Origin of the sequence: Nocardioides sp. (assembly GCF_050246775.1) — a bacterium.
Classification (GTDB): Bacteria; Actinomycetota; Actinomycetes; order Propionibacteriales; family Nocardioidaceae; genus Nocardioides.
Genome location: NZ_JBFWVK010000002.1, coordinates 57,192 through 168,197, shown reverse-complemented (window position 1 = coordinate 168,197; position 111,006 = coordinate 57,192). Strand labels below are relative to the sequence as shown.

Sequence of the window (111,006 nt, the reverse complement as noted above, 5' to 3'; positions counted from 1 at the left end):
GCGGTCGGGGCCGGCCTGTGCCTCGCGCTGGCATGTGACATCCGGTACGCCGCCGCGGGCGCGAAGCTCAGCGTGCCGTTCGTGAAGCTGGGGATGCATGCCGGCATGGCCGCCACCTACCTCCTGCCCGACGTCGTCGGTGCGGCACATGCGCGCGACCTGTTGCTGACCGGTCGCGCTGTCGCCGACGACGAGGCCGTGCGGCTGGGACTGGTCAGCAGGGTGATCGAGCGTGACTCGTTCGAGGCGGAGGTGCTTGACACCGCCGTCGGGATCGCGGGGACTGCCCCGATCGCCAGCCGCTACACCAAGCAGGCGCTGCTGGGCGGGCACCGTGACATCGAGTCGTGTCTGCAGTTCGAGGCGCTGGCCCAACCGGCAACCCTGACCACTGCGGACCTCCAGGAGGGGATCAGTGCGGCTCGCGAGCGCCGTGCTCCGGACTTCCGTGGGGTGTGAACGACGAGGCTCCCGAGCGGACCGAACGTCGTTTGCCTTCCCCTTGCGAACGCCGTCGACCCAGCCGGGAGCCACGTCTGCCGCTGACGCTAGGAGGTCGCGGCGACGCGGTCAACTCGTCCGGGGTGTCGGTGCTCCGGGGCATGATGGCCGCGTGCACGGGGGAGACGAGGAGGACAGGTGACGAGCTACGAGGCCGGCCCGGTGGCAGCACTGCGCCGCATCGCGTTCCTGCTCGAACGCGGGCGCGAGGACACCTACAAGGTGAAGGCGTTCCGACAGGCCGCTGCCACGGTGTTGCCGATGCCCGCCGAGGAGGTGCAGGCGCGGGTGGCCGCCGGCACCCTCACCGACCTGGCAGGGGTCGGGGCGAGCTCGGCCAAGGTGATCACGGACGCCGTGAACGGGGTGCTGCCCGAGCGCCTGGCACGGCTCGAGGAGGAGCATGCCGGGCCGCTCGCCTCGGGAGGTGGCGAGATCCGAGCGGCCCTGCGCGGTGACCTGCACAGCCACTCGGACTGGTCCGACGGTGGATCGCCGATCGAGGAGATGGCCTTCACCGCCATCGAGCTGGGTCACGACTACCTGGTGCTCACCGACCACTCGCCCCGGCTGAAGGTGGCGCGCGGGCTCAGTGCCGAGAGGCTCGCGCGACAGCTCGACGTGGTCGATGCCGTCAACCAGCATCTCGGGGGTGCCTTCACCCTGCTGAAGGGGATCGAGGTCGACATCCTCGACGACGGCAGCCTGGACCAGAGCGACGAGATGCTGTCCAGGCTCGACCTGCGTGTGGCGAGCGTCCACTCGAAGCTGGCCATGGACAAGGACGCCATGACCCGCCGGATGGTGGCCGCGGTGCGACAGCCGCGCACCAACGTGCTCGGCCACTGCACGGGCCGGCTGGTGACGGGCAACCGGGGGATGCGGGGCCAGTCCCAGTTCGACGCGAGGGCGGTGTTCGAGGCCTGTCTGGCCAACGACGTCGCGGTGGAGATCAACTCCCGTCCAGAGCGGCGTGATCCCCCGACGGCGCTGCTCGAGCTCGCTCGCGACATCGGCTGCCTGTTCTCCATCGACAGCGATGCCCACGCCCCGGGCCAGCTGGACTTCCTGTCCTACGGTTGTGAGCGAGCCGAGCTCGCCGGCATCGAACCGGAGCGAATCGTCAACACGTGGGCCCAGGTTCGTCTGTTGGCCTGGGCAGACAAGTAGCGTGCTCTTCATGGCCCCACCGCCACGTGAGCCACCGACTCCGGGTTCGGGCGAGCCCAAGGTCGAGGTCCGTCGCTCGCGTCGGCGCCGTCGTACCGTCTCGGCCTATCGCGACGGCGACACCATCATCGTGATGATCCCCGCCACCATGAGCAAGGCTCAGGAGGCCGAATGGGTGCAGACGATGGTTGCCCGGCTGGCGAAGAAGACACGGCGATCCATCCGGTCCGACGATGACCTTCTTCGTCGCGCACGTGACCTCAGCGACCGTCATCTCGGCGGGCTGGCGGTGCCGGAGTCGGTGCGCTGGGTGGAGAACCAGAAGTCCCGCTGGGGTTCATGCACCCCGAGCGAGAAGTCGATCCGGCTCTCGACCCGGCTGCAGGCGATGCCGACCTGGGTCGTCGACTACGTGTTGGTCCACGAGTTGGCACACCTGCTCGAACCGGGCCATGACGCCAAGTTCTGGGCCTGGGTGGACCGCTATCCGCGCGCCGAGAAGGCGAAGGGCTATCTCCTGGGCTATTCGGCGGCCGCGAACCTCGAGCCGCCGCCGAGTGAGGCCGACTCCGACACCGACTGAGTCGGAGCTCACGGCACCCCTCCTCGGACTTGTCAGGGGGCACACGCGGTTGTCAGGCATTGCTACGGCTGACAACCGCGGGCATCACCGGCCGACCGGGGAAACCCGCAGGGGTCGGTCGCGAAATCAACCCTCTGGGTGCCGAAGGGGGGACTTGAACCCCCACGCCCGAAGGCACAGGAACCTAAATCCTGCGTGTCTGCCAGTTCCACCACTTCGGCTCGGGCGCAAGTCTAGGGCCGCCGTACAGGGGATCAGGCCGCGTCCAGCCCCAGGTCGCGGCGGAGCTTGGCCACGTGTCCGGTGGCCTTGACGTTGTACTGCGCGAGTTCGATGCGTCCCTCGGGGTCCACGACGAACGTGGAGCGGATCACGCCCTGGACGACCTTGCCGTAGAGCTTCTTCTCGCCGAACGCGCCGTACGCCGTGAGCACTGCCTTGTCCGGGTCGGACAGCAGCGTGATGCCCAGGTGGTCACGCTCGCGGAACTTGGCCAGCTTGGCCGGCTGATCAGGGGAGATGCCCATGACTTCGAAACCGGCCCCACGCAGCGACTCCAGGGAGTCGGTGAAGTCGCAGGCCTGCTTGCTGCAGCCGGGGGTCATGGCGGCTGGGTAGAAGTAGACGATGACGCGGGTGCCGCGATGCTCGGAGAGTGTGACCGGCTCACCGGCGTCGTTGGTCAAGGTGAAGTCGGGTGCGATGTCGCCGGCGCTGAGAGGCACGGGTGCTCCTTCGGGGTCTGGCAGTGTCAGGACGACGGTAGCGCGGGGCCGCCCACCCGTCCGGGTTGGTAGCCTTCCGGACTACACGCACCACCGTTGACTGGGAGCAGATTCGTGGCCAAGGAACTGTCGTCGCTGGAGTCCGAGATGGAGGAGACCCGTGAGCGTCTCGCCTCGACGATCGACCAGTTGGTGCATCGTGTGAACCCTAAGACGATCGTGGGTCGCGAGGTCACCTCCGTGAAGGCCTACTTCGTCGACGCCCAGACGGGCCGGCCCCGCACCGACAACATCCTCAAGGTCGCTGGTGGCGTGGTCGGGGTGGTGGCAACCCTCGCGCTGATCCGCAAGATCGTTCGGTGAGCACTCCGATCAAGATGCTCCACGACCGGGTCATGGTCGAGTTGGACCATGAGGCCGGCGAGCGGCGTTCCTCGGGAGGCATCGTCATCCCGGCCACGGCCGCCATGGGGGCACGACGCCTGGCCTGGTCGAAGGTCGTTGCGGTCGGACCCCACGCCCGCGCCATCGAGCCGGGTGACCGGGTCCTGTTCGACCCCGAGGACAAGGCCGAGGTCGAGGTGTCGGGAGAGGTCTACGTGGTGATGCGCGAGCGGGACATCCACGCGGTGGCGGCCGAGCGGCTCGGTGACACCGCAACCGGTCTCTACCTCTGACCCGTTCAGCACACGCCGCCGTCCAGCGGCACCAGATTCACCCCAGTATCCGCGTGGGGGACCTCGATGGGGGGACCCGCTGGGGGAGGATGCGCAGCATGTCGATGCGTGGGGCGGACTGACGATGGAGCATGTCTTCCATCTGGGTTCCGACGGCACGCTGGTGCCGATGACCGAGACCCCCTACGACAGCGGCGACCTGCTCAATGCCCTCGTCCAGGCCCACCCGGAGGTGCTGGCCGGCGAGGAGATGGCGGCTCTGCCCCGCCGGTGGGCCCTGGTGCTGGGTTCGGGGCCGGGCACCTCCGGTCGACTGGGGGTGTCCTTGCTCGTCGACCAGGAGGGGGTGCCGACCTTGGTGTCGGCCCGCTCGGCCGACGACGAGGCCCAGCGCCGCGACATCGTCGGCCAGGTGCTCGACCTGGCCGCCAACGGGCTGCAGCGCTGGCCGCTGGAGGAGCTGCGGGCCACGTTCGCGACCACGCAGCGACGCGCCGGCCTCGACCCGGACGACGTGCTCGCCGACCTCACCGGGCAACGGGACCAGGAGGCCTTCTTCGGCGCGGTGGAGACCAACCTCGCCGAGGGCCGGATCCGGATGGTGCTGGTCGCACATCGGATCCCGGTCGAGCTGAAGAGGATCACCGAGCTGCTCAACGACCAGCTGACGACAGCTGAGGTGTACGCCGTGGAGCTGACCCAGTACCGCGCCGGCGGCTTCGGCGGCGCAGTACTCGTGCCGGCGGTGCCGCAGCGGTCACCGCTGTCGCCGACCCACCTGTCCACCGACGTCCCCGAGGAGCTGCCTGCGGCCCATGCAGTGGAGACACGGCAGCTGGTCGAACTGGTCACTGAGCTGGCTCGCTCGAAGGGTCTGGGTGTCACCGAGTCGTCGGAGGCGGTCGGCCTCAGTGCCGGCGACGGTCAGCTGTTGGCCAGGGTGGATCTGGAGTGGGGGACTCTGGCGGTCCCGCTGCAACGCCTGCCGCTCGAGGACGCCGACCAGGTCAACCAGGTGCTCTCCCGGCTGACGAGGGCCAAGCTCGACGCGGCCGTGCCCAGTGTCTCGGCACGCAGCGCGGTCACGGGCTGGGGCGATGTCCGGTCGTTGCTGGAGCAGCTGGCTGCGGCCCGGCCGGACCATCGGCCCAACGGGCACCGGCACTGATCTCGAGGGTGCCGGGAGCGAGTCCGAGCTCCGACTCCGCGTAGGCCACCGACCAGGCGAGGACCGACGCGCGATCGAGGGCGACCCGGTGTGCGACCGTCTGCAGCGCCAGTCCGTCGAGTAGGGACAGGATCCGCCACGCGGTGCCCTCGGCATCGGCGCAGGTGAAGCTCCCGGTGTCGATCCCAGCACCGACCACTGAGGACAGCAGCTGCTGCCACGCGACGTTGAGCCGCTGTGAGGTCGCCTGGAGCGCGGGTCGCCGCGAGGCTTCAGCCCAGGCGTCCAGCCAGAGCTGGAACGCCCAGTCCTGTTCGGCCCGGATGTAGGTGGCGAAGAACGTGCGCAGCTGCTCCACCGGGTCCGGCGCGGACCGCAGCGCCGACCGGGTGCTCTCCAGATCCACCGAGGCCGCCTGGTCGAAGGCAGTGGCCAGCAGCTCGTCCATGGAGTCGAAGTAGTGGTGCACCAGACCGGACGAGCTGCCCATCTCGGCGGCCACGTCGCGCACGGTCGTGGCGGCGATCCCCTTGCGGAGCATCACCGCGAGCGCGGCGTCGACGATGCGGGCGCGTCGCTCGGTCGGGTCCATCCGCTTGGCCATTCGACCAGTCAAGCCTATTGATCACGTGTCCAACAAGGGCCTAGGCTGACGACGTGATCAGGACGACACCGTTCCACCCTCGCCTTAGCGAGCTCAACAAGACCGGTCTCTACACCCACTGGTCCGGCCACCTCTCGGCCTTGCGCTACTCGCACGCTCCCAAGCACGAATACTTCGCGGTGCGCAACAGCGTCGGGGTCTTCGACTCCTCACCCCTGTTCAAGTACTGGATCCGCGGTCGTGACGCGGAGCGGTTGCTGGCGGGGGTGTTCGTGCGCGACGTGCGGACCTGTCGCCCTGGTCGAGCCCAATACACGATCTGGTGCGACGACCGCGGCTTCGTGATGGAGGACGGGGTGGTGTTCCGGCACTCCGAGAACGAGTTCTTCCTGACCTCGGCCCGCCCCCAGATGGGCTACCTCAGCGACCTGCGCGGCCGGCTCGAGGTCGAGATCACCGACGTGAGCGACGACTACGGGGTCCTGGCTGTTCAGGGCCCCCGGTCCCGGGCGGTGCTCGCGGCCCTGTCGGACGACGTGGCCGGGTTGCGCTACTTCGAGCACGCCGAGACCAAGATCGCGAAGGCCCCGGTCACGGTCAGCCGCACCGGCTACACCGGGGACCTCGGCTACGAGGTCACCGTGCCCTCCGCCCACGCGCTCGACGTACTCGACGCCCTGCTGGAAGCCGGGGCCGGTCACGGGCTGCGTCCCTTCGGCGAGGAGGCGCTGATGATGCTCCGGATCGAGGCTGGTCTGCCCCTGGTCGACGTCGACTTCCACAACAGCCGGCTCGTGTTCACCGACCACGACAGGGTCACTCCGCAGGAGCTCGGTCTGGGGTGGATGTTGCGTGGTCTGGACGGTGACCGGGCCTTCGTCGGGCGCGATGCGATCCGGCGCGAGCTGGCCGAGGGGACGTCGCGCTGGGCCACTGTCGGGATCGTCGTCGACTGGGAGGAGTGGGACCGGCTCTATCGCGACGCCGGCCTGCTGCCGGAGAAGAACGAGACCCCGCTCGGCTGGGAGTCGATGCTGTACGACGCCGAAGGTGAGCAGGTCGGCTATGCGACGGCCTTCATGTACTCACCGGTCCTGCAGCGCCACATCGGCATGGCCCGGGTGCCCACCGAGCTGGCCGCGCCCGGCTCGGAGGTCCACCTCGAACTGACCATCAATCACCACACGACCAAGGTGCTGGCGCGCACGGCCCGCATGCCCCTGTTCAACCCCGAGCGAAAGACGGCGACCCCATGAGCAGCGCGAACCAGTACGACGCGATCGTGGTCGGGGGCGGCCACAACGGCCTGGTCAACGGCGCCTACCTGGCCAAGTCCGGGCTGCGCACGCTGATCCTCGAACGCCGCCCGTTCGTCGGTGGGGCCGCGATCACCGAGGAGCTGGTGCCCGGCTTCCAGTTCACGACCTTCTCGTATGCGCTGAGCCTGCTGCGTCCCGAGATCGTCCAGGAGCTCGACCTGGTGCGGCACGGCTTCATGCCCCTGATGATGCCCTCCGGCTTCCATCCGACCGAGGATGGTGACTACCTGCTCTTCGGTGACGACCACGAGGAGAACGTGCAGGAGGTCAAGCGGCACTCGCCGCACGACGCGGATGCCTACGAGCGCTACGGGCACGACATGGAGCGCGTCATCCAGGCGGTGCAGCCGCTCTTCGACAACCCGCCCCCCAACATCTTCGGCAAGGATCCCGAGGACCAGGCCGACATCGCCTGGATGCTCAACCACCTCGGGGGGATCGACCGCAAGGTCATGCACGACACCGTCCGCCTGCTCACCGGCAGTGCCGCTGACTGGCTCGACGACTACTTCGAGAACGACGCCCTCAAGGGCTACCTGTCCTCCTCCAGCTTCATCGGCAACAAGGTGGGTCCGATGTCGCAGGGCTCCGGGCTGGTGCTGCTGTTCCACAACATGGGCGAGCACGACGGACGGCTCGGTTCGTGGTCCTTCCACAAGGGCGGCAACGGTGGCTTCACCCAGGTGCTGTCGCGCGCCGCGGCGGCGTACGGCGCCGAGATCCGGCTGGACTCGGCCGTCAAGGCCGTGACCATGGCAGAGGGCCGGGTGACCGGCGTTGCGCTGGAGGACGGCACGGAGTTCCAGGCGCCCGTGGTGGTCTCCGCCCTCGACCCTCGGCGCACCTTCCTCGAGCTGGTGGAACCACGGGAGTTGCCCGCCGACCTGGTGGAGAACATCGAGCGCTTCCGTTTCCAGGGCACCTCCGCCAAGGTCAACTTCGCTCTGGACGGACTGCCGACCTACCCGGCGCTCCCCAACCGCTCGGACCAGTACGGCGGCTTCGTCAACATCGGCCCGACCATGGAGTACGTCGAGCGCGCCTTCGACGACGCCAAGTACGGCTCCTACAGCAGGCGGCCGTTCATCGACGCCGCCATCCAGTCGGTCGTCGACCCCGACATGGCTCCGCCCGGAAAGCACGTGATGTCGTGCTTCGTGCAATACGCGCCGTACCACCTGAAGAGCAGCGACTGGGACACCGAGCGCGAGCCCTTCGGCGACGTGGTCCAGGCCGTGCTCGAGTCGCACTTCCCAGGTTTCGGAGACCTTGTGCTGCATCGTGAGGTGGTCACCCCGCTCGACATCGAGCGGGTCACCGGCTTGAGCGAGGGCAACATCTTCGCGGGTGAGTTCCTGGCTCCGCAGATGTACTTCTTCCGGCCCGCGCCTGGCTGGAGCCAGTACTCGACACCGATCGACGGCTACTACCAGTGCGGCTCGGGCACCCACCCCGGTGGCTGCGTGATGGGGCTGCCCGGCAAGCTCGCCAGCCAGCGGATCCTCAAGGATCTCGCCCCGTAGGTCGTCGGCTCGGCGCTGGGACGTGCGGCCCCGAGCGTCCCGGATCGGGATGCGGCCTCACGGGCCACGGACTCGGTTGTGCGGTTGATCGGTCGAGACAGGCTGGACCGATCCACCGCACTGACCGACGATGGTCTGGGACTGCAGACAGGCCACAGGCTGGGAGCCTGTGGCCTGTCGAGTGGTACGCCATCGCGGACTCGAACCGCGAACCCGCTGATTAAGAGTCAGCTGCTCTGCCAATTGAGCTAATGGCGCTTGGTGAAGCGACTGGAACCTTACCAGCGGCTCTCGGGGCAGCAAAAACGAGACGGAGCGCGAGGCCGAGCGCGTTGCCCCAGATGGACCAGCGGTTTAACCTTCAATCAGAAAGAGGTGTCTGATGCCCGCTGTGACTGTGGAAGACCTGACCGTCCTGCCCCGACTGCGCACGCCGGGACTGGGAGACATCTCGCGGCCGGTCTGGCAGGTGACGACCGCTCCGCAGGGCTTCGAGGGTGAAGGCTTTCCGGTACGCCGCGCCTTCGCCGGCATCGACCTCCAGCACCTCGACCCGTTCATCATGATGGACCAGATGGGGGAGGTCGACTACGCGCCGGGGGAGCCCAAGGGCACCGCCTGGCACCCGCACCGCGGCTTCGAGACGGTGACCTACATCATCGACGGTCAGTTCGACCACCAGGACAGCCACGGCGGTGGCGGCACCATCACCAACGGAGACACCCAGTGGATGACTGCTGGCAGCGGACTCCTCCACATCGAGGCGCCCCCCGAGTGGCTGGTGCAGGCCGGCGGCCTCTTCCACGGCATCCAGTTGTGGGTCAACCTGCCCCGCGACACCAAGATGGCCCAGCCCCGCTACCAGGACCTGCGCTCCGGCGAGGTCGCGCTCACCACGTCGTACGACGCCGGCGTGCTCGTCCGGGTGATCGCCGGATCGGTCGGTGAGGTGCACGGGCCAGGTTCGACGTACACACCGATGACACTCGTGCACGCCACCCTGGAGCCCGGTTCCAGGCTCGACCTGCCGTGGAACGTCGACTTCAACGCCCTGGTCTACGTGCTCGCTGGGCGGGGCCGCGTCGGTACCGACGCACAGCCGATCCGGATGGGTCAGGCGGCGGTGATGGGCGCCGGGGACTTCGTCACGCTCGCCGCCGAGGAACGCCAGGACTCCAACACGCCTGCCCTGGAGGTGATCGTCGTCGGCGGCCAGCCGATCCGGGAGCCGCTGGCCTGGGCGGGACCGTTCGTGATGAACACCAAGGCCGAGGTGCTGCAGGCCTACGAGGACTTCCAGAAGGGACGTCTAGGTCAGATCCCGGGTTGAAGGTCACCCTCGAACCACTGCTGGGCATAGAGGTTGTCGTTGTAGCGCTCGATGCGACGGTAGCCGGCGGTCAGGTACATCCCGATCGCGGCGTCGAGGGCGTTGTTCGTGTCGAGCCTGACCCGCTTGTACCCCAGCGTCCGGGCCTCGGCCTCGAGCCGGCGCAGCACCCGGCCACCCAGTCCCAGGCCGCGCCAGTCCTCGTGCACCCACATGCGTTTGAACTCGCCCGTGGAGCCGTCGAGACGACGCACCGCACCGCACGCGACCGGCTCGCCGTCGCTGAGGGCGACCAGGAACGCCCCGCCCGGGCCCCGTAGACCGGGCTCATCCGCGGTGGGGTCGCCGGGGTCGAAGTCGAAGAGGGCGGCGAGCTCGCGGTAGTAGTGCGCCACGGCGGTGCGAGCGGACGCAGTCGCCGGATCGACGACCCGCAGCTCGACCGTGGCCGCCCGGGCCAACCGCTCGGCTGCGTCGAGGGCCTCCACGAGGCGCGTGCGGTGCCGTTCGGACAACGGCTCGAGAAGATGCTGGGCGAGCCGGTCGGAGCGCTCCTCCAGGTCGCACCAGGCCTTGCGGCCAGGATCGGTGAGGGTGACGATCCGCCGACGACGATCGGCCGGGTCCGGTCCCATCGTGACCAGGCCCTCGCCCTCGAGAGTGCGCAGCAGCCGGCTGACATAGCCGGAGTCGAGCCCCAGGCGATCGCGCAGCTGCTGCACCGACGCTCCGGCGTACCCGATCTCGAAGAGCAGGCGCGATGGCCCCAACGCACGACCCGACCCGAGGAAAGAGTCGTCCAGTACGCCGACCCGCTGCGTCCACGTCCGGTTGAACCGCCGCACGGTCTCGATCATCTGCGTCACTTGTCTGACTTTAGTCAGACATCTGCTCGCGTTGCAACATGCAGGAATCCCCGGTCGACCGGGGAAACTCGCGGTTGTCAGCCATTGCCACCCCTGACAACCGCGGACATCCCCGGTCGGCCGGGGATTCCTGCGACGCAAAGCGAACGGCCCCCGGCGGCAATCACCGGGGGCCGTTCAGCGTGGGGTGAGTAACGGGACTTGAACCCGCGACATCCGCGACCACAACGCGGCGCTCTACCAGCTGAGCTATACCCACCAAGCGGCCTCGACAGGATCGAGGCCGGGAAAAGTGTACCCGGACTCAGCTCTCCTTCTGACCAGCGGGGTCACCGAGCCCGGTAAGGGCGCCGGCATGCTTGAGCGCGATGCTGCGGGCGGTGTTGCGGTCCGGCCCGGGACTGGGTACGAAGACGGCCTCGCGGTAGTAGCGCAGCTCCTCGATGCTCTCCTGGATGTCGGCGAGCGCGCGGTGGTTGCCCTGCTTCGCGGGGGCCTGGAAGTAGGCGCGCGGGAACCAGCGCCGCGAGAGTTCCTTGATCGAGGACACGTCGACGATCCGGTAGTGGAGGAACGACTCGAGGACCGGCATGTCCCGCAGCAGGAACGAGCGATCGGTGGCCACGGTGTTGCCGGCCAGGGGTGGCCGGGAGCCGTCAGGGCAGTGCTCCTGCACGTAGGCGAGCACCTGCTCCTCGGCGTCCTTCATGGCGATGCCGTGCTCCAGCTCGTCGAGCAGTCCGGACTCGACGTGCATGTTGCGCACGAAGTCACCCATCTGCTCGAGCGCCTGCGCCGGCGGCTTGATGATGAGATCGATGCCGTCCCCGAGCACGTTCAGATCGAAGTCGGTGACCAGCGCCGCCACCTCGATCAGCGCATCCGCTTCGAGGTCGAGTCCGGTCATTTCGCAGTCGATCCACACCAGTCGTTCGTTCACGAGCAGTCACCCTACTGCGCTCGGGCTCGTGGGACCTCGGTCCCGAACCCCAGAGGTCCAACGTCCCGAACCGCCAGAAGACTCAGCGGCCGCTCAGACTTCTCGCCTAGGGTCGTGGTTGTGAAGTGGTTCGGACTCGTCGCACGCCTGCTTGTCGGCGGGGTGTGGGTAGTGGCAGGAGCTTTGAAGCTGCCCGATCCGTCGGCCAGCGTCCGCGCCGTACGCGCCTACGACCTGCTGCCCGAATCCATCGTGCCGACCGTGGGACACCTGTTGCCGGTGCTGGAGGTCGTGGTCGGCGCTCTGCTGATCGTGGGCCTGCTGACCCGTGGTGCGGCGGTCGTCTCAGGGCTGCTCTTCGTGGCGTTCATCATCGGCATCTCCTCGGCCTGGGCACGCGGCCTGCAGATCGACTGCGGATGCTTCGGCGGCGGCGGCTACAAGGAGGGGGCGTCCGCGGAGTACCCGTGGGAGATCGCCCGCGACACCGGCCTCCTGCTGCTGTCGGCGTTCCTGGTCTGGCGCCCGCGCACGATGTGGTCGCTGGACTCCCTGCTCTTCCCGCAACGAGTGTTGTCCGAATCGACGCCTGAAAGGGCTGACGCATGAGCAAGCAAGGCAGACGAGAGTCCTCAAGCGCACGGGCCGCGGCCATCCGCGCCGCGCAGGAACGCAAGGAGAGGCGTCGCAACCTGCTCGTGGTCGGTGGCGTCGTGGGCGTGATCGTGCTCATCATCGGTGGTGGCTTCCTGATCCAGAACCTCCGTGACACCACGGGGGAGGCCGCCAGCGGTCCGAGCGCCTCCAGCACGGTTGCCGTCGAGGGGGTCACCGTGGCAGCGGCCGACGAGTTCGGCCTGGGCGTCGGCGACCCGAACGCACCGGTCAAGGTGGAGGTCTTCGAGGACTTCCTCTGCCCGTTCTGCCAGCAGTTCGAGGCCCAGAGTCGTGACTCGCTCCTGCAGTCCGCCAAGGACGGCGAGGTGTACGTCGTCTACCGGCCCATCGCCTTCTTGAACGAGTACTCCGAGCGGTCGCTCAACGCCTTCGCCGTCGTACTGAACACCGCCGGCCCCGAGGCCGCCCTGAAGTTCCACAACATCCTCTACGACAACCAGCCCTCTGAGAGCGGGGACATGCCCGATGACGACTGGCTGGTCGACAGGGCGGTCGAGGCCGGCGCCACCGAGGGCGACGTGCGTCCTGGCATCGAGGACATGACCTACAAGCAGTGGGTCGTCAACGGCAAGGACGACGCCTCCAAGCGCAAGGTCACCGGCACCCCCACCGTGTTCGTCAACGGCGAGGCGATCACCGACGCCACGAGCATCGACGACTTGGTGGCGAAGACCGAACAGGCCATCGCCGACGGTCAGTAGTCCCCCGGATGGAGGTCGAGCGGGTCCAGAAATGGGTGATGTCGGCCCTGCTGTCGGTGACCTCGTTCATCTTCGCCGGTGGGCTGTGCTTCCTGGCCGGAGCAGCTGACCGGCCCGGTGCACGACCTGGCCTGCTCGTCATCGCGGCGGTGGTCGGAGTCGTGGCCGTGGGCGGGGTCCGGGTGATCAACCGCAAACGCGTGGTGACCCCGTGGCTGATCCTGGGCCTGCTGCCGAGCGCCACCGCCACCTGGGTGCTCTACGCGCGCTGATCCAGGCATGGGTAAGGCCCCGCAATCTCATACATTGCGGGGCCACTCCCATTACAGGGGATCGAGGATTCCCAACCGCGCAGGACACGCTGGCAGGATGCGTCGGGTGACGGATCTGACCGCTTTCATCGCCGGGCTCCCCAAGGCCGAGCTCCACGTCCACCACGTCGGCTCGGCCTCCCCGCGGATCGTCAGCGACCTCGCCCAGCGTCACCCGGGCACGGTGCCGACCGATCCGGGGGAGCTTGCGGGGTTCTACGAGTTCCGCGACTTCGCGCATTTCATCGACGTCTACCTGGCTGTCGTCGACCTGGTCAGGACCCCGGAGGACGTGCGGCTCCTGACCTACGAGATCGCTCGCGAGATGGCCGAGGGCCAGAACCTCCGCTACGCCGAGCTCACCTGCTCGCCGTACACGACGGTCCGGCCGCACGAGGAGGGCAAGGGCATGCCGATCGAGGCCTACACCGAGGCCATCGAGGACGCACGGGTGGCGGCTGCGCGCGACTTCGGGCTGGTGCTGCGCTGGATCTACGACATCCCCGGCGAGGCCGGTCTGCCCGCGGCGGAAGCGACGCTCGACTACGCGCTCAACCATCGCACCGACGCCCTGGTCGGGTTCGGGCTCGGTGGCCCCGAGATCGGTGTGCCACGCCCGCAGTTCACTCCGTACTTCGACGCGGCGAGGGCGGCCGGGCTGCACTCGGTGCCACATGCCGGTGAGACCACGGGTCCGCAGACCGTGTGGGACGCCCTGCGTGACCTCGGGGCCGAGCGCATCGGCCACGGCACCACCTCGGCGCAGGACCCGGCGCTGCTGGCCCACCTCGCCGAGCACCGCATCCCCCTGGAAGTGTGTCCCTCCTCCAACATCGCGACCCGAGCGGTGGCGACGCTCGCCGAGCACCCGATCGTGGCCTTCCGTGACGCTGGAGTGCTCGTCACGATCAACTCCGACGACCCGCCGATGTTCGGCACCACCCTCAACCGGGAGTACGAGATCGCAGCCGACCTCCTGGGCCTCGACCGCCGAGGGGTCGCGGATCTCGCCAAGGCCGCCGTCGAGGCATCGTTCCTCGATCCGGCAGGCAGGGCCGCCCTCGCGGCGGAGATCGACGAGTACGCCGGCTCCTGATGTCACGACGGGCGATCGCGTTGCTGCAGGCCGCTCATGGTGGTCCGGCCCTGGCCGTGACGGCGGTCGCCGCAGCGCTGGCGCTCTCCGCGGACCTCGGTGTCGGCCGTGCCCTGATGGTCGTGGGAGCCGTGTTCACCGGCCAGCTCTCGATCGGGTGGAGCAACGACCTGGCCGACCTCGGCCGCGATCAGCGAGCCGGTCGCCGGGACAAGCCGTTGGTCAACGGCACCCTCGACGTACGGCTGGTCACCAACGCCTGCCGCGTCGCCCTGTTCGCGAGCGTCGTGCTGTCCCTGGCGTGCGGGGCCGTGGCCGGTGCTGTCAACCTCCTGTGCACGGCGGCGGGTTGGACCTACAACCTCGGGCTCAAGTCGACGTGGTGGTCCTGGCTGCCCTACGCCGTCGCCTTCGGCGGTCTGCCGGTCTTCGTGTCGCTGGCCCAGGTCGATGCCCCGTTCCCGCCGTGGTGGGCCCCGGTGGCAGGAGCGCTCCTGGGAGTGGGTGCGCACTTCGTCAACGTCGTACCGGACCTCGCCGACGACGAGGCCACCGGTGTCCGTGGCCTGCCGCACCGCTTGGGCGCGCGCTGGTCGCTACTGGCCGCGACCGTGCTCCTGGTGGGTGCCTCGGTGCTCCTGACGGTCCTCGCCCCAGCCGAGCGAGGGCCGCTGACCTGGCTCACCCTCGGGCTCGTCCTGGTCCTGGCAGCCTGTGTCACCCTCGGCACCGGACGTACGCCGTTCCGGGCCGCTGTCGCGATCGCACTCGTCGACGTGCTGGCGCTGACATGGGTGCGCTGAGGGCCCCGGTGGCACAGTGAGAGGCATGGAGATCCTCGCGGCACGCGGCGTCCTGCCCGAGCATCGCTACTCCCAGGCGGAGATCACCGACGCCTTCATCGACGTCGTCACCGGCCGCGGGGGAGTCGAGGAGCGCCTGCTGCGCCGCTTCCACGCCAACGCCGGGGTCCGACACCGCCATCTCGCGCTGCCCCTCGACGCCTACGCGGGCATCAAGGACTTCGGGGAGAGCAACGACCTCTTCATCGAGGCGGCCGTCCGGCTCGGCGCCCAGGCCATCCTCGAGGCGCTCGACTCCGCCGGATTGGCTCCCGCCGACGTGGACCTGCTGGTCTCCACGACGGTGACCGGTCTCGCCGTGCCCTCGCTGGACGCCCGGATCGCAGCCCTCATCGGCCTGCGCCAGGACGTGAAGCGGGTGCCTTTGGTCGGACTGGGATGCGTGGCCGGCGCGGCCGGCATCTCTCGCCTCCACGACTACCTCCTGGGACACCCCGGTGAGGTGGCGGTGCTGGTGTCGGCGGAGATGTGCTCCCTCACGGTCCAGCGTGACGACGCCTCCATGGCCAACCTGGTGGCCAGTGGCCTCTTCGGGGACGGCGCGTCGGCCGTCGTCGCCCGTGGCACCAACGGCACCGGGGTCGAGGTGGTCGACACCCGCGGACGGCTCTACCCCGACTCCGAGCGGACCATGGGCTGGGACGTGACCAGCACCGGGCTGAGGATCGTGCTGGACGCCAATGTGCCGGAGGTCGTGGGCACCTACATCCGCGACGACGTCGACGGATTCCTCGGTCGACACGGGCTCACGCGCCGCGACATCGAGTGGTGGGTGTGCCACCCGGGCGGCCCGAAGGTGCTGGAGGCGATGCAGGAGAGCCTGGAGGTGCCCCGCGAGGCGCTCGGGCTGACCTGGGACTCGCTGGCACGGATCGGGAACCTGTCGTCGTCCTCGGTGCTCCACGTGCTCCAGGACACCCTGCGCGAGCGACCGCCGAAGCCCGGGTCGTGGGGAATGATGCTGGCCATGGGTCCCGGCTTCTGCTCCGAGCTCGTGCTGCTGCGCGCTCCCGTGGGAGTCGTCTCGTGACCAGCCTGATCGCCTTCACGGTCCTGGTCGCCTTCGTCGGCCTGGAGCGGGTGGCCGAGCTGGTCGTCTCGAAGCGCACCTCCGCCTGGAGCCTCGCGCTCGGCGGCACGGAGTCGGGTCGCGGTCACTACCCGGTGATGGTGGTGCTGCACACCGGCCTCCTGGTCGGTGCCCTGGTCGAGGCCTGGTGGCGCCGCCCGGAAGTGCCCGCAGCCCTGGCCTGGTCGATGCTCGTGCTCGTGATCGCCTCCCAGGCCCTGCGGTGGTGGTGCATCACCACCCTCGGGCGACGCTGGAACACCCGCGTCATCGTGGTTCCGGGCCTCCCGCTCGTCGCCAGCGGTCCCTACCGGTTCTTCTCCCACCCCAACTACGTCGCCGTCGTGGTGGAGGGGGTCGCGCTGCCCCTGGTGCACGCCTCCTGGGTCACCGCCCTCGTGTTCACGCTGGCCAACGCCGTCCTGCTCGGCGTACGCCTGCGGGTCGAGAACGCCGCCCTGAGAGCGGTGACAGCCTGATGCGCGACCTCATCGTCGCCGGCGGCGGACCGGTCGGCCTGATGACCGCTTTGTACGCCGCCCGGGCCGGCCTCGACGTGGTGGTGTGCGAGCCGCGGGCCGGGATCATCGACAAAGCCTGTGGCGAGGGCCTGATGCCGGGTGCGGTCGAGGCGCTGAGCGATCTGGGCGTGCATCCCGAAGGGGTCGCCCTGGGCGGGATTCGCTACCTCGACGGACAGCGAACGGTGGAGGCCCGGTTCCGGCACGGCACCGGTCGCGGCGTACGACGGACCACCCTGCACTCGGCGCTGCGCGATGCCGTCGCCCAGGGCGGCATCCGGGTGGAGCACCGCGCCGTGGAGCACCTCCAGCAGCACCACGACCACGTCGTGGTCGACGGCACGCCCGCGCGGCACCTCATCGCTGCCGACGGTCTGCACTCGCCGGTACGGCGGATGGTGGGGCTCGACCGGCCCACCCACGCCCCGCGCCGGTTCGGCCTGCGCTGCCACTTCGCGCTCGCTCCGTGGACGGATCTGGTGGAGGTGCATTGGGCGCGTCGTGCCGAGGCCTACGTGACCCCGGTGGCCGAGGACCTGGTCGGGGTGGCCGTGCTCGGCACCCGGCGCGGCGCGCTGCGCGAAGCACTCGAGGACTTTCCCGACCTGATTGCCCGGCTGGCCGGTGCGGAACCCACCCGCACCCGCGGTGCCGGCCCGCTGCGCCAGCGGTCCAGGCATCGGGTCGCCGGGCGCGTGCTGCTGGTCGGTGATGCTGCCGGCTATGTCGATGCCCTCACCGGAGAGGGCATCGCCGCGGGGGCCGCGCAGGCCCAGGCCGCCGTGACGGCGGTGCTCACCGACGATGCCGCCGCCTACGAGTCGGCCTGGCGGCGGCTCACCTGGCGCCATGACGTCCTCACCCACAGTCTGCTCACCGCCACTCGGCTGCCCGTCGTACGGCGCACGCTCGTGCCGGTTGCCGCCCGCCTGCCCCGGGTGTTCGACGCGGCCGTCGACCAGCTGGCCCGACCGTCGCGGCTCGCGGCATGAGCGCCGTCGAGAGCGTCGTGCTGCTCGACGAGGAGGGGCGGGCGATCGGGGTGGCCGACAAGGCGGGGGTGCACCACCGGGACACCCCCCTGCACCTGGCGTTCTCCTGCTACCTGTTCGACGCCGCGGGTCGACTGCTGGTCACCCGCCGTGCCCTGCACAAGAAGACCTTCCCGGGCGTGTGGACCAACAGCTGTTGCGGGCATCCGGCTCCGGGGGAGGACATCGTCGAGACGGTACGGCGCCGGGTCGGCCAGGAGCTGGGTGTGCGCGTCGACGACGTGCGCCTGGTGATTCCCGAGTTCCGCTACCGCGCCGTGATGCCCGACGGGGTCGTGGAGAACGAGATGTGTCCGGTCTTCGTGGCGACGACGGCGGAGCCGATCTGCGCCGATCCCGACGAGGTCGAGGACCACGAGTGGGTGGACTGGTCGCAGTTCCGATCGTCGGTGCTGTCGGGGTCGCGTGAGGTCAGCCACTGGTGCGTGCTCCAGGTGCGCGCGCTGCCGCTCGATCCACTCACTGCCGTGGCTCGGCCCCGGGACCTGCTGCCGCCGGCGGCTCGATGAGAGGGTGGGGAATGCCCGGAGCCCCCAGTGGTTACTGCACCAGTAGCATTTCCACCTCTTGAGGAGATCAATGACCACCACGCACGAGAACCTCGCTTCGGCGTCGGGCACCTTCCAGTTGGGCGGAGACCTGCCGGTCGTGCGGCTCGGTTACGGCACGATGCAGCTCACCGGGGAGGGTGTCTGGGGAGAGCCGTCGGATCGAGACGGTGCGATCGCGGTACTGCGGCGCGCGGTCGAGATCGGGATCAACTTCTTCGACACCGCCGACTCCTACGGGCCCAACGTGGCCGAGGAGCTTCTCAGGGAGGCCCTGCACCCCTACGCCGATGACGTGGTGATCGCCACCAAGGCGGGCCTGACCCGCACGGGCCCCGGTCAGTGGATCCCCGTCGGCCGTCCGGCCTACCTGCGCCAGCAGGCCGAGCTCAGCCTGCGCAAGCTGGGGGTCGAGACCATCGACCTGTTCCAGCTCCACCGGGTCGACTCCGAGGTGCCGTTGGAGGACCAGATCGGTGAGTTCAAGCTGCTGCAGGAGGAGGGCAAGATCCGCCACATCGGGCTGTCCGAGGTCAGTGTCGATCAGCTCCACCAGGCCCAGAAGGTCGCGACCATCGCCTCGGTGCAGAATCTCTTCAACCTGGCCAAGCGCGACGCCGAGCCGCTGCTCGAGGAGTGCGAAAGGCAGGACATCGCATTCATCTCGTGGTTCCCGTTGGCCACCGGTGAGCTCTCGAAGGACGACGGCCCGTTGGCCGCCGCGGCCCGCGAGCACGCGGCCACCCCGTCACAGTTGGCGCTGGCGTGGCTGCTCAGGCGTTCGCCGGTGATGCTGCCGATCCCCGGCACCAAGAGCCTCGAGCACCTGGAGTCCAACACCGACGCCGCCGGTATCGAGCTGAGCGACGACGAGTTCGCTGCCCTGACGAGCGCCGTCTGATGGCCCACGAGGAGCCGCTGCCCCCGGGTGACCCGGCTGATGCCGAGCCGGTCGGACCCGAACCGAGCGCCGGTCCGTCGGAAGCGAGCGTCAACCCGCTGCGCCACTCGCGCACGAGCGGGTTGTGGGGCGCCGTGGTCGCGTTGGGCATCGTGCTGATCCTGCTGGTCATCTTCATCGTCCAGAACACGCAGAAGGTCGAGGTCTCGTTCCTCGGCTGGAACGGGCGCACCCCGCTCGCGGCGGCCCTGCTCATCGCCACGGCAGCGGGGCTCATCGTGGCGGCCATCGTGGGCACGCTGCGCATCTGGCAGCTGCGCCGGCGGGTGAAGCACCACAACTGATCCCACGCGCAGCTTTCGACGCTTGAATGGTTGATCGCAGTCACCAGGTGACTGCGATCAACCATTTAGTTGGCCGCGTCGAGCACCGCGAGCTGCTCCTCGGAGAGCTCGAGCGAGTCGGCCCGCAGTGCCTCATCGAGCTGATCGAGGCTGGAGACCCCCACGATCGGGCGGATGGGCGGGTTGCCGGCCATCAGCCAGGCCAGCACCACCTGGCCTGGAGTGGCGCCGACCTCGCCGGCCAGGTGCCCGAGCGCGGCCAGGCGCTGGGTGGTGCCGGGGTGGTCGTAGGCGGTCGGGAACGGGCGCTCACTGCGGTCGTAGCTGCCCTGGATCAGGGGACTGTAGGCCCACAGGTCGATCCCCGGGTGCTCGCGCACGTAGTCGAGGGTCTCGGGCGTGACGAAGCCGAACGGGTGATCCTTGCCCGCGACCGCGGTGTCCGGGCGCGGCCGGACGTAGGAGGTGGTGAGCTGCAGGGCGGTGAACGGCTCCAGACTCAGGGAACGGGCGATCGCGCGTGCCTGCTCGACGCGCCAGGTCGGGTGGTTGGAGACACCGAGCCGGGCGACGTACCCGTCGCGGACGAGGTCGCCGAAGGCGATCACGCTCTCCTCGAGGGCGACCGAGCGGTCCTCGCCGTGAGCCCAGTAGACGTCGATGCAGTCGAGGCCCAGTCGCTCCAGACTCCTGCCGCACTCGCGGCGGATCACTGACGCGGAGAGTCCCTCGACCGGGCCCTCGAAGTCTCCCGGGGTGCGCGGCTCGACGCCGACCTTGGTGGCGATCGTCAGCTCGTCACGAATCCCCGGATTGTCACCGAGCCAGTCCCCGATGAGGGCCTCGCTCTGCCCGCCGGCACCGGTGTCGCCGGCCCAGAACGCGTAGCAGTTGGCGGTGTCGACCGTGCGGCCACCAGCTTCGACGAAGCGGTCGAGCAGGGCGTAGGAGGTGGCCCGGTCGGTCTTGGTCCCGAAGTACATCGCGCCGAGGATCAGGGAGGAGGTCACCTGCCCACCCTAGACATCCAGAAATCTTCGTCGTGGCGGCAACCACCGGCTGCCGACGCCCGAACTAGGGGTCAGAGGCCGCCGTCCGACGGCCCCACGACTGAGGAGTTCGTGATGAAGCTCAAATCCCTTCTTGCGGTATCGGTGACCGCCACCATCCTCGCCGCTGGCGCGGCGGCCCCCGCCCAGGCCTCGCGCACCGCGACGCCCGGCACCACCAGCCTGGCCGAGGTTCTCACCTCGGACGGCAACCAGTTCGACCGCAATGCCCGCGACTACGACATCGTGACCGAGGCCGTCCTGGCCGTCCTGGCGGCCAAGCCCGACAGCCCCGTCGGCCTGCTGGCGGACGGCACCGTGCCCCTGACGGCGTTCATCCCCAACGACTTCTCCTTCCGGGTGCTGGTCAAGGACCTGACCGGCAACTGGTACCGCTCGGAGCGCAAGGTGTTCACCACCCTTGCCGGAGCGGTCGGGATCGACGCGATCGAGTCCGTGCTGCTCTACCACGTCATTCCGGGCGTCACCATCGACTCGAAGGCGGCCCTGAAGGCCAACGGTGCCGTGCTCGACACCGCGCTCGAGGGAGCGACCCTCACGGTCAAGGTGCCCTGTCGCTGGCTGCCGATCATCCGTCTGGTCGACAACGACCCGAACGACGTCAACCCGTTCGTCAATCCTCGTGCACTCGACATCAACAAGGGCAACCTCCAGATCGCCCACGGAATCGTGTTCGTCCTGCGCCCGGCAGACCTCTGACGGCCTCCCCCGCCCGACGTGTGTCCTGGGACTGAGGGTCCGCCCCTCAGAGGCCACCCCGGATCGCTGGCCCGACCCCAGCGGTCCGGGGTTCTGCCTGGCCACCCCGTCTCGCCCAGTGAGTCAACTCGGTTTCATTCGTCGAGAAGCGCTGGTTTGACCCTTGTGTAAGGGGGCACCATGGAAGGCATGAGACACATCCCTGCCCACGCCTACCCGATCGAGTTTCGGAGCATCGAGTGCTTCCGGGACCTGTCGGTGGCTGACGTGCGCAGGGTCTGGGGTCATGGCGAACACGTGCAGATCCCCGAGGGCTGGTCGCTGATCTGGGAGACAGGGCCGGTCGACAACGTCTACCTCGTCCTGCAGGGCTCCTTGACGCTCACCTCAGGACAGGGCGAGGAGAGTCGCTGGGGCGCCGGTGACCTGGTCGGGTCGACCGACGAGGGCGTCTCCCAGATGATGATCGTGACCACGACGTCCGCGGTGGAGGCACTCATCATGCCCGCCGCCGCCTTCCATGCGGCCTGCGCCGAGGTCCCGGCGTTCGGTGCGGCCATGCGTGCCGGCAGGCCGGCCGCCACGGCGCGCAGCAGCGACGAGAGGCACGGCCAGTCCGGCTGATCAGCGAGTTCGGCCACCGGGTGCATATCCACCCCGGTGGAGGGGTACGCCGTTCCTCATGGACACAACGAAACTGCACTACACCGTTCCCGGGATGACCTCCGACGACGCATCCCGCGTGGTCGAACTGCTGCAGAGCCGCCTGCATGCCAGCAACGACCTGCACCTCACACTGAAGCACGTGCACTGGAATGTGGTCGGGCCGCACTTCATCGCCGTACACGAGATGATCGACCCGCAGGTGAGCGCCGTACGCGGCTTCGCTGACGCGCTGGCCGAACGGATCGCGACGCTCGGCGGATCCCCGCTCGGTACGCCGGGCGCCATCGTCGCGGGCCGCACGTGGGACGAGTACAGCATCGGACGCGCCACCACCCAGGAGCACCTGGGTGCCCTCGACGTGGTCTACCAGGGCGTCATCTCCAGCTATCGCGACGGCATCAAGGAGCTCGACGAGCTGGACCTGGTCACGCAGGACATGTTCATCTCGCAGACCGAGCAGCTCGAGCTGTTCCACTGGTTCATCCGGGCGCACTTGGAGAACAGCTCCGGTCAGCTGTCGACCGAGGGCCAGACCACCGAGGCCGCTGCAGCCCAGGCAGCGGGCAAGGAGGACTGAGAGGTGCCTCAGCAGGCGTGGAGCAAGAAGCGCGAACGTCAGTACGAGCACATCAAGGAGGGCCTGGAGGACCAGGGCCGCGACGAGGACACGGCGCAGGAGATCGCGGCCCGGACCGTCAACAAGGAGCGGGCTCGCGCCGGTGAGGCGAAGACGGCCAGCACCACCTCGACCCAGGACCTCTCCTCCTCCAGGCGCGGCGGCCTCCGCTCGCACTCGGGTCCTGGTGGTCGGACGAAGGCGCAGCTCTACGCCGAGGCCAAGAAGCGGAACCTCAAAGGTCGCTCCTCGATGAGCAAGGACGAGCTGGAACGGGCTTTGGCCCGATGAGCGCCGTGGAGACGGGCCGGATCACCACCGACATCCCGGCCCGGCTGGATCGGCTGCCCTGGGCACGCTGGCACTGGATGGTCGTGGTCGGCCTGGGGGCGGTGTGGATCCTCGACGGGCTCGAGGTCACGATCGTCGGCTCGATGTCGGCGGCGTTGAAGCCGACCGACACGGGCCTCGGGCTGTCCAGCTTCGATGTCGGCATCGCCGGTGCGACGTACGTCGCCGGGGCCTGTGTGGGTGCGTTGTTCTTCGGGCAGCTCACCGATCGCTTCGGTCGCAAGAAGCTGTTCCTGATCACTCTGGGCGTCTACACGGTGGCGACGGTGCTGACTGCGTTCTCGATGAACCCGGCCTGGTACTTCGCCGCCCGCTTCATCACCGGTGCCGGCATCGGCGGGGAGTACGCCGCGATCAACTCGGCGATCGACGAGCTGATCCCGGCCGAGTTCCGAGGGCGGGTCGATGTGGCCATCAACGGCTCGTTCTGGGTCGGGGCCGCGGCTGGTTCGCTCCTGACGATCCCGTTGCTGGATCCCAACGTCGTGGATCCCGCCTGGGGATGGCGACTCGCGTTCGGCCTCGGGGCGTTCCTGGCGGTCGGCATCCTCGTGGTGCGCCGCCACGTCCCGGAGAGCCCGCGGTGGCTGTTCATCCACGGCCGGGAGGAGCAGGCCGAGCGGATCGTCGTGGACATCGAGAAGACCGTCGAGGAGGAGACCGGGCAGCGGCTTCCCGAGGCGGGGGAGTCCATCACCATCCGGCAACGCAAATCGATCGGCATCGGGCTGATCGCTCGCACGGTCTTCACGATGTATCCGCGGCGCACCGCATTGTGCTTCGCGTTGTTCGTGGGACAGGCGTTCCTCTACAACGCCTTCTTCTTCACCTACGGCGACACCCTGACCACGTTCCTCGACGTCAAGCAGACCGGGTGGTACCTCGCGGTCTTCGCGGTCAGCAACTTCCTCGGTGCCCTGGTGTTGAGCCCGCTGTTCGACAAAGTGGGCCGGGTCCGGATGATCTCGGGCACCTACCTGCTGTCGGGTGTGCTGCTCGGCTTCACCGGGCTGGTTCTGGGCAGCCTCTCGGCGGTGACGCTGACGTTGATGGGGACGATCGTCTTCTTCTTCGCCTCGGCCGGCGCGAGCGCGGCGTACCTCACGGCGAGCGAGATCTTCCCGATGGAGACGCGGGCGCTGTGCATCGCGTTCTTCTATGCCATCGGTACGGCGGCCGGGGGGATCAGCGGCCCCCTGCTGTTCGGCAAGCTGATCGACGACGCATCGGCCGACGGTGACATCACCGCGATCGCCTTGGGCTACTTCATCGGCGCCTTCCTGATGGTCGGTGCCGGGGTGGCCGAGATGTTCCTCGGAGTGGCCGCTGAAGGGCAGTCCCTGGAGGACATCGCCACACCGTTGACGGCTGAGGATGCGACCTCGTCGGCCTGACGGGGCGGTCTCGGTGGAGATAGCGTGGTTCCCGTGATCCGCAGCCCCCACGAGAACGTGGCGACCGTGCTGGTGGATCCCCGTGCGCTCGGTGATGTCGAGCTGGAGCTGATGGCGTTGGACCTGCGCGTGTGGCCGGTGCGGACCGCGCCGATCTGCGCCGACGGTCCGCGCCAGGCGTTCCAGATCCGCCGTCAGCTGCTCGAACGGCACCGGGGGGAGTGGGACCTCGCTGCCGCCTGGGTCCCGGTGTGGATCAGCTTCGGGGCGACGTGGCAGCAGGGGCTGGAGCCACTGCCCTGGGCTGCCCACCAGACCCTGTGGCGGGCGCTGGAGTCGTGGGCCGACCAGGTCCGCTTCCATCGCCGGCTCGGGGGAGTGCGCCGGCTCTCACCGCCCGAGGACGTGTCGCGATGAGTGAGGTGCCCCAGGTCCGCAATGTGGTCTTCGACTGCCGCCACCCGCGCCCCCTCGCCGAGTTCTACCGCGAGCTGCTCGGCTACGCCTACCGCCCCGGCGATGAGTCCCCCGCCGCCGGACAGCCCGACCCTCGCGGCGAGGACTGGTTGGTGCTGCGTCCCGCGGACGGGGGACGTGGCCTCGCCTTCCAGCAGACCGGCGACTATGTGTCGCCGGTGTGGAGCGACCGACCCACCCAGGAAGGGGCGCAGCAGCAGATGCTCCACCTCGACCTGACCGTCGACGACGTCGAGGCGTTGTTCCGGCAGCGTGACCGGGCGACGTCGCTGGGAGCCAGGATCCTCTACGACCGGTCCGAGGACCCCGAGGAGCCGTTGTACGTCTTCGCCGACCCGGCCGGTCACCCGTTCTGCATCTTCGTTGCCTGAACACCCCTGGGCGTGGGATCGATCGCCCTTTAGGGTCGAGGTGTGGCCCTCCCCGTTCTGAGTCCCCCGGAGCAACGCATCCTGGGCAGCCTGCTGGAGAAGCAGACCACCGTGCCGGCGTCGTACCCCTTGTCGGCCAACGCCCTGCGCTCGGCCTGCAACCAGACCAGCAACCGCGACCCCGTGCTCGATCTCGACCAGGAGTCCGTCGAGCGCACGGCGCGAGCCCTCAAAGAGGGCGGGTGGCTGCGGATCGTGTGGTCCGACAGTGGTCGGCGCACCTTGAAGTACCACCAGATCCTGGACGAGCGACTGGCGCTGGAACCGGACGAGCGGGCCCTGATCACCGTGCTGCTGCTGCGGGGTCCGCAGTCGCCCGGTGAGCTCCGCACCCGCACCGAGCGGTTGCACCCGTTCGCCGACCGCAGTCAGGTCGAGGGCTGCCTGCAACGGATGGCGACGCGACCCGAGCCGTTGGTCCTCGAGTTGGAGCGTCGCGCCGGGCAGCAGGACCGGCGCTGGATCCACCTGCTGGGCCCCACTCCCCAGGTCGAGTCGGCCGCGGTGGTGCCGACGGTCGACCGGGACGCCGTCATCGCGGCCGGGGCCGACACTCGGGACGCGCGGGTGCGGTCGTCGTACGACTCCGTCGCCACGGAGTACGCCGCGCACCTCGCCGACGAGTTGCGGCACCTGCCGTTCGAGAACTGGTTGCTCGGCCGGGTGATCGAGGAGGCAGCCGGACGGGCCGTGGTGGAGGTGGGTTGCGGTCCGGGTCATGTCACTGCCCACCTGGCGGCAGGGGGTGCTGCGGCCCTCGGGCTTGATCTCTCGCCCGGGATGATCGCCGAGGCCCGCAGTCGTTTCCCGGGGGTCGAGTTCGAGGTCGGCGACCTGCGCCGGCTCAGCAGGCCGGCGACGAGCTCGGGGTGGGCCGCGGTGTTGGCGTGGTACTCGCTGATCCACCTGGCGGCCTCCGAGTGGCCCGCGGCTCTCGCGGCCCTGATCCGCCCGCTGGATCCCGGTGGCTGGCTCGTGCTGGCCCTGCACTCGGGGACAGAGGTCCGGCACTTCGACGACTGGTTCGAGCAGGAGATCGACCTGGACTTCGTCTACCACGAGCCGGAGTTCGTGGTCGGTGCCGTCGAGGCTGCTGGCCTCGTGGACGTCGAGTGGTACCAGCGCGGCCCGATGAGCAGCCGTGGTGAGAGCAGCCAGCGTCTCTACGTGATCGGGCGCAGGCCGCGATGAGGCAGTGACCGACCAGCAGAGGCTGTTGAGTGCCTACGACGACCAGCTCCGCACCGACGCGGAGGCCTCCGGTGCGCTCTCGGTGGTGCGTCACGGTCCTCTGTTCGTGTTGACCTTCGCGGGGGGCCGTGGCTTCGTGACCTACCGGGACCTCGACGACTGCGATGCCCACGGGATCGCCGAACTGGTGGCGGCAGCCCGGTCGCACTTCGAGAGCGACCCCACCATCACTCGAGCGGAGTGGAAGACGCGAGGGCACGACACAGCCCCGGGTCTCCACGAGGCCCTGGTGGCCCACGGGTTCGAGCCGGAGGAGCCGGAGTCGATCATGCTCGGCGAGGCAGCCAGCCTGGCGGTGGACGTGCCGCTGCCGGCCGGGGTGTCGCTGCGGCTGGTCACCGAGGAGTCCGATGTCCGGGCCACGGCTGCGATGCAGGACGAGGTGTTCGGGGATCCGGTCGGCTCCGCCACGGGCGATGACCTGCTGCGCCGGCTCGCTGAGCGCGATGGCATGGAGGTGTGGGTGGCCGAGGCCGCCGGTGAGATCGTCAGCGCCGGGCGCCTCGAGCCTGTTCCCGGCACCGAGTTCGCCGGCATCTGGGGTGGTGCGACCCGGGAGCCCTGGCGTGGGCGCGGCATCTACCGCGCCCTGACCGCAGCCAGGGCCCGCTCCGCCCTGGCGCAGGGCAAGACGCTGATCCACAGCGACTCGACCGAGTTCTCCCGACCGATCCTGGAACGCTCCGGGCTGCTCAAGGTGTCCACGACGACGCCGTACCAGTGGCACCGCTGACAGCGCCCCCGACAGGATTCGAACCTGTGACCCGCGGATTAGAAGGCCGCTGCTCTATCCAGCTGAGCTACGGGGGCTGGTGCGCACATTGTGACGCATCGACACCCGTGGGCCGCAATGAGCCTCAGCGGTGACCTCCATCGGTGAACTGCTGGTCGCCCCCACCCTGCTGCCGTGATGGTTCAGCGTCGTTGGGGGACGAGGAGCCCGCGGTGAAAGCTCAGAGCAGCGCACCCATCCACGCCTCGACGTCCGCAGCCGTGCGGGGGAGCGAGGCCGACAGGTTCGAGTAGCCGTCCGCGGTGACCACGATGTCGTCCTCGATCCGGATCCCGATGCCGCGCAACTCCTCGGGCACCAGCAGGTCGTCCTCCTGGAAGTAGAGACCCGGCTCGACCGTGAGGCACATCCCCTCGGCCAGGTCACCCTTCGGGTAGATGTCCATCGACGCGTTGCCGCAGTCGTGGACGTCGAGGCCGAGCATGTGGCTGGTGCCGTGCAGCGTCCACCGGGCGTACAGCTTGCTGTCGGGCGACAGGGCCTCCTCGGCGGACACCGGGAGCAGCCCCAGGTCGGCCAGCCCGTGCGCGAGCACGTTCATGGCCGCGTTGTGGGCGGACAGGAACGGGACGCCGGGGCGGACGGTCTCGATGCCGGCCTGCTGCGCGTCGTGGACCAGGGTGTAGAGGTCGCGCTGCAGGGTCGTGAACGTGCCGTCGATCGGCAGGGTCCGCGTGACGTCTGCTGTGTAGAGGTTGTGGCCCTCGACCCCCATGTCGAGCAGCACGAGCTCTCCGGGCGTGATGGGGCCGGTGTTGTCGATCCAGTGCAGGGTCGTGGCGTGGCGCCCGCCGCCGACGATCGAGTCGTAGCCGATGTCGTTGCCCATGGCGCGGGCTCGCCGGAAGAACGTGCCCTCGACCCAGCGCTCGCCGTACTTGCGGACGTTGGCCCAGTCGCGCACGGCGTCCTCGAAGCCCATCGTGGTGATGTCACAGGCCTGCTGCAGCTCGCCGATCTCCCATGCGTCCTTGACCAGCCGCAGCTCCGAGAGCACGCGGGCGAAGTCCTGGTCCTGACCGGAGTCCGCGGGCACGAGGCCGTCGACCTTCGCGTCGACGCCGCGCAGCACGCGGGTCTTGCCCGTGGCCGACAGCGCGGCCGGCAGTTCGTCGATGTGGCGGCACGTGAGGCCGAGCGAGGTGGAGAGCTCGTGCAGCGACGGGCGGCGACCGGCCCAGAGCTCGCCGTACTGCCGGTCGCGGAAGAACTCGTCGGTGTCGCGCGCCGAACGGGGCCGCGCATAGAGGCTCGCCTCGCCGTCGTCGATCACGAGAACCGCGTCGGTGGTCTGGTTGCCGCACAGGTAGGCGTGGGCGGTGTCGGCGCGGAAGCGGTAGTCGGTGTCGTTGGCGCGCACCTTGAAGGTGCCCGACGGGATCACCAGCCGCTCGCCCGGGAAGGCCTCGGCCAGCCGGGTCCGGCGCGCGGCCGCGTGGGCCGTGATGGGGTGCGGGGGGAGCTCGAGCTCGCGGTCGCCCCAGCCCTGGCGCATGAACGCCGCATAGGCCTCGGGAACCGCCGGGTCGTGGGACTCCGTGGCGAGGGTGGCTTCGGACGCGGGTTCGGTCTGCTCGGTCACGGCGTCAACCTTACGCCCGGCCAGGCTCATGGCGAAGCGGTCGTAGAGCACCCAGCCGATAGACTTCGAAGATGGCCGCCGTACGTCGCGAGAGCATCGCGTTCACCGTCACGGTGGGCGTGATCGCGGCGATCTGCGCGGTGCCGATGGCCCTGGTCATCTACCTCTCCGGCGCACCGTCGACGGTGGTCCTGGCCACGGTCCTCGCGGCGGTCCCGGTGGCCCCGCTGGTGGCTGCCTATCTCTGGCTCGACCGCTATGAACCCGAGCCCCGCTCGCTGCTCGCCCTGGGCCTGGCCTGGGGCGGTTTCGTGGCCACCGCGGTCGCCCTGGTGATCGGCGGCATCGGGCAGTGGTTCGTGCCGGTCTCGCAGCACCAGAGCCTGACGGTGGTCTCCCCGCTGATCGAGGAGGCCAGCAAGGGGGCGTTCCTGATCCTGCTCCTCTGGTGGCGGCGCAGCGAGCTCGACGGCGTCCTGGACGGCATCGTCTACGCCGGGATGGTCGGCATCGGCTTCGCCTTCGTGGAGAACATCCTCTACCTGGCAGCCGCCTACAACGGCACCGACGGGCTCGGCCCGGGCGGCACTGACGCGATCACCGCGACGTTCGTGCTCCGGTGCCTGTTCAGCCCCTTCGCGCACCCGCTGTTCACCGCGTTCATCGGCATCGGGGTGGGCATCGCCGTCGGGTCGCGGAGCCGGCTGGTGCAGGTGGCGGCACCGTTGGCCGGCTACCTCTTCGCCGTCGTCGCGCACGGCACCTGGAACACCGCGACCCTGCACGGGCTCGGCGGGGCCATCACGGTCTACGTCGTGGTCATGATCCCGGCCCTGCTGTTGCTGATGGCCTTCGCGCTGTGGGCGCGCAACAGCGAGCAGAAGATCCTGTACGCCGCGCTGTCGGATGCTGCCCGACGCGGTCTGTTCCCACCCGAGGACATCGCCTGGCTGGTGGACCTGCGGGCGCGGCGCGTGGCCCGGCAGCATGCCCGCGACCACGGCGGAGCAGCCGGCCTCCGGGCGATGAAGGCCTATCAGGCCGCGGCCATCGAGCTCGGCTTCCTGCATCACCGGTACCTTCGGGGGACAGCACCCCGTGATTTCTCGGATCGAGGACAGGACTTCGTGAACCAGTTGCAAGAGCTCCGGCCTCAGGTCTCCTTCCCCGCACGGACGGTGCCGACCCGATGAGTGACAAGGCCAAGAAGAAGATGAAGCCCGAGCACGCGGTGGAGAACACCGAGATGCTGACCGCCCTGATCCGGCTCCGCGGAGCGCTGCAGGCCGCCTCGATGCCGCTCGACATGCCAGGAGTCGAGGAGCAGCGCACCGCCAAGAGCGAGATGGTCGACCAGCTCGAGGACTACGTCATCCCGCGCCTGATGACGATCGACGCCCCGCTGCTCACCGTGGTCGGTGGCTCTACCGGCGCGGGCAAGTCCACGTTGGTCAACTCCCTGATCGGCACCCGCGTGACCGAGCCGGGCCTGCTGCGTCCGACCACGCGGTCGCCGGTCCTGGTGCACAACCCCGCCGACACCGAGTGGTTCGGGCAGGACCGCATCCTGCCCGACCTCGAGCGGGTCGGTCGCTCCACCAACGACCCCTCCGCGATCCAGCTCGTGCCGTCGCACGCCGTGCACGCCGGGCTGGCCATCCTCGACGCCCCGGACGTCGACTCGGTCGAGGAGCGCAACCGCACCCTGGCCGCACAGCTCCTGGCCGCGGCCGACCTCTGGCTGTTCGTCACCTCCGCGGCCCGTTATGCCGACCAGGTTCCCTGGAACTTCCTGAAGCAGGCCGCCGAGCGCAGCACCGCGGTCGCCATCGTGCTCGATCGCACCGCCCCCGAGGCCGTGGAGACCGTGTCGACGCACCTGGGCCGGATGCTGGCCAGCCGCGGGCTGAAGGACTCGCCGATGTTCATCGTCACCGAGGGTGATGTCGGCAGCGACGGGTTGCTCCCGGCCGAGGCGGTCGCCGACATCCGCGGTTGGCTGGACTCGTTGGCTGCTGACTCGGGTGCTCGGGCCGCCGTGGTCAAGCAGACGCTCGAGGGTGCCATCCGCACCCTCACCCGGCGTACCCATGGCATCGCGGACGCGATCGTCGAGCAGGTCGCGGTCGAGAAGCGGCTCCGAGAGGATGCGACCAGGGCCTACGCCGACGCCCTGGACAACGTCGCCAAGGCCGCAGCCGACGGCACCCTGCTTCGTGGTGAGGTGCTGGCGCGCTGGCAGGAGTTCGTCGGCACCGGCGAGCTGCTCCGTTCCCTGGAGACTCGGGTCGGCTGGTTGCGCGACCGGGTCGTCAACATGGTCAAGGGCAAGCCGCAGCAGGCCGAGCGGGTCACCGTGGCGGTGGAGTCCGGCCTGGAGACGCTGATCGCCGAGCATGCCGAGGCCGCGGCGGAGCGTGCGGAGGCGTCCTGGCAGGGTCTGGCCTCCGGTCAGCAGCTCCTCGCTACCGCCGGCCAGGACCTGGGTCGTGCCTCCCGGGACTTCCGACGCGACACCGAGCGGGCCGTGCGCGACTGGCAGCAGGGCATCTTGACCATGGTGCGTGACGAGGGCGCCGACAAGCGCTCCACCGCGCGCTTCCTGGCGTTCGGGGTCAACGGGTTGTCGGTGGCCTTGATGGTGGTGGTCTTCTCAGCCAGCTACGGGCTCACCGGAGCCGAGGTGGGGATCGCCGGCGGGTCCGCGGTGCTGGGTCAGAAGCTCCTCGAGGCGGTCTTCGGCGACCAGGCCGTGCGGGATCTGGCCGAGCGTGCCCGCAAGGACCTCGAGGCGCGCGTCGCGGTCCTGCTCAACGCCGAGCGCGACCGATACCTGGCGCTCCTCGACGACCTCCAGCTCGACGCCGCCTCCGAGGTGGAGCTGCGCAAGGCCTCACGGCGGGTCGACGACCTGCGCTTCGCGGGTGTCGCCGGTGCCGGGAAATCCGTGGGCACTAACTAGAGTGGTCACACCACCCACCCGACCATCTGCTTGAGGGATAAGAACATTGACGTCCTTGCTCGAGGGTGCCAAGAAATTGGTGACCCGCGGGAGCGACATCGGCCCCCGTGTCGAGGGCCTCGACTCCGCCGTTGAGGCGGCCCGAGGTCGGCTCGACGACGTCGTCATCGATGACGCCGCTCGCGTGGTCGAGCGCGCCGCCAGCCGGTTGCGTCTGTCGGCCGAGCACACGGTGGTGGCCATCGCCGGGGCAACGGGGTCGGGCAAGTCGTCCACGTTCAACGCGCTGACCGGCCTCGAGTTGTCGGCCGTGGGGGTCCGCCGCCCGACGACCTCCTGGGCGACCGCCTGCGTCTGGGGTCGCGAAGGCGCCTCGGAGCTCCTGGAGTGGCTCGGCATCCCCGAGCGTCACCAGGTCACTCGCGACTCCATGCTGGACGGTGGCCGCGAGAGCAAGGACCTCGAGGGGGTCGTGCTCCTCGACCTCCCCGACCACGACTCCACCGAGGTCTCACATCACCTCGAGGTCGACCGGCTGGTCCAGCTCGCCGATCTGCTGGTCTGGGTGCTGGACCCGCAGAAGTACGCCGACGCGGCGGTTCACGACCGCTATCTCAAGCCACTGGCGGCCCACGCAGATGTGATGGTGGTCGTGCTCAACCACATCGACACCGTGCCCGAGGACCGGCGCGATGCCATGGTCGCCGACGTACGCCGGCTGCTCGATGCCGACGGCCTGTCCTCGGTGCCCGTGCTGGCCGTCTCGGCGCTCCACCAGATCGGCACCGAGGACCTCAAGGACCTGATCGCCAAGCGGTCGGCGACCAAGAAGATCACCCGCAAGCGGATCGAGGCGGACCTGCGCAACGCTGCCCTCGAGCTCCAGGCCGTGTCGGGTGCGGCCAAGCCGCAGGAACTCTCGCGCGACCGGCTGGAGGACCTGGAGAACGCCTTCGCCGACGCCGCCGGAGTCCCCACCGTGGTCGCGGCGGTCGAGAAGTCCACCCGGGTCCGTGCCAACCGCGCTACGGGCTGGCCGGTGACGGCGTGGCTGTCCAGGCTCAAGCCGGATCCCCTCAAGCGTCTCCACCTCGACCTGGGAGCGGCGGGCAAGGAACTGAGCGGAACCTCCCGCACCTCGGTCCCCGAACCGACCCGGGTCCAGCGCGCACGCGTCGATGCCGCTGTCCGGTCGGCGGCTGACGACGCCTCCCAGGGTCTCGGCCAACCGTGGCAGACCTCGGTACGCCGTGCCTCGGTCTCCCGGCTCGATGACCTCAACGACCGCCTCGACCGGTCCTTGGCTGCCACTGACCTCGGCGTGGCCAAGATCCCGTGGTGGGCCTCCCTGGTCCGTGTGCTGCAGTGGCTGCTCATCCTGACCGCTGTGACCGGGGCCGCCTGGTTGATCGTGCTGGCAGTGTTCGACTACCTCCAGATGCGCGAGCCCAGCACGCCTCAGGTCGGCCCGTTCCCGCTCCCTGCGCTGCTGCTCGTCGGTGGCGTGGCCGTGGGCGCGGTCCTGGCCCTGTTCTGCCGGTTGTTGGTGGGCTGGACGGCCCGCAACCGGGCCCGGTCGGCCGACCGTCGTCTGCGCGCAGCCTTGCGTGAGGTGGCCGACGAGCTGGTGGTGTCGCCGATCGAGGGTGAGCTGGTGGCCTACCGTCAGGTCCGCGACGGGCTGTCCAAGGCCCTGAAGTAGCAGCCCGCTCGTCGTCCACAGGGAGCCCGTGAGCTCGGGTTCTCCACAGTTGCTCGCGACCCTGCTGCACATGTCGGCTCGCGTTCCCAGGCTGGTCCTGCATCAGTTGGAATGCAACGACAAAGGAGCAGCTCATGAACGAAACGCAAGTGACCCTGGCCGGCTGGGTGGGCAGTGACGTCACCACCCGCGTGGCCGGTGACGCGGTGGTCGCGAACTTCAGGGTGGCCTGCACCCCACGCCGCTACCAGAAGAAGACCGACGAGTGGGTCGACGGCGACACGCAGTGGTACACGGTCAATGCGTGGCGCACCCTGGCGGAGAACTGCGCCGCCTCGCTGCACCGCGGAGATCCCGTCGTGGTGCACGGGCGGCTCAACGCCCAGGTGTGGAGCAACTCGGCTGGGATCGACGTCACCTCCTTCGACATCGAGGCCACGTTCGTGGGTCACGACCTCAACCGGGGGGTCAGCACGTTCGTGCGCAACGTGCGCGCGGGCGAGAAGGCCGAGGGTGTTGCGCAGGACCAGGCGGCCGAGGCCGTGGAGGATCTCGCCGCGGCCTCGGCCGCCTGAGCGACCAGCCGCGGGGGGAGTGGTCGGCGTCACGGGGGCGCCGACCACTCCTGCCCGGCACCGGCTCCCAGTTGGAGGTTGGCGGCCTTCGGACCGTAGGCTCAGGACCATGGCGGAATATGTCTTCACACTGCGCAATGTGCGCAAGGCCCACGGCGACAAGGTCGTCCTCGACAACGTGACTCTCTCGTTCCTGCACGGGGCGAAGATCGGTGTGGTCGGTCCCAACGGCACCGGCAAGTCGTCGCTGCTCAAGATCATGGCGGGGCTCGACAAGGCCAACAACGGCGACGCCATCCTGGACCCCGACGCCACCGTCGGGATGCTGCAGCAGGAGCCGCCCCTCTCGGAGGGCAAGACCGTCCTGGAGAACGTCGAGGAGGCGGTCGGCGAGATCAAGGGCAAGCTCGATCGCTACAACCAGATCTCCGAGGAGCTCGCCGACCCCGACGCCGACTACGACAAGCTGCTCGGCGAGATGGGCGACCTGCAGACCGACCTCGACCACGCCAACGCCTGGGACCTCGACAGCCGACTCGACCAGGCCATGGATGCCCTGCGCTGTCCGCCCCCAGACGTCCTGGTCGACAACCTCTCCGGTGGCGAGCGCCGCCGGGTGGCCCTGTGCAAGCTGCTGCTCCAGCAGCCCAGCCTGCTGCTTCTCGACGAGCCCACCAACCACCTCGACGCCGAGTCGGTCCAGTGGCTCGAGAGTCACCTGGCCTCCTACCCGGGTGCCGTACTCGCCGTGACCCACGACCGCTACTTCCTCGACAACGTCGCCGAGTGGATCCTGGAGCTCGACCGCGGCAAGGCGCACCCCTACGAGGGCAACTACACGACCTACCTGGAGACCAAGAAGGACCGGCTCAAGATCGAGGGCGCCAAGGATGCCAAGCGGGCCAAGATGCTCGAGCGTGAGCTCGAGTGGGTGCGCTCCAACGCCAAGGCCCGGCAGACCAAGAGCAAGTCCAGGCTCGCACGCTACGAGGAGATGGCAGCCGAAGCCGACCGGATGCGCAAGATCGACACCTCCGAGATCAACATCCCGGCTGGCCCGCGTCTGGGCGACATCGTGCTGGAGGCCCACGACCTGACCAAGGGCTTCGAGGGTCGCACGCTGATCGACGACCTGTCGTTCACGCTCCCGCGTGCCGGCATCGTCGGCGTGATCGGGCCCAACGGGGTCGGCAAGACCACGCTGTTCCGGATGATCACCGACCAGGAGGAGCCTGACGCCGGCGAGCTCAAGGTCGGCACCACGGTGAAGATCTCCTACGTCGACCAGAGCCGGGGCGGCATCGACCCGACGAAGAACGTGTGGGAGGTCGTCTCCGACGGCCTCGACTTCATCAAGGTCGCCAACTTCGAGATGAACTCCCGCGCCTACGTGGCGTCGTTCGGCTTCAAGGGCCCCGACCAGCAGAAGAAGGCCGGGGTGCTCTCCGGTGGTGAACGCAACCGACTCAACCTGGCGCTGACCCTCAAGATGGGCGGCAACCTGCTGCTGCTCGATGAGCCCACCAACGACCTCGACGTGGAGACCCTGTCCTCACTCGAGGATGCCCTGCTCGAGTTCCCCGGATGCGCTGTGGTCACCTCGCACGACCGGTGGTTCCTGGACCGCGTCGTCACCCACATCCTCGCGTGGGAGGGCGACGACGAGAACGCCGCGAAGTGGTTCTGGTTCGAGGGGAACTACGCCTCCTACGAGGAGAACAAGATCGAGCGGCTCGGTGCCGAGGCCGCCAGGCCGCACCGCGTGACCCACCGCAAGCTGACCCGCGACTGAGGTCCGGGCAGCCTCGCACCGGTCAGCGGATCTCCGCCTCGGGGTGGGCGCCGATGAGCCGGTCGGTGACGGCGTTCATGACTCGACCCATGACCGCGAAGTCATCGGGGGAGCAAGCGTCGACGAAGTGGTGGCGCACTCCTTCGACATGGGCGGGCGCCGCTCGTTCGAGGAGCGCGAAACCCTCGTCGGTCATCCGGGCCTGAACGCCTCGACCGTCCTCAAGACAGTCCTCGCGCACCACCAGGCCGGCCTTCTCCATCCGGGAGATGGTGTGGGTGACGCGGCTGCGGCTGTGGCACACCGCGTCAGCCAACTGTGCCATCCGCATCACGCGGTCAGGACGCTCCGAGAGCCGGACGAGAATCTCGTACTCGGTCAGGGAGATGCGGAAGTCGCGGCGCAACTCCTGGTCGAGCTGGTCCATGAGCAGGGTCGAGCCGAGCACGAAGGCTCGCCACGAGTGCTGCTCGTCCGCGCTCAGCCAGCGCGTCCCCGTATCCGACATGCGCCGAAGTTTACGCAGGGTCAGCCGTGATTCCTGTGAGCCTGCGTCCAAGACACGGGTCAGACCCGTTCGAGGATGAGTGCCATGCCCTGTCCGCCGCCCACGCACATCGTGATGAGGCCGGTGGTCTGGTCGTGCCACTCGAGTGAGTTGAGCATGGTGTTCTGCAGTCGGGCGCCGGTCATGCCGAAGGGGTGGCCCACGGCGATGGCTCCACCGTTGACGTTGAGGCGGTCCAGATCGATGCCGAGGTCTTGGTAGGAGGGCACCACTTGGGCGGCGAAGGCTTCGTTGATCTCGACCAGGTCGATGTCGGCGATGGTCATGTTGGCGTTGGCCAGGGCTTTGCGAGTGGCTTCCACGGGGCCGAGTCCCATGATCTCGGGGGACAGGCCCGAGACTCCGGTGGACACGATCCGGGCCAGCGGGGTCAGGCCGAGCTCAGCTGCTCGGGTGTCGGACATGATCACGACCGCAGCCGCACCGTCGTTGAGTGGGCAGCAGTTGCCGGCGGTCACGACGCCGTCGGGGCGGAAGACCGGCTTGAGTTGGGCGATCGCGTCATAGGTGACGCCGGCTCGTGGTCCGTCGTCGGCGGTGACGATGCTGCCGTCCGGGGTAGTGACCGCGGTGATCTCGCGGGCCCAGAAGCCGTTGGCGATGGCCTTCTCGGCCAGGTTCTGCGACCGGACACCGAACTCGTCGAGCTCGTGGCGCGACAGTCCCCGCAGTCGGGCGACGTTCTCGGCGGTCTGGCCCATGGCGATGTAGCCGTCGGGGATCTGGCCGTCCTCGCGAGGGTCGTGCCAGTCCACGCCGCCCTGGGCCAGGGCCTCGGTGCGGGTCCTGGCCTCGGCGAAGCGTGGGTTCTTGGTGTCGGGCAGGCTGTCGGAGTTGCCTCGCGCGAAGCTGGAGACCATTTCGACACCGGCGGAGATGAACACATCGCCCTCGCCGGCCTTGATGGCGTGGAAGGCCATCCGGGTGGTCTGCACCGAGGAGGCGCAGTAGCGGGTGATCGTGGCACCGGGCACTGTGTCCATGCCGTTGAGGACGTTGACGATGCGGCCCATGTTGAAGCCGCTCTCGCCGCCGGGCAGGCCGCAGCCGAGGTAGACGTCGTCGACCGTGGTCGGGTCGAGGGCCGGCACCTTGTCGAGCGCGGTGCGGATCATCAGGGCGGCCAGGTCGTCGGGTCGCAGGTCCTTCATCGAGCCCTTGAAGGCCCGTCCGATGGGCGAGCGAGCTGCGGAGACGATGACTGCCTCGGGCATGAGGACTCCGATCTTGGGGATGCACTGACGGGTCCGGCCAGCCTATCCCTCACTCCTCGACGGGCGAGAGGGCGTCGAGCAGGAGCGCGACACAGCGGCGTACGTAGGCAGCGCGCTCCGCAGGTGGGCGGAGCACAGCGCCGAGGAGCACGCCGTCCAGGGCGACCACGAGTGTCTCGGCCCTGGTGGGGTCCGGCGGGCCACCGGTCGTGAGGAGGATGCCGCCGACGACCTCCACCAGCTCGGTGCGCCAGGCCGAGAACTGCGCGGCCAGCTCCGGGTCACGAGAGGCCTCCAGGGACAGCTCGAAGCGGGTCACCAGCTCACGGCCGTGCAACCACCGGTCGAACAGTGCTGCCGTCTGCGCAGCGGCCTGCGCATGATCTCCCGGACAGCGGGCCAGGTCCTTCGACAGCGCCCGGACATCGTCGGCGAGATGCGCGCCGACGTACTCGGCCAGCGCCGTCTGCAGGGCCTTGCGCGTGCGCAGGTAGGCCGAGCAGCTGCCCTCGGGAAGACCTGCCTGCCGATCCACCGCACGGTGGGTCAGGCCACGCATCCCGCTGTCGGAGACCACGACGACGGCCGCGCTCAGCAACTGGCGCATGCGCGGGCTCAGCTCAGTCGTGGGTCCCATCGCGGCCGACCCTACGCGGACTTGCGCTCTCACCTCTACAGGCGTAGTTTCTACAACAGTAGAAACTCTACGGATGTAGAAAGGCTTTGAGATGACCTTCGAACTGATGCCCCACCTGATCCTCTGGATCGTCGCCTTCGCAGTCGCGGCCGCTGCCGGCCTCGCGCTCCTGGCCGGCGTCACCATCGACTTCCTGGTGCGCAACCGTCGGATCCGCACCGCACGCCACGAGTCGATCCGCTCCTACTACGGACACATCGCCCTCACGCACTGATCTCTGACACCATCGCAGGGTGCGCCATCTCTATGAGTGTCCGTTGCGATGGGCCGATCTCGACCAGCTCGGCCACATCAACAACGTCGTCTACGTCGACTACCTCCAAGAGGCGCGCGTCGACATGCTGCTGACGCACGCACCCGACCGGCGCTCGGACGACCTGGCCGACGGGGCCGTGGTGGTCCGCCACGATGTCGAGTACGCCGCCCCGCTCACCCTGCGACCCGAGCCGGTCAAGATCGAGACGTGGGTCACCGAGATCCGCGCAGCCAGCTTCACGATGGCCTACGAGATCTTCGACGAGACACCGCAGGGGCGGGTGGTCTACCTGAGGGCCACCACCGTGCTGACGCCGTACGTCTTCAAGACCGAACGGCCTCGCCGGATCACCGCCGACGAACGCGACAGCCTCGAGCGGTTCATGGAACCCGTGGCCCGCGAGCGCCCGGACAAGCCCGGGCCCGCGCGGCCGGCCCCGCACCGGCACTACCCGGTCCAGGTGCGCTTCTCGGACGTGGACATCTACGGGCACGTCAACAACGTGAAGTACTTCGAGTACTTCCAGGAGGCCCGGATCACCTACCTACGGCGCCTCGTCGAGCAGGCGGCGCTGGGCGAGCACCCATCGCTGGTCGTGGCGCACATCGAGGTCGACTACAAGGTTCCGATCCTGTTCCGCCCCGAGCCCTACGACGCGTGGACCTGGGTGTCGCGGGTGGGCAACGCGTCCTTCGCGCTCGAGTCGGAGATCCGCGACGGCGACACCCTGCTCAGCCGGTCTCGCGTGGTGGCGGTGACGTTCGACCCGCTCACCCAGCGTTCGGCAGCGCCGCCGACGGCCTACCGAGACCAACTGCTGGCCGAGCTGGAGGCCTAGGCAGGCTCCTCGAACGTGTTCACCATGAACTGGGCAGCATGCGTCACGTAGTCCCAGAACTTGGCGTCCTGCTCAGGCGTGAGCGCTACGTCGTCAAGCGCCGCCCGGAAGTTCGTGAGCCAGTGCTCCTTCGCCAACGGGGTCACCGCGAACGGTGCATGCCTCATCCGTAGGCGCGGATGACCCCGAGTGTCGGAGTACGTCGTGGGTCCGCCCCAGTACTGCACGAGGAACAGCGTGAAGCGCTCGGTGGCCGGCCCGAGATCCTCCTCGGGATACATCGGTCGAAGCACCTCGTCGGTGGCCACCCCTTCGTAGAACTTGCCGACCAGCCGCTGGAAGGTCGGCAGTCCACCGATTTCGTCGTAGAAGGTGCTCACGACCCCATTCTGCCGATCGGGTCGCGGGCTCAACTGGTCGGGGGGTTGGCGATGCCCTCGTGCTCGAAGCGCCCCTTGACCCGTTCGCGCAGCTCACGAGCGACCTCGGCGCCGGCCAGGGGGACCGTCTTGAGGTTGACCCGCATCGTGACGGCCCCCGGAGTGAGGTTCTCCGCGCCCCATACCTCGGGCTGGGACACGAGCTGACCCTGGAAGTCCTCGTCCTCCCAGAGGTCCTGGGCGACCTCGGTGAGCACGCGTCGTACCTTGGCCAGGTCCTCGCTCCGGGCGACCTCGATGTCGAAGGAGGTGGCTGCCCAGTTGTGACTCTTGTTGCCGACCCGCAGGATCTCGCCGTTGCGCACGTACCAGACGGTGCCGTCGCCGTTGCGCAGCCGCGTCACCCGCAGGCTGACGGCCTCGACGGTGCCGCTGGCCGGTCCGACGTCGACGAGGTCGCCGACGCCGTACTGGTCCTCGAAGATGATGAAGAGGCCCGCGAGGAAGTCCTTGACGATGTTCTGCGCACCGAAACCGAGTGCGACCCCGACGATGCCGGCGCTGGCGATGAGCGGGGCGATGTCGATGCCGAGGCGGCTGAGCACCATCAGGACCGCGATCGCCTCGACGATGATCGTCGCGATGCTCTTCAGGACCGTGCCCATGGTCCGGGCGCGCTGGACGCGTCGCTGGGCCATGGTGTCGCTGCCCAGCCACTGGATGCGCTCCGGCAGCAGGCCGACCTCCGCGCGGCGGACGATCCGGTCGATCGCACGATGCAGGACCCATCGAGCGATCCCGGCGAGCACGATGATGAGCACGATCGCGCCGATCGCGTGGGGCCACCCCTCGGTGTAGTTCTCGAACCATGTCGGCATGCGACCAGTATCCGGGCCACCGGGCGTCCGACAATGCACCGGGTGGTGACGCGCGAAGCTCCGATGCCGATATCCTCGTCCTGTGAACCCGTCGTCCTCACTTCCCCGTCGCCTCGCTCGCGCCGCTGCCCTCGCGGTGGTGCTGGGCCTGCCGCTGCTGGCCGTGCCCTCCTACGCCGATGTCCCCGAGGGCTGGAGCCAGCCGGAGAGCGTGGACGGCCTGCAGGCGATCCTGCTGCTCGCCGGTGTGCCGATCGTGCTGTTCGTCGGCATCACCCTGCTGGTGCTGGCACCGTCCCTGGCCCGTGGCGAACGCTCCGGCCCGGCCAGTGACGAGTGGTTCGGCGGTCCCGGCGACGGCGCCAAGGCCCTGCCCCCAGGCTCTGCGGAGTCGTCCGAGACGGGTGGCGCCAGTGGCCGCTGGTGACGCTTTCAGCGCGACCGAGCGTCACGACCTCGATCGCGCGATCCGGATGGCCGAGCAGGCATCCCGTTTCGAGTTCTCGCTCTTCATCGGCGCGGCCCAGGGCGACCCGCGCGAGTTCGCCGAGCAGCTTCACCAGCGCATGGTCGTGCCCGCACGCAGCGTGCTCATCCTCGTCGACCGGGTGGCCCGGGCGCTGGAGGTCGTGACCGGCACGGAGGTCCGCCGCCATCTGTCCGACCGCGAGGTCGAACTGTCGGTGCTCCAGATGCAGTCCGCCTTCGCCGCCGACGACTTCATCGGTGGCCTGACGCGCGGCATCTCCATGCTCGCCGAGCACTCACGCCCGCAGAACACCCTGCACGCCGGCTGACGACCCTCGCCCTCCCCGTCTCCTCAACGGGCGTCGCGGGCCTGTGCCTCCAACGCACGCACCATGTCCGAGCGGCCTTCACGCACATAGCGCTTCGCCGACGGGTTCGCCGAGGACTGCTCCAGCCACTGATCGAGACGCGCGACGGTCTCGGGGGAGACCAGCGGCATCAGGAACATGTACTCGAGGGCGGTCGATGCCCGTTGCACCCCCTTCTCCTCCCAGATGGTGTCGGCGGTCTCGAGGTACTTCTCCAGGTAGGGCGCCAGCAGCTCAGCCTGGCCGGCCACCGGGAAGGCGGCCGCCACACTGCGCTGAGTCTCGTTGGCCACGTCGTCCCGCTCGATCGCGTCGTGCCAGGCCTGCGCCTTCGCCTCGGGGGTCGGTCGCACGGTCAGGACCGATGCCGCGTGCTCCTGGCCGGAGATCGTGTTGTCGCGAGCCAGCTCGGCGTCCACCTCGGCCTGGTCGGCCCGACCGTTGCGGGCCAGGGCGGTGAGCAGGGTCCACCGGAGGTCCGCGTCGACCGCCAGGCCGTCCAGAGCGACCGAGCCGTCGAGCAGCCCCGAGACGAGATCGAGGGCCTCGTCACTCTGGGCCGCCGCAGCGTAGGCGCGGATGAACGACAACTGGTGGTCCGACCCCGCCTCGGCGGACTCGAGCAGACCGCGCAGGCCGCGCTCCCACGTCGACTGGAGGGCGGCCGAGTTCTGCGGGGCCGAGTAGTACGTCGCGGCGAGGCGGGCGTAGCCGGGCAGCCGGCTCACGGCCGTCAGGTCGGTCTCGGTGCCGAGTCCGCGCAGGACCAGCGCCACGAAGTCGGTGGCGCTCATCTCGGCATCGCGGGTCATGTCCCAGGTGGCACCCCACAACAGTGCGCGCGCCAGCGAGTCGTCGACCTTGTCGATGTGGTCGACCGCGGTGGCCAGCGACCGTTCGTCGAGGCGGATCTTGGCGTAGCTGAGGTCGCCGTCGTTGAGGATCACCAGATCCGGACGGGCCGTCCCGACCAGCTTCACGACCTCGGTGCGCTCACCGGCGACGTCGATCTCCAGCGAGGTCCGCTGGATGAGCTGGTCGCCCACGAGGTCGTAGAGGCCGATGCCGATCCGGTGGCGCCGAATGGTCGGGAAGTCCTCGTGCGCGGTCTGGGTGACGGCGAACGTGGTGAAGTTGCCGTCGTCGTCGACGGTGAACTCGGGGGTGAGCGTGTTGACGCCGGAGGTCTGCAGCCACTCGCCGGCCCAGCCCTGCAGCTCTCGGCCCGAGGCCTCCTCGAGTGCGGCCAACAGGTCACTGAACTCGGAGTTGGAGAACGCATGCGCCTTGAAGTAGGCACGAAGCCCGGCGAGGAACTCGTCGATGCCCACCCAGGCCACCAGCTGCTTCAGGGTCGAGGCGCCCTTGGCGTAGGTGATGCCGTCGAAGTTGACCTCGACCGCTTCGAGGTCGAAGTTGTCGGCCGCGATGGGGTGGGTCGAGGGCAGCTGGTCCTGGCGGTAGGCCCAGTTCTTGCGGGCGTTGGTGAATCCGGTCCAGGCCTCGGTGAACTCGGTGGCGTTGACCATGGCGTGGTGCGAGGCCCACTCGGCGAACGACTCGTTGAGCCAGAGGTCGTCCCACCACTTCATGGTGACGAGGTCGCCGAACCACATGTGCGCCATCTCGTGCAGGATCGTGTTGGCTCGCTGCTCGTAGAACATGTGCGTCTGACGCGATCGCGGGAGGTACTCGTCGCGGAAGGTCACGCAGCCGGCGTTCTCCATCGCTCCCATGTTGTATTCGGGCACGTAGAGCTGGTCGTACTTGCCGAACGGGTAGGGGAAGTCGAAGGCCTCCTCGAAGAACGCGAAGCCCTGCTTGGTGATCTTGTTGAGGTCAGCGACGTCGAGCTGGTCCTTGATCGACTGCCGGCAGTAGTGACCCAGGGCGATCGTGCCGTGCGCACCGACGTACTCGTCCATGACCTCGTGGTACTCGCCGGCGACGAGCGCGGTGATGTACGTCGACATCCGCTCGGTCGTGGGGAAGCTCCACACGGCAGTGCCCTGCCCGTTCTCGACCGGGGTGGGCGTGGGGGAGTTGGAGACGACCTTCCAGTCGGCTGGCGCGGTCACGGTGAACGTGAAGACCGATTTCAGGTCGGGCTGTTCGAAGGTGGTGTAGACCCGGCGCGCGTCCGGGACCTCGAACTGCGAGTAGAGGTAGACCCGACCGTCGACCGGGTCGACGAAGCGGTGCAGGCCCTCGCCGGTGTGGCTGTAGGGCATCTCGGCCACGACGCGCAGCTCGTTGTCGGCGGCGAGGTCGTCGAGCTGGATCCGGCTGTCGCGATAGACCTCGAACACGTCGAGGGCCACGCCGTTCAGCGTGATCTCCGCGACGGTGGCGCCGACGAGATCGGCGAAGGTGGACGAGCCGGGGGAGGAGCACGAGAACCGGATCACGGTCGTGCTGGCGAAGACCTTGTCGGACACGGTGAGGTCCAGGTCGATGGCATAGGACTCGACAGAGAGGAGTCCGGCGCGGGTGTGCGCTTCTTCTCGGGTCAGATTGGTTCCAGGCATGTCCAGCATCATGTCACTGGGAGCGCAGGGCAGGGGAATGAGGTGTTGATCGCGGTGGTTGACTTCTGCCATGACCCAAGCTGACTTCTGGTTCGATCCCCTGTGCCCCTTCGCCTGGATCTCCTCCCGCTGGATCCTGGAGGTCGAGGAGGTCCGCGACATCACCGTGTCGTGGCACGTGATGAGCCTTGCCTACCTCAACAAGGACAAGGACATCCCCGACGACTACCGCGAGATGCTCAAGCCTGCCTGGGGTCCGGTCCGGGTGTGCATCGCGGCCGCCCAGGCGCACGGTGACGACGTCCTGCTGCCGCTCTACACCGCGATGGGCACCCGTATCCACCACGAGCAGATGCCGATCGCGCGCGACATGATCGAGGCCTCGCTCCTCGAGGTGGGCCTGCCGGTGGAGCTCGCCGACGCGATGGACGACAGCTCCCTGGACGAGGCCGTGGCCAAGTCCCACCACCTCGGCATGGACCAGGTCGGCGACGAGGTCGGGACCCCGACGATCGCCATCGAGGGCACGGCGTTCTTCGGTCCGGTGCTCTCGAAGATCCCGCGTGGCGAGGAGGCCGGGAAGCTCTGGGACGGCTGTGTCGCGGTCGCTTCGTTCCCGTACTTCTACGAGCTCAAGCGCAGCCGCACCGGGGACCTCGACTTCAGCTGACGCGTCCATCCGCGCGACGTCGTACCCCCTGGTCGCCCCGACCACCGGAGGTTATCGCGTTGCCGCGAGCCCCTAGGATCAGCGCATGAGTCATGTCCTGTCTGCCGTCGCCTGGCCGTACGCAAACGGCCCGCGCCACATCGGTCACGTGGCCGGTTTCGGTGTGCCCTCCGACGTGTTCAGCCGGTACATGCGGATGGCCGGTCACGAGGTCCTCATGGTCTCGGGCACCGACGAGCACGGCACCCCCCTCCTGATCGCCGCCGACGAGGCCGGGGTGCCGCCCCAGGAGCTCGCCGACACCAATCACCGGATGATCGCTGAGGACCTCTGCGCCCTCGGGGTCTCCTACGACCTCTACACCCGCACCACGACCCGCAACCACCACGCGGTCGTCCAGGAGCTGTTCCTCGGTGTCTACGAGAACGGCTACTTCGTCGAGCAGACGACGTACGGCGCCATCTCGCCGTCGACGGGTCGAACGCTTCCGGACCGCTACATCGAGGGCACCTGCCCGATCTGCGGGCACGACGGTGCGCGCGGCGACCAGTGCGACAACTGCGGCAACCAGCTCGATCCGCACGACCTGATCAACCCCCGCAGCAAGATCAACGGGGAGACCCCGGAGTTCATCGAGACCCAGCACTTCTTCCTCGACCTCCCCGCGCTCGCCGGTGCCCTGACCGAGTGGCTCGACGAGCGCGAGGCGTCGGGCACGTGGCGGCCCAACGTGATCCGGTTCAGCCAGAACATCCTCAAGGAGATCCGGCCGCGGGCGATGACCCGAGACATCGACTGGGGCATCGCCGTGCCCCTGGACGGGTGGCGCGAGAACCCGACCAAGAAGCTCTACGTCTGGTTCGACGCCGTGATCGGCTACCTGAGCGCCTCCATCGAGTGGGCCCGGCGCACCGGCGACCCGGAGGCCTGGCGCGACTGGTGGAACCCTTCGACAGGCTCCGGGACCGAGACGGCGTTGTCCTACTACTTCATGGGCAAGGACAACATCACCTTCCACAGCCAGATCTGGCCGGCCGAGCTGCTGGCCTATGCCGGCAAGGGCGACAAAGGTGGTGAGCCCGGGAAGTACGGCGTCCTCAACCTGCCCACCGAGGTGGTCTCGAGCGAGTTCCTGACCATGGAGGGCAAGAAGTTCTCCTCCTCCAAGCGGGTCGTGATCTACGTCCGCGACCTGCTGAGCCGCTACCAGCCCGACGCCTTCCGTTACTTCGTCGCGGCTGCGGGCCCGGAGAACCAGGACTCCGACTTCACCTGGGCGGAGTTCGTGCGCCGGACCAACGACGAGCTGGTGGCCGGCTGGGGCAACCTGGTCAACCGCACGGCGACGCTCATCAGCAAGAACTTCGGCGAACTGCCCGCCGCGGGTCGGCTGACCGAGGCCGACGAGGCTGTCCTCGCCACCGTCGAGGCCGCGTTCGGCACCGTCGGCGAGCTGATCGGGCGGCACCGACAGAAGCAGGCGATCGGCGAGGCGATGCGCACGGTCGCGGACGTCAACAAGTACGTCTCGGACTCCGAGCCCTGGAAGGTCAAGGACGACCCGGAGCGGCTGGCCACGATCCTGCACGTGATGGCGCAGTGCGTGAGCGACCTCAACCTGATCCTGTCGCCCTTCCTGCCGTTCTCGGCCAACACGGTCGACGAGGTGTTCGGAGGGACGGGCCAGGTGCAGCCGATGCCGCACCTCGAGGAGGCCGAGGACCTCGACGGGGGCGCGGGCTATCCGATCCTCACCGGCGACTACACCACGGCCAGGGCCTGGCAGCGAGCGCCGATCACGGTCGGGACCCCGGTCGGGAAGCCGACGCCGGTGTTCGTGAAGCTCGATCCTGCAGTCGTCGAGGAGGAGCTGGCCCGGCTGGGGCAGTGACGCTCAGTCGCCGACGGCGTCGATCCCGCGCTTGACGATGAGCGGGTCGGGCTGTCCGACGATGTCGGCGTCCTTGTCGTCGTAGTCGAACTGGGTCAGGAAGTGTCGCAGGGCGTTGACCCGGGCACGTTTCTTGTCGTTGCTCTTGATCGTGGTCCACGGCGCGATGTCGGTGTCGGTGCGACGGAACATCGCTTCCTTGGCCTCGGTGTACTCATCCCACTTCTCCAGCGACTCCAGGTCGATCGGGGACAGCTTCCAGCGACGGACCGGGTCGACCTGGCGGATGATGAACCGGGTCCGCTGCTCCGAGCGCGTGACGGAGAACCAGAACTTGGTCACCGTGATCCCGCTGTCGACCAGCATCTGCTCGTACGACGGGGCCTGGCGCATGAAGACCTCGTACTCGTCATCGGTGGCGAAGCCGAAGACCCGCTCGACCACAGCCCGGTTGTACCAGGAGCGGTCGAACAGGACGAGCTCGCCCGAGGTCGGCAGGTGCTGGGTGTAGCGCTGGAAGAACCACTGGTTCTGCTCGCGGTCGCTGGGCTTGGACAGCGCCACCGTGCGGGCGTAACGAGGGTTCATGTGCTCCATGAACCGCTTGATGGTGCCACCCTTGCCCGCCGCGTCACGGCCCTCGAAGAGCAACACGTGCTTGCCGCCGGTGCGGTTGGTCCACGACTGGAACTTGAGCAACTCGACCTGGAGCAGGTACTTCTGCTCGTCGTACTCGTCGCGGTCCATGCGCTCGTCGTAGGGATAGTTCTCCCGCCACGTGTCCACGGCGCGGCCCGTGGCGTCGATCAGCACCGGATCGTCGTCATGGTCCTCGCCGATGGTGTGACCCTCGATGTGGAGGCGGTCGATGTATTCGCGGACGTCGATGAGCACGGACGTCAGCGTAGTGAGCCAAGATGAACAGCACATGGGGCTAAAGTCCGTACCTGTGACTGCAGGCGCGGATCCTGAATCTGGCGGTGTCGCCGACCGTGGCCGCGTCCAGTCGGTGGACCGGGCTCTACGTCTGCTGCGGGCAGTCTCGGATGCTTCTCCCGAGGGTGCCACGCTCAGCGAACTCGCCGCTGTGTGTGGCCTGAACAAGGCCACGGCCTGGCGGTTGCTGGGCTCGTTGGCTGACCGGGGCATGGTGGACCGCGACCCCTCGAACCAGCGCTTCCTGATCGGGTTCGACCTGCTGCGGATGGCCTCGAGTGCGGGGTACGACGGGCTCGTGCGGCGAAGTCAACCGATCCTGGACCGGGTGTGCGCCGCAACAGGCGAGACCACCGACGTGGCCGTCGTACGCCCTGGCGGGGTGGCCTTCGTTGCGGAGGCCGTGCCACCGACAGTCCTGGCCGTGAGCTGGCTGGGGCGCGAGATCCCGATGCACGCCTCCTCTGCCGGCCGTGCCGTGCTCGCCTGGTTGCCGGAGGGCGAGGCTCGAGCGCGGCTGCACGCTCCGCTGGATGCCTACACGCCGGTCACCGTGCACGACGTCGACGCACTGGTGGCCGAGTTCGCCCAGGTCAGGAAGGACGGCTACGCAGCGTGTGCGGGGGAGATGGAGCCGACGCTCAACGGGGTCTCGGCGCCGGTGTTCCGCCCCGGCGACCAGCGCCCCTACGCCGTGATGAACATCTGGGGCCCCACCCAGCGGGTGCCCGTGTCGCGGTTCGACGAGCTGGGCGGGATCGCAGCAGAGGCAGCTCGGGAGCTGTCGGCGGAGTTGGCTCGCCCGCACCCTTGACAGTCGGCGAGCTACTCCACACACTGTGTTTCACATAGTGACTCGTGAGTTTCACGATATGAAACAGGCGGCTGTGATGGTCAAGACCGGTGCACCACTTCGGCTGCACTCCTGCATCGTCCTTCCCGAGTGGGTGGACTACAACGGACACATGAGCGAGTCCTGCTACCTGCTGGTGGTGGGCGACAGTTCCGACGCCTTCTTCCGCTGCATCGGGATCGACGAGGCCTATCGAGCCGCCGGACACTCGCTCTACACCGTCGAGACCCACCTGCATCACCGGCGCGAGGCGAGCCTCGGTGACGCCCTCGACTTCACGCTCCAGGTGCTGGACCACGACAGCCGTCGCATCCACCTCTTCCATCAAGTCATCCACGCCGCCTCCGGGGAGGTGGCTGCGACGGCCGAGCAGATGCTCGTGCACGTGGACATGGCGGCAGGTCGGACCGCCCCGATGCCCGGCGAGATGCTGGAGCGGGTGGCGGCGATCGACACGGCCCACCGGGGACTGCCGGCACCAGAGGGGCTGAGTCAACCGATGAAGATCCGCCGTCGGGACACCTGATGGATTTCGGGCTGGACGCCGAGCAGGCGGCGGTGGTCGACACGGTGCGCCGGTTCGTGACCCGCGAGCTGTATCCCTATGAGGACGAGGTGGAGCGCGTCGGGGAGGTGCGCCCCGAGCTCGTCGCGCAGATCCGGTCGCGGGCCCTGGCCGCCGGGCTGTACGCCGCCAACATGCCTGCCGAGCTGGGCGGTGGCGGCCTCGATCCGGTGACCATGACGCTGGTCGAGCGGGAGCTCGGGGCAGCCAGCTACGCCCTGCAGTTCCTGGTGGCCCGGCCCAGCAACATCCTCCAGGCCTGCGCAGGCGACCAGCGCGATCGCTACCTGCTTCCGGCCATCACCGGGGAGCGCCACGACTGTCTCGCGATGACCGAGCCCGGGGCCGGCTCGGACGTGCGCTCCATGAGCACCCGCGCCGTACGTGACGGGTCGGACTACGTCATCGACGGGACGAAGCACTTCATCAGCAACGCCGACAAGTCCGACTTCGTCATCCTGTTCGCAGCGACCGGTGTGGAGTCGACCAGCCACGGGCAGAAGAAGCTGATCAGCGCGTTCCTGGTGGACCTCGACACCCCGGGACTCACGGTCACCCGCGGGCCGTCGAGCGTCTCGCACCGCGGCTACCACCACAGCGAACTGGCCTTCGAGGGCTGCCGGGTCCCGGCTGCGGCCCTGCTCGGCGAGGAGCACCACGGCTTCGACCTGATGGGGCAGTGGCTGGGCGCGAGTCGGCTCACGGTCGCGGCCAACAGCGTCGGACGGGCTCGCCGGGTGCTGGAGCTGGCGACCGCATGGGCAGCGCAACGTGTCCAGTTCGGGGAGCCGATCGGCAGGTTCCAGGGCGTCAGCTTCCCGCTGGCCGACATGGCCACCGAGCTCGAGGCCGCAGAGCTCCTCACCCTGCAGGCCGCCTGGAAGCTCGGCGAGGGCCGGATGACCGATCGGGACGCCGCGATGGCCAAGCTGTTCGCAGCCGAGGCACTGGGGCGGATCACCGACCGTGCCGTCCAGATCTACGGCGGGATGGGGTTGATGGACGAGCTGCCCATCGAGCGGTTCTGGCGTGACGCGCGCGTCGAGCGGATCTGGGACGGCACCAGCGAGATCCAGCGCCACATCATCTCGCGGTCGATGTTGCGCCCCCTGGGTGCCTGAGCGGCATGCGCAAGAATCTCCAGCGGCTGCTCGCGCCCGAGTCCTTCGTCGCCATCGGGGGTCGCGCTGCCGAGGTCGCGATCGAGCAGAGTCGCGCGTTGGGCTACCCGGGCCGGATCTGGGCCGTTCATCCGACCCGTGTCGCGCTTGCCGGCGTACCGTGCCACCGCAGTCTGAGCGACCTGCCCGAGGTGCCCGACGCAGCCTTCGTCGCCGTCGGGCGCGAGCAGACGGTGGCCGTGGTCGGCCAGCTCGCCGACCACGGCGTCGGTGGTGCCGTGTGCCACGCATCGGGGTTCAGCGAGGACAGCGAGTACGGCGCCGGGCTGGAGCGCCAGCTCGTCGCGGCCGCCGGCGACCTGGCCGTGGCCGGCCCGAACTGTCTCGGCCTGGTCAACTACCTCGACGGCGTGGCCCTGTGGTCCGACCAGCACGGCGGCGGTCGGGTCGAGCGCGGCGTCGCGCTGATCTCGCAGAGCGGCAACATCGCGCTCAACCTGAGCATGCAGCGGCGCTCCCTCCCGTTGGCCCACCTGGTCAGCGTCGGCAACAGTGCAGTGACCGGGGTGCCCGAGATGATGGCGGCGCTGCTCGAGGATCCCCGGGTCACGGCCATCGGGCTCTACCTCGAGACGATGCCGGACGTGGTGGCGCTGGCCGAGGTGGCGGGCCTGGCCCAGCGCAGGGGCGTCGGCATCGTGACCCTCAAGGCGGGTGGCTCAACGCTGGGTGCCCAGATCGCCCGGAGCCACACCAGCGCGTTGGCCGGGCCCGACGCGCTCGTGGACGCCCTCTTCGATCGGCTGGGGATCGCCCGGGTGCAGCGGGTCGAGGCTCTCGTGGAGGCGCTGAAGCTGCTCCACGTGCATGGTCCGCTGCGAGGGGTGGGCCCGACCTCGATCGCCACCGCGAGCTGCTCCGGCGGTGAGGCGGCACACGTGGCCGACCTGGTGTCAGGACGGTCCTTGGAGCTGCCGCCGTTCCCGAGCGGTGTCGGCCGCACCCTCGAACGCATTCTCGGCGAGCGGGTAGCGGTCGGCAACCCACTGGACTACCACACCTACATCTGGGCTGACCCGGTCGCGCTCCGCGCCTGCTTCGCCGCCTTCCTGGCCGCCGGCTTCGACCAGCACGTGCTGCTCCTCGACGTCCCGCGCGACGACCGCTGCGACACTGCCGAGTTCGACACCGTGCTGGACGCGTTCGTCGCCGCACATGCGGCGGCGCCCAGCCCGGCCGCCGTCGTCACCTCCCTTCCCGAGGGGCTCCCCGAACCGATCCGTGAGCGGCTGCTGGCCGCGGGCATCGCCCCGATGCAGGGGATCGACGACTGCCTGTCCGCGATCGCCGCCGCTGCCACCATCGGCAGGGCGGCTGCTCGGGGCGGCGAGGTGGTCGTGCCGGGCCCGGCCCGTCCCCAGGGAGAGCCGTGCGCCTGGGACGAGCCGAGCACCAAGGCCGTGCTGGCCGCTGCCGGGGTGCCCGTCCCCCGCGGCACCGTGGTCCCGGTGCACGAGGCCGGCGCGGCTGCCAGGGAGCTGGCCTGGCCACTGGTCCTCAAGGTCGTGTCCTCCGATCTGCAGCACAAGTCCGACAGCGGGGGCGTCCACCTCGACCTGCGCTCGGAGGCGGACGTACGTCGAGCAGCCACGTCGGTGCGTGCCCTCGGCGCCACCGTCCTTGTGGAGGAGATGGTCTCGGGGGTGCGCCTGGAGCTGCTGGTCGGGATCCGCAACGACCCGCGGGTCGGTCTGGCCCTCACGGTGGGGGCCGGTGGGGTGCTGGCCGAGATCCTGGACGATGTGGTGACCCTCCTGCTGCCCGTCGAGCGTGCGATGCTGGCCGAGCGACTGGAGTCGTTGCGCTGTTGGCGACTGGTCACGGGATTCCGGGGTCGTGGAGCCGAGCCCGGACCGGTCCTGGACGCCGTGCTGGCGCTGGCGGCGTACGTCGAGGAGCGCCGCGACACCCTGGTGGAGATCGAGATCAACCCGCTGATGGTCGGCTCCGACGGGGTCGTGGCCGCTGACGCGGTGTCCCGCTGGACCCACCCGCCGCTGCCCGATGAGGAGGCCCGCAGATGACCGCACCGCCCGTGCGCACCGAGGTCCACGAGGACAACGTGCTGCTCATCACCCTCGACCGGCCGAAGGCCAACGCCATCGACGTGGCCACCAGCCACGCGCTCTACGCGGCCATCGCCGACTTCGAGGCGGACGCCTCGCTGCGCGTCGCCGTGCTCACCGGCGCCGGGGATCGATTCTTCTCGGCAGGCTGGGACCTCAAGGCTGCTGCTGGCGGCGAGGACGTGCAGGCCGACCACGGGCCCGGCGGTTTTGCCGGCCTCACCGAGTTCCACTCACGCCGCAAACCGGTCATCGCCGCCGTCAACGGTCTGGCCATGGGCGGCGGATGGGAGCTCGCGCTCACCGCGGACCTCGCTGTGGCCTCCTCGGTGGCGGCCTTCGCCCTTCCCGAGGTCACGTTGGGCATCGTGGCCGATTCCGGCGGCGTCCTGCGACTGCCTCGGCGCCTGCCCCGGACGGTGGCACTGGAGCTCCTGCTCACCGGTCGCCGGATGTCAGCTGCGGAGGCCGAGCGATGGGGGCTCGTGGTCGACGTCGTGGCGCCCGATCGGCTGGTCCCGCGCGCGGTAGAGCTCGCGGCCCAGATCGCCGCCAACGCACCGCTGGCCACCGCCGCGATCCTCGAGATCGTTCGGGAGACCGAGACCGGCAGCGTGGAAGAGGGCTTCGCGACCCTGCGCAGTGGTCGGCTGAGCGGCTACGAGTCCATGCTGGCATCCACTGATGCGATGGAGGGGCCGCTGGCCTTCACCGAGAAGCGCGCCCCGCGCTGGACCGGTCGCTGACCCCCGACCCTCAACCCGCCGTCGGCCCCTGCCTCTCCAGCTCAGCCAAGGTGCGTCGTACGAAACCCAGCTGCGCCAGGGCGTTGACGATGACCGAGAAGGCGAGCAGGGCCAGCGCCCACCGGGGATGACCGGCCGCCCACAACCCGGCGGTCGCGGCCGAGAACACCAGCACCTTCACGACGGGGCGCACCACGGGGCCGCCGTACGGCGCCTTGGGGGAGGCGAAGGCCCACCAGAGCGCCACGAGCACGACCGGGGCGAGGATTCCGCCGAGCACACCGAACGCGTAGCCGCCCCAGACCCCGGCGGCGACGGCGACGAGCACCTCGTCGAGGAACACGAGGGCGAGGATGAGCATGGCGGTCACGATGACCAGTGTGCCCCGGCTCGCTAAGGTCCGTGGCATGACCGCAGCGATGTACGTGCCCACCTTCTACGTGAAGCAGAAGTTCGCGATGATCAGCAACCGCTATGAGCTCCTCGCGGCCAACCCCGACGGCAGCTTCGGTGACCTCCTCGGTTTCGCGGAGCAGAAGAAGATGGCCTTCAAGGAGCAGGTCACCTTCTACCTCGACCCGGCCAAGACCCGCCCGGTGTTCGGGTTCAAGGCGCGATCGGTCATGGAACTGAGCGCCGGATACGACGTCACCGACGAGGCGGGCAACCAGATCGGCTTCTTCAAGAAGGACTTCGGGGCCAGCCTGATGCGCTCGACGTACCGCCTGGAAGGGCCCGGCTACACCGGCACCGGCCAGGAGCGCAGCCAGGCGGTGGCCCTCGTGCGACGCTTCGTCAACCTCCCGCTCCCCATCCATTTCGACTACGTCGACGCCGGCGGCGCCCCGCTGATGTCGGTCGAGCGACAGGGTGGCATCAAGGACAAGTACACCGTCCGCGTGCCCGACCAGCGAGTCGACTTTCGGGTGGCTGCGGCCGTCGCGGTGGCGATGGACGCGATGATGGACCGTTGATGGTGCTTCACCCACAGGCCCGCCGCGCCATCGAGCTCGCCTCCGGCCAGCCCAGGGTCTTCGACCCCGGCTTCGACGTCACGGCGGCCCGGGCCCAAGCTCGGCAGGAGGCCCTGGCCCAACCCCGGGAGGACGTTGCCGAGGTCCGCGACGTCGACGCGGGCGGGGTTCCGTGCCGGCTCTACCGTCCGGCCGACCCGGGCTCGGGACTGGTCCTGCACCTGCACGGCGGGGGCTTCGTGTTCAACGACGTCGAGGTGCACGATGCGGCCTGTCGTCGGCTGGCCAACCGGTCGGGGCTGAGCGTGCTGAGCGTCGACTACCGCAGACCGCCAGAACACCGTTTCCCGGCGGCGCCGGACGACGTCGACGCCGTGCTGGCGCACCTGGGGGAGATCGGTGAGGACAGTGGGCCACTGTGCGCCCACGGCGACAGCGCCGGCGCCAACCTGGCCCTCGTGGCGGCACTGCGCAACCCCGGCCGCTTCGCCGCACTCGTCCTGATCTACCCGTTCCTCGATCCCACGGCCGGCTTCGCGTCGTACGCCGAGGCAGCAGCCCAGGACGAGGGTTTCGACCCGAGGGAGGCGGCTTGGTACTGGGAGCAGTACGCCGCCACCGCCGCCGACCTGACCGATCCCGACCTGGCACCGCTCAACTCCGACCGGCTGGCCAGCCTGCCGCCCACCATGATCGTGACCGCCGAGCACGATCCCCTACGCGACGAGGGCGAGCACCTGGCGGTTCTCCTGGCCGAGGAGGGCGTCAACGTGGTCGCCTCCCGGCAGTTGGGTCAGGTGCACGGATTCTGGCGGCATGTGGACGTGTTCGACGCCGCCGAACCGGTGACGCGCTCAGTGGCTGGATTCCTGCGACAGCACTGCCCCTGACCGGCAGCCGGTCTGCAAAACTGTCGCCATGCGCGTTCACCTGGGCTCCGACCATGCCGGCCTCGACCTCAAGGAACACCTGCTCAACTGGCTCCTCGACGCCGGTCACGAGGCGGTCGACCACGGACCGTTCGTCTACGACGCCGTCGACGACTACCCGGTCTTCTGTCTTCGGGCTGCCGAAGGCGTGGTGGCCGACCAGAGCGACGGCGTCGAGGCCCTGTGCGTGGTGATCGGAGGGTCGGGCAACGGCGAGCAGATCGCCGCCAACAAGGTCAAGGGAGTGCGCGCTGCGCTGGTGTGGTCCGAGGAGACAGCCGTCCTGGCCCGCGAGCACAACGACGCCAACGTGATCTCGGTCGGTGGACGGATGCACTCACTGGAGGAGATGACCCGGTTCGTGGAGGTCTTCCTGGCCACCCCGTTCAGCAACGAGGAGCGCCACGTGCGCCGCATCGCCCAACTGTCCGCCTACGAGATCACCGGCGACCTCCCGCCGCTGCCCGAGTCCGCCTTGCGGGGGCCCGGTGCCTGAGGGTCACACCCTGCACCGGTTGGCCCGTGACCTCGACCTCGCGTTCGGTGGCCAGCACGTGCGCGTCGGGAGCCCGCAGGGCAAGTTCGCGGCCGATGCGGCCCAGCTCGACGGGGCCCTGCTGACCGGTGCCGAGTCGGCCGGCAAGCACCTCTTCGTCGAGTTCGAGGGGGAGCGGTTCATCCACGTCCATCTCGGCCTGATCGGCAAGTTCGACATCACCTACGGCCCCGCTCCCGTCCCCGTCGGCCAGGTTCGGCTTCGCCTGGTCTCGAACGGCTCGAGCGACGTGGCCCCGGCGTACGCCGACCTGCGCGGTGCCACCCAGTGCGACCTGGTGACGAGCTCCAAGCGTGAGGCCATCATCGCCGGGCTCGGTCCCGACCCACTGCGCCCGGACGCCGACCCGGACCTCGCATGGCGGCGGATCACCCGCAGCCACCGACTGATCGGCGACCTGCTCATGGACCAGGCGGTGCTGGCGGGAGTGGGCAACGTCTACCGTGCCGAGATCCTCTACCGGCACCGGATGCACCCGCTGCGCCCCGGCAACACGCTGCGCCGCACTCAGTGGCAGGCGATGTGGGACGACCTGGTCGAGCTGATGGCCTACGGCGTGGAGACCGGTCGCATCGACACCGTGCGCCCCGAGCACACGCCGGAGGCCATGGGACGGGCACCGCGGGTCGACGACCACGGGGGAGAGGTCTACGTCTACCGACGCACCGGCCAGCCGTGCCTGGTCTGCGGAGCCAAGGTGCGCACCCAGGTGCTCGTGGGGCGCAATCTGTTCTGGTGCCCCCGTTGCCAGCCGGTGTTCAGGTCGCGGGCCCTACGATGATCCTTCCCAGATCAAAGGCACGACGGTGACTCCAGCCCGGCCCCCGCAGCGACCCGGTGTCGCTCCGCGCGTGCGCAGTGCGCTTCGGCGCCTGGCGCGGCGCGGGGCGTTCGCGCGCTCGGTGCTGATGCTGACCGCGCTGACCCTGCTGATCGCGGTGCTCAACGCCAACTTCCCGACGTTCTGGCCGGTCTCGGTCTTCACGCTCCCACTCGTGTTGGCCAGCCTGTGGCTCGGCCCGCGCCAACTGCCGTGGTTCGTGGTGTTCCTGCTCGCGGTGGTGGCGCTGCTGGTGCCCCGACAGGAGAAGCTCAACGCCTGGATCGTCGTCTCGATCGCGACGCTGTTCGTGCTGGGCTTCATCATCCTGCTCAGCTCGTTTCGCCGCACCCGGCTCGGCGTCGCAGGATCGACGGGCGAGTCGATGCTGGTGGACCTGCGCGACCGGATCCAGAGCCAGGGTGAGCTGCCCGACCTACCCTCCGGCTGGTACGCCGAGTCGGCGTTGCGCTCGGCTGGTGGCACCCCCTTCGCGGGTGACTTCGTGGTGGCCAGCACGACCCCGGACACGACCCGGCTCGACGTCGCCGTCGTCGACGTCTCGGGCAAGGGCATCCAGGCGGGGACCCGGTCGCTGCTCCTGTCCGGGGCCTTCGGGGGCCTGCTGGGAGCAATGCCACGCAGCGAGTTCCTCACCGCCGCCAACGACTACCTGCTGCGGCAGCAGTGGGTCGAGGGGTTCGCGACCGCCGTACACCTCTCCCTCGACCTGGTCACCGGCGACTTCGAGGTGCGCACGGCCGGGCATCCGCCTGCGGTGCAGCTCCACGCCGGATCCGGCAGGTGGATCGTCCACGAGACCGAGGGACCGGTGCTGGGCCTGATCGAGGACGCCGAGTTCGTCGTCTCACGCAACAACCTGCGCGCGGGCGACACCCTGCTGCTCTACACCGACGGCCTGGTCGAGGCGCCCGACCGCGACATGACCACCGGCATCGACAAGCTCCTGGGGCAGGGCGACCGGCTCCTGCAGAAGGGCTTCGAACATGGCGCCAAACGCCTCATCGAGACGCTGGGTTCGACCAACGACGACCGCGCCCTGCTGCTCATCCACCGCAGAGGCTGATTCGTTGAGGTCAGGCGCGGTGTGGCACCATGACACCGCACAAATACGTGCGCGCGGATGTAGCTCAATGGTAGAGCCTCAGTCTTCCAAACTGATTACGCGGGTTCGATTCCCGTCATCCGCTCTCAGGAGCTCACTGGTCATTCAGTGAGCCTCTTGGCGGGGCGTAGCGTAGTGGCTAGCGCGCCTGCTTTGGGAGCAGGAGACCGCAGGTTCGAGTCCTGTCGCCCCGACGCAACCTGCTCACCCCTGAACCACCCGAGAATTTGAGGAGACAACCTGTGAAGAGCGCCGTCGAGACCTTGAGCCCGACCAGGGCCAAGCTGACCGTCGAGGTGCCCTTCGAGGAGCTCAAGCCGAGCCTCGACGCGGCGTACAAGAAGATCGCCCAGCAGATCAACGTGCCCGGCTTCCGCCGTGGCAAGGTCCCCGCCGCGGTCATCGACCGCCAGGTCGGGCGCGGAGCGGTCCTCGACGAGGCCATCAACGAGATGCTGCCCAAGGCCTACATCGAGGCCATGCAGGAGAACAACCTGCAGCCGCTGGCCCAGCCGGAGATCGAGGTCACCAAGCTGGAGGACAACGACCTGCTGGAGTTCACCGCCGAGGTCGACGTCAAGCCCGAGATCGAGCTGCCGTCCTACGACGGGCTCGAGGCCGAGGTCGAGGACGTCGCGGTCACCGACGAGGACGTCGCCGAGCAGGTCGAGGCGCTGCGTGAGCGGTTCGGCACCCTGGTCGACGTCGAGCGCGCCGCCGCCGACGGTGACTTCGTGACCATCGACCTCAAGGCCACCCAGGACGGCGAGGTCGTCGAGGGCGCCGAGGTCGCGGGCATGTCCTACAAGGTCGGTCGTGGCGGCATGCTCGACGGCCTCGACGAGGCCCTCGCGGGCATGTCGGCCGGCGACGAGACGACCTTCTCCTCCGAGCTCGTCGGTGGCGACCTCGTGGGCGAGCCCGTCGAGGTGCTGGTCTCGGTGTCCGCCGTCCAGGAGCAGGAGCTCCCCGAGGTGGACGACGAGTTCGCCCAGCTCGCCTCCGAGTTCGACACCGCCGAGGAGCTCACCGCCGACGTGCGGGAGCGCCTGGGTCGTGGCAAGCGGCTCGAGCAGGCTGCGGCCGCCCGTGACGCCGTGCTGGAGAAGCTGCTGGAGCAGGTCAGCATCCCGCTGCCCGAATCCCTGGTGACCGACGAGCTCAACGCGCGCCGCCAGAACATCGAGGAGCAGCTGGTCTACGCCGGCCTCACCATGGAGAAGTACCTCGAGGACGAGGGTCAGACCGTCGAGGAGTTCGAGGCCGACCTCGACCGCCGGGTCCGCGACTCGGTCGCCGCCCAGTTCATCCTCGACGAGATCGCCAAGAAGGAAGAGCTCGGCATCGACCAGGCCGAGCTCTCCCAGCACCTCGTGCGCCGCGCCCAGCAGTCCGGCCAGGACCCGCAGGAGTTCGCGAACCACATGTTCGAGCACAACCACATCCCGGACCTCGTCCAGGAGATCCTGCGCGGCAAGGCGCTGGCGACCATCGTCGAGTCCGCCGTCGTGAAGGATGCCTCCGGCAACGTGGTCGAGCTCAAGAACCTGCTGCCCGACGGCAGCATCGGTGAGCCTGCGGTCGAGTCGGACGAGTCGGACGAGACGGACGACGCGCAGGCCTGACGTCGGCGTCGGGTTTCCCCGGTCGGCCGGGGAAACCCGCGGTTGTCAGCCATTGCCCCGGCTGACAACCGCGAACAACCCCTGACCACCAGGTCCGATCTGGAGACATTTCGGGCGAACTTCCTCTGACCCGTTTCGCGGTCGGAGATCCAGGCCGATCCCCGACGGGTCGATTGCCTGGTGTGACGTGCGGCTCGGTGCCTTGCATGCCCGGGCCACGCCGCGTTCACTGGCTGCATGCCCTCCGCTGAGCCGGGACTCGCCGACGTCCTCGAGCTCATCCCGGCGTACGTCGACGAAGTCGTCCTGCAGACCGTTCGTGACACCCACGACGCCTGGACGACTCGGGCGTACGGCGCCGTCAACACCGCCACCCACGGGGCGGCCGCTGGGGCTGAGCAGCTCCACCGAGACATCTCCGGAGCGGTGTTCGGGTCCCTGAGGCTCGGCCTGCGGGCCGGCTCGGTGGCCACCTCAGTGCTCGGCGGGTTGAGTCGCGGCCGCGGACTGACGGGTCGGCGCGCGGCCACCGTGCATTCGGCTCTCAACGGATTGCTGGGGGATCGGTTCGAGCTGGAGCAGTCGAGGCTCAGCATCGCCATGAGCGTGCGCCGCGACGGGCGCGACGTACTCCTCGACGACTCCAGTCTCCGCGCTGCCTTCCCCGAGGCCACCGACCGCGTCGTGGTCTTCCTGCACGGTCTCGGCGAGCACGACGAGCACTGGTCGCGCCAGCGTGACCGGCGCGGTTCGACGTACGCCGAGACGCTGGCCGCGCAGGGCTGGACGCCGGTCATGCTGCGGATGAACACGGGTCTGTCGCTGCGCGAGAACGGGGCAGCGCTGGCCGGCCTCCTGCAGGACCTGTACGACGCGTGGCCCAGCCGACCGCGCAGGATCGCCCTGGTGGGTCACTCCATGGGGGGCCTGATCGCCCGCGCTGGCTGCGCGGTGGCCACGGCCAACGCCACGGCCGGAGCGACCACCCAACCGTGGCAGGGCGCCCTCAGCGACGTGATCACCCTGGGCACCCCGCACCTCGGAGCCGACCTCGCCCGGGCTGTGGGGTTCGGGTCGCAGCACCTGGCCCGGCTCCCGGAGACGGCGGCGTTCGGCAGGCTCCTCGACGTCCGCTCGGTCGGCATCGTCGATCTCGGTCTCGGGCTGCGTGAGCTGGAGGCACATCCCGGCGTCCGGCACCGGCTGGTGTCGGGGTCCCTGCCGGGTCGCTGGGGGGTGCTGTTCGGCGATGCGATGGTGCGCCGCGGCTCCGCGACCGGCCGGGACCGCCGCAGCGACCTGTTCCCGGACGCCGAGGTCCTGCATCTCGAGGGCGTCGGCCATCTCGACCTGCTCAACCACCGAGACGTGGACCTGGCACTGTCGCGGTGGCTCGCCGACCCGTGGGACGACGGCCGCGCCTGACTTCTCCGCTCTGGGCGAACAGCACGTGTTATCCCGTGGAACTGTCCCCGCTTCGGGCTAAGGTCGCCCACGTGAACCAGACCAGTTTTGCCACCCAGAGCCCCCGCATGGATGGGGGCGGCCAGTCCTACGGACTCGACGACAACGTCTATCAGCGGCTGCTGCGTGAGCGCATCGTGTTCCTCGGTTCCGAGGTCCGCGACCAGAACGCCAACGCGATCTGCGCTCAGCTGCTGCTGCTGTCGGCCGAGGACCCCGAAGCCGACATCTTCCTGCACATCAACTCACCCGGTGGATCCGTGGACGCCGGCATGGCGATCTACGACACCATGAACTACATCCCCAACGACGTGGCCACCGTCGGCATGGGCCTGGCTGCCTCCATGGGTCAGTTCCTGCTGTGCGCCGGCACGAAGGGCAAGCGCTACGCCCTGCCGCACGCGCGGATCATGATGCACCAGCCGTCCTCCGGCATGGGCGGCTCGGCCTCCGACATCAAGATCCAGGCCCAGCAGTCCCTGCACATCAAGAAGGTGCTCCTCGAGCTGATCGCCGAGCACACCGGTCAGGAGCTCGAGCAGGTGATCGCCGACGCCGACCGCGACCGGTGGTTCACCGCCGAGCAGGCCAAGGACTACGGCCTGGTCGACCAGGTCGTCAAGAGTGCCCGTGAGGCCGCCGACGAGGGCCGTCCGGCCAGGCAGAAGGACTGATCAGATGAACTACTACATCCCGCAGTGGGAAGAGCGCACGTCGTACGGCGTGCGTCGCATCGACCCCTACGCCAAGCTCTTCGAGGAGCGCATCATCTTCCTCGGGACGCCGATCAGCGACGACATCGCCAACGCGGTGATGGCCCAGCTGCTGTGCCTGGAGACGATCAACCCCGACCAGGACATCCAGATCTACATCAACTCGCCCGGCGGCTCGTTCACGGCCCTGACCGCCATCTACGACACGATGCGGTTCATCAAGCCCGACGTGCAGACCGTCTGCCTGGGTCAGGCAGCATCCGCGGCCGCGATCCTGCTGGCCGCCGGCGCCCCCGGCAAGCGGTTGGCCCTGCCCAACAGCCGGATCCTGATCCACCAGCCCTACACCGAAGGCACCTTCGGCCAGACCTCGGACATCGAGATCCAGGCCAACGAGATCCTGCGGATGCGCGAGCTGCTGGAGAAGATGATCTCCGAGCACTCCGGTCGCGACATCGAGCAGGTCAGTCGCGACATCGAGCGTGACAAGATCCTCACCGCTGCAGCGGCCGTGGAATACGGTCTGATCGACGCGGTGCTGGAGTCACGCAAGAACATCCCAGCGCTGGCCTGACACCCCGCAGCAGCAAGACATCTCGTGTCACCCCCTGCAAAAGGGGGTGACACGGGGTACCGTCGAAGAGTTCTCGACCTGGTCGCCGTGCGGCCTGATCGAACTGAAGTTGGCAGCTCGACCAGATGTACACCGCCGAGGCGACCCCCGCTCCGGCCCGCTTGTAAGGATGACCGCCCGTGGCACGCATTGGTGACGGAGGCGACCTGCTGAAGTGTTCTTTCTGCGGGAAGAGCCAGAAGCAGGTCCGGAAGCTGATCGCCGGACCCGGGGTCTACATCTGCGACGAGTGCATCGACCTGTGCAACGAGATCATCGAGGAAGAGCTCAGCGAGGGCACCGAGGTCAGCCTCGACGAACTGCCCAAGCCCAAGGAGATCTTCGAGTTCCTCAACACCTACGTCATCGGCCAGGAGCAGGCCAAGAAGACGCTGGCGGTGGCGGTCTACAACCACTACAAGCGCGTCCAGGCCGGAGCCACCGCGCTCGGGGCCGGCAAGCACGCCAAGGATGACGTCGAGGTCGCCAAGTCCAACATCCTCGTGGTCGGTCCGACCGGATGCGGCAAGACCTACTTGGCCCAGACGCTGGCCCGGATGCTCAACGTGCCGTTCGCGATCGCCGACGCCACGGCCCTCACCGAGGCCGGTTATGTCGGTGAGGACGTGGAGAACATCCTCCTCAAGCTGATCCAGGCCGCTGACTACGACGTCAAGAAGGCCGAGACGGGCATCATCTACATCGACGAGATCGACAAGGTGGCCCGCAAGGCGGAGAACCCCTCGATCACCCGCGACGTCTCGGGCGAAGGCGTCCAGCAGGCCCTGTTGAAGATCCTGGAGGGCACGACCGCCTCCGTGCCGCCCCAGGGTGGTCGCAAGCACCCGCACCAGGAGTTCATCCAGATCGACACCACCAACATCCTGTTCGTGGTCGGCGGGGCGTTCGCCGGTCTGGAGCACATCATCGAGCAGCGGGTCGGCAAGAAGTCGCTGGGCTTCACCGCCGAGATCCGCGGCGCGGCTGAGCGCGAGGCCGAGGAGCTGCTGCTCCAGGTGCGCCCGGAGGACCTCACCAAGTTCGGCCTGATCCCCGAGTTCATCGGCCGACTCCCGTTGATCGCCAGCGTCACCCGGCTCGACAACGAGGCGCTGGTGGCGATCCTCACGGAGCCGAAGAACGCGCTCGTGAAGCAATACCAGAAGCTGTTCGAGCTCGACGGTGTCGAGCTCGAGTTCACCGAGGACGCCGTTCAGGCCATCGCTGACAAGGCGATGGAGCGCGGCACCGGCGCCCGCGGACTGCGCGCGATCATCGAGGAGGTGTTGCTCCACGTGATGTACGACGTTCCGTCCCGCGGCGACATCGCCAAGGTGATCATCACCCGTGAGGTGGTGTCGGACAACGTGAACCCGACCTTGATCCCGCGTGAGATCGAGTCGAAGAAGAAGAAGTCCGCCTGAGGTCTGACCCACCTGGATGGGCCGTCTCGCGCCCATCTAGTCATTTCTGACCATTTGTCAGGAGAAACCTTCAACTCTCCGGTTGTCCGGGCAGACTTGGCATGTGTATGAACACAAGCGACCGCTCTTCGCGTTCGTCCTCGTCGCTGTGATCTGCGGGATCGTGGTGGGGACGACGATGAAGTCGCAAGCCCTCTTCGGGGTCAGTGTTCCGTGGCATCGTGCGGCCGTGGCCGAGCCGAGCCAGGCACCCGAACCAGCCGCCGACGCAGCCGCGACGCCCACCAGGCCGACCGTCAGCAATGCGCCGGTCATCGAGAAGGCGGCCGCCACGGGCGGGACCACCCGGACCACGGTGGCGACCAAGCAGCACACCCCCGTGCGGCACAACCAGAGCGTCAACCACCACCCGTCGCGCCACCCGCAGCCAGTGCACCAGACCACCGACCAGGGCGGGCGCCACCCGGGTCACCACCCCTCCAGCGGCAACAACCCGAGCAACCCTCCGGGCGACAACGAGACCGATGCCACTCGCGGCCTCACCGTGGTCCAGACCTTCACCGGCCCGCAGGAGCCCGCGTCCTCGCCGTCGGCATCTCCCATCGAGCCGGTCGAGCCCTCCGACGGCCAGTGAGCCCGATTCGGCGCTGACGCCGGTCAGGCCTCGGCGAGTTCTGCCTGCACCGACAGCTCCGTGGCGTCGGTGGCGGTGAACACCAGGTCGCCGGTGATCTTGCCGACCTTGCGCAGGTCGCTCTCAGCCAGCCGCGCTGCCTCGACCAGCTGGGCAGGTCCACTGACTTCGACACGGGTCAGCTGATGGCGCATCGACACCTTGGCCTGGGACTTCGCTCCGCGGATGCCACCGAGGGCCGCAGCGACCGCGTCGATGCTCCCGCCGTCCGCGGCGCCCGCCGAGCCCAGCTCGATCGCGCGAGGCCAGGCTGCCTTGTGCACCGAGCCCTCCTGCCACCAGGACCAGACCTCCTCGGTCACGTAGGGCAGGTAGGGGGCCAGCAGTCGCAGCTGGATATGCAGCGCGAGCGCCAGGGTGGCCCGGGCTGACTCGGTCGGCGCCCCGCCGTCCTCGGCGTAGGCACGCTCCTTGACCAGCTCGAGGTAGTCGTCGCAGAACTCCCAGAAGAACGTCTCGGTGGTCTCCAGGGCGGTCGTGTAGTCGTAGGCCTCGAGGGCTCGGGTGGCCCGCGTGACCACGCCGGCCAGTCGCCCGACGAGCGCGCAGTCGATCGGCTCGGTGACGGCGAGCGGGTTGGGCTCCACGGCCCCGACCGAGCCGAGCACGAACTTCGATGCGTTGAGCACCTTCATCGCCAGTCGCCGTCCGACCTTCATCTGGGACTCGTCGAACGGCGAGTCCAGACCGGGACGAGCCATCGCGGCTCGCCAGCGGACGGCGTCGGCGCCGTACTTGTCGAGGATCTCGGTCGGCACCACGACGTTGCCCTTCGACTTGCTCATCTTCTTGCGGTCCGGGTCGAGGATGAAGCCGGAGAGCATGGCGTGAGACCAGGGCGTCGCATGGTTCTCGTAGTGCGCACGCACGACCCGGGAGAACAGCCAGGTCCGGATGATGTCGTGGGCCTGGGTGCACAGGTCCATCGGGAAGACCCGCTCGAACAGGTCCGGGTCGGACTCCCAGCCGCCCGCGATCTGCGGGGTCAGCGACGACGTGGCCCACGTGTCCATGACATCGGGGTCGCCGATGAACCCGCCCGGCTTGCCGCGCTGCTCCTCGGTGAAGCCGTTCGGCGTCTGCGTGGACGGATCGATCGGGAGGTCCGCCTCGCTCGGCAGGTAGGGGTGGTCGTAGTCGGGCTCGCCCTCGGCGTCGAGCGGGTACCAGACCGGGAACGGGATCCCGAAGAACCGCTGCCGTGAGATCAGCCAGTCGCCGTTCAGCCCTCCCACCCAGTTGTCGTAGCGGTGCTTCATGTGGGCCGGGAGCCAGGTGATCTCCGCGCCCCGGGCCAGCATCTCCTCGCGTACGGCGGCGTCACGACCGCCGTTGCGGATGTACCACTGCCGGGTGGCGACGATCTCCAGCGGCTTGTCTCCCCGCTCGTAGAAGTTCGCCATCCGCTGCGTGGGGGTCGGCTCGCCATCGAGGTCACCGCTCTCGCGCAGCTTGGCGACCATCGCCTCCCGGGCGCTGAAGGCGGTCTTGCCCTTCAGGTCCTCGTAGGCGGCGGCCGCGACCTCGCCGCTGAGCCACGCGGGGGTCTCGCGGGAGAAGCGGCCGTCGCGACCCATCACGGTGCGCACCGGCAGCTGCAGCTCGCGCCACCACGTGACGTCGGTGAGGTCGCCGAACGTGCAGCACATCGCGATGCCGGCACCCTTGTCCGGCTCGGCGGCCGGGTGGGCGAGCACGGGGATCTCCACCCCGAACACCGGGCTGGTGACTGTGGTGCCGAACAGCGCCTGGTAGCGCTCGTCGTCAGGGTGGGCGATCAGGGCGACCACGCTCGCGATGAGCTCGGGGCGGGTGGTCTCGATGTGGATCGGGGTGCCGTCGGCCCGGTGGAAGGCGACACGGTGGTAGTGCCCGGCGTAGTCACGCGCCTCGAGCTCGGCCTGGGCGACGGCGGTCTGGAAGGTGACGTCCCACAGTGTCGGCGCCTCCTGCAGGTAGGCCTCTCCGCGTGCGAAGTTGCGCAGGAACGCCCGCTGGCTCACCGTCTGCGACCGCTCACCGATGGTCGTGTAGTGCTGCTTCCAGTCGACCGAGAGGCCGAGGGTGCGCCACAGGCGCTCGAAGACCTCCTCGTCCTGCTCGACCAGCTGCTCGCACAGCTCGATGAAGTTGGGGCGGCTGATCGGCACCTGGCGCTTCGCGTCGGGACGTTCTGGTGCAGTGAAGTCGGGGTCGTAGGGCAGCGACGGGTCACAGCGCACGCCGTAGTAGTTCTGCACCCGACGCTCCGTCGGCAGGCCGTTGTCGTCCCATCCCATCGGGTAGAACACCGACTTGCCGGTCATCCGTTGGTAGCGCGCGATCAGGTCGGTGTGGGTGTAGGAGAAGACGTGGCCGACGTGCAGGCTGCCGGACACCGTCGGCGGGGGAGTGTCGATGGAGTAGACCTCTGCGCGGGGGCGGGTGCGGTCGAACGCGTAGGTGTCGTCGGCCCTCCACTGTGCGGCCCACTTGGTCTCGAGACCCTCCAGCGCTGCCTTGTCCGGTACGACGGCGCCGCGCGGTGCTGCGGGCGTCGGAGTCGTATCGGGGTGTTGCTGGGTCTCGGTCATGGGCGAAATGTTACGGGGGAGCGACGGCGGGGCGACAACCAGTTCCCACGCTGGGCTCCAGGACGCCCGATCATCGGTCCCGCGGGCCCCCGCGCGCGGGTATCGTGCGGGCGTGAGGACGACGCTCGACTTCCTGGCAGACCCCGCCGAGTTCCTCGCCGCCGCGGGCGAGCACCTCGCCCTCGACCCTGTCATCGGCACCGTGGTGACCACGATCGCGGACCGCGCGGTCCGGGAGGTGGCGGACGGCATCGGCCAACCACCCGAGGACTGGTGGCTCGTGGTGCGTGACGAGGCCGGCGCGGTCGTGGGTGCCGGCATGCGTACGGCGCCGTTCGGGTCGAGGCCCGCCTTCCTCCTTCCGATGCCCGACGAGGCGGCGGTGGCGCTGGCCGCCGTACTGCACGACCGGGGCGAGGAGATGCTCGCGGTCAACGGCGCGCTCCCGGCGGCCCGGATCTGCGCCGACGAACTCGCGCGGCGTACCAGTGCGTGCGTGCGGGTGGCCCAGCACACCAGGTTGTTCGAGCTTGTCGACCTGGTGGCGCCGCGCCCGGTTCCGGGGACCCTGATGAGGGCCACCCGTCACGACCTCGACCTGGCGCTGGCGTGGTTCGCGGCGTTCATGTCCGACGCCGACGAGCAGGCGGGTCGCCCGGCTGGCTCCAGTGCGCACGAGGCGCCGACCGAGCAGGAGATGCTGCGCCGCATCGACGGTGACCGGATCTGGTTCTGGGTCGACGACGCGGGGGAGCGGGTGCACCTGACCGGGACCAACCCGCCGAGCTTCGGGGTGGCCCGGATCGGGCCCGTCTACACGCCGCCGGACCAACGCGGCCGAGGCTTCGCCAGTGCGGCCGTGGCGGCGGTGTCGCAGCAGATCATCGACGGTGGCGCCCGCGCCTGCCTCTTCACCGATCAGGCGAACCCGACCTCGAACCACATCTACACCGAGCTCGGCTACCGGCCGGTGGTCGACATGGCCAACCACGTGATCGAGTGACCTCTAGACTCGGGACGTCATGACAGATCTTCCCGCCGCCGTTCCCCGCCCCGCCGAGACCTTCGCGGAGGTTGAGGACGCGCTGCTCTCCCGGTGGCCGGAGACCAGGCTGGAGCCCTCCCTGGACCGCATCGAGGCCTTCGTCGAACTGCTCGGCGACCCGCAGCGCTCCTACCCGGTCATCCACCTGACCGGCACCAACGGCAAGACATCGACGTCTCGGATGATCGACACCCTGCTGCGCAGCCTCAACCTGCGAACCGGGCGCTTCACCAGCCCGCACGTGGAGAAGATGAGCGAGCGGATCTGCATCGACGGTGAACCGCTCTCCGACGAGGCGTTCGTCGCCGCCTTCAACGAGGTGGCGCCGTACACCCACCTGGTCGACGCCGAGCAGGACCATCCGCTGTCCTTCTTCGAGACCGTGGTCGCGATGGCCTACAGCGCCTTCGCCGACGCCCCCGTGGACGTGGCCATCGTCGAGGTCGGCATGGGAGGCGCCTGGGACGCCACCAACGTCGCGGACGGCACCGTGGCTGTCGTGCTGCCGATCGCGGTCGACCACGCCGCCTACCTCGGTGACACCCGCAGTGCCATCGCGCTCGAGAAGGCCGGCATCATCAAGGCCGGCGCCCATGCGGTGCTCGCCCAGCAGGAGCCTGATGCGGCCGCCGTGCTGCTGGCCCGCGCGGTCGAGGTCGGTGCGACGGTGGCGCGCGAGGGGGTCGAGTTCGGGGTCACCTCCCGGGTCCCGGCGGTCGGGGGGCAGATGGTCTCCCTGCAGGGTCTTCGCCAGCAGTACGACGAGGTGTTCCTGCCTCTCTACGGCGCACACCAGGCCCAGAACGCAGCGGTGGCGCTCGCCGCGGTCGAGGCCTTCCTGGGCGATCAACCGTTGTCCGACGAGGTGGTGCGGGCCGCCTTCGCCGACGTGACCTCGCCGGGACGTCTCGAGGTCGTCCGACGCAGTCCGACGATCGTCCTGGACGCCGCCCACAACCCCCACGGCGCCCAGGCCACCGCCGCCGCGATCGAGGACTCCTTCGCCTTCGATCCGCTGATCGGCGTGATCGGAGTCATGGCCGACAAGGATTACGAGGGGGTGCTGGCCGCCTTCGAGCCACATCTGGCGCACCTGGTGGTCACCCGCAACTCCACCGACCGGTCCATGTCGCCCTCCCTGCTCGCCGAGACCGCGCGCGAGATCTTCGGTGAGGACCGGGTCACCGTCGTGGCCGACCTGGCCAGCGCCATCGATGTCGCCGCCACCCTGGCTGAGGCCGGTGAAGCCGTCTCGGTCGGCACCGGCGCGGTCCTGGTCACCGGATCCGTCGTCACCGTGGGCGAGGCCCGCGCCCTGCTGAAGGGAACATCATGAGGTCTCCCCGCCGGGGCATGTGCGCGGCCATCCTGTCCCTGGAGGCCATCGCCCTAGGGCTCAGCACGCCGGTCATGATCGCCGTCGCCGACGTGGCGACCGGCACCGCCCTGGCGATCGGCCTCGGCCTCGCACTGGCCTGCATCCTGCTGGCGGGCCTACTGCGCAACGAGGCGGCGTACGCCGTGGGCTGGGTCATCCAGGTCGCCGCCGTCGCCCTCGGCTTCGTGGTGCCGATGATGTTCCTGGTCGGCGGCATCTTCGCGCTGCTGTGGGCCACGGCCTACTTCCTCGGCAAGAAGATCGAGCGGGAGCGCGCTGCCGCCTTCGCTGCCCACGACGCCGCCCGCTGACGACCCACGCAGCGGTCCTAGACTGAGGTCGTGCTCGTCGGCAGGGACACCGAGCAGCACCTGGTTGCCGGTCTCGTCGCGGCTGCCCGGTTGGGCGAGAGCGCCGTCCTGGTGGTCACCGGCGAGCCTGGCATCGGGAAGTCCACGCTGCTCGCCCATGCCGCGGAGCTGGCCGAGGGGATGCAGGTCCACTGGGTGATCGGCTCGGAGGCCGAGCAGGGCCTCGCGTTCGCCGGGCTGTCCCAACTGTTCGGACCCGACGTGGACCTGGCCGGACTGCCGGCTCCCCAGGCGCACGCCCTCGGGGTCGCCCTGGCGCTGCGCAGCGGGCAGGCCGTCGACAGGTTCGCGGTGGGCGCCGCCACGCTCGGCATGCTGGGTCGCCTGGCCGAGAGTCGCCCTCGGGCGATCTTCATCGACGACGCCCACCTGCTCGACCCTCCCTCGGCCGATGCGCTGGCCTTCGCCGTACGGCGCCTCGTGGCCGATCCCATCCTGGTGGTCGTCGCGGTGCGGGCCAGTGAGCGCAGCCCGTTGCGCGAGGCCGGCCTCCCGGGTCTCGATCTGGGTGGCCTGGATCTGGCGGCGGGTCTGGCCCTGCTCCGCGCCGGTGACCGATCCGCGAGCCTCAGCGACGCCGAGGTCGAGCGACTGGTGAACGCGACGGGTGGCAACCCCCTCGCCCTCCTGGAGTTCGCCGACAATCCGCTGGAGCGCGCCGGTCCGGACGCGCCGGTCCCGGTGTCGGCCTCGCTGGCGGCGGCGTTCCTCGCCCGCACCGGTCAGCTCAGTCCGGCCGCCCAGCAGTGCCTGCTCGTCGCAGCCACCTCCGGAGGTGAGCGGCCGGTCGTGGCCGACGCCTGCGAGCGCCTCGGAGTGGACCCGGGGAGCCTGGTCGAAGCGGCGGATGCCGGGCTGATCCGGCTCGAGGCCGCGCGGATCGAGTTTCGTCATCCGCTCGTGCGGGGCAGCGTCTACAGTGCCGTGTCGGCGAGCGCCCGTCGTGCCGCCCATGCCGCCCTCGCCGCAGTGACCCCGCTCCCCGAGGCCGACCGTCGCGCCTGGCACCTCGCCGCTGCTGTCGCCGACACCGATGAGGAAGCGGCCGAGGCGCTGGTCGGTGTGGCCGGACGCGCCCGGGCCCGAGCGGCGTACGACGTGTGCGCGACGGCCCTCGAGCGCGCCGCCCGCCTGAGTACGACGCCCTCGCGCCGCGCGCACCGGCTGCTCGAGGCGGCTGAGCATGCCTGGATCGCCGGCCAGGGCGAGCGGTCCCGCTCCTTGCTCGACCAGGTCGGTCCCACACCGCTGGAGCTCGTGGCCCGGATCGGCAGCCTGGCCGGGCTGATCGCGGCGCGCACCGGATCACTGACCGAGGCGGTCGACATCTATGCCGAGGCCGCCGAGCGGGTGGCGGCCAGCGACCCGGATGCGGCGGTGGAGCTCCTGGCCGACGGGATCAACGCCAGCTTCTACCGGGCGGACCGCGAGTGGATGGCCCAGGCGCTGGAGCAGTTGGAGCTCCTGGTGCCGCGCACGCGGCGGCAGCGCTCCCGGGTGCTGGGACACCTGGCGATCGGGATGGTCCGAATCCTGCTCGGCAAGCCCGGGGTCGAGACCCTGAGGGTGGCGATCGTCGACCTGGTCGCCGCGGAGACGCTCAGGTCCGACCCGATCCGTGTCGAGTGGCTGGTCATGGCGGTCCTCTTCCTGCGCGAGGACGGCACCTTCCACGGCGTCGTCGAGGAAGCGGTCGATGCGACTCGCGAGGGGACCGTGCTCGGGACGCTGCCCTACCTGCTCTTCCTCGTCTCCCGGGATGCCGCAACGAGTGACCGTTGGGCCGAGGCCGAGTCGGGCTACCACGAAGGCATCCGGTTGTCGCGCGAGAGCGGGCAGACCACGAACCTGGGCCTGTCCCTGGCCGGCCTGGCGTGGCTGGAGGCCCGGCAGGGCCGAGCCGAGCAGTGCCGCGAGCACGCGGCCGAGGCGGTCGCGCTGGGAGAGCGCTTCGACATCGTGGTCAGCCGGGTGTGGGCGGCGTGGGCGCTGGCCGAGCTCGACCTGGGCCGCGGTGATGCGACCGGGGCCCTCGCGGCGCTGGAGACGGTGTGCGAGCTCCTGGAGCTGTTCGCCATCGAGGACGTCGACATGTACCCCGGGGCCGAGCTCGCCGAGACCTTGCTGCGCCTGGGCCGCGACGAGGAGGCCGCCGTCGTCGCAGCCGACTTCCTGACCCGGGCCACGCTCAAGGGTCAGCCGTGGGCGTTGGCCCGCGCCCACCGCGCCTGCGCGCAGCTGAGCGGCGACCAGGACGGGTTCGCGCGAGCCCTGGCCCACCACGCCGACACCCGGGACTCCTTCGAACAGGCACGGACCGAGCTGGCCCAGGGCTCGGCGCTGCGCCGCAGCAGGCAGCGCCGGGCCGCCCGGCCGGTGCTGCTGGCGGCCTACGAGCGGTTCGGCTCGCTGGGTGCACCTGAGTGGGCCGAGCAGGCTGCCGCGGAGCTGGAGGCGACCGGCGAGACGGTACGCCGGCGCGGCGCCGACGCCCGCGACTCCCTCACCCCGCAGGAGAGCCAGATCGCTCGCCTGCTGGCAGCGGGGCAGACCACCCGGCAGGCGGCCGCGGCGTTGTTCCTGAGCCCGAAGACGGTCGAGTACCACCTGCGACACGTCTACCTCAAGCTCGGGATCTCCTCGCGGGCCGAGCTCGCGAAGGCCATGGGGCCGGTCACCTGACGACCGCTCAGAGCAGCCCGGCGAGCAGCCCCGCCGCCCGCCTTGCCCCGTCGGTCTCCACGGGTCGGTAGCGCGGTTCGATCTCGACCTCCTTGAGGATCGCGGTCGCCAGAGCGTCCCGGTCCGAGGCGGTCTCGTAGTCCAGGTGCCGCCCGGCGCCGTACTGCTCGAGGCGGTGGCGCACGTGGAAGGTCTGCTCGAAGTGGTGGCGCAGCGGCACGTAGAGGAACGGGCGCTGGTTGGCGGTCAGCTCCATGCAGGTCGTCAGTCCGCCCTGCACGACGGCGAGGTCGCAGACGGCCAGATGCTGGTCGAGGTCGGGCAGGTAGCCGTGCACGCTGACGCCAGGCACCTCCGGCAGGGAGGCGGGGTCGATCCGCGGACCGGTCACGAAGACGAAGTCGAGGTCCGGTGCGCTGCGGCGTACGACGGGCACGGCGTCCAGCACCCGGCCCAGGAGTGCGGTGCCGACCCCGGAGCCGCCCACCGTGACCACGCACACGCGCTGCTCGGGCCGGTAGCCCAGCTGCTGCCGAAGCTCCCCCCGCTCCTGGGCGGTGACCGCAGGGGTGCCGGTTACGTAGCCGCTGAAGTCGAAGTGCTCGACGGTCCAGTCGCGGATGCCGGGCAGGCCCGCGCCGAACGAGTCCGCGATGACGTCGTCGGCCGAGCCCACGAAGACCGACCGGTCCCGCACGCGCGCGAAGCGGGCGCGCTGCTCCAGCATCTCGGCGTTGTAGTCCGCGGTCAGTGCCGCCTCGCGCGGCCCGCCGTCGGGCATCGGCAGCCAGCCCACGAAGTCCGTCATCCACGCGAAGGCGAATCGCTTGAGCTCCGGGTTCTCGTGCAGGAAGTGGTCCACGTCCCACGCCTCGTCGCCGATGACCAGGTCGTAGTGCTGCTCACTCACGACGTCGTGGAAGACGTGGAAGTTGTTGACCAGGATCGCGTCCATCCGCCGGATCGCCTCGAAGGCATGCAGGTCGTGCTCACCGGCCTCGTGCTCGATGTGGGCCGACTCGCTGGCCAACCACGCGGATGCCGGGTGCACGCTCTCGCCGGCCTCGCGCAGCATCCGGGTGACCGGGTCCTGGGTGAGCCAGTCGATCTGCAGCTCCGGGTGGGCACGCTTGAGCTCACGGCTGATGGCCAGGTCGCGGCGGGCGTGGCCCAGGCCGATGGGCGAGGAGAGGTAGAGCGCCCGCGGCACCCGTCGCGGGGCGCGGGTCCGACTCACCCGGCGGGGGCGTGGCGCGACCCGCTCCACGAAGTCGGAGATGGCCAGGTTGACCCTGATCGGGTCGCGGGCCAGGGGCGCATGCCCGCTGCCCTCGAGGCGCAGCAGCGCACCGCCGGTGAGCTCGGCGAGTCGCTCGCCGACCTCGGGGCTCGCGATGGTGTCCTCGCTTCCGTGGATCACCAGGACCGGGCAGGTGACGCGGGCACAGGCAGGGGCCAGGGGAGTGCACACGACCCCGTCGCCACCGACGCGGCCGAAGGTGGCCTCCACGAGCAGCTCCGCGTCGGTGTCCGCTGACCACTCCATCAGGTCCTCGAACTGCTTGGTGGAGTGCGGCTCGGAGCACATCTCGCGGAAGAAGAAGTCGCGGAAGTCGGCGAAGTCGCCGTGCAGCCAGTAGTGCCGGTTGTACTTCGCCCATCCCCGAGTGGTGTCCAGCTCGGCCTCGAAGGCGTACTGCTCGCGTTGGGCCTGCCGCACGCCCAGGTTGCACGACGGGGCGATCGCGACCACTCCGAGGACCCGATCGGGATGGTCGGCAGCCGTGGTGATGGCCCAGGCGGCGCCGCACGACAGGGCGACCAGGACGGCCTGGTCGAGTCCGGCCGAGTCCATCACCGCCGCCACGTCCGCGGCACACTCTGCGGTCGTGTACGCCGAGGCCCCGGTCGGCCGGCTCGAGCCGCCGGTCCCGCGCCCGTCGTACGTCACCACGCGGCGGTGGCGCGACAGGTGGGCGACCTGGGCCTTCCAGAACCGGGAGTCGATGATCTGCCAGCTCGGCAGCAGCAGCAGCGGTGGACCGCCGGTGCCGTAGGACTTCCAGGCGAGCCGGACGCCGTCACGGTCAGCGACCCCGACGGCGTCCGGCTCTCGTGGCAATGTCACGGGCGTACCTCGAACACGTTGTTGAACGGTGTCCCGGCGGCGGTCCGGAACCCGGTGAACCCGGCAGCGCTCGTCACGTCCCGGATCTTCGCCGGGCCGGCCTGCGTGCCGAGTGCGAGCCCCACCTCCTGTGACAGCGAACTGGGCGTGCAGAGCAGTGTCGAGAACCCATAGTAGGCCCGTCCGACGGGGTTGAAGTTGTCCTCCGGGTGGTCGCCGGCGGCCGGTTCGACGATCATCCAGGTCCCGTCGTCGGCGATCGCCTGGCGCACCCGACGTGCCGCCCCGATCGGGTCACCCATGTCGTGCAGGCAGTCGAACATCGTCACCAGGTCGAAGTCCTGCCCGCCCAGGTCCTGGGCCGAGGCCACCTCGAAGGTGATCCGGTCCCCGACCCCCGCGTCGGCGGCGCGCTGACGGGCGATCGCGATCGACTCGGCGTGATAGTCGGAGCCGACGAACGTCGAGTTCGGGAACTCCTGCGCCATCAGGATCGTCGAGGCGCCGTACCCGCAACCGACGTCGGCCACCCGGGCGCCGGCCTCCAGCTTGGCGACGACCCCGTCGAGGGCGGGCAGCCAGGTGGTGACCAGGTTGGCGAGGTAGCCGGGCCGGAAGAAGCGTTCGCAGCCACCGTGCACATCGGTGTTGTGCTCGTGCCAGCCGTAGCCGTCTCCGTTGCGGGCCGCCTCGAGGATGGCCGGGGCGTCGCGGACCGTGCCGTGGGCGATCTGGAAGAAGCCTGGCAGGTACGCCGGGCTGGTCTCGTCGGTCAGCGCGATGGCGTGTTCCGGCGGGAGCTCGTAGGTGCCGGTGGCCGGGTCGAAGGTGACATAGCCTCCGGCGGCCTGGGCGTTGAGCCACTCGCGAGCGTAGGGCTCGGCGGTCTCGGTGAGCTCGGCGAGGACCGCCGGGCTGAGGGGACCGCGCTCGGCCATGGTGCGGTAGTAGCCGAGTTTGTCGCCCATCACCACCAGGGCGGTGTTGAGGGTGGCGCCGACCTCGTCGACGGCCCGGAAGACGAACGACATCAACTTCTCTTCGTCGATGACGGGGTTCTCGGTGCTGGTCATGTGTGACTCCTGGGTTCAGCGGCGGACCGGAGTGGCCGCCTGCCCGGCCAGCCTCGGTCGCGGGCGCACCGGTTCGCTTCCGGGGGCCCCCCTAGTCCTTCCGCACTCCCATCACGCTTGGCTGCCTGGGCAATCGGATGTCATGACGTTGCGGGGGTGGCGAGCGCGCGCTCGAGGACGGTGAGGACGGCGTCGAGCTGGGCGGCGGTGCACCCGCCGAAACCCAGCACGAGGCCGTGACGCTCGGCGGTGCGTGCGTAGTCCGCGAGCAGAGGTACGTCGAAGCCGGCGGCGCGGGCTGCCGCGGCGGCGGCCTCGGCGCGATCGCGGGGGAGCTGGAGGGTCAGGTACATGCCGGCAGGCGAGGGGGCGACCGTGCCGAGACCTCCCAGTCGCTCCACGACCAGCCCGCTTCGGTGGGCATAGACCCGCCGCGCGGACCGGACCACCCGGTCGACGTACCCCTCGCGGAGCATGGCCAGGAAGGCGCGCTGGGTGGGCCAGGGCGTCTGGTCATGGGAACGGGTACGGCGCGTGGTGATGGCGTCCACGACCGCGGCCGGGCCGACGAGCCACCCGAGCCGGAGCCCCGGTGCGACGGACTTCGAGGCGGTGCCGAGGTAGATGACCCGGTCCCGGTCGAGGGTGGCCAGTGCGGGCAGGGGCGCGACGTCGTAGCGGAACTCGGAGTCGTAGTCGTCCTCGATCACCGTGGCTCCCAGGCTGGTTGCCCGTCCGAGGAGGGACAGCCGGGTGCCGGCTGCCATCGTGATGCCCAGCGGGTGCTGGTGGGCGGGGGTGACATAGATGCCGGCGACGGCCCCGGTGAGGGAGTCCAGGCTCAGCCCGCGGTGATCGACGGGGAGGTCGACCAGGCGCCGTCCGGAGTCCAGGACGACCTCGGCGGCGGCCCGGTAGCCCGGGTCCTCCATGGCGATGGCTCCGGCGGGGAGCAGCCCGAGCAGGTGGCGCAGCCCGTCGGTGGTGCCGTTGGTCAGCACGATCTCCTCCGGGGTGCACACCAGGCCACGGGTGCGCGCCAGGTGCTGGCAGAGGCTCTCGCGCAGCTCGACCAGGCCACGCGCATCCGGATAGCCGGCCGGCGGTCGATCGGCTGCCACCTCACGCCAGGCGCGCCGCCAGCCGATGACCTGGCGCGGGTCGATCCACGGCGTGCCGGTGTCGAAACGGAACGCCGCCTGCGCGGGCGGGGCCGCCGGGCGTGGGCGGGGCTGGGTCGCGACGTGCCCCGACGCCGCGACGTAGGTGCCCGAGCCACGTCGGGCCTCAAGCCAGCCCTCGGCGAGGAGCTGGTCGAAGGCCTGCTCGGTGACCGCCCGGGAGACGCCCAGGTCGGCCGCGAGGCCGCGGCTGCTGGGGAGCCGGTCACCCACGACCAGGGTGCCCGCGGTGATGAGGGATCGCACCTGGTCGGCGAGCTGCACGCCCAAGGTGGCTGGGGCGCGACGATCCAGCCGGATCGGAAGGGTGGAGGGGCGCGTCATGAGTGTCCTGTTGAAATGAATTGAAAGTGGCCCGTGTCAACAGGCCACTCGGTTTGTCACCATGGTGCCATGACCAGCGTCTCCACCCTCTCGCCCACGCCCCGCACCACCGTCAGCCGCGGGCGGAACCGTGCCGTCGCCGAGCGGGCCGCCCTCTACGACGTGCTCGACACGGCACTGGTCTGTCACCTGGGGGTGGACGTGGGTCATCCGCTGGTGATCCCGACCGCGTTCGCCTACGACCGGTCCGGCCCGGACGAGGGCGGGACGCTCTACCTGCACGGTTCGGTGGCGTCCGGTTCGATCCGAGCCTCGCCCGACGCCACGATCTGCGTGACGATGACGGTGCTCGACGGTGTGGTGGCTGCGCGTTCCGCCTTCCACCACTCGATGAACTACCGCTCCGCCGTGGTGCTGGGCCGCGGGCGCCTGGTCACCGACGCGACCGAGAAGGACCGAGCGCTGGAGTTGATCGTCGACCACGTCGTCCCGGGTCGGATGCGGACGCTGCGCCCCAACACCCGCAAGGAGCTCGCGGCCACCAGTGTGGTGGCGCTGCCGCTGCACGAGGCATCGGTGAAGGTCCGCAGCGGTCCGCCGGTCGACGACGCGGAGGACATCGAGGCCGGCGTGTGGGGTGGTGTCATCCCCCTGCGGATGGTGGCTGGCGAGGTGATCCCGGACGCCGCTGCGCCGGGACCGGTGCCTCACGACGTCCGCAGCCGGGCCGCCGCGCTGCGTTAGCCCGGCGGCCGGTTGCCGGGCTCGGGCGGGCGGCGCACGGCGTACTGGCTAGGCTGCCGCCATGACCCAGCGCACCCTCGTCCTGCTCAAGCCCGATGCCGTCCGGCGTGGCCTCGTCGGCAACATCCTGTCCCGGTTCGAGGCCAAGGGCCTGTCCATCGTGGCGTTGGAACACCGCACGATCGACGCGGCGAAGGCCGACGAGCACTACGCCGAGCACGTCGAACGCGACTTTTACCCGCCGCTGCGAGCCTTCGTGACCAGCGGGCCACTGGTGGCCCTGGTGCTCGAGGGCGACGAGGCGGTCGAGGTGGTCCGGGCCCTCAACGGTGCCACCGACGGACGCAAGGCCGCCCCGGGCACCATCCGCGGCGACCTCTCCCTCTCCAACCGCGAGAACCTCGTGCATGGCTCGGACTCCCCGGAGTCGGCCACCCGCGAGATCGCCATGTGGTTCCCCAACCTCACCCGCTGAGGGCCCACTCAAAGGGCCGCGAGGCCCCGCTCAACGAGATGGTGCAGGGACGGCTCCTCGGTGGGGAGCGCGACGACGGGGAACCAGCGGACGTCGAGCGACTCCGAGCTGACCTGCGGAGCAGCGAACGGCGCGAAGGCCACGAAGCGGACGTCGAGATGGTCCACCGGGCCGTCCGGGTGGCAGAACCGCACCTCGTGGGCTGACAGCTGCACCGGCGTGGGGAGCAGCGTCAGGTCGAGTCCCGACTCCTCGTGGGCCTCGCGGGCGGCAGCTGAGGCCAACGAGGCGTCGCCAGCCTCGACGTGGCCGCCGAACTGGAACCACTGCCGCGCCTTCGCGTGCAGCGTGAGCAGGGCATGGGAGCCGTCCTCGGACAGCACCAGGGTGCTGGCGGTGATGTGCTCGGGGAAGCAGGCGCGCTCCAGGCCGTCGGCTCGATGGCGCAGGTGGGACACGAAGCGCTCCTGCAGCGCGGCCTGATCGGGGTCCGGCGGGGTCCAGTCGGAGAGCAGGCGCAACGCAGCGGCGTGCTGCGTCACTCAGTCGAGCCCTCGTCGAGGAGCTTGGCGACCTCGGCGTCGAACTCGTCCGCGGACAGCTCCACCGGAGTCGCGACGTCCTCACGGAATCCCAGCGGGTCGTCCAGATCGGCCGCCGTGGGCAGCAGGCTGGCGTCGAGCCACACCGCGTCGCGGGCCTCGACCCCCTGGCGGGTCCGCAGCGAGCCCCACAACGTCGAGGCGTCCCGCAGCCGGCGCGGGCGCAGCTCGAGGCCGACCAGCTGACCGAAGGTCTGCTCAGCCGGGCCACCGGCCGCCCGGCGCCGCCGGATGGCCTCCTGCAGCTTGCCGGCACTGGGCATCCGTTCGGCCGTCGCCTGGGACACGACCTCGTCGACCCAGCCCTCGACCAGGGCCAGGGTGGTCTCGAGCTTGACCAGCGCGGCCTGCTGGGCCGCGGACGGCTTCGGGTCGAACAGGCCACCGGACATGGCGTCCTGCATGGACTGTGGGTTCATCGGGTCGATCCCGCGCAGCTGCTCCTCCATGCCGGCGGTGTCGATCTCGATGCCGTCGGCGAACTCCCGCACGGCGCTGAGCAGGTGGTCGCGCAACCACGGGACGTGGGCGAACAGCCGCTGGTGGGCGGCCTCGCGCAGCGCCAGATAGAGCAGTACGTCGTCGCCGGAGACGTCCAGGCCGTCGGCGAAGGCGGTGATGTTGGCCGGCACCAGGGCGGCCTTGCCGGTGGGACCGAGCGGGAGGCCGATGTCGGAGGCGGTGAGGACCTCACCGGCGAGGGCGCCCAGACCTTGGCCGACCTGCGTGGCGACCATCATGCCGGCGGCCTTGCCGATCATGCCGATCAGTGGCCCGGCCATCGCCGCGGCCTCGGCAGGCAGGGCGTTGCCCAGGGCGCCGGTGGCGTGCTCGGCCACGGGCTCGACGAGGCGACGCCACACGTCGGTGGTTCCGACGATCCACTCGGCGCGGCTCCAGGCCGCCGTCGAGGTCACCCCGGACTCGAACTCCGTGGCCTCGTCGAGCCAGAGGTCGGCCAGGCGGACGGCGTCAGCGACCGCCGCCTGCTGCTTGTCCGTGGGCGACGGGTCGGGCTGCTGGGCGGCCACCTTGCGAGCCATGTCGAGGGCGAAGTCCCAGTTGATCGGACCGTCGTGCGGCTGCATGAGGCTCTGGAGCTGGCCCATGATCGCCCCGAGGTCGGGCATCTGGCCGGGGGCTCCACCGAAGCCGGGGATCCCACCGGGCAGCCCGTTGGGTCCGAAGAACTGCTCGAAGGGGGTGCCCTTGAAGGGGTTCTGTCCGTCGTCGGGGGTCTCGTCCGGTGTGTTGCTCATGACTCAAAGTTACTCGGCTGCGCCAATGCCCCCACGGCCTCCTCGGTTAGGCTCCGGGGATGCCCGAGGAGACGGTACGACTGGTCGCCCTGCGTGACACCGCGCTCGACGTCGACGAGGTGCTCGCTGCGCTGGGGGATGAGGCCGGCGGTGGGCTCACGCTGTTCGTCGGGCGGGTGCGCGACCACGACAACCACAAGGGCGTGATCGGGCTCGACTACACCGCCCACCCGTCGGCGCTCCAGCGGATGCAGGACGTGTGCGAGCTGATCGCCCAGCGCCACGACGTGCTCGGGGTGGCGGCGGTGCACCGGGTCGGTCGGCTCGCGATCGGAGACGCCGCCGTCGTCGTGGCGACGGTGTCGGCCCATCGTGGCGAGGCTTTCGCCGCCTCCAAGGACCTCATCGACACCCTCAAGGCCGAGGTCCCGATCTGGAAGCACCAGGTGTTCGTCGACGGCACCGAGGAATGGGTCGGCTCGCCCTGAGCGGTGCGCCGAATCGGACGGTGGACTCGCTAGCGTGAGGTCATGGAGATCCTGCTGTGGTTGGTGCCACCGGTCGTGGTGACCGTCGTCGCCATGCTGTGGGTCTCCTGGCTTGGTCGTGCGGGGCGTGGCGAGATCGATCGCGACGTGGCCAACGCCCGGCTCGCGGCCGCGATGCGTCGTGAGCACCCCGGACGCATCCGGAAGGTCCCGGCTCCGGCTCGCGATCGCAGCACCGGGATCGCCGTGCGTCCCTCGCGGACCCGACGAAGCGCCTGACTTCGGTCGGGTGAGAGGCTTGCGGGCATGACTCGCCGGACTCTCGCTGGGCTGATCGCCGTGCCCCTGCTGTTGGCGATGTCCCTGGCTGCGGTCCTGCTGCCCGTGCCCTACGTGACGTATGCGCCGGGGTTGACGGTGGACGTGCTGGCCTCCCAGAAGGGCCAGGAGATCGTCCAGGTGACGGGTCGGCGTACCTACCGCACCGACGGCGAGCTGCGGATGACCACCGTCTACGTCACCCAGCCGGAAGGCCGGGTCGGGCTGATCGACGCGATGGGGGCCTGGCTCGACCGGGATCGGGCGATCTACCCCTACGAGGCCGTCTACGGCAACGGGGAGACCGCGGAGCAGTCCCGGACCGAGTCCTCGATCCAGATGGTCTCCTCGCAGGACGCCGCCACGGCGGTCGCCCTCAAGGAGCTGGGCTACGACATCGAGCCCGTCATCGAGGTGCTCAATGTGACCACCGGGCTGCCTGCCGACGGCAAGCTGAAGGTCCGTGACGTGCTGCTCGAGGTCAACGGCATCAAGATCACCACCGCCGACCAGGTCGCCAAGGAGATCCAGGCCACCCAGGAGGGCGACAGCGTGAGCTTCCTGGTGCTGCGCGACGGCAAGGAGGTCACGGTCGAGGTGACCCCGAAGCTGATCGACGGCGAGTTGCGGGTCGGGGTGAGTCCCGGGCCGGGCTACACCTTCCCCTTCAAGGTGTCGGTCAACATCCCCGACAACATCGGTGGGCCGAGCGCTGGCCTGATGTTCTCCCTGGCGATCTACGACACGCTCACCCCGGGGTCGCTGACCGGCGGGGCGATCGTGGCCGGCACCGGCACCATCGACACCGAGGGCAGGGTCGGCCCCATCGGGGGCATTCAGCAGAAGGTGGTGGCGGCCAACAACTCGGGCGCCGACCTCTTCCTGGTACCCAAGGACAACTGTGCCGACGCTCTGAACGCACCCAACGACGACGGGATGCGCCTGGTGAAGGCGACGACCATGCATGAGGCCCGCGAGGCGATCGCCACCTGGGTGAAGGACCCCGATGCTGCCCTGCCGAGCTGTGAGGTGAACTGATGGACGACGCCCGAGACGACGCCGCGGACGCGCAGGAGCACGGCCAGGACGATCTCCTCGACGCCGACCCGTTGGGGAGCCTCGACACCGACCCCGCGCTCGCTGCGGCAGTGCTGGAGATCGAGTCGCACATCGCCACCGGGGGATGGGACCAGCCGGCCCGGCTCTACGCGTTGGTCGATACGGCGCGCCTGGTGGACCACGAGCCGGATCTGGCTGCCGCGATGGGTCTCGACGACGACAGCGCGCAGGGTTCGCTCACGCCGGTCGAGCAGGACGAGCTGCCTGCCGAGCAGGAGCTCGAGGGCGTCCTGGCCACGATCGGATGGCCACCTGAAGTTGCTGGATGCGCCGCGGTGGTCGAGCGGCTCGTGCTGCCGCCGGAGGTCGATGCCGATCTGCCCGACGACCCGGGGGAGGCGGCCGAGTTCGCCCGCCAGCACCCGCTTCGCCAGGAGGTGCGGATCGTGGCCGGAGCCACGCGTGCAGGCGCCACGTACTGTGCATTGCGGATGCGCTCGCACGATGACGACCAGTCGGTCGTCGGTGGTGCGGACCTCGTGCCCGAACTACTGGAACTGTTGAGCACCACCCTGGAGGACGAGACGTGAGCGGGCTTTTCGACGGCGACGAGAAACCGACGGCCGGCACGGCCCCACGTCCGGGTCGTTCGCGGGCACTCCTCATCTCGGCTGCCGTCCTGGTGGTCGGCTTCCTGCTGCTGACCGGTCTGTCGGGTTTCTGGACCGAGCGGATGTGGTTCGACTCGGTCGGCTACTCGTCGGTGTTCTCGCGGATGCTGTGGACCAGGGTCGCGCTGTTCGTGGTGTTCGCCCTGCTGATGGCCGTCGTCGTCGGGTTCAACATGGTGCTCGCCTTCCGGTTCCGACCGATCTTCCGGCCCGCGTCTGCCGAGCAGACCAGCCTGGATCGCTACCGCGAGGCCATCACCCCCATCCGCACCTGGTTGGTGCTGGGCATCTCGCTGCTGATGGGGGCCTTCGCCGGCACGTCCGCCGCGGGGGAGTGGCGCAACTTCATGCTGTGGCGCCACTCGGTGCCGTTCGGCAAGTCCGATCCCTACTTCGACCGTGACATCAGCTTCTACGTCTTCAGCCTGCCGTGGTGGCACTTCGTCGTCGACTTCGCCATGGCGATGGCGGTCGTGGCCCTCCTGGCGGCGGCGGTCGTGCACTACCTGTACGGCGGCATCCGCCTGCAGGCCACCCACGACCGGATCTCCGGTGCGGCGGCAGTGCAGCTGTCGGTGCTGCTGGGCGCCTTCATGCTGTTCAAGGCCGCCGACTACTGGCTCGACCGCTTCGACGTGCTGACGGGCTCGGGCAACCTGATCGACGGCATGAGCTACACCGACGACAACGCGGTGCTGCCGGCCAAGAACATCCTGCTGGGGATCGCGGTGGTGTGTGCGCTGCTGTTCTTCCTCAACATCTGGCGGCGCAGCTGGATGCTGCCCTCTGTCGGGGTCGCGCTGTTCGTCCTGTCCGCGATCCTGCTCGGCCTGATCTGGCCGGGCATCGTCCAGCAGTTCCAGGTCAGCCCATCGGAGGCTGACAAGGAGGCGCCGTACATCGAGAAGACCATCCAGGCGACCCGGGACGCGTTCAGTCTCGGTGACATCTCGATCGAGACCTACGACCAGGCCACCACGAATCCCTCCGCCGACGAGCTGTCCGCCGCCACTTCGGCCGTGCCGCTGATCGATCCCAAGCTGGTGCGCGACAACTTCGAGCAGAACCAGCAGCAGCAGGGCTACTACACGGTCGCGCCGGTGCTCGATGTCGACCGCTACAAGGTCGGCGACACCGACCGGGCCCTGGTGCTCGGGGTGCGCGAGCTCGACCAGACCGGCCTGGCGGAGAGCAACAAGAACTGGTCCAACCTGCACACCGTCTACACCCACGGCTACGGCGTGATCGCTGCCTACGGCAACCAGCGCAACGAGGCCGACGAGGTGGTGCCGGCCGAGACCACCCCGTGGGCGGAGTCAGGGCTGCCGCCGACCGGCGCGCTGACCGACCAGCAGGACGGCGGCTACCAGGGCGCCATCTACTTCGGTGAGCAGAGCCCGAAGTACTCCATCGTCGGCAAGGTGGACGGCGGGTCCGACGTCGAGTTCGACCTGCCGGAGTCCACCGACGGCGACAAGGGCACGACCACGACGTACGACGGCAAGGCGGGGGTGCCGATCGGTGGCCTGTGGAACCAGCTGCTCTACGCGGTGAAGTTCAGCGACCCCAACATCGTGCTGTCCTCGCGGGTCAACGCCAACAGCAAGATCATCTACGACCGCGACCCGACCGAGCGGGTCAAGAAGGTCGCCCCGTGGTTGCAGATCGACCGCGACCCCTACCCGGCGGTGGTGGACGGCAAGGTGGTGTGGATCCTCGACGGGTTCACCACGACCGACCGCTACCCGCTGTCGGACAAGCAGTCCTTCGACGACATGACCAACGACTCGCTGGCCGACACCTCGCAGTTCCAGGCGCTGCCGACTGACGAGATCAACTACATGCGCAACGCGGTCAAGGCCACGGTCGACGCCTACGACGGCACGGTCACGCTCTACGCGTGGGACGAGACCGACCCGATGCTGCAGGCGTGGATGGGGGCCTTCCCCGACACCGTGGAGCCCCGCTCGGCGATCTCGCCGGACCTGATGGCGCACCTGCGCTACCCCGAGGACCTGTTCAAGGTGCAGCGCTACCAGTACGCGCGCTACCACGTCACTGACGCAAGCGACTGGTACGAGGGCAACGACCGCTGGCAGGTGCCCCAGGACCCCTACAAGGTGGGTGACCTGCAGCCGCCGTACCGGATGTTCATCGACAACCCGGGGCAGGACACGGTCGGTTCCACCTTCTCCATGACGTCGGTCTACACGCCCTACAAGCGCGAGAACCTCGTGGGCTTCATGGACGTGAACTCCGATGCCACGCAGTCGGACTACGGCAAGATCCGGGTGCTGCGCTCGCCTGGGCAGAACATCCCCGGCCCCGGGCAGGTGGCGAACAGCTTCGCCAACGACGAGGACGTGAAGAACGCGTTGTCAAAGTTCAGCCTCGGTGGCACGACGCCGAAGTACGGCAACCTCCTGACGTTGCCGGTGGACGGGAAGCTGCTCTACGTGCAGCCGGTCTACACGGTGCGCAACTCGGAGGCGTCGTACCCGATCCTCAACGCGGTGATCACCTCGTTCGGGCAGACCGGTGGTCCGGTCGGGTTCGGGGTCAGCCTGCCGGACGCGATCGCGGACCTGTTGGGCGACACGTTGACGCCCGAGGGGCCGGATACGGGCAACCCGAACCCGAACCAGGGCGGCGAACTGCCGGCCGGGGTGCGCAGGCTCCTCAACCAGGCTGAGACGGCGTTCGATGCGGCCGATGAGGCCTTCGCCAACGGTGACACGGTGGAGTGGGCCCGGCAGATGAAGATCGGCCGGGAGAAGATCAAGCAGGCCATCACCGTCGCGGACAACCAGGCACCTGCCACGAACTGATGCCTCGCGCGGATGGTGCTCAATGGTCATAACTGACGGTTGCGTGACGTTTGCCTTTCTGGGGTGGTGTGGTCACCTTTCACGACGCATAGTGGTGGGGTGAGGCGCGAGATCGGGCTGGCGGCGGTGTCGCTGGCATTGCTGCTCACGGTGCCGAGCGCCGGGAGCGCCCTGAGCGCGCCCGTGTCCGCCCCGATAGCGGACGTCACGCAGCCAGCCGCGTCGGTCTCAGACCCGGTCTCGGAGCCTCTGGCGCCGGTCTATCCGCCGCCCGTGACCGCCGAGTCGGGCTGGGCCAAGCAGACTGCCGCGACAACGGATGCGTTGGTCGACACCGAGGAACCGGTCTCGAGCGTGCTGCTGGCCGCCTACCAGTCCGCCGCGCTCGCGGTGCCGGCCAGTTGCCACCTGCCGATGACTTTGCTGGCCGCGATCGGGCAGGTGGAGTCGGGCAACCTCGCCGGTCGTGCGCTGGATGCTGAGCACCGGGCGGTGCCGCCGATCCTGGGGCCGGTGCTCAACGGGCACGGCTTCTCCGCGATCGCCGACACCGATGACGGGGTCTTCGACGGTGACACGACGTGGGACCGTGCCGTGGGGCCGATGCAGTTCATCCCCGGCACGTGGGTCCGGTTCGGCGCAGACCTGGACGGCGACGGTGAGCGCAACCCGCAGGACGTCGAGGACGCGGCGGGGGCAGCGGCGGCGTACCTGTGCTTCGGTGGGCGCGACCTGGCCACCGCCGAGGGGCTGCGGGCGGCCGTGCTGTCCTACAACCACTCCGAGTCCTACGCCGACCTGGTGCTGGCCTGGAAGGCGACCTACGACCGCGACGGCTTCGGCTCGCTGCCCACCACGACCGTGGTGGCCACGGCACGCAGCTATCCGGTCGTGACGGTGCCGACCACGGGTCCAGTGACAGTCGCCGAGCCGGCAGTCACCGAGGACGAGTTCGTCGGGCATGTGGTGGCCGGACCTCCGGCTGCGCCCGGCACCAAGAAGGGCGACAAGGACCCGCTGGTGCACCCCGTCGTGCCCGGGTCCCCGAGCGAGCCGCCGGCCGAGGAGCCGACGGACCCGCCGACGGAGACCCCAACCGATCCGCCCGCGGATCCACCGACGGAGACTCCCACCGAGACCCCGACCGAGACCCCGACCGAGACCCCGACCGAGACGCCGACCGAGACGCCGACCGAGACCCCGACCGAGACCCCGACCGAGACGCCGTCCGAGTCACCATCGGAGTCGCCGGCGACCGAGCCGACCTGTGTGCCGGCGGTCGACGCTCCCGTGGACCCGGAGACCGGACTGCCGATCGACGACCCGGCGACGAGCGTCGACGAGACCTGCCTCCCGCCCTGCGACTCGGCCGCTCCGGTCGATCCCGCCGACGAAGGCGTCGTCTGCGAACCCGTCGTCGAGACTCCCTGACCCCGATTTGGAGCGTCGCGCGTGATCGCGTAACGTTGGGTTCACCGACGCGGGGTGGAGCAGTTCGGTAGCTCGCTGGGCTCATAACCCAGAGGTCGCAGGTTCAAATCCTGCCCCCGCTACGAATTTCAGGCGCGGAACCTACGGGTTCCGCGCCTGAAAGGTTTGTGGGACTTGATCATGTGTCCACTTTGGGTCCAAAAACCCTGTCCAGAAGCCCCTCCGAGGGCTGTTCCGCGGATCGGCTACGGAGTCGCACCGTTTGGTGCCGACTCGCGCGGTCCGGCCGGCACACCTGCGTGGCATGGACAGCACGACACCCACCCTGAGCGGTCTCGCACCGCTGATCTCGATCGAGGAACTCTCCGAGTACCTGAACGTCCCCACGCGGACTCTGCACGACTGGCGACTGGCCGGTCGTGGTCCGCGTGCGATCCACGTCGGTCGGCAACTGCGCTACTTCGTCGCCGACGTGAACGAGTGGCTCCAGGAGCAGCGCGAGGACGTCACCGGGCGCGCGCCCGAGAGGCGGTGAGCTGACATGGGACGGCCGCGTACACCCATCGGAACCTTCGGCGACATCACCTACGTCAAGATGCCCGGAGGACGAGTCCGGGCCAGGACCCGCTACCGCGACGACGACGGCCAGGTCCGACGCGTCTCGGCGACAGGTTCGTCGAACAAGGAGGCCCTGCGTGCGTTGAAGACGTCGCTGGCTCAACGTCCCAGCCATCTCTCGACGGGCGAGATCACCGGAGACTCCTCCTTTGCCAAGCTCGTCGAGGTCTGGCTGGAAGACCTCGACATGACGAACAAGCTCGCGCCGAGCACGAGGTCGCTCTACGAGCGCAACATGCGTCAACTCGTGATGCCGGCCTTTGAGCACTACCTCCTGCGAGAAATCACTGTGCGGAAGGTCGACACGTTCATCAAGACCTTGGCGACCACGAAGAGCTACAGCATGGCCAAGCAGGCGCGCACCGTGTTGAGCCTCGCTCTCGGGCTGGCGGTCAGGTACGACGCCATCACGAAGAACCCCGTCCGCGACATGGGCAAGTTGCACAAGCCGCCCACCCAAGCGACCTCGCTCACCGAGGCCCAAGTAGCGAAGATCCGCGCTGCCGCGCGGAGTTGGCGACGCGGCCCCGGAATCTCTGGCCCGCCCCCGGACGGCCAGTTGGAGCAGATCATCGAGGTGATGCTCGGAACCTCGGCTCGGATCGGCGAGGTACTCGCGATCCGCAAGTGCGACGTCGACGCCACCAGAGACCCAGCCACGGTTCGGATCTGCGGAACGATCGTCTCCCCGGCCGGCACACCAACCCACCGGCAGCCGCACCCGAAGACGACGAAGTCGACCCGGACGGTGTCGGTGCCGAGCTTCGCCGCCGAGGTCCTGCGCGACCGGCTGGTCAAGGTCGCTGCGGAGGACCCCGAGCACCTCATCTTCTTCACCCGCAACGGCACGCCGCTGACGACGAACAACGTTCGGCGTCGCCTCCGCGCGGTACTGGAGGAGGCCGGTATCGAGGGAGTCACGCCTCACTCGTTCCGACGCACAGTCGCCACGGTCCTCGACCGAGCAGGAGGGGCGGACCTCGCCGCCGAGATGCTGGGCCACACTTCGTCGAAGATCACCAAAGAGCACTACATCGAGCATGACGACAAGGTGAACCCCGTGACCGCCTCGATCCTGGAGTCGCTTGCACCGAAGCCGGCCGTGGACGGCGATTCCGGTGAGGAGGTCTGACGTGGCTCGCCGAGGAAGAAAGACACATACCCTTTCTCTAGTAGTAGATAAAGGGTATGATGCGGACGTGTGGGAAGTCGACGTCGAGTTGCTCGGCGACTGGCTCAAGTCACTCGACATCGACACCTATGACCAGGTCCTCGCTGCCCTCCAGGTCCTATCCCGGACCGGGCCAGGCTTGGGTCGTCCCCTGGTGGACACGGTCGTGGGCTCACGCCACAACAACATGAAGGAACTTCGCCCGGGCTCGTCGGGGCGCAGTGAGGTACGGATCTTGTTCGCCTTCGATCCCAAACGCAGGGCGATCCTGCTGGTTGCCGGAGACAAGCACGGACGCTGGGAGCAGTGGTACAAGACCAACATCCCGATTGCTGACGACCGATACGACGAGCACCTCGACAAGGTGAAGAAGCAGAACGAAGCGGCGAAGGCCGCGAAGAAGGCTCCGCCGGCCAAGGGCCGGCGCAAGAAGGACGGGAAGTGACTCGCATGGCCAAGACCCTTGAAGATCTGATGCGCGAGCGCCCAGGCAACCCCGAGGTGCAGGCCAAGCACATGGAGCGGATGCTCGCCGAGGTCCGTGCTTACAAGCTGCGTGAGCTCCGCGAGATGCTCGCCCTGACTCAGAACGACGTTGCCGAAACGCTCGACATTAGCCAGAAGCGGGTTTCCGAGATCGAGCGCGGGAAGGTCGACCTGACGAAGGTCGACACCCTCCGCCGATACGCTGCTGCGCTTGGCGGCACACTGCGCGTCGAGATCGAGGTCGGCGACGAGACCTTCCAGATCGCCTGATACGGGTCACGTCGACCGTGACAGTCCGGTATCGCCGGGACGGTGGTTGATCGCGGCCTCGAAGTCGAGGCGGTTCTGTTCCGCGCCCTTGGGTGGCTTGTGCTCGACCGAGGCCGGGCGGAGGTCGTTGCGGACGGTGTCGAGCAATCCGGTCTGGACGGGGCCAGTGACGGGCAGCCACTTGGGGCGGTTCACGCGGACGAGGTCGCCGTTGTGGTTGTTCATGCCGGGGACGATGACGCGCTGGAAGTAGAGGCGCTCCTTGATTCCGAGTTCGACGGCGGTGCAGACGCGCTCGTCGATGCCGGCGCTGATCCGCATCAGCCGCCGGACCTGCCCGGCGTCGCCGAGGCCGTCGGCCGGGAGCTTCTGCATCCGCGCCGCTGCGACCGAGCCTTGGCCGGCAGCGAGTCCACCCTTGCCGTAAAGCCCGCCGACGTCACGGGTCTGGTGGACGAGGCGTCCGTAGATGGCCGCGCGGCGTTCCCAACGGGCTGCCAGCTCGGGGTTGTCCTCGGCGATCCGCGGGGCCACCTCTCGCGAGACGATGCGTTGGGAGTCCATGACGACGCGCAGGCTTTGGGCGTCGGGGAACTTGATCAGGTGGAGCAGTAGGTTGTGCTGGGCCTGGAGGACACCGGCGACACCTGGGAGTCCGGGGCCCTCGATCAGCCGTGCGGGTGGTCTCCAGCCGCGGCGGTCGACCGAGTAGTCGGGGTCGCCGTAGCCGGAGTACGCCGCGCAGACCTCGGCCGCGCGTCCGAGCCGTCCGGGGTCCTTCAACTGCTTCCAGCCAGGGATGTTCGAGTACCGCCGGTCCAGGCCGACAAGTGCGCGGGTGATCTCGGCGGCGTCGTGGATCACGGTCATGCACTCGGCTTCGGAGAGCCGTCCGTAGCCAACCCCGGCGCCGAAGTCGTGCTCCCCGAGAGCGCAGGCGCGGGCGGCCTGGCGCCACAGGTCGACCGTCTCGAACCGTTGGCCCGAGACGAGTTCGTCCATCGTCGGCAGCCCGGCGGGGTCGGCGGTGATGGCGGCGTCGAGGCGGTAGCGCAGCTCTTCGGCGGGGCCGCGGGTGCGGGCACTGGTACCGGACAGGTTGATGCGCGGGTTCGCTGCCCGCATAGCCTGGTGGCACCACACGAGCACGGCGTGGCGGTAGCGGGCGATCTGTTCCCCGATCACTTGGCGTTCGGAGACGGTGGTGGTCTCGGGCACGGTGTGCAGCCCGGCGCCGCCGATGCGTTGCTGGATGCGGTGCTGGGTCAACAACTCGCGTAGCGAGTCGCGCAGCAGCCGCGTGTTCTCGCCGTACATCAGGGCGCGTCGAACTCGCGGGCGGCGTAGAGCATGTCCAGGACCAGCTCGACAGTGAGGCCGTCGATCCCATGCGTGGCGAGGTCTTCGATGGCCGACTCCGCGACCGTGAACAGCACGTCGCGGTCGGTGACCGTGACCGGGCTGATGGCGGGGATGAGGTCGCCGTGGATGAAATCGATCTGGAGCAGGACGCGGTCGTACTCGATCGAGGCATCGATGGTGACGGCGTTATCGGCGAGGGCGGCGAGATGCGAGCGCGCCTCGGCGAGGGTGACCGCGTGGGCAAGCAACATGACGGTGCCTTTCATTGGGGGTGGCGGAACTTCCACCGTGGCTCCGGAAGCGGGTGACTCAGGCCGGAAGCTGGCCAGGGTGTGGACAACCCGGCAGAACGGGATGCCATGTAGGCGCTACGAGGCTGCGCGGACCCGTTCCTCGATCGCCCGGCGCACCGCCACGTCCTCCTGTACGAACAGGCGGAAGTCGGCCCAGCGGTCGGTGATCTCGACCTCGACCCCGGCTTCGCGCAACGGTTCACCAGGCCAGGTGGACTGCCGCGTGGGCCGGTCACGGTCGATGCGAGTGCCCGACAGCGACACCCACTCGCGCAGCCGGTTGCGGCACTCGGCGAAGTCGCGATGCCACCCGATCGGCCCCGAGGGGGTGCCCTCGGAGTTGTAGGCGTTGAGCCAGTGGGTGTGCAGCGCCGAGAGCTCCCAGATCAGCTCGTCGTGGCGATGCCAGTACGGCGGCACCACCGTCGGCGGCAGCCCGTAGGTCAGCCGCAGCCAGTCGACCCACGCATCGAGGTCCGCCCACTCGATCAACGCCTCGTCGGCTGTGAGCAGGTTCCAGTTGATCGGGCGCAACGACTCGCGGTCCCCAAAGTCGGAGTAGTCGGCGGTCCCGAACACCTCACCGGGACCGCCGTACTCCACCTGATCCGGGTCGTCGGCCTCGACCTCCAGCAGCGCGGGCTGGTCGAAGTCAGTGCTCATGACGTCCTGTCAGATTCCGACGGCCGAAGCGGGCTCGTTGACCACCGTCATGTCGTTGGTCGGCGGGTCGGGCTGCTTGGCCGGGGTACGGTCCACGACGTAGCGCGTGCGGGCGCAGTCGTGCCCGATGCGCCGGGCGACGAACTGCTCACGGACCTCGCTCGGGCCGCCGGGGCGCTCCTGCTCGTACTCGTGGATGTAGCCCGAAGCGACGATGGAGTCGCCCGGCTTGAACCTCGGGTACGCCCGCTCGGCCGCGCGGTCGAACAGCACCAGGTCGCAGTAGACCGAGTCGAGCTTGGTGAACGATCCGTCGGCCTCCTTGCGGTGCTGCTCGATACCGACCCGGCAGAAGAACCGCGGGTGACCCTTGCCGGTGAAGGTCAACTCCGGCGCGGTGGCGATGAACCCCTGAAGGCTCATCTGGGTGGGAATCGTCATCACTGACTCCTGACATCGGGCAGCCGCCCGGATGGCAACCGCTCTCAGCAGTCAGGTGTGCGGTCAAGTACTGGTCGTGCCGGGATATGCGCGGCAACATCGCCGAAACCCGCGAACAGTCGTCCTCGGCGCCAATATCCTGAGAGAGTTCCGACCAGCCAGGCAGTGGGAGGTGTTGCGTGGACGCAGTCAAGGTGTCGAACTACGGCGTGGGCGACGACCTTCTCGAAACACTGCTCAAGGTCATGGCGACGGCGACAAATAGGTTGTGGATCAAGGTTGCTTGGTGGGATGCCTCACCTAAGGGCAGACAGTTGGCCGAGGCGGCAATCGCTGCCCGTCGGCGCGGACTGGACGTTCGGGTCTTGTGTCGGCCCGAGTCGTCGAACGATGCAGTACTGCGCCAACTTCGTCAGTCGGGAATCACGATCGTCGGCGTTCGCTACATCCACGAGAAGGAGGTGCTGGCGGACGATGTTGCGGTATCGCACTCGATGAACTTCACCGACCGGGAGATCGAGCGCAACCAGAACTCGGGGTTCGTGTTCGATGCGCCAGAGATCGTGGCTGCAACCGAGGCCGGGTTCTTGGCGCTGATCGAGAATCGAGCAGCGGTCAGCGTGGGCGACGAGGAGTGGACGCCGAGCTCAAAACTGATCCCGACCGACCTACGGAAGTACCTCACGCGCTTCGACCGGTTGAACCCACTTCAGTCGAAGGCCGTGCCCGCCGTTCTCTCCACGTCTGGGCACGTCATGGTCGTTGCTCCCACCAGTTCGGGCAAGACCCTGATTGGCGAGGTTGCTGCTCTTCGCTCGATCGTGACTGAGCGCAAGCCCGCCGTGTGGCTCCTGCCCGCCAGGGCGCTGGCCGCAGAGGTGAGCGAAACGGCAAGACGGTGGAACGAGCACGGCATTCGCTCTGTCGAGCTGACTGGCGAGACGAACATGTCGAGCGACACCGTGCGGAACGCCCAGCTTTGGGTCGCGACCACCGAGAAGTTCGAGGCCCTCTACCGCCGTTCTTCCCTACGCGAGTTCATCGCGACGGTGGGCTGTCTAATCATCGACGAGGTTCATCTAGTCGGAGACCCGACCCGAGGTGCCACCCTCGAAACGCTGATCGCCCGTCTCCGGGCCGTGGAGGGCCGAACTCGGATTGTCGCGCTGTCGGCAACTGTCTCGAACGCCGATGAGCTCGCGGGCTGGTTCAATGCACAACTGGTGAGGTCGGCCTGGCGACCGACGATCCTGACGACACAGCTCATTCCGTATGATGCGCCGCCACCCGGATCCAAACGCGAGGAGTATGAGGCCGCAAAGGACGCAGCTCTCGAACCGCTTCTCCGTGAACTCAGAGCGCCGACAGCCGACGAGTCGAGAGTCGTTGAAGGAAGCACCACGAACGGCGCCGGAAGCGTGCTGGTGTTCTGTGGCAGCAAGAACGGGGTTCGGAGGACAGCCGCGATGGTGGCCCGAGTTCCTTTCCGAAATGTCGAGGACGACGACCTCGTGGACACCACCTTCTCGGCCGGCGTCGGGATGCACTTTCGCGACGCCCCGCGTGCCCACCGAGCGCTCGACGCTTTCAAGGAGCGGAAGATCCAGACGCTGATCGCCACGTCGGGGCTTTCGACGGGGGTCAACACCCCCGCCCGGGCCGTCGTCATCCGAGACCTTGAGTTGGGAATGTCGCCGCTTGAGGTCAGCCAAGCGCAGCAGATGTTCGGACGCGCGGGACGCGCTGGGCAGGAGCCGGAGGGATTCGGGTTCATGCTGGTGCCGCGGGAAGATGAGACCGAATGGCGCATGAAGCTCGCCGCGGGTTACACGGCTCGCAGCCAGGTGCTCGAACATCTTGGAGACGCACTTCTCGCGGAGATCTTGCTTGGCTCCATCTCTGACCGTGAGGGGGCGGGGTCGTGGTTTCACGAGACCTTCGCCTACGCGCAATCCGGTGAGGAGACGGACGTTAACGACGCGCTCGACTTCCTCGTGCTGCGCGGCTTCGTCACGGAGTCCGAGGATGGCTTGGCGGTTACGGAGATCGGGGCACTCACCTGTCGGTTGATGATCGACGTCGAGTCCGCTGCAGGCTTGTTCACTGCACTCGCAGAGGCACCGGTCCCGTCGACTGCGGATGAGGCGGAGGAGCTCGTTCTCCAGATCCTTGCCAATGAGGTGCTCGCGCTTCGAGAGTGGCCGGTGAACCCGAAGGTCTACGAGGACGTGGTCGCCGGGATTCTCTTCGACTGGACGCCGCGCGTCACGTCTCGGATGGGTGAGGCGTTTGGCTCCCGATTCTGCATGGCCGCGGCGCACTTGGCGCTGCGCGATCCGAGACGACTTCAGAGCAAGCCGCCGCCGGGAATCTCGATAGCCGAGTTCAAGCGAGCGATTGAAGATATGCCTCGGTATCTCGCGTGGGTCGCTGCGCTGGGCTACGTCGATCAGGCAACCTGGGCGCCGGCAGTTGCCGGCGAACTCGCTCGACGTCTGGCGTGGTGGCACTTGGCGCCCCATCCTGAGCGTGGCTCCGGTCGTCTGCTGTGGATGCTCGAACGACTCTTGGAGCCGGAGAACCGCAAGTCTCGGATGGCAGACCTGTGGTCTCGCGCGAGAAAGGCAGGGTTCTCGTCGCCTGACCGCATCACGTCGCGTCCGCGTAACGTGGACATCTCGGCCGAGGCGTTCAGCGAGCTGGTCTTGGGTCGAGCCGACATCCAGCTTTCGCCGCTAGTCGAACTGGAACTCTCGCTAGAGACTCGATCCAGAGCCTCAAGGGTCACGGCAATGAGCAACGCAGGATCGCGGCGGGCGATCGCAAGCAGTCGACCAGCTCAAGGGCGCATGGACCTTCCGGCACCACCATCCAAGGCCACGAACGAGATCGCGGCCGACGTCTTCCTATACACACGGGATGGAGACTTCGGCTATCAGAATCTGACGGCCGATCTCCCGGACGATGTGGCTCGGAACAAGGTGGACGCTGTCGACGAAGCTCGGGACCTTCTGGGTACCCTCCCCGACCTCACCGCTGTAGCCACCGGTCCTCGGGGACTTCGCCGCGTTCTGATGAGCGAGCGCAAGAAGCAACTCAACACGATCCTGCCGTTGCTTTCGCCAGACCCGGCTCTCCGGCCTGTTGCCCTCGCGCTTGCGGAGCACGAGGCGGAGCCGGACTTGGCCGCGATAAATCTCCGCACCAACCTGCGTCGATTGCTCGAAGCCACCAGTGATGGCCCGCCGCGTCCGGCGGCCACGGTCCTGCGCTCCGGGAAGGCCTCCGCGCCAGAGTTTGAACTCACATTGGCGGCTCTCGCCGGATCACTACAGATGGAAGCCGGAATTGCGTCGGCCGAGGGGAGGCTGCTCGCGCTGATTCGGCTGTCTGGCGACTGGTGCCTGGCGATGCCATCGGACTCCCGCAACGTACGGATTGACCCGGTCTTTCCGACCTCGTTGCCGCCTGTGGTGAGTTCGCTGCAACCTCGCCCGGTCCAGGATCCGTCCCCAGTGCGCCCACTGTGCGCGTGGGTTGAGGAGTTCGTGCTGCGCTGACGCCGTCACCGGCGCCGTAGAGCTGTCTCTACCGACCTCCTATCCGCGCTGATCTGGGCCGCCTCCCGGCGTGCCGTCCACGGGCGCAGGTCGGTGACCAGCGGCGGGGCGGAGCGGAGCAGAACGAGGGCTGTCCCGAAGGGCAGCGTACGGATGGCCTCGGGTGGCATGACCGGCACTCGCCGGATCGAGCGCTGTAGCGAGCGAGAGCCGTAGTCACCGACCGAGACAGTGTCGGTCTTCTCGTCGCGTTCGCCGATCAGGGCGGAGAGGTCTTGGAGGTCCTTGGCCGACGAGGTGCCGCCGAGGATGACCTTGACGATGCTGGCGTCCCAGATCGCGCCGGCAGCGTGGTCGCCCCACTTGTCGCGGGCCTGGGACAGGGACTGGAGCACCGGCATGGTCGTGATCCCGGTGCCGCCGCCTTCGGCCATGAGGGCCGGCAGGGACGGGAGTGGTGAGAGGTTGCCGATCTCGTCGAGCGCAAGCAGCAACGGCGGGTCGAGACGAGCCCCGGGTGAGGCCGCGGCGAGGTGCCGTGCCGTCTCGACGAGGTCCTCGATGAACGCCGCGACCAGTGACCAGGAGGCGCCTGCTCCGGCGCCGGTGGCGAGCAGGTAGAGGGTGCCGTTGTTGGTGAGGAAGTCGACGGGGTCGAAGTGCTCGCCGGGCTTGGGTGAGACGGCGTCGAGCACGCGCGGGTCGGCGAGGCAGGTGAGGGCGAGGGAGACGCCCATCCAGATCGAGTCGCGGGTGCGGGGGTCGGAGTGGATCATTGACTCCAGCGAGTCGGCCCAGCCGGGCGCAGCCTTCGGGCTGCTGGACAGGATCGCCACCGCGTCTGCTGCGGACGACGGCGAGAGGGTCCACCCGAACAGCTCGCGTGGGGTCCGGCTGTCGAGCGCCGCTGCGTGGAGCAGGGCTTGAAGCGCGGTGCGGGTCTTGCCCTCCCAGAAGCCGCCCGACTCGACACCGCCGGTCGACAGGCCGGTGGCCGAAGCGAGACCGGTGGCGCGGATCATCGCTGTCAATGGGTCCTCACATCCGCGCACGGGCGACCAGCGCAACCCGGAAGGCAGACCCTCGGCAAGACGTTGCGGATCGAACACCGCGACTGGGCCGCGCTCCTTTCGGGCGGAGAGGGTGGCAGCGATGTTGTCGGGCCGGGTCGCCGTGGTGATGACCGCACCCGGCGCGTCGAGGATCGCGTTGATGACGACGTGCAGGCCCTTACCGGATCTGGGAGGGCCGAGAAGGAGGATCGAGTCCTCGACCGACGCCCACACTCCCTGTCCACGGGAGCGGCCGAGCAGGTAGCCGATGTCGGACGGCTCGGGCTTGTCGAGCGATGGCCGCAGCGTCGACCCACGCGACAGCAGAGCCCTGTGTGAGGCGACCGCTCTTACGTCCCGGCCGGTGGCGACACCGGCAAGTCGTCGCGGGTCGTGGATGGTCTTGTGTCTCATGGACCCGATCCGTCGCCACAGCGCCAGCGCAGCGGCGACGACGCCCGCAACCATGAGAATCAGCACGAGCCAGTAGACCCACGCCGCCAACCCCTCGGCACCGAGAGCCGAGGCCGGGTCACCCGGCCGACTGAGCACCCGGAAGCCCGCCTCCCAACCACCGGCCGGCTGCGGAGCACCTGAGACGAACGCGGCGACCGACCCTGCGAGCCGCAGGATCGCGGCGATGACGCCGACGGCGGCGATGAGGATCAGGCCGAGGTTGACCAGGTCGTCATCGACTCCCTGGCCGCGAGGGTTCATGCCGCACCACCGGAGACCATGACGGTGCCGGACCGCTTGCCCATGAACACCACCAGTCCGGGGTGTGCTTCGAGCAGCGCCGGAGGGAGGCGCAGTCGGGCGGTGCCGTCGGTGCTGGCGACCTGATGTGCGACCACGACGGCGACGACAACCTCCTCGCCTGCCAGGAACCCTTCGCCGGCGACCTCGCCGATCGAGGTGGTGGCTTCGCGCATCGGCTTGACCATCGCAAGCTTGGGACGCTCGGGGGCGACGATGTCGGTGAACGTGGACTTGTCTGCCTCACGGACCTCGACACGTACGGCGGTGCCGAGGTCGGCGGCGATGTCGCCGAGCACCCGCTTGAGGTCATCGCGTGTCAGCGACCCGTCGGCGGAGTACGGCTCACGGTCCAGAGTGACGGTCAGGTAGCCCTTCTTGTCCACGTCGACCTCGACCAGCGGCATCACCACAGGCACCCGGACCATCGAGCGGTCGTCGCGACGGTACGGCGTGGCAGCGTTGATCATGCTCATAGCCCGATCGGCTCCACCTGTCGCTGCGCGACCGTCTGCACCGGCGCCGCACCGCGCCCGGCGGTGAGGGCCTCTCGGTCGAGTCCGGGCGGATTGCCGTCGCCCACCTGCGGGGTGTCGAGCCTTTCGAGGATCGTCACGGCCGCGCCGCGTACCCGCTCTGCGGTGGACTGCACGACCTCGACGGGCGTCTTGCCCGGCACGCTCGATGCCCACGAGGCGACGTACGGGATCGTGTAGTCATCGGTCGCCAACCCATGCGCCGCACCGACCATGAGCGCAACGGACTCGGCTTCGACCTCGGCGATGCCGCGGTGCAGGGCTGCGTCGGCCGTGGCATCCGGATGGTCGGGGCCGTGAAGCATCACGTGGCCGAGCTCTTTTCTGCACCAGGGCAGTCGTGGCACCACGCGCTTGTTGGTCATGCCCTTCAGGTGTGCGTCGTGAACCGCCGGCTCCACGGATTGAACGCTGGTCGCGAAACTCCCGCTCAACGGGCTGGCACTATGGCGCAGTGAGGGAGTTGAACAGCAGGCTGGTCTGAGTGTCCCGCACACCGGGAAGGCTGCGGATGCGTTCGAGGACGAGGTCGAACTCGGACAGGCTGCGGCAACGCAGTTGCACCACGAGGTCCCATGCTCCGGTCGTGGAGTGAAGCCGCTCGACCTCGGGGTATCCACGGATCTCGCGGACCACGTTCTGTCCCTCGTTCGGTGCCGTGACCACCGTGGTGACGCCCCGGACGGCGTCTCGATCCACGTCGTTGCTCAAGCGCAGCGTGAACCCCTCGATGACGCCGGAGTCCACGAGCCGGTCGATGCGGGAAGTCACCGTCGAGCGGTTGACGCTGAGTTCCCTCGACAACACCGCCACCGGCGTGCGGCTGTTGGCACGCAACATGGCGATGAGGCGATGGTCCAGGTCATCCAGCACGCAATGAGCCTACTCCTGCCCCACAGACTGCTCGGAGGTCGCGCACAATGCCGACACGATGGCGATTGCGACCCCACATCGCCTACTCCTAGCGTCATGGTGTCATCCAGACAGCTGCGCTACACAGGAGAATCAGATGCCAAATCCGTCCAGTTCCCCGACGGGCCACCCGTCCACGAGTTCGTCCCCAACCGCCACCGCATTTGGCCAGTCGCGCGTTGCGCTGACCCACTTCGCGGGGCGAGCCGGTGATCACAACGACCTCGCCATGATCGGGTCACGCGAACTGGCCAGCGCCCTGTCGGCACAGATCGGCGTGGAGGCGACCGTCGTCGGCACCCCCGAGCCCGCGCTGTCGGTCGGCTGGAGGGAAGAACTGGCCGCCGCTACCCCCACCTTGAAGTCCATGGCCGCGCAACTGGCCGAGGCGTTTCGGGCGGGGCTGACCCCGGTCACGGCTTCGAGTCGGTGCGCGGTCGCGCTCGCCACGCTGCCCGTGGTCGCCGCCCACCGTCCGGACGCTGTGGTGGTGTGGTTCGACGCGCACGCCGACCTCAACACGCCAGACAACACCACGACCGGCTACCTCGGGGGACTCGCCTACAGCGGCCCGCTCGGGTTCTGGGACTCGGGGCTCGGAGGCGGTCTCAACCCCGACAACGCAGTCCTGGTCGGAGCTCGCGACCTTGACCCGGCCGAGCAGGAACTCATCGACGCGGGAACTGTGTCGCTGGTTAAGGTCGGGCCGTCGATGGCCGATGATCTTCGCCGCGTCGTAGGTGGTCGCCCCGTCTACGTGCACATCGATTGCGACGTGCTCGACGCAGGCACCGTCCCCACCGACTACCTGGTCGCGGACGGCATGACACTCGACGACCTGCGCGCCACCGCCGAGGTGCTCGCCGAGTCCGAGATCGTCGGGCTTGAGGTCGGCGAACTGGAAAGCGCCCCCGACAGCCACACGCCGCCCACCTACGTCGCCGCACTCCTCGACGCACTCGACCCGCTCCTGCCAGCCCGGCACCCCGCGTGACCGACCAGGCTCAGGCGTCCTCAAATCGGCAGAGTCGGGCGCGTTCGTGCATGGCGAGTGTTGTTGGCTTCGCGCGCGAGGAACAAATGCAAGCGGCAAAGCGCCGCTGCTACGAGAGCGCAATGCCGTCAGGACTCTTGGGCGGCTTTAGGCCGGAGCGGAAAGCTCGGCATGCCGAGGTTGGTTGCGGTGCGCTGCATCTGGGTGAGCTTCTGTTCAGCGGCGGCGAGGCTGGTCCGTAGTCCGTCGACTTCGCCGAGCCAGCCACGTTGAGTGGCCTCGGCGATCCGTTCGTCCAAACTGGCGATGATGATCTGGAGCCGTTCGCGCTGGGCGGGGTCGGGGCGCAGCATGGGGCAACGGATGCAGGCGTGTTCGTGCTGGCACCCGGTGCCGTAGGCACGCCCGCACGTGCCCAGCTCGAGCTTGCGTTGAGCGAAGTGCCCGAGGAACTCGTCCCACTCGCTGTCGGTGGGCTCGCGGTACTCCTGCGACGGTCGAAGTGCCCGCCGACGCGCGATGTAGGCGCGGTGGTGCTCGATCACGTCGTGGTCGTAGACCGCGACGTAGGTCTGGGTGGTCGCGATCGAGTCGTGGCCGAGGATCTTGGCGGTGATGTGCACCGGAAGCCCGGACGCGACGGCCTCGGTGGCGAAGATGTGGCTTCTGCCCGCAGTCGCCGTGTGCGGACATGTTCGTGTGCGATTCTGCCTCGGGTTTCGACGGCGACCGCGTTCGCTATCAGCGCGGCGCCGTGTGTTGCGTTTGCCGCCCTGGCAGGTGGCTAACATCACATCCTCCAAGGGGTCGTTCGCGCCGGTCAACTGCATGGCCCGACGGTCGTTGCGCGGGTCGGCAGCTGGCGGACGGCGGCGGCGCCGTCGGCCTGTCGGCGGAGCCGATTGATCTCGTCGTGCTGGGCGGCGAGCCGGGACAGTGCCTCGGCGCTGAGGTCGGTGAGCTCGGCGATGGTCCGGTCTCGTCGAATGATGCGCTGCTTGAAGGTCTCGACCTCGTTCTTCAGCCGGGCGATCTGGGCTTCTCGCGGGTCGGGCAGGTCACCGGCGGTGTGCAGGGCTTGCAGGCGTCGTTCGAACTCTGCGCGGAGGTGGGCGTAGGGGCGGGTGCCGTAGAACGCGGTGCGGTCGACGTTCGCTTCGCGGGCGAGGGTCTTGATGTCGCACTTGCCGCCGGGCGGGATCTGCCCGCGCAGGAGCCGGTCCATGGCGGTCCGGATCCGGGTCTCGTTCTGTTGGCGCTGCTCGGCGCTGATGCGCACGTCTACTCCTCGGCGGTGATGGTCGTGGTGTCGGCTGCGTCGATCTCGGCGAGGACGCGGGTGGCACGCTCGTACTCGACCCGCAGGCGTGCCTTCTCGGTCGTCCGGGTCGGGCCGAGCCCGCCGAGGAAGGTCTTGGTCTTGTTGGTGAGGTCGTCCCAGACGGGCCGGTGGCAGGGGTGATGGGTGGCTTGCGGGCAGCGGGCCGAGTCACACATGCCGGCCAGCGGCTTGTCGGCGCCGGGTGTTCCGGCGAGCTTGAGACACAGCGCCCGGGACGGGTCGCTGAACCAGCAGTAGTTGGCCGCCCCCAGGTGCAGCGTGTTGGCGCGTTTGCTCAGCAGGTTGAGCATTTCCCGGTTGCTGCGCTGCACCCTGGGCGCATCAGCGTGAGCCGGGGTGAGGTTGGCGTCGATGTGGGCGAAGAACTCGGTGAGCTCGCGGGCGCCGGGTCCGGCGGGCATGATGCCCTGCTGGTAGTTGCGGAACTCGGCCCAGACCAGCTCGAGGTTGCGTTCGGCCTCGTGCTTGTTGACCTCGGCGAGCAATGTGGCCTGGGCTCCACCCGGCCGCGAGGCGTAGCCCTCGGTGGTGGCGACGGCGATGTGTTTGAGGTGCAGTTTCGCGGCGAGCACCCCGCCGGGGCGGTAGGCGAGCTCGATCGCCAAGGTGCGGCGCAGCATCCTCAGGTTCACCGTCTGGGCGGGGATCGGGTCGAGCCCGAGCCGCCGCCCGGCCGGGCCGTTCACCCAGGTCCGGAACCACCGGTAGCGGACCTCGAAGGCGAACCGGCCGAGCAACGGTTCTCCGGGTTGACCGGTGTCGTGGAGGCGTTGGAGCAGTTCGGCGGCCCGGTAGACCGGCTCGATGACGACCCACTCGTCGGCGACCCCGCCCAGCGGTTGTCCCTTGACGACCTTGCTGGCCAGCCGGTAGCGCAGATGCTCGGCACCGAACTGCTCGGCGGGACGGCAGCAGCCGACCTGCAGTTCCATCAGCTCACTGGCACGCATCCCGGAGACCGCGGCGATGGTGATGATCGCGGCGGTGCGGACGATGCCGACCAGGGCGGCCGCCTGCGCCCGGTCCAGGGGAAGCGTCCACGCGGTGCTGCCCGCGCCATCGGCGCGGTCGACGGGCGCCGCGTCCCGGCCGAAGGGCCTCTCCGCGCCGACGATGTTCAGCGTCGCTTCGATCTCCTGGCGCAGCTGCGGGATCCAGGAGTGATGGAACTGGGTGCACCCGGCCTGGCGAGCCAGCAGGCCCAGCGCGAGCGGAGTCAGCGGATCGTCGGCAGGCCAGCCGGCGGCGAGCCGATCCCGGACGTTGTGCTGGGGCAGCAAGGGCAGCGGCTGGCCGGTGCGTTGGTAGTCGGCCAGCAGCCGTGCGAAGGCGGTTGCCGGGAGGGCGGAGACGGCGGTGTGACGGCCCGATCTGATCGACCACCTCTGGTCGGCCTGGCTGACTCGCCGGGATAGCTCGATCGCGTGCGGGCCGAGCGTGCCGACCAGGTAGCCGGCGGCGGCCAGCATCGGCTGCAGGATGTGGTTCTCGACCGGTGGGGTCTTGTTCTGGCCTCGCCCGCTGGGCATCTCGGCGATCCTGGAGGGGGCCGCGCCGCCCCATGGCCGCAGGTCTTCGGCGAGCCGGTCGGCGGTGAACAGCTCGCGGTAGTTCACCAGGTCCACGACCGTTTGAGCGGCGGCCCGGCGGGTCGCCGGGCTGCGCTCGCCGACCACGACGTCGTTCTGGTCGCGCAGGTATCGCCGGTGGGCCAGGTAGTGCTCGCAGCGTTCGCTGTCCACCTCGGCGAGGCTTGCGACGCCCTGCCCGGTGAGCCAGTTCAGGAGGCGGGTCAACTCGGCGAGCCGGCCCCGTGCGGTGTTCAGGTGCAGCGGGGTGCGGTAGGCGCGGGGCAGGGGTGCCACCGCCTGGTGCCGCGGGGTAAGCATTGCCAGGATCAGTTCCTTGGCGACCAGCCGCCAGCGCTCATCGATGATGGCGGCGAAGTCGAACCGGCGGCTGACCCGGGCCATCTGGTTCGGCAGACCGACCACCTCGGTGAAGTCCCACAGATCGTGGTCGAACATCGGCCGCCGTACTCGCTCGGGGAGGGCGAGGCCGGCCTCGAGGCAGACGTCGGCGCCGGCGAACACCGACCGGAGCGGCTGGGCGGCACCGAACAGCGCGGTGGCAGTCACGGTGGCGGTCATCGGGTGAGCTCCTCGGGGCGCAGCGGCAGCTCGTCGTCGTGGTCACCGACGTCCTGGCTGGCCTCGGCAAGCACCGCGGGGTCGTAGCGGTCCAGGATCAGGCCGATCCGCTGGGAGTACGGGCCGAACACGGCCATGAACTGCCCGGCGGGCATCTGCTGCCATTGCCGGGAGAAGAACGCCTTGAGCCGCAGCAGGTTGGTGGCGTGCCGCGGGGCGAACACCGCCAGCGGACAGAGCAGACACACCCACGGCCGGGCCGGGCACGGCTTGCCCTTCGGGCCGTGCAGCCCGGACAGCTGGTCGGCGCAGGAGGCGACGAACACATCGCGCTGTCCACCGACGAGCTCGGCGATCACGGTGTCGTCGAGGTCGAGGGCGGTGATCAACTGTGGGTAGCCACCGGCGAGGGCCGCGGCGTCCTCCTCGGTCACCACCACCGGCGGGTGTGCCCGGCGGAGCAGGTCGTGCTGGGCGTCCTCGACAATCGCCTCCATGGCCCGCCGCTGCGAGGGGGTGGGGGCGGCCAGGTAGTGATCGCCTTCGACGTGCGGGCTGTGGTTGGGGTCGATGGTTGCGCGACCGCTGCCGGTCCAGGCGCTCTTGTCCCGCATCGCCTGGTGCGTGGTGCGGATCCGCGACCGGTGGATCTTCAGTGGCCGGCCGTCCTCGCCGACCACGTCGTGGCGCAGCACCCACCGCTGGATGGCGACCCGGCCACCGGTCCCGGTGAGGACCGCGAAATGTCCCGGGCGGCTGAGCGCCAACCACAGACGCCGGCGGTCCTGCGGTCCGCCGAAGCTGCGCAGAAGGGAGGAATGCGCGAGCCACTGCTCCAGCAACCGCACCGCGCGCCGGGGCAGGTTCAGGCTTTCGACCGCGGTGCGGCCCTTGACGTAGGACAGCAGGATCGAGGCGTCGCCGGCCCAGTCGATGTCGTCGACCACAAGATCGTCGATCCCGTCCGGCACGATGCCGGAGTAGACGCCGAACAGCAGCCGGTAGGCGATCAGCACGTCCTGCGACGGAAAGAGGTCCCGGCTCGCCTGCCCGAAGCCGCCACGCTGCCAGACCGCGGCCTGGGTGCATCCCAGCGCAGCGGCGAAGCCCTCGGTGGACATCGGGCCGAGCCGTGCCAGCAGCCAGCGCACGTTCGCCGGCGTCCAGCCGCCGGTGTTCGGGTGCTGTCCGGTCGTGGCCGTGGCCAGCGCCTGTTTGTGGGCGGCGAAGGCGTCATCGGTGATCGCGCGGCAGGTCCGGGTGAGCATGTCCCAGTCGGCTTCCGGATAGGGCGGCAGCGGACGGTGACTGCGCTGGGGATTGAACGCGCGGCCGTCGGCGAGCTCGACCACCCCGGCATCGAGGCGCCGACTGGCCGTGGGCAACGCCTGCAGCATCCGGCGGGTGCAGGCCTCCCGTGGGCCGCTGGCGGCCATCCAGTACTCGGCCAGCTGGGCTCGTCGCAGATCCGCCGCGCCGCCGGTGAAACCCCGGCCGGCGAGCTTGCGGGCCATGTCGCGGATGGACTGCACGTAGTGGTTGACCGACCCGGCCGCGTCCACGGTGCCGTGCGGGTGGATCAACTCCACCAAACCGACCAGCAGATCATGGGCAAGCTCGGGACATGGCAGCCCGTCCAGTGTGAACTCCGCGGTGCTGCCATCGCTGAACACACACGCGATGCCCAGCGGCTTCTCGTCCAAGACCGCCGGCATCAGCCCAGCCCGCCTTCGGTGCCCTCGCCGAACTCCGCGTCGGCCTCGTGTTCGGCCGCGACCTGGCTGACCAGACCGTCGGCGAGGCCGGATTGCTCGTAGGCCTCGCGGTAGATCCGGGTCGTGTCCAGGCGCCGCAGGTACTTCTCGGTGGTCAGCACCGAGGAGTGCCCGAGCAGGTCGCGAAGCACCAGCAGCGGGTCGGCCTTGGACAGGTAGAAGACCAGCGCGGCATCGGTATCGGTGTCGGTCACCAGCCTGGCCGCCCGCCGGTAGTGCCCGCTCACCAGGTACTCCAGCGTTCGCATCGAGAAGGTGTGCCGGAGCCGGTGCGGATGAACGTGCGGGAACCGCGGCTCGAACCGGGACCGGATCCGGTCCGAGGTGCGCTCGAACACGCTCGGCCAGGCGGTGAACGGGCCACCGCCGTTCCTCACCGCCAGCAGACACGACCCGCCGTCCGGGGCGACCAACCTCCGGCGCTCGGCCGGAGTCAGGGCGTCCCACCGCCGGCGCACCCCGTTGACCCGTCCGCCGCGGGCGTCCGGTTCACTCACCAGCAGCGGCTCGCCCCACCGCGCCGGCGGCACCCACGCTGACCCGTCCGCGGTCGCAGGGCGGTCCAGCTCCAGGTAGTGGTGCACCGCGGCGAGCGCCTCATAAGAGATCCACGTGGTGCGGAACTTCCGTCCCTTGGTCACCCCGGCCGGCACCCCGAACGGGATCGGCACCGGCGTCGGCCTCGTCGGCAGCGCCGGGATCTCGTAGACCAGCAGGTGGCTGAACTCGGCCAGCCGCAGCCCAGTGGCCAGCGCCAACTCGCCGACCGCGGCATTGCGAGCCAGCTCGCGGCCCCGATAGCCGTCATCGGGTCCGCCGTCTGGTGCCAGACCTCGCAACCCCAGCAGGAACAGCGCGGTGAAGTCGGGCTCCAGGTACTTGATCGTGACATGCGGCTTCGGGGTGCGGCGCACCGCCAGGTTCACCCGCACCTCACGCCCCGTGCCGGCGAACAACGCCCGCGCCGTGCGGTAGGTGAACGGCTCCGCCTCGGCGTGGCCCTCGGCGATCGCCCACCGGTAGAACAACGACAAGACGCTCATGTGCCGACCCCAGGTGGTGGCCGCGAACCGCTCCGCCATCGGCCCGGTCGCGCGATGCTCGGCGTACTTGCCCAGGGCGTACTTCAACTGGCCACGCGAGTCGAACAGTCCCACCCCGTGCTCGGCTAGGAACTCCGCCCATTCCTTGACCACCCGCGCGTAGCTCTCCCACGAGCTCGCCGCCGGCGCGCCGCTGGAGGGCAGCTCCCGCAGCCACCGATTCACCACCGCCGCCGGCCGAGCCGCGGCTGGGCCGTCCTCGAACCGCAGGTCGTCATCGATCAGCACCGGCATCCGCTCCGGGATCAACGGCCGACACTCGAGGCCCCAAGACTCCCAGCCCCGGGCCGAGAAGAAGTTCAAGATCACGAGGGCCGACCGTAGAAACACAACACGGGCCCGAGCAAACCCGAAACACGCCATCTACCTGCTGGTCAACGGCCAATCGCAACACGACGACTAAGCAGAGAGAATCCTCCGAAAGTCATGCGGGCTGAACTTGGCCGGTGTGCCGTCGCTATTGGTGATCTTCGCGGTGGTGACCAGCTCGTCGAGCAGCTTGACGGCGTAGGTGGAGTTGATCGCGATCCTGCCTGTGCCCCACGGCCGCTGGAACAGGAACGGAAGCTCCGAGCTGTGGACGCGTTCGGCGCTGTCGTAGCGGCTGACCAGCGGCAACCGTTCGTTCTCGCCGCGGACATGGGAGATGATCTCGGCGAACGCCACCGCGAGCTCGGGGCCGATGACCAAGAGCCGTTCCTTGTCGGTCTTGGACGGAGTGATCTGCAGCATCGGGATCACCTCACCAGTCGACGGGAGCCGATAGGACACGAAGGAGCGGTGGGTGATCTCGAGAACCTCCTCGATCCGTGCTCCGGTGTGACGCAGAACCTCGACCAGTGCCCACGCCCAGAACGCCCGGTCGGACTCAAGGCTCAGGTTTCTCCGGTTGTCCTGCGGCCGGTCGCTCGTGCCATTGCGCACCGGAGTATCGACGTACACATGCCCACGACTGACCTTCCTGCCGCCGCTCCCGTCGTCGCTCAGGGTCGTCCGTCGTAGCGTCTGCCCGGCGTGGATGAACGACTCGCCAGGCGGAGCTCCGGCGGCGGAATCGAGCAGGGCCCTGGCCGCGGCTCGACTGTCGCTGGCTGCGTCGACGAGCCGCGGAAGCAACGGCGCCAGTTCCCGGATGCGCTGGTGCGTGCGTGACCGCGACTGCTTGAGCATCTTGGTCATTCCTGCCAGGTCCCTGGAGTCGACCGGCGAGGGTGCCGCCCAGGCCGCCCACCGGCTGGGGTCCTCCAGCGCCCAGTGGGACAGGTCGGCGTAGAAGGCACGGACGGCCATGAGGATCGTGTAGGGGTCCTCGCGCTTCTTACCAACGCGATTGCTGCCATACAGCACCGGGCCGCTGAGCCTCGTCTTCCACCGGCGAGAAGCCTCGTCGGACAGGTGCAGGGAGTCGATGCCGGGCTCGTGGATCTCCAGGTCGCGCCAGAACAACAGCACGAGCTTGGCCGCCAGGTAGCGGATGGAGTTGTAGTCCATGGCGGGACGGCGTTCGTAAAGGTAGGCGACGAACAGATCCCTGATCGGGCGGCAGACGACGTCGTAGCGGTCGACCATCTCCTCGATAGTCAGCTGCCCTCGCCGGGACGCAGCGAAGATGGTTGGCGGGCTCTCGGCCGGCAGGATCGCGGCTTCCCGGAGCAGTGTGTACCAGCGGGGTTGGGAGCGTCCGCGGTAGCCGTCTTGTGCCCGGTGAGCCTCGATGCAGTCCGGCAACGTGATGTCGGCCAACGTGCCGCCGTTGTGGACCACAATCCGGGTGAGCTGGTTCAAGGCTTGGCGGCGGTCGCTCGGCAGCATCCGCGTGTCCGTGTCGCATAGGCGCTCGATGGTGGCGAATCCCGCGGGATCACGCAGCGCCCGGAGTCGCTCGTAGAGCCTGGGTGTGGCGTGGGTGGCGTAGAGCCAGGAGTAGTCGGGACGAATCACGTCCAGCAGCAGGAGCCTGCCCGCTGCAGCGACGAGGTGACCGTGCTTGTCGGGCACGGCTGCCAGCGTGGTCCACTCGTTGCCGGCCGCGTTAGCTCCTGAGGCTTGCCAACGTTGCTGCCACGACTCCCCGGGGAACCTCAGCAGCCACCCAAGTAGGGTTTCCGCGAACAGCACCTGGCTGCGGACCTGCTTTGGCGAGGTGGTGCCGTTCGCGAGTTCCAGGGCGCGGACCGCGTCGAGCACCTCCTGATAGCTCATCTGGGACGCAGCCCACACGGTCGGTCGGGCGATCGCTGGTGTCGGCAGCGTCGGGGTCGGTGCCTTGGGGCGTAGGGCGCCGTTGTTGGCGGGAGCGTGGCGCGAGGGTCGCGCGGCCCTCTGCAGATGCGCGACCGCGTCGACGTGGTCGCTCATGTCCGCGGCCCGCCGAACAGCACCGCCAGCACCTCGGCCGAGTAGCCGGCCGTGTCCACCGGTAGCGATGGCGTGGTCGGCCGTTCTGCACGGTCGCGGTGATGGGCCAGCACGCGGCTGACGACTTCTTCCTCCCGTGGACGCAGGTAGATCTGGGTGGTGGTGATGTGGGCGTGGCCGAGCACCCACTGCACGTCGCTCAGCGACATCTTCGGGTCATCGACCATCCGTTGCGCGGCGGTGTGTCGCAGGTCGTGCAACGTCCAGGCGGTGCCCAGCGACTCGTTGGCGCGCTGCAGCATCCGCCTGGCCGCGGAGTAGGTCAGCGGGCGCACCGGACGGCGCCGAGTCAGCCACAACGCCTGCTCGCCGTCCGGGCGTCGTGTCTGCTGCTCGTAGAGCCGAAGCCACACGAACGCGTCCGCCGAGGCTGGGAGCCACTGCAGCCGACCCGAGCCCTTCCGGTGGACCCCGATGCGCTGGTCACCGACGTTCACGAGGTCCACGGTGACGCCGAGCAGCTCCGAGGCGCGGGCGCCGGTCGAGACGTAGAACGCCAACAGTGCCCGGTCCCGGTCCGAGCGCAGCGTTGCGAACAGCTCGTCGAAGAGCCGGTCGGGCAGGTGCCGTGGGATCCGCTCGGGCATCTTCTGACGGAAAGGTGCCCGCGATCCCGGCGCGAACGGCTGCATCGGATTGTGGTGCGGTTGCGACCTTCGTCCGGCTCGGTGGTCCGCGTCGGGGACCGGGTTGATCAGCGGCCCGTCGCCGGCGGTGATCCGGTCGGCGTAGAACATCTTGATGACCGCGAGGGCGTGGTTGATGGTCGCCGGTGCGTACCCACCCTGCCGCTCCGCGGGACCGACCAACCGCATCCACAACACGAAGTCGCGTACTTCGACCCGAGTCGCGCGCTGCCAGCACACGTCGACCGCGGCCAGGAACCGCCACCAGCGCAGCAGCGCCAGGCCGTAGGAGCGCAGTGAGCTGAAGCTCGCTCCACACGCCAGCATCGTGGCGAAGAACTCGCTGGCCTCCTCGACCGGCTCGCCCGTGGCATCGAGCAGCACCGTGCCCGGTGCCGCCTCGATGCTGGCCACGGCGCCGATGGCCGGGACGACCAATGCCGTCACTTCTCGCTCCATCCCAATGTCCTTCCGCTCGTCCGTGGCGACGACGGCAGCACGCAAAGCCTCGGGAACGGTGGAGATCGACATCGACCGGCGAGTCGTCGTTCACGTGTCGCCTGGGGACGACTCAGGACGCTCCAGTTGGTGCGGTCAATAGGTCGTGGGCGAGTGTCTTGACCTGGGCTGCGTCGTCCATGTCCATCCGCACCGACACCTCACGGGTCATGTAGTCGGTCAAGCCGTTCGCCCCGCCGATCGACTTCGCGTTGGAGACCAGCCGTAGCTCGAAGCCGTGCGCAGTGATCTGATCCGCCAGGCCCTCCCACAGCCCCTCGGGCGCCTGACCTTGCAGGAGGGCCGGGGCAGGTGGCTCCGGAATCGGCTGGCCGTCGGTCTGGGAGATGTCCCAGACGTGCGCGGGCTTGAGGCCGACGAGCTTGGATCGCACGGCCTCGCCGAAGCCGGGCTTCTCGCCATGAGCGAGGCGTCGCCACGAGTCCAGGTCGGATGGGTTCGAGGAGGCGAACCGGGCAGTGACAGGGGCGAGGATGGCGTACCCGGACTGGCCCTTCATCACCGAGCGGTTCAGACTGAGCCACTGCTTGAAGCCGGCGACGTAGGTGGGCATCGGCTCGGGCACGCGACCTTGCTGGAACGCGGCGTAGTGCTGAACCGCAATCAGCATCGTGTTCCCAAAGCTGCGACCGCGGAACTTCGCGGCGAACTCCAGGGCACGCTTCCAGTCCTCCCCGGTGACGAGCGCGCCGACGGACTCGGTGAGCTTCTTCTGAAGTGCTTCGAGCTTCGCCTCGCGGACCGCGAGGTCTCGGGCTTGTACTCGCATTCCCGTTCCTCCTGACAGTCGTTGTCGAAGGACAGGTGTGCGAGCAGGTCCTGCTACCGCCAGGGGCCGTCGTTCCAGACGTTGATGTCGCTCCTGGCCGGCCGCAGGACCGCGACCGGAAGCCAGCCTTGGCACACCCGCTCCTTGAGACCGGTGTTGTCGACCCACACCACCCATGCGGTCCAACGGCCCGACTCGCGGCGCCAGTCCAGGACCAGACCGGGAGCGGGCGGCGGGTAGTTGCCGTGGCCGAACCGCACCCAGCAGTGGCGCCAGCGCTTGGGCTGGGGCCACGCGTCGTTCTTCGGCGGGTTCGAGGACACGCCTCAATCTTGACCTATCCTCGAACATATGTTCGACTTAGGGAATGGGTCAGCGTGATGGCGTCAGGCGGTACGACGACGGCTACCGCGACGGTCGCACCGCGTGTCTGAGCACCGGCTCATCCTCGGCTGCCCGCCTGCTCCTTGAAACCCGACGCGACCGCGACAGCGCCTACGACGCCGGGTTCGAGTGGGCGTTGTGGGACTACGACGACGCCAACGGTCTTCGGAACAACCAGGTCGCCCGGCACGCATAGAGAGACCCCGCCTGCGTCTCGGGTCGCCGACGGGGTCACCGGGATGCTAGTTCCTGGCAGACGCTCGCGCAGACGTATCGAAGAGTTC

The 111,006-nt window shown here is 69.0% G+C and carries 113 protein-coding genes and 7 tRNA genes (2 of these 120 running past the window's edge); 78 read left to right on the top strand and 42 right to left on the bottom strand.

Annotation, left to right across the window (positions count from 1 at the left end):
* The 3 genes from AB7I40_RS10715 to AB7I40_RS10705 all read left to right on the top strand — a co-directional run.
* Positions 1 to 459, top strand: the 3' portion of a protein-coding gene (locus tag AB7I40_RS10715) for an enoyl-CoA hydratase/isomerase family protein (RefSeq protein WP_428346193.1). It extends 339 nt beyond the left edge of the window; 459 of the gene's 798 nt are visible here — the last part of the coding sequence; the start codon falls outside the window, past its left edge; its stop codon occupies positions 457 to 459.
* A gap of 180 nt (positions 460 to 639) precedes the next feature.
* The gene (locus tag AB7I40_RS10710; RefSeq protein ID WP_428346192.1) at positions 640 to 1,671 is read left to right on the top strand and encodes a PHP domain-containing protein; all 1,032 of its coding nucleotides are present in this window, start codon (positions 640 to 642) and stop codon (positions 1,669 to 1,671) included.
* 10 nt (positions 1,672 to 1,681) lie between these two features.
* Complete coding sequence (locus AB7I40_RS10705) at positions 1,682 to 2,254, top strand: M48 metallopeptidase family protein (protein WP_428346191.1); 573 nt, start codon at positions 1,682 to 1,684, stop codon at positions 2,252 to 2,254.
* 139 nt (positions 2,255 to 2,393) lie between these two features.
* Here the strand turns inward: AB7I40_RS10705 and AB7I40_RS10700 are convergent.
* Both AB7I40_RS10700 and bcp read right to left on the bottom strand, forming a co-directional pair.
* Positions 2,394 to 2,475, bottom strand: a tRNA-Leu gene (locus AB7I40_RS10700).
* Positions 2,476 to 2,508: 33 nt separating this feature from the next.
* Complete coding sequence (gene bcp, locus AB7I40_RS10695; RefSeq protein WP_428346190.1) at positions 2,509 to 2,979, bottom strand: thioredoxin-dependent thiol peroxidase; 471 nt, start codon at positions 2,977 to 2,979, stop codon at positions 2,509 to 2,511.
* Positions 2,980 to 3,093: 114 nt separating this feature from the next.
* Here bcp and AB7I40_RS10690 point away from each other — a divergent pair, with 114 nt between their 5' ends.
* The 3 genes from AB7I40_RS10690 to AB7I40_RS10680 all read left to right on the top strand — a co-directional run bounded on the left by AB7I40_RS10690 (position 3,094) and on the right by AB7I40_RS10680 (position 4,824).
* Entirely contained in the window at positions 3,094 to 3,342 is a 249-nt protein-coding gene (locus AB7I40_RS10690; protein WP_428346189.1) for a DUF3618 domain-containing protein, read from the top strand.
* 14 nt (positions 3,343 to 3,356) lie between these two features.
* A complete protein-coding gene (locus AB7I40_RS10685) occupies positions 3,357 to 3,656 on the top strand; it encodes a GroES family chaperonin (protein ID WP_428346249.1) in 300 nt (99 codons plus the stop codon).
* 169 nt (positions 3,657 to 3,825) lie between these two features.
* Entirely contained in the window at positions 3,826 to 4,824 is a 999-nt protein-coding gene (locus AB7I40_RS10680; protein WP_428346188.1) for a hypothetical protein, read from the top strand.
* Here the strand turns inward: AB7I40_RS10680 and AB7I40_RS10675 are convergent.
* The gene (locus tag AB7I40_RS10675) at positions 4,739 to 5,428 is read right to left on the bottom strand and encodes a TetR/AcrR family transcriptional regulator (protein WP_428346187.1); all 690 of its coding nucleotides are present in this window, start codon (positions 5,426 to 5,428) and stop codon (positions 4,739 to 4,741) included. The genes AB7I40_RS10680 and AB7I40_RS10675 overlap by 86 nt on opposite strands.
* Positions 5,429 to 5,481: 53 nt before the next feature.
* On the opposite strand from AB7I40_RS10675, the gene AB7I40_RS10670 reads away from it, so the two are divergent.
* Together AB7I40_RS10670 and AB7I40_RS10665 are read left to right on the top strand one after the other, a co-directional pair.
* Positions 5,482 to 6,684: an aminomethyltransferase family protein gene (locus tag AB7I40_RS10670; RefSeq protein WP_428346186.1), complete on the top strand. Its 1,203-nt coding sequence runs from the start codon at positions 5,482 to 5,484 to the stop codon at positions 6,682 to 6,684.
* On the top strand, positions 6,681 to 8,270 hold the full coding sequence (locus AB7I40_RS10665; protein ID WP_428346185.1) for a phytoene desaturase family protein: 1,590 nt from the start codon (positions 6,681 to 6,683) through the stop codon (positions 8,268 to 8,270). The genes AB7I40_RS10670 and AB7I40_RS10665 overlap by 4 nt, the downstream gene beginning before the upstream one ends.
* A gap of 182 nt (positions 8,271 to 8,452) precedes the next feature.
* Here AB7I40_RS10665 and AB7I40_RS10660 read toward each other — a convergent pair.
* Positions 8,453 to 8,528, bottom strand: a tRNA-Lys gene (locus AB7I40_RS10660).
* A 124-nt stretch (positions 8,529 to 8,652) separates the two neighbouring features.
* Here AB7I40_RS10660 and AB7I40_RS10655 point away from each other — a divergent pair.
* Positions 8,653 to 9,600, top strand: coding sequence for a pirin family protein (locus AB7I40_RS10655; protein WP_428346184.1), 948 nt, complete (start codon positions 8,653 to 8,655; stop codon positions 9,598 to 9,600).
* Here the strand turns inward: AB7I40_RS10655 and AB7I40_RS10650 are convergent.
* From AB7I40_RS10650 to orn, 3 genes are all read right to left on the bottom strand, one after another.
* Positions 9,585 to 10,457: a bifunctional helix-turn-helix transcriptional regulator/GNAT family N-acetyltransferase gene (locus AB7I40_RS10650; RefSeq protein ID WP_428346248.1), complete on the bottom strand. Its 873-nt coding sequence runs from the start codon at positions 10,455 to 10,457 to the stop codon at positions 9,585 to 9,587. The two genes, AB7I40_RS10655 and AB7I40_RS10650, sit on opposite strands and share 16 nt — an antisense overlap.
* Positions 10,458 to 10,649: 192 nt before the next feature.
* Positions 10,650 to 10,725, bottom strand: a tRNA-His gene (locus tag AB7I40_RS10645).
* Positions 10,726 to 10,770: 45 nt separating this feature from the next.
* Positions 10,771 to 11,373: an oligoribonuclease gene (gene orn / locus AB7I40_RS10640; RefSeq protein ID WP_428346247.1), complete on the bottom strand. Its 603-nt coding sequence runs from the start codon at positions 11,371 to 11,373 to the stop codon at positions 10,771 to 10,773.
* A 153-nt stretch (positions 11,374 to 11,526) separates the two neighbouring features.
* Between orn and AB7I40_RS10635 the strand changes: the two genes are divergently transcribed.
* The 11 genes from AB7I40_RS10635 (at position 11,527) to AB7I40_RS10585 (ending at position 19,490) form a co-directional block, all read left to right on the top strand.
* A complete protein-coding gene (locus AB7I40_RS10635; protein WP_428346183.1) occupies positions 11,527 to 12,015 on the top strand; it encodes a MauE/DoxX family redox-associated membrane protein in 489 nt (162 codons plus the stop codon).
* On the top strand, positions 12,012 to 12,785 hold the full coding sequence (locus AB7I40_RS10630; RefSeq protein ID WP_428346182.1) for a DsbA family protein: 774 nt from the start codon (positions 12,012 to 12,014) through the stop codon (positions 12,783 to 12,785). The genes AB7I40_RS10635 and AB7I40_RS10630 overlap by 4 nt, the downstream gene beginning before the upstream one ends.
* A gap of 8 nt (positions 12,786 to 12,793) precedes the next feature.
* A complete protein-coding gene (locus AB7I40_RS10625; protein WP_428347956.1) occupies positions 12,794 to 13,057 on the top strand; it encodes a transcriptional regulator in 264 nt (87 codons plus the stop codon).
* A gap of 97 nt (positions 13,058 to 13,154) precedes the next feature.
* The gene (locus tag AB7I40_RS10620; protein WP_428346180.1) at positions 13,155 to 14,192 is read left to right on the top strand and encodes an adenosine deaminase; all 1,038 of its coding nucleotides are present in this window, start codon (positions 13,155 to 13,157) and stop codon (positions 14,190 to 14,192) included.
* A complete protein-coding gene (locus tag AB7I40_RS10615) occupies positions 14,192 to 14,995 on the top strand; it encodes a UbiA family prenyltransferase (protein WP_428346179.1) in 804 nt (267 codons plus the stop codon). The genes AB7I40_RS10620 and AB7I40_RS10615 overlap by 1 nt, the downstream gene beginning before the upstream one ends.
* Before the next feature lie 25 nt (positions 14,996 to 15,020).
* Entirely contained in the window at positions 15,021 to 16,085 is a 1,065-nt protein-coding gene (locus AB7I40_RS10610) for a type III polyketide synthase (protein ID WP_428346178.1), read from the top strand.
* Positions 16,082 to 16,603, top strand: coding sequence for an isoprenylcysteine carboxyl methyltransferase family protein (locus tag AB7I40_RS10605; RefSeq protein ID WP_428346177.1), 522 nt, complete (start codon positions 16,082 to 16,084; stop codon positions 16,601 to 16,603). The genes AB7I40_RS10610 and AB7I40_RS10605 overlap by 4 nt, the downstream gene beginning before the upstream one ends.
* Positions 16,603 to 17,637, top strand: coding sequence for an NAD(P)/FAD-dependent oxidoreductase (locus AB7I40_RS10600; protein ID WP_428346176.1), 1,035 nt, complete (start codon positions 16,603 to 16,605; stop codon positions 17,635 to 17,637). Before AB7I40_RS10605 ends, AB7I40_RS10600 begins: the two co-directional genes overlap by 1 nt.
* Positions 17,634 to 18,206, top strand: coding sequence for an isopentenyl-diphosphate Delta-isomerase (idi, locus tag AB7I40_RS10595; protein WP_428346175.1), 573 nt, complete (start codon positions 17,634 to 17,636; stop codon positions 18,204 to 18,206). The genes AB7I40_RS10600 and idi overlap by 4 nt, the downstream gene beginning before the upstream one ends.
* Positions 18,207 to 18,276: 70 nt before the next feature.
* Positions 18,277 to 19,146: an aldo/keto reductase gene (locus AB7I40_RS10590; RefSeq protein ID WP_428346174.1), complete on the top strand. Its 870-nt coding sequence runs from the start codon at positions 18,277 to 18,279 to the stop codon at positions 19,144 to 19,146.
* The gene (locus AB7I40_RS10585) at positions 19,146 to 19,490 is read left to right on the top strand and encodes a LapA family protein (protein ID WP_428346173.1); all 345 of its coding nucleotides are present in this window, start codon (positions 19,146 to 19,148) and stop codon (positions 19,488 to 19,490) included. The genes AB7I40_RS10590 and AB7I40_RS10585 overlap by 1 nt, the downstream gene beginning before the upstream one ends.
* A gap of 65 nt (positions 19,491 to 19,555) precedes the next feature.
* On the opposite strand, the gene AB7I40_RS10580 is transcribed toward AB7I40_RS10585, so the two are convergent.
* Positions 19,556 to 20,500 (bottom strand): aldo/keto reductase, encoded by a 945-nt coding sequence (locus tag AB7I40_RS10580; RefSeq protein WP_428346172.1) that lies wholly within the window; start codon positions 20,498 to 20,500, stop codon positions 19,556 to 19,558.
* Between the two features lie 114 nt (positions 20,501 to 20,614).
* On the opposite strand from AB7I40_RS10580, the gene AB7I40_RS10575 reads away from it, so the two are divergent.
* The 9 genes from AB7I40_RS10575 to AB7I40_RS10535 all read left to right on the top strand — a co-directional run bounded on the left by AB7I40_RS10575 (position 20,615) and on the right by AB7I40_RS10535 (position 27,178).
* Positions 20,615 to 21,259: a hypothetical protein gene (locus tag AB7I40_RS10575; protein WP_428346171.1), complete on the top strand. Its 645-nt coding sequence runs from the start codon at positions 20,615 to 20,617 to the stop codon at positions 21,257 to 21,259.
* A 189-nt stretch (positions 21,260 to 21,448) separates the two neighbouring features.
* Positions 21,449 to 21,883 (top strand): hypothetical protein, encoded by a 435-nt coding sequence (locus AB7I40_RS10570; RefSeq protein WP_428346170.1) that lies wholly within the window; start codon positions 21,449 to 21,451, stop codon positions 21,881 to 21,883.
* A 58-nt stretch (positions 21,884 to 21,941) separates the two neighbouring features.
* Positions 21,942 to 22,502 (top strand): Dps family protein, encoded by a 561-nt coding sequence (locus tag AB7I40_RS10565; protein ID WP_428346169.1) that lies wholly within the window; start codon positions 21,942 to 21,944, stop codon positions 22,500 to 22,502.
* Positions 22,503 to 22,505: 3 nt separating this feature from the next.
* Positions 22,506 to 22,832: a plasmid stabilization protein gene (locus AB7I40_RS10560; RefSeq protein ID WP_428346168.1), complete on the top strand. Its 327-nt coding sequence runs from the start codon at positions 22,506 to 22,508 to the stop codon at positions 22,830 to 22,832.
* On the top strand, positions 22,829 to 24,286 hold the full coding sequence (locus AB7I40_RS10555) for an MFS transporter (RefSeq protein ID WP_428346167.1): 1,458 nt from the start codon (positions 22,829 to 22,831) through the stop codon (positions 24,284 to 24,286). Before AB7I40_RS10560 ends, AB7I40_RS10555 begins: the two co-directional genes overlap by 4 nt.
* Before the next feature lie 33 nt (positions 24,287 to 24,319).
* Complete coding sequence (locus AB7I40_RS10550; RefSeq protein WP_428346166.1) at positions 24,320 to 24,703, top strand: hypothetical protein; 384 nt, start codon at positions 24,320 to 24,322, stop codon at positions 24,701 to 24,703.
* On the top strand, positions 24,700 to 25,134 hold the full coding sequence (locus AB7I40_RS10545; RefSeq protein ID WP_428346165.1) for a VOC family protein: 435 nt from the start codon (positions 24,700 to 24,702) through the stop codon (positions 25,132 to 25,134). The genes AB7I40_RS10550 and AB7I40_RS10545 overlap by 4 nt, the downstream gene beginning before the upstream one ends.
* 42 nt (positions 25,135 to 25,176) lie before the next feature.
* On the top strand, positions 25,177 to 26,385 hold the full coding sequence (locus AB7I40_RS10540) for a DUF480 domain-containing protein (RefSeq protein WP_428346164.1): 1,209 nt from the start codon (positions 25,177 to 25,179) through the stop codon (positions 26,383 to 26,385).
* 4 nt (positions 26,386 to 26,389) lie between these two features.
* A complete protein-coding gene (locus AB7I40_RS10535; RefSeq protein ID WP_428346163.1) occupies positions 26,390 to 27,178 on the top strand; it encodes a GNAT family N-acetyltransferase in 789 nt (262 codons plus the stop codon).
* A gap of 3 nt (positions 27,179 to 27,181) precedes the next feature.
* On the opposite strand, the gene AB7I40_RS10530 is transcribed toward AB7I40_RS10535, so the two are convergent.
* Positions 27,182 to 27,255: transfer RNA gene (locus tag AB7I40_RS10530), tRNA-Arg, on the bottom strand.
* A 143-nt stretch (positions 27,256 to 27,398) separates the two neighbouring features.
* Positions 27,399 to 28,820, bottom strand: a complete 1,422-nt coding sequence (locus AB7I40_RS10525; RefSeq protein WP_428346162.1) for an aminopeptidase P family protein — start codon at positions 28,818 to 28,820, stop codon at positions 27,399 to 27,401.
* Positions 28,821 to 28,891: 71 nt separating this feature from the next.
* Here AB7I40_RS10525 and AB7I40_RS10520 point away from each other — a divergent pair, with 71 nt between their 5' ends.
* The 5 genes from AB7I40_RS10520 (at position 28,892) to ettA (ending at position 35,851) form a co-directional block, all read left to right on the top strand.
* On the top strand, positions 28,892 to 30,013 hold the full coding sequence (locus AB7I40_RS10520) for a PrsW family intramembrane metalloprotease (protein WP_428346161.1): 1,122 nt from the start codon (positions 28,892 to 28,894) through the stop codon (positions 30,011 to 30,013).
* On the top strand, positions 30,010 to 31,782 hold the full coding sequence (locus tag AB7I40_RS10515) for a dynamin family protein (protein ID WP_428346160.1): 1,773 nt from the start codon (positions 30,010 to 30,012) through the stop codon (positions 31,780 to 31,782). Before AB7I40_RS10520 ends, AB7I40_RS10515 begins: the two co-directional genes overlap by 4 nt.
* Positions 31,783 to 31,861: 79 nt before the next feature.
* Positions 31,862 to 33,484 carry a GTPase gene (locus AB7I40_RS10510; protein WP_428347955.1) on the top strand — a complete coding sequence of 541 codons (1,623 nt, stop codon included), beginning with the start codon at positions 31,862 to 31,864 and terminating at the stop codon, positions 33,482 to 33,484.
* Positions 33,485 to 33,618: 134 nt separating this feature from the next.
* Positions 33,619 to 34,059: a single-stranded DNA-binding protein gene (locus AB7I40_RS10505; protein WP_428346158.1), complete on the top strand. Its 441-nt coding sequence runs from the start codon at positions 33,619 to 33,621 to the stop codon at positions 34,057 to 34,059.
* Between the two features lie 109 nt (positions 34,060 to 34,168).
* Complete coding sequence (gene ettA, locus AB7I40_RS10500; protein ID WP_428346157.1) at positions 34,169 to 35,851, top strand: energy-dependent translational throttle protein EttA; 1,683 nt, start codon at positions 34,169 to 34,171, stop codon at positions 35,849 to 35,851.
* 22 nt (positions 35,852 to 35,873) lie between these two features.
* Here the strand turns inward: ettA and AB7I40_RS10495 are convergent, their stop codons facing one another.
* Genes AB7I40_RS10495 through AB7I40_RS10485 form a run of 3 tightly spaced genes read right to left on the bottom strand, consistent with a single transcriptional unit; the run spans position 35,874 to position 38,270 of the window.
* Positions 35,874 to 36,359, bottom strand: a complete 486-nt coding sequence (locus tag AB7I40_RS10495; RefSeq protein ID WP_428346156.1) for a MarR family winged helix-turn-helix transcriptional regulator — start codon at positions 36,357 to 36,359, stop codon at positions 35,874 to 35,876.
* A gap of 59 nt (positions 36,360 to 36,418) precedes the next feature.
* The gene (locus tag AB7I40_RS10490) at positions 36,419 to 37,633 is read right to left on the bottom strand and encodes an acetyl-CoA C-acetyltransferase (protein ID WP_428346155.1); all 1,215 of its coding nucleotides are present in this window, start codon (positions 37,631 to 37,633) and stop codon (positions 36,419 to 36,421) included.
* Between the two features lie 49 nt (positions 37,634 to 37,682).
* On the bottom strand, positions 37,683 to 38,270 hold the full coding sequence (locus AB7I40_RS10485) for a TetR/AcrR family transcriptional regulator (protein ID WP_428346154.1): 588 nt from the start codon (positions 38,268 to 38,270) through the stop codon (positions 37,683 to 37,685).
* 91 nt (positions 38,271 to 38,361) lie between these two features.
* Between AB7I40_RS10485 and AB7I40_RS10480 the strand changes: the two genes are divergently transcribed.
* Both AB7I40_RS10480 and AB7I40_RS10475 read left to right on the top strand, forming a co-directional pair.
* Entirely contained in the window at positions 38,362 to 38,544 is a 183-nt protein-coding gene (locus AB7I40_RS10480; RefSeq protein WP_428346153.1) for a hypothetical protein, read from the top strand.
* 19 nt (positions 38,545 to 38,563) lie between these two features.
* Positions 38,564 to 39,424 carry an acyl-CoA thioesterase gene (locus AB7I40_RS10475; protein WP_428346152.1) on the top strand — a complete coding sequence of 287 codons (861 nt, stop codon included), beginning with the start codon at positions 38,564 to 38,566 and terminating at the stop codon, positions 39,422 to 39,424.
* Here AB7I40_RS10475 and AB7I40_RS10470 read toward each other — a convergent pair.
* Together AB7I40_RS10470 and AB7I40_RS10465 are read right to left on the bottom strand one after the other, a co-directional pair.
* Complete coding sequence (locus tag AB7I40_RS10470) at positions 39,421 to 39,804, bottom strand: globin (protein ID WP_428346151.1); 384 nt, start codon at positions 39,802 to 39,804, stop codon at positions 39,421 to 39,423. The two genes, AB7I40_RS10475 and AB7I40_RS10470, sit on opposite strands and share 4 nt — an antisense overlap.
* Before the next feature lie 29 nt (positions 39,805 to 39,833).
* Positions 39,834 to 40,682: a mechanosensitive ion channel family protein gene (locus AB7I40_RS10465; RefSeq protein ID WP_428346150.1), complete on the bottom strand. Its 849-nt coding sequence runs from the start codon at positions 40,680 to 40,682 to the stop codon at positions 39,834 to 39,836.
* A gap of 82 nt (positions 40,683 to 40,764) precedes the next feature.
* On the opposite strand from AB7I40_RS10465, the gene AB7I40_RS10460 reads away from it, so the two are divergent.
* Positions 40,765 to 41,109 (top strand): hypothetical protein, encoded by a 345-nt coding sequence (locus tag AB7I40_RS10460; RefSeq protein ID WP_428346149.1) that lies wholly within the window; start codon positions 40,765 to 40,767, stop codon positions 41,107 to 41,109.
* Positions 41,096 to 41,479, top strand: coding sequence for a DUF5130 family protein (locus AB7I40_RS10455; protein ID WP_428346148.1), 384 nt, complete (start codon positions 41,096 to 41,098; stop codon positions 41,477 to 41,479). The genes AB7I40_RS10460 and AB7I40_RS10455 overlap by 14 nt, the downstream gene beginning before the upstream one ends.
* 23 nt (positions 41,480 to 41,502) lie before the next feature.
* Here AB7I40_RS10455 and pepN read toward each other — a convergent pair whose 3' ends face one another.
* Positions 41,503 to 44,046 (bottom strand): aminopeptidase N, encoded by a 2,544-nt coding sequence (gene pepN / locus AB7I40_RS10450; RefSeq protein WP_428346147.1) that lies wholly within the window; start codon positions 44,044 to 44,046, stop codon positions 41,503 to 41,505.
* A 70-nt stretch (positions 44,047 to 44,116) separates the two neighbouring features.
* On the opposite strand from pepN, the gene AB7I40_RS10445 reads away from it, so the two are divergent.
* Both AB7I40_RS10445 and metG read left to right on the top strand, forming a co-directional pair.
* Positions 44,117 to 44,716 carry a DsbA family protein gene (locus tag AB7I40_RS10445; protein ID WP_428346146.1) on the top strand — a complete coding sequence of 200 codons (600 nt, stop codon included), beginning with the start codon at positions 44,117 to 44,119 and terminating at the stop codon, positions 44,714 to 44,716.
* A gap of 85 nt (positions 44,717 to 44,801) precedes the next feature.
* Positions 44,802 to 46,607 (top strand): methionine--tRNA ligase, encoded by a 1,806-nt coding sequence (gene metG, locus AB7I40_RS10440; RefSeq protein ID WP_428346145.1) that lies wholly within the window; start codon positions 44,802 to 44,804, stop codon positions 46,605 to 46,607.
* Positions 46,608 to 46,610: 3 nt separating this feature from the next.
* Here the strand turns inward: metG and ppk2 are convergent, their stop codons facing one another.
* Positions 46,611 to 47,501 (bottom strand): polyphosphate kinase 2, encoded by an 891-nt coding sequence (gene ppk2, locus AB7I40_RS10435; RefSeq protein ID WP_428346144.1) that lies wholly within the window; start codon positions 47,499 to 47,501, stop codon positions 46,611 to 46,613.
* Positions 47,502 to 47,556: 55 nt separating this feature from the next.
* Here ppk2 and AB7I40_RS10430 point away from each other — a divergent pair, with 55 nt between their 5' ends.
* The 5 genes from AB7I40_RS10430 to AB7I40_RS10410 all read left to right on the top strand — a co-directional run bounded on the left by AB7I40_RS10430 (position 47,557) and on the right by AB7I40_RS10410 (position 52,954).
* A complete protein-coding gene (locus tag AB7I40_RS10430) occupies positions 47,557 to 48,357 on the top strand; it encodes an IclR family transcriptional regulator (protein ID WP_428346143.1) in 801 nt (266 codons plus the stop codon).
* A 76-nt stretch (positions 48,358 to 48,433) separates the two neighbouring features.
* Positions 48,434 to 48,922 (top strand): thioesterase family protein, encoded by a 489-nt coding sequence (locus AB7I40_RS10425; protein WP_428346142.1) that lies wholly within the window; start codon positions 48,434 to 48,436, stop codon positions 48,920 to 48,922.
* Positions 48,922 to 50,082, top strand: a complete 1,161-nt coding sequence (locus AB7I40_RS10420; RefSeq protein ID WP_428346141.1) for an acyl-CoA dehydrogenase family protein — start codon at positions 48,922 to 48,924, stop codon at positions 50,080 to 50,082. The genes AB7I40_RS10425 and AB7I40_RS10420 overlap by 1 nt, the downstream gene beginning before the upstream one ends.
* Positions 50,083 to 50,087: 5 nt before the next feature.
* On the top strand, positions 50,088 to 52,166 hold the full coding sequence (locus AB7I40_RS10415; RefSeq protein ID WP_428346140.1) for an acetate--CoA ligase family protein: 2,079 nt from the start codon (positions 50,088 to 50,090) through the stop codon (positions 52,164 to 52,166).
* Complete coding sequence (locus tag AB7I40_RS10410; RefSeq protein ID WP_428346139.1) at positions 52,163 to 52,954, top strand: enoyl-CoA hydratase-related protein; 792 nt, start codon at positions 52,163 to 52,165, stop codon at positions 52,952 to 52,954. Before AB7I40_RS10415 ends, AB7I40_RS10410 begins: the two co-directional genes overlap by 4 nt.
* 10 nt (positions 52,955 to 52,964) lie before the next feature.
* Here the strand turns inward: AB7I40_RS10410 and AB7I40_RS10405 are convergent, their stop codons facing one another.
* Positions 52,965 to 53,315: a DUF2568 domain-containing protein gene (locus AB7I40_RS10405; RefSeq protein ID WP_428346246.1), complete on the bottom strand. Its 351-nt coding sequence runs from the start codon at positions 53,313 to 53,315 to the stop codon at positions 52,965 to 52,967.
* 46 nt (positions 53,316 to 53,361) lie between these two features.
* On the opposite strand from AB7I40_RS10405, the gene AB7I40_RS10400 reads away from it, so the two are divergent.
* From AB7I40_RS10400 to AB7I40_RS10340, 13 genes are all read left to right on the top strand, one after another.
* Positions 53,362 to 53,928: a hypothetical protein gene (locus tag AB7I40_RS10400; protein ID WP_428346138.1), complete on the top strand. Its 567-nt coding sequence runs from the start codon at positions 53,362 to 53,364 to the stop codon at positions 53,926 to 53,928.
* On the top strand, positions 53,928 to 54,818 hold the full coding sequence (locus AB7I40_RS10395; protein WP_428346137.1) for an alpha/beta hydrolase: 891 nt from the start codon (positions 53,928 to 53,930) through the stop codon (positions 54,816 to 54,818). The genes AB7I40_RS10400 and AB7I40_RS10395 overlap by 1 nt, the downstream gene beginning before the upstream one ends.
* Positions 54,819 to 54,846: 28 nt before the next feature.
* Complete coding sequence (locus tag AB7I40_RS10390; protein WP_428346136.1) at positions 54,847 to 55,353, top strand: ribose-5-phosphate isomerase; 507 nt, start codon at positions 54,847 to 54,849, stop codon at positions 55,351 to 55,353.
* The gene (locus AB7I40_RS10385; protein WP_428346135.1) at positions 55,346 to 56,194 is read left to right on the top strand and encodes an Fpg/Nei family DNA glycosylase; all 849 of its coding nucleotides are present in this window, start codon (positions 55,346 to 55,348) and stop codon (positions 56,192 to 56,194) included. Before AB7I40_RS10390 ends, AB7I40_RS10385 begins: the two co-directional genes overlap by 8 nt.
* Before the next feature lie 70 nt (positions 56,195 to 56,264).
* Positions 56,265 to 57,320 (top strand): PP2C family protein-serine/threonine phosphatase, encoded by a 1,056-nt coding sequence (locus tag AB7I40_RS10380; protein WP_428346134.1) that lies wholly within the window; start codon positions 56,265 to 56,267, stop codon positions 57,318 to 57,320.
* A 53-nt stretch (positions 57,321 to 57,373) separates the two neighbouring features.
* Positions 57,374 to 57,444 (top strand) — tRNA-Gly (locus AB7I40_RS10375).
* A 36-nt stretch (positions 57,445 to 57,480) separates the two neighbouring features.
* Positions 57,481 to 57,553: transfer RNA gene (locus tag AB7I40_RS10370), tRNA-Pro, on the top strand.
* A gap of 48 nt (positions 57,554 to 57,601) precedes the next feature.
* Positions 57,602 to 58,984 carry a trigger factor gene (gene tig / locus AB7I40_RS10365; RefSeq protein ID WP_428346133.1) on the top strand — a complete coding sequence of 461 codons (1,383 nt, stop codon included), beginning with the start codon at positions 57,602 to 57,604 and terminating at the stop codon, positions 58,982 to 58,984.
* Positions 58,985 to 59,221: 237 nt separating this feature from the next.
* Complete coding sequence (locus AB7I40_RS10360) at positions 59,222 to 60,409, top strand: esterase/lipase family protein (protein WP_428346132.1); 1,188 nt, start codon at positions 59,222 to 59,224, stop codon at positions 60,407 to 60,409.
* 107 nt (positions 60,410 to 60,516) lie between these two features.
* A complete protein-coding gene (locus tag AB7I40_RS10355; RefSeq protein ID WP_428346245.1) occupies positions 60,517 to 61,122 on the top strand; it encodes an ATP-dependent Clp protease proteolytic subunit in 606 nt (201 codons plus the stop codon).
* Between the two features lie 4 nt (positions 61,123 to 61,126).
* Positions 61,127 to 61,735, top strand: a complete 609-nt coding sequence (locus AB7I40_RS10350; protein ID WP_428346131.1) for an ATP-dependent Clp protease proteolytic subunit — start codon at positions 61,127 to 61,129, stop codon at positions 61,733 to 61,735.
* 179 nt (positions 61,736 to 61,914) lie between these two features.
* Positions 61,915 to 63,198, top strand: a complete 1,284-nt coding sequence (gene clpX, locus AB7I40_RS10345) for an ATP-dependent Clp protease ATP-binding subunit ClpX (protein WP_428346130.1) — start codon at positions 61,915 to 61,917, stop codon at positions 63,196 to 63,198.
* 103 nt (positions 63,199 to 63,301) lie between these two features.
* Complete coding sequence (locus AB7I40_RS10340; protein ID WP_428346129.1) at positions 63,302 to 63,832, top strand: hypothetical protein; 531 nt, start codon at positions 63,302 to 63,304, stop codon at positions 63,830 to 63,832.
* 23 nt (positions 63,833 to 63,855) lie between these two features.
* On the opposite strand, the gene valS is transcribed toward AB7I40_RS10340, so the two are convergent.
* On the bottom strand, positions 63,856 to 66,465 hold the full coding sequence (gene valS / locus AB7I40_RS10335; RefSeq protein ID WP_428346128.1) for a valine--tRNA ligase: 2,610 nt from the start codon (positions 66,463 to 66,465) through the stop codon (positions 63,856 to 63,858).
* Between the two features lie 112 nt (positions 66,466 to 66,577).
* Here valS and AB7I40_RS10330 point away from each other — a divergent pair, with 112 nt between their 5' ends.
* From AB7I40_RS10330 to AB7I40_RS10315, 4 genes are read left to right on the top strand one after another with little or no spacing between them, the layout of a single operon-like run.
* Positions 66,578 to 67,468 carry a GNAT family N-acetyltransferase gene (locus AB7I40_RS10330; protein WP_428346127.1) on the top strand — a complete coding sequence of 297 codons (891 nt, stop codon included), beginning with the start codon at positions 66,578 to 66,580 and terminating at the stop codon, positions 67,466 to 67,468.
* Positions 67,469 to 67,487: 19 nt separating this feature from the next.
* The gene (locus AB7I40_RS10325; RefSeq protein WP_428346126.1) at positions 67,488 to 68,846 is read left to right on the top strand and encodes a bifunctional folylpolyglutamate synthase/dihydrofolate synthase; all 1,359 of its coding nucleotides are present in this window, start codon (positions 67,488 to 67,490) and stop codon (positions 68,844 to 68,846) included.
* On the top strand, positions 68,843 to 69,199 hold the full coding sequence (locus AB7I40_RS10320; protein WP_428346125.1) for a DUF4233 domain-containing protein: 357 nt from the start codon (positions 68,843 to 68,845) through the stop codon (positions 69,197 to 69,199). The genes AB7I40_RS10325 and AB7I40_RS10320 overlap by 4 nt, the downstream gene beginning before the upstream one ends.
* Positions 69,200 to 69,229: 30 nt before the next feature.
* Complete coding sequence (locus tag AB7I40_RS10315; protein WP_428346124.1) at positions 69,230 to 71,941, top strand: AAA family ATPase; 2,712 nt, start codon at positions 69,230 to 69,232, stop codon at positions 71,939 to 71,941.
* Positions 71,942 to 71,948: 7 nt separating this feature from the next.
* On the opposite strand, the gene AB7I40_RS10310 is transcribed toward AB7I40_RS10315, so the two are convergent.
* The 3 genes from AB7I40_RS10310 to AB7I40_RS10300 all read right to left on the bottom strand — a co-directional run bounded on the left by AB7I40_RS10310 (position 71,949) and on the right by AB7I40_RS10300 (position 76,647).
* Positions 71,949 to 74,069, bottom strand: coding sequence for an alpha/beta fold hydrolase (locus AB7I40_RS10310; protein ID WP_428346123.1), 2,121 nt, complete (start codon positions 74,067 to 74,069; stop codon positions 71,949 to 71,951).
* On the bottom strand, positions 74,066 to 75,142 hold the full coding sequence (locus AB7I40_RS10305) for a class I SAM-dependent methyltransferase (protein WP_428346122.1): 1,077 nt from the start codon (positions 75,140 to 75,142) through the stop codon (positions 74,066 to 74,068). The genes AB7I40_RS10310 and AB7I40_RS10305 overlap by 4 nt, the downstream gene beginning before the upstream one ends.
* A gap of 140 nt (positions 75,143 to 75,282) precedes the next feature.
* Positions 75,283 to 76,647, bottom strand: a complete 1,365-nt coding sequence (locus tag AB7I40_RS10300; protein ID WP_428346121.1) for a PLP-dependent aminotransferase family protein — start codon at positions 76,645 to 76,647, stop codon at positions 75,283 to 75,285.
* Positions 76,648 to 76,716: 69 nt separating this feature from the next.
* On the opposite strand from AB7I40_RS10300, the gene AB7I40_RS10295 reads away from it, so the two are divergent.
* Entirely contained in the window at positions 76,717 to 77,391 is a 675-nt protein-coding gene (locus tag AB7I40_RS10295; protein ID WP_428346120.1) for a pyridoxamine 5'-phosphate oxidase family protein, read from the top strand.
* A 61-nt stretch (positions 77,392 to 77,452) separates the two neighbouring features.
* Entirely contained in the window at positions 77,453 to 77,866 is a 414-nt protein-coding gene (ndk, locus tag AB7I40_RS10290) for a nucleoside-diphosphate kinase (protein ID WP_428346119.1), read from the top strand.
* A gap of 8 nt (positions 77,867 to 77,874) precedes the next feature.
* Here the strand turns inward: ndk and AB7I40_RS10285 are convergent, their stop codons facing one another.
* Positions 77,875 to 78,408: an NUDIX hydrolase gene (locus tag AB7I40_RS10285; RefSeq protein ID WP_428346118.1), complete on the bottom strand. Its 534-nt coding sequence runs from the start codon at positions 78,406 to 78,408 to the stop codon at positions 77,875 to 77,877.
* Positions 78,405 to 79,727, bottom strand: a complete 1,323-nt coding sequence (locus tag AB7I40_RS10280) for a zinc-dependent metalloprotease (RefSeq protein ID WP_428346117.1) — start codon at positions 79,725 to 79,727, stop codon at positions 78,405 to 78,407. Before AB7I40_RS10280 ends, AB7I40_RS10285 begins: the two co-directional genes overlap by 4 nt.
* 59 nt (positions 79,728 to 79,786) lie before the next feature.
* Between AB7I40_RS10280 and AB7I40_RS10275 the strand changes: the two genes are divergently transcribed.
* The 11 genes from AB7I40_RS10275 (at position 79,787) to AB7I40_RS10225 (ending at position 89,067) form a co-directional block, all read left to right on the top strand.
* Positions 79,787 to 80,215, top strand: coding sequence for a molybdenum cofactor biosynthesis protein MoaE (locus AB7I40_RS10275; protein ID WP_428346116.1), 429 nt, complete (start codon positions 79,787 to 79,789; stop codon positions 80,213 to 80,215).
* 42 nt (positions 80,216 to 80,257) lie between these two features.
* Entirely contained in the window at positions 80,258 to 80,494 is a 237-nt protein-coding gene (locus tag AB7I40_RS10270) for a hypothetical protein (RefSeq protein ID WP_428346115.1), read from the top strand.
* Between the two features lie 27 nt (positions 80,495 to 80,521).
* Entirely contained in the window at positions 80,522 to 81,571 is a 1,050-nt protein-coding gene (locus AB7I40_RS10265; RefSeq protein WP_428346114.1) for a YlbL family protein, read from the top strand.
* Positions 81,571 to 82,182 carry a PPA1309 family protein gene (locus AB7I40_RS10260; RefSeq protein ID WP_428346113.1) on the top strand — a complete coding sequence of 204 codons (612 nt, stop codon included), beginning with the start codon at positions 81,571 to 81,573 and terminating at the stop codon, positions 82,180 to 82,182. The genes AB7I40_RS10265 and AB7I40_RS10260 overlap by 1 nt, the downstream gene beginning before the upstream one ends.
* Positions 82,179 to 85,091, top strand: a complete 2,913-nt coding sequence (locus AB7I40_RS10255) for a UPF0182 family protein (RefSeq protein ID WP_428346112.1) — start codon at positions 82,179 to 82,181, stop codon at positions 85,089 to 85,091. Before AB7I40_RS10260 ends, AB7I40_RS10255 begins: the two co-directional genes overlap by 4 nt.
* Before the next feature lie 99 nt (positions 85,092 to 85,190).
* Positions 85,191 to 86,522, top strand: coding sequence for a lytic transglycosylase domain-containing protein (locus AB7I40_RS10250; RefSeq protein ID WP_428346111.1), 1,332 nt, complete (start codon positions 85,191 to 85,193; stop codon positions 86,520 to 86,522).
* Between the two features lie 48 nt (positions 86,523 to 86,570).
* Positions 86,571 to 86,644, top strand: a tRNA-Met gene (locus AB7I40_RS10245).
* Positions 86,645 to 86,826: 182 nt separating this feature from the next.
* Positions 86,827 to 87,057, top strand: coding sequence for a helix-turn-helix transcriptional regulator (locus tag AB7I40_RS10240; protein ID WP_428346110.1), 231 nt, complete (start codon positions 86,827 to 86,829; stop codon positions 87,055 to 87,057).
* A gap of 6 nt (positions 87,058 to 87,063) precedes the next feature.
* Positions 87,064 to 88,272 carry a tyrosine-type recombinase/integrase gene (locus AB7I40_RS10235; RefSeq protein WP_428346109.1) on the top strand — a complete coding sequence of 403 codons (1,209 nt, stop codon included), beginning with the start codon at positions 87,064 to 87,066 and terminating at the stop codon, positions 88,270 to 88,272.
* A gap of 67 nt (positions 88,273 to 88,339) precedes the next feature.
* Positions 88,340 to 88,756 carry a type II toxin-antitoxin system RelE/ParE family toxin gene (locus AB7I40_RS10230; protein WP_428346108.1) on the top strand — a complete coding sequence of 139 codons (417 nt, stop codon included), beginning with the start codon at positions 88,340 to 88,342 and terminating at the stop codon, positions 88,754 to 88,756.
* A gap of 5 nt (positions 88,757 to 88,761) precedes the next feature.
* Entirely contained in the window at positions 88,762 to 89,067 is a 306-nt protein-coding gene (locus AB7I40_RS10225) for a helix-turn-helix domain-containing protein (protein ID WP_428346107.1), read from the top strand.
* A 6-nt stretch (positions 89,068 to 89,073) separates the two neighbouring features.
* Here the strand turns inward: AB7I40_RS10225 and AB7I40_RS10220 are convergent, their stop codons facing one another.
* From AB7I40_RS10220 to AB7I40_RS10205, 4 genes are all read right to left on the bottom strand, one after another.
* A complete protein-coding gene (locus AB7I40_RS10220) occupies positions 89,074 to 90,384 on the bottom strand; it encodes a hypothetical protein (protein WP_428346106.1) in 1,311 nt (436 codons plus the stop codon).
* Positions 90,384 to 90,680: a hypothetical protein gene (locus AB7I40_RS10215; protein ID WP_428346105.1), complete on the bottom strand. Its 297-nt coding sequence runs from the start codon at positions 90,678 to 90,680 to the stop codon at positions 90,384 to 90,386. Before AB7I40_RS10215 ends, AB7I40_RS10220 begins: the two co-directional genes overlap by 1 nt.
* 117 nt (positions 90,681 to 90,797) lie before the next feature.
* Positions 90,798 to 91,385: a hypothetical protein gene (locus AB7I40_RS10210; RefSeq protein WP_428346104.1), complete on the bottom strand. Its 588-nt coding sequence runs from the start codon at positions 91,383 to 91,385 to the stop codon at positions 90,798 to 90,800.
* A 9-nt stretch (positions 91,386 to 91,394) separates the two neighbouring features.
* Positions 91,395 to 91,826, bottom strand: a complete 432-nt coding sequence (locus AB7I40_RS10205; protein ID WP_428346103.1) for a single-stranded DNA-binding protein — start codon at positions 91,824 to 91,826, stop codon at positions 91,395 to 91,397.
* Positions 91,827 to 92,005: 179 nt separating this feature from the next.
* Between AB7I40_RS10205 and AB7I40_RS10200 the strand changes: the two genes are divergently transcribed.
* Positions 92,006 to 95,386 (top strand): DEAD/DEAH box helicase, encoded by a 3,381-nt coding sequence (locus AB7I40_RS10200; RefSeq protein ID WP_428346102.1) that lies wholly within the window; start codon positions 92,006 to 92,008, stop codon positions 95,384 to 95,386.
* Between the two features lie 5 nt (positions 95,387 to 95,391).
* Here AB7I40_RS10200 and AB7I40_RS10195 read toward each other — a convergent pair whose 3' ends face one another.
* The 4 genes from AB7I40_RS10195 to AB7I40_RS10180 are packed head-to-tail and all read right to left on the bottom strand — an operon-like array spanning position 95,392 to position 98,603.
* The gene (locus AB7I40_RS10195; protein WP_428346101.1) at positions 95,392 to 97,155 is read right to left on the bottom strand and encodes a type IV secretory system conjugative DNA transfer family protein; all 1,764 of its coding nucleotides are present in this window, start codon (positions 97,153 to 97,155) and stop codon (positions 95,392 to 95,394) included.
* Positions 97,152 to 97,670, bottom strand: coding sequence for a hypothetical protein (locus AB7I40_RS10190; protein WP_428346100.1), 519 nt, complete (start codon positions 97,668 to 97,670; stop codon positions 97,152 to 97,154). Before AB7I40_RS10190 ends, AB7I40_RS10195 begins: the two co-directional genes overlap by 4 nt.
* Positions 97,667 to 98,131 (bottom strand): hypothetical protein, encoded by a 465-nt coding sequence (locus AB7I40_RS10185; protein WP_428346099.1) that lies wholly within the window; start codon positions 98,129 to 98,131, stop codon positions 97,667 to 97,669. Before AB7I40_RS10185 ends, AB7I40_RS10190 begins: the two co-directional genes overlap by 4 nt.
* Positions 98,132 to 98,174: 43 nt before the next feature.
* The gene (locus AB7I40_RS10180; protein ID WP_428346098.1) at positions 98,175 to 98,603 is read right to left on the bottom strand and encodes an Lrp/AsnC family transcriptional regulator; all 429 of its coding nucleotides are present in this window, start codon (positions 98,601 to 98,603) and stop codon (positions 98,175 to 98,177) included.
* Between the two features lie 268 nt (positions 98,604 to 98,871).
* On the opposite strand from AB7I40_RS10180, the gene AB7I40_RS10175 reads away from it, so the two are divergent.
* Complete coding sequence (locus AB7I40_RS10175) at positions 98,872 to 99,636, top strand: arginase family protein (protein WP_428346097.1); 765 nt, start codon at positions 98,872 to 98,874, stop codon at positions 99,634 to 99,636.
* Between the two features lie 128 nt (positions 99,637 to 99,764).
* On the opposite strand, the gene AB7I40_RS10170 is transcribed toward AB7I40_RS10175, so the two are convergent.
* The 9 genes from AB7I40_RS10170 to AB7I40_RS10130 form a co-directional block, all read right to left on the bottom strand.
* Positions 99,765 to 100,259, bottom strand: coding sequence for a hypothetical protein (locus tag AB7I40_RS10170; RefSeq protein WP_428346096.1), 495 nt, complete (start codon positions 100,257 to 100,259; stop codon positions 99,765 to 99,767).
* Between the two features lie 197 nt (positions 100,260 to 100,456).
* Entirely contained in the window at positions 100,457 to 100,915 is a 459-nt protein-coding gene (locus AB7I40_RS10165) for a hypothetical protein (protein ID WP_428346095.1), read from the bottom strand.
* 2 nt (positions 100,916 to 100,917) lie between these two features.
* Positions 100,918 to 103,128 (bottom strand): hypothetical protein, encoded by a 2,211-nt coding sequence (locus tag AB7I40_RS10160; protein ID WP_428346094.1) that lies wholly within the window; start codon positions 103,126 to 103,128, stop codon positions 100,918 to 100,920.
* Positions 103,125 to 104,843 (bottom strand): hypothetical protein, encoded by a 1,719-nt coding sequence (locus AB7I40_RS10155; protein ID WP_428346093.1) that lies wholly within the window; start codon positions 104,841 to 104,843, stop codon positions 103,125 to 103,127. Before AB7I40_RS10155 ends, AB7I40_RS10160 begins: the two co-directional genes overlap by 4 nt.
* A complete protein-coding gene (locus AB7I40_RS10150) occupies positions 104,843 to 106,315 on the bottom strand; it encodes a tyrosine-type recombinase/integrase (RefSeq protein WP_428346092.1) in 1,473 nt (490 codons plus the stop codon). The genes AB7I40_RS10155 and AB7I40_RS10150 overlap by 1 nt, the downstream gene beginning before the upstream one ends.
* A 90-nt stretch (positions 106,316 to 106,405) precedes the next feature.
* Positions 106,406 to 108,364 carry a hypothetical protein gene (locus AB7I40_RS10145; RefSeq protein ID WP_428346091.1) on the bottom strand — a complete coding sequence of 653 codons (1,959 nt, stop codon included), beginning with the start codon at positions 108,362 to 108,364 and terminating at the stop codon, positions 106,406 to 106,408.
* Positions 108,361 to 109,509: a tyrosine-type recombinase/integrase gene (locus AB7I40_RS10140; protein WP_428346090.1), complete on the bottom strand. Its 1,149-nt coding sequence runs from the start codon at positions 109,507 to 109,509 to the stop codon at positions 108,361 to 108,363. Before AB7I40_RS10140 ends, AB7I40_RS10145 begins: the two co-directional genes overlap by 4 nt.
* 112 nt (positions 109,510 to 109,621) lie before the next feature.
* Entirely contained in the window at positions 109,622 to 110,338 is a 717-nt protein-coding gene (locus tag AB7I40_RS10135) for an ArdC-like ssDNA-binding domain-containing protein (protein WP_428346089.1), read from the bottom strand.
* Between the two features lie 53 nt (positions 110,339 to 110,391).
* Positions 110,392 to 110,661, bottom strand: coding sequence for a hypothetical protein (locus AB7I40_RS10130; RefSeq protein ID WP_428346088.1), 270 nt, complete (start codon positions 110,659 to 110,661; stop codon positions 110,392 to 110,394).
* Between the two features lie 44 nt (positions 110,662 to 110,705).
* Between AB7I40_RS10130 and AB7I40_RS10125 the strand changes: the two genes are divergently transcribed.
* Positions 110,706 to 110,918 carry a hypothetical protein gene (locus AB7I40_RS10125; protein WP_428346087.1) on the top strand — a complete coding sequence of 71 codons (213 nt, stop codon included), beginning with the start codon at positions 110,706 to 110,708 and terminating at the stop codon, positions 110,916 to 110,918.
* A gap of 46 nt (positions 110,919 to 110,964) precedes the next feature.
* Here AB7I40_RS10125 and AB7I40_RS10120 read toward each other — a convergent pair whose 3' ends face one another.
* Positions 110,965 to 111,006, bottom strand: the end of a protein-coding gene (locus AB7I40_RS10120) for an ATP-binding protein (RefSeq protein ID WP_428346086.1). Its footprint extends 1,449 nt past the window's final position; the window shows 42 of its 1,491 coding nt (coding positions 1,450–1,491); the start codon falls outside the window, past its right edge — the gene reads right to left on this strand; the stop codon is at positions 110,965 to 110,967.

What these genes read in the sequence shown, in the direction of transcription:
- AB7I40_RS10705 (WP_428346191.1), top strand. Translation starts at nt 1,682, where the DNA reads ATGGCCCCACCGCCACGTGAGCCACCGACTCCGGGTTCGGGCGAGCCC.
- AB7I40_RS10685 (WP_428346249.1), top strand. Translation starts at nt 3,357, where the DNA reads ATGCTCCACGACCGGGTCATGGTCGAGTTGGACCATGAGGCCGGCGAG.
- AB7I40_RS10680 (WP_428346188.1), top strand. Translation starts at nt 3,826, where the DNA reads ATGACCGAGACCCCCTACGACAGCGGCGACCTGCTCAATGCCCTCGTC.
- AB7I40_RS10675 (WP_428346187.1), bottom strand. Translation starts at nt 5,428, where the DNA reads ATGGCCAAGCGGATGGACCCGACCGAGCGACGCGCCCGCATCGTCGAC.
- AB7I40_RS10665 (WP_428346185.1), top strand. Translation starts at nt 6,681, where the DNA reads ATGAGCAGCGCGAACCAGTACGACGCGATCGTGGTCGGGGGCGGCCAC.
- AB7I40_RS10655 (WP_428346184.1), top strand. Translation starts at nt 8,653, where the DNA reads ATGCCCGCTGTGACTGTGGAAGACCTGACCGTCCTGCCCCGACTGCGC.
- AB7I40_RS10650 (WP_428346248.1), bottom strand. Translation starts at nt 10,457, where the DNA reads ATGATCGAGACCGTGCGGCGGTTCAACCGGACGTGGACGCAGCGGGTC.
- orn (WP_428346247.1), bottom strand. Translation starts at nt 11,373, where the DNA reads ATGACCGGACTCGACCTCGAAGCGGATGCGCTGATCGAGGTGGCGGCG.
- AB7I40_RS10630 (WP_428346182.1), top strand. Translation starts at nt 12,012, where the DNA reads ATGAGCAAGCAAGGCAGACGAGAGTCCTCAAGCGCACGGGCCGCGGCC.
- AB7I40_RS10625 (WP_428347956.1), top strand. Translation starts at nt 12,794, where the DNA reads ATGGAGGTCGAGCGGGTCCAGAAATGGGTGATGTCGGCCCTGCTGTCG.
- AB7I40_RS10620 (WP_428346180.1), top strand. Translation starts at nt 13,155, where the DNA reads ATGCGTCGGGTGACGGATCTGACCGCTTTCATCGCCGGGCTCCCCAAG.
- AB7I40_RS10615 (WP_428346179.1), top strand. Translation starts at nt 14,192, where the DNA reads ATGTCACGACGGGCGATCGCGTTGCTGCAGGCCGCTCATGGTGGTCCG.
- AB7I40_RS10610 (WP_428346178.1), top strand. Translation starts at nt 15,021, where the DNA reads ATGGAGATCCTCGCGGCACGCGGCGTCCTGCCCGAGCATCGCTACTCC.
- AB7I40_RS10600 (WP_428346176.1), top strand. Translation starts at nt 16,603, where the DNA reads ATGCGCGACCTCATCGTCGCCGGCGGCGGACCGGTCGGCCTGATGACC.
- idi (WP_428346175.1), top strand. Translation starts at nt 17,634, where the DNA reads ATGAGCGCCGTCGAGAGCGTCGTGCTGCTCGACGAGGAGGGGCGGGCG.
- AB7I40_RS10590 (WP_428346174.1), top strand. Translation starts at nt 18,277, where the DNA reads ATGACCACCACGCACGAGAACCTCGCTTCGGCGTCGGGCACCTTCCAG.
- AB7I40_RS10585 (WP_428346173.1), top strand. Translation starts at nt 19,146, where the DNA reads ATGGCCCACGAGGAGCCGCTGCCCCCGGGTGACCCGGCTGATGCCGAG.
- AB7I40_RS10575 (WP_428346171.1), top strand. Translation starts at nt 20,615, where the DNA reads ATGAAGCTCAAATCCCTTCTTGCGGTATCGGTGACCGCCACCATCCTC.
- AB7I40_RS10570 (WP_428346170.1), top strand. Translation starts at nt 21,449, where the DNA reads ATGAGACACATCCCTGCCCACGCCTACCCGATCGAGTTTCGGAGCATC.
- AB7I40_RS10565 (WP_428346169.1), top strand. Translation starts at nt 21,942, where the DNA reads ATGGACACAACGAAACTGCACTACACCGTTCCCGGGATGACCTCCGAC.
- AB7I40_RS10555 (WP_428346167.1), top strand. Translation starts at nt 22,829, where the DNA reads ATGAGCGCCGTGGAGACGGGCCGGATCACCACCGACATCCCGGCCCGG.
- AB7I40_RS10545 (WP_428346165.1), top strand. Translation starts at nt 24,700, where the DNA reads ATGAGTGAGGTGCCCCAGGTCCGCAATGTGGTCTTCGACTGCCGCCAC.
- AB7I40_RS10520 (WP_428346161.1), top strand. Translation starts at nt 28,892, where the DNA reads ATGGCCGCCGTACGTCGCGAGAGCATCGCGTTCACCGTCACGGTGGGC.
- AB7I40_RS10515 (WP_428346160.1), top strand. Translation starts at nt 30,010, where the DNA reads ATGAGTGACAAGGCCAAGAAGAAGATGAAGCCCGAGCACGCGGTGGAG.
- AB7I40_RS10505 (WP_428346158.1), top strand. Translation starts at nt 33,619, where the DNA reads ATGAACGAAACGCAAGTGACCCTGGCCGGCTGGGTGGGCAGTGACGTC.
- ettA (WP_428346157.1), top strand. Translation starts at nt 34,169, where the DNA reads ATGGCGGAATATGTCTTCACACTGCGCAATGTGCGCAAGGCCCACGGC.
- AB7I40_RS10495 (WP_428346156.1), bottom strand. Translation starts at nt 36,359, where the DNA reads ATGTCGGATACGGGGACGCGCTGGCTGAGCGCGGACGAGCAGCACTCG.
- AB7I40_RS10490 (WP_428346155.1), bottom strand. Translation starts at nt 37,633, where the DNA reads ATGCCCGAGGCAGTCATCGTCTCCGCAGCTCGCTCGCCCATCGGACGG.
- AB7I40_RS10485 (WP_428346154.1), bottom strand. Translation starts at nt 38,270, where the DNA reads ATGGGACCCACGACTGAGCTGAGCCCGCGCATGCGCCAGTTGCTGAGC.
- AB7I40_RS10480 (WP_428346153.1), top strand. Translation starts at nt 38,362, where the DNA reads ATGACCTTCGAACTGATGCCCCACCTGATCCTCTGGATCGTCGCCTTC.
- AB7I40_RS10465 (WP_428346150.1), bottom strand. Translation starts at nt 40,682, where the DNA reads ATGCCGACATGGTTCGAGAACTACACCGAGGGGTGGCCCCACGCGATC.
- pepN (WP_428346147.1), bottom strand. Translation starts at nt 44,046, where the DNA reads ATGCCTGGAACCAATCTGACCCGAGAAGAAGCGCACACCCGCGCCGGA.
- AB7I40_RS10445 (WP_428346146.1), top strand. Translation starts at nt 44,117, where the DNA reads ATGACCCAAGCTGACTTCTGGTTCGATCCCCTGTGCCCCTTCGCCTGG.
- metG (WP_428346145.1), top strand. Translation starts at nt 44,802, where the DNA reads ATGAGTCATGTCCTGTCTGCCGTCGCCTGGCCGTACGCAAACGGCCCG.
- AB7I40_RS10425 (WP_428346142.1), top strand. Translation starts at nt 48,434, where the DNA reads ATGGTCAAGACCGGTGCACCACTTCGGCTGCACTCCTGCATCGTCCTT.
- AB7I40_RS10420 (WP_428346141.1), top strand. Translation starts at nt 48,922, where the DNA reads ATGGATTTCGGGCTGGACGCCGAGCAGGCGGCGGTGGTCGACACGGTG.
- AB7I40_RS10415 (WP_428346140.1), top strand. Translation starts at nt 50,088, where the DNA reads ATGCGCAAGAATCTCCAGCGGCTGCTCGCGCCCGAGTCCTTCGTCGCC.
- AB7I40_RS10410 (WP_428346139.1), top strand. Translation starts at nt 52,163, where the DNA reads ATGACCGCACCGCCCGTGCGCACCGAGGTCCACGAGGACAACGTGCTG.
- AB7I40_RS10405 (WP_428346246.1), bottom strand. Translation starts at nt 53,315, where the DNA reads ATGCTCATCCTCGCCCTCGTGTTCCTCGACGAGGTGCTCGTCGCCGTC.
- AB7I40_RS10400 (WP_428346138.1), top strand. Translation starts at nt 53,362, where the DNA reads ATGACCGCAGCGATGTACGTGCCCACCTTCTACGTGAAGCAGAAGTTC.
- AB7I40_RS10395 (WP_428346137.1), top strand. Translation starts at nt 53,928, where the DNA reads ATGGTGCTTCACCCACAGGCCCGCCGCGCCATCGAGCTCGCCTCCGGC.
- AB7I40_RS10390 (WP_428346136.1), top strand. Translation starts at nt 54,847, where the DNA reads ATGCGCGTTCACCTGGGCTCCGACCATGCCGGCCTCGACCTCAAGGAA.
- AB7I40_RS10360 (WP_428346132.1), top strand. Translation starts at nt 59,222, where the DNA reads ATGCCCTCCGCTGAGCCGGGACTCGCCGACGTCCTCGAGCTCATCCCG.
- AB7I40_RS10355 (WP_428346245.1), top strand. Translation starts at nt 60,517, where the DNA reads ATGGATGGGGGCGGCCAGTCCTACGGACTCGACGACAACGTCTATCAG.
- AB7I40_RS10350 (WP_428346131.1), top strand. Translation starts at nt 61,127, where the DNA reads ATGAACTACTACATCCCGCAGTGGGAAGAGCGCACGTCGTACGGCGTG.
- valS (WP_428346128.1), bottom strand. Translation starts at nt 66,465, where the DNA reads ATGACCGAGACCCAGCAACACCCCGATACGACTCCGACGCCCGCAGCA.
- AB7I40_RS10325 (WP_428346126.1), top strand. Translation starts at nt 67,488, where the DNA reads ATGACAGATCTTCCCGCCGCCGTTCCCCGCCCCGCCGAGACCTTCGCG.
- AB7I40_RS10320 (WP_428346125.1), top strand. Translation starts at nt 68,843, where the DNA reads ATGAGGTCTCCCCGCCGGGGCATGTGCGCGGCCATCCTGTCCCTGGAG.
- AB7I40_RS10305 (WP_428346122.1), bottom strand. Translation starts at nt 75,142, where the DNA reads ATGACCAGCACCGAGAACCCCGTCATCGACGAAGAGAAGTTGATGTCG.
- AB7I40_RS10300 (WP_428346121.1), bottom strand. Translation starts at nt 76,647, where the DNA reads ATGACGCGCCCCTCCACCCTTCCGATCCGGCTGGATCGTCGCGCCCCA.
- AB7I40_RS10295 (WP_428346120.1), top strand. Translation starts at nt 76,717, where the DNA reads ATGACCAGCGTCTCCACCCTCTCGCCCACGCCCCGCACCACCGTCAGC.
- ndk (WP_428346119.1), top strand. Translation starts at nt 77,453, where the DNA reads ATGACCCAGCGCACCCTCGTCCTGCTCAAGCCCGATGCCGTCCGGCGT.
- AB7I40_RS10280 (WP_428346117.1), bottom strand. Translation starts at nt 79,727, where the DNA reads ATGAGCAACACACCGGACGAGACCCCCGACGACGGACAGAACCCCTTC.
- AB7I40_RS10275 (WP_428346116.1), top strand. Translation starts at nt 79,787, where the DNA reads ATGCCCGAGGAGACGGTACGACTGGTCGCCCTGCGTGACACCGCGCTC.
- AB7I40_RS10270 (WP_428346115.1), top strand. Translation starts at nt 80,258, where the DNA reads ATGGAGATCCTGCTGTGGTTGGTGCCACCGGTCGTGGTGACCGTCGTC.
- AB7I40_RS10265 (WP_428346114.1), top strand. Translation starts at nt 80,522, where the DNA reads ATGACTCGCCGGACTCTCGCTGGGCTGATCGCCGTGCCCCTGCTGTTG.
- AB7I40_RS10260 (WP_428346113.1), top strand. Translation starts at nt 81,571, where the DNA reads ATGGACGACGCCCGAGACGACGCCGCGGACGCGCAGGAGCACGGCCAG.
- AB7I40_RS10240 (WP_428346110.1), top strand. Translation starts at nt 86,827, where the DNA reads ATGGACAGCACGACACCCACCCTGAGCGGTCTCGCACCGCTGATCTCG.
- AB7I40_RS10235 (WP_428346109.1), top strand. Translation starts at nt 87,064, where the DNA reads ATGGGACGGCCGCGTACACCCATCGGAACCTTCGGCGACATCACCTAC.
- AB7I40_RS10225 (WP_428346107.1), top strand. Translation starts at nt 88,762, where the DNA reads ATGGCCAAGACCCTTGAAGATCTGATGCGCGAGCGCCCAGGCAACCCC.
- AB7I40_RS10220 (WP_428346106.1), bottom strand. Translation starts at nt 90,384, where the DNA reads ATGTACGGCGAGAACACGCGGCTGCTGCGCGACTCGCTACGCGAGTTG.
- AB7I40_RS10215 (WP_428346105.1), bottom strand. Translation starts at nt 90,680, where the DNA reads ATGTTGCTTGCCCACGCGGTCACCCTCGCCGAGGCGCGCTCGCATCTC.
- AB7I40_RS10210 (WP_428346104.1), bottom strand. Translation starts at nt 91,385, where the DNA reads ATGAGCACTGACTTCGACCAGCCCGCGCTGCTGGAGGTCGAGGCCGAC.
- AB7I40_RS10205 (WP_428346103.1), bottom strand. Translation starts at nt 91,826, where the DNA reads ATGACGATTCCCACCCAGATGAGCCTTCAGGGGTTCATCGCCACCGCG.
- AB7I40_RS10195 (WP_428346101.1), bottom strand. Translation starts at nt 97,155, where the DNA reads ATGAACCCTCGCGGCCAGGGAGTCGATGACGACCTGGTCAACCTCGGC.
- AB7I40_RS10190 (WP_428346100.1), bottom strand. Translation starts at nt 97,670, where the DNA reads ATGAGCATGATCAACGCTGCCACGCCGTACCGTCGCGACGACCGCTCG.
- AB7I40_RS10175 (WP_428346097.1), top strand. Translation starts at nt 98,872, where the DNA reads ATGATCGGGTCACGCGAACTGGCCAGCGCCCTGTCGGCACAGATCGGC.
- AB7I40_RS10160 (WP_428346094.1), bottom strand. Translation starts at nt 103,128, where the DNA reads ATGACCGCCACCGTGACTGCCACCGCGCTGTTCGGTGCCGCCCAGCCG.
- AB7I40_RS10155 (WP_428346093.1), bottom strand. Translation starts at nt 104,843, where the DNA reads ATGCCGGCGGTCTTGGACGAGAAGCCGCTGGGCATCGCGTGTGTGTTC.
- AB7I40_RS10145 (WP_428346091.1), bottom strand. Translation starts at nt 108,364, where the DNA reads ATGAGCGACCACGTCGACGCGGTCGCGCATCTGCAGAGGGCCGCGCGA.
- AB7I40_RS10140 (WP_428346090.1), bottom strand. Translation starts at nt 109,509, where the DNA reads ATGGAGCGAGAAGTGACGGCATTGGTCGTCCCGGCCATCGGCGCCGTG.
- AB7I40_RS10135 (WP_428346089.1), bottom strand. Translation starts at nt 110,338, where the DNA reads ATGCGAGTACAAGCCCGAGACCTCGCGGTCCGCGAGGCGAAGCTCGAA.
- AB7I40_RS10125 (WP_428346087.1), top strand. Translation starts at nt 110,706, where the DNA reads ATGGGTCAGCGTGATGGCGTCAGGCGGTACGACGACGGCTACCGCGAC.